Source organism: Streptomyces sp. NPDC031100 (genome assembly GCF_055570785.1).
On sequence record NZ_JBVIGN010000003.1, the window covers coordinates 587645 to 700841 of the forward strand.

General features: G+C 71.7%; 91 protein-coding genes, 1 tRNA gene and 8 pseudogenes (2 of these 100 cut by a window edge). 40 read left to right on the plus strand and 60 right to left on the minus strand.

Going from position 1 to position 113197, the window contains the following annotated elements; genetic code table 11:
* The 4 genes in view from ACZ5DS_RS10585 to ACZ5DS_RS10600 are tightly spaced (at most 29 nt apart) and all read right to left on the minus strand, a layout consistent with a single transcriptional unit that may run on beyond the window.
* Positions 1 to 653: the 5' portion of a GH1 family beta-glucosidase gene (locus ACZ5DS_RS10585; RefSeq protein ID WP_468235830.1), read on the minus strand. The gene continues 712 nt to the left of window position 1, outside the view; the window shows 653 of its 1365 coding nt (coding positions 1-653); the start codon lies at positions 651 to 653; its stop codon lies off the left edge, out of view.
* 29 nt (positions 654 to 682) lie between these two features.
* Positions 683 to 1522 (minus strand): carbohydrate ABC transporter permease, encoded by an 840-nt coding sequence (locus ACZ5DS_RS10590; RefSeq protein WP_468236414.1) that lies wholly within the window; start codon positions 1520 to 1522, stop codon positions 683 to 685.
* 7 nt (positions 1523 to 1529) lie between these two features.
* Positions 1530 to 2519 carry a carbohydrate ABC transporter permease gene (locus ACZ5DS_RS10595; RefSeq protein WP_468235832.1) on the minus strand — a complete coding sequence of 330 codons (990 nt, stop codon included), beginning with the start codon at positions 2517 to 2519 and terminating at the stop codon, positions 1530 to 1532.
* A gap of 5 nt (positions 2520 to 2524) precedes the next feature.
* On the minus strand, positions 2525 to 3841 hold the full coding sequence (locus ACZ5DS_RS10600) for an ABC transporter substrate-binding protein (protein WP_468235834.1): 1317 nt from the start codon (positions 3839 to 3841) through the stop codon (positions 2525 to 2527).
* 203 nt (positions 3842 to 4044) lie between these two features.
* On the opposite strand from ACZ5DS_RS10600, the pseudogene ACZ5DS_RS10605 reads away from it, so the two are divergent.
* A pseudogene (locus ACZ5DS_RS10605) lies at positions 4045 to 4480 on the plus strand (ROK family protein); the annotation flags it as partial.
* Positions 4481 to 4895: 415 nt separating this feature from the next.
* Here the strand turns inward: ACZ5DS_RS10605 and fusA are convergent.
* The 3 genes from fusA to ACZ5DS_RS10620 form a co-directional block, all read right to left on the minus strand.
* A complete protein-coding gene (fusA, locus tag ACZ5DS_RS10610) occupies positions 4896 to 6953 on the minus strand; it encodes an elongation factor G (protein WP_468235836.1) in 2058 nt (685 codons plus the stop codon).
* A gap of 385 nt (positions 6954 to 7338) precedes the next feature.
* Complete coding sequence (locus ACZ5DS_RS10615; protein WP_468235839.1) at positions 7339 to 8562, minus strand: hypothetical protein; 1224 nt, start codon at positions 8560 to 8562, stop codon at positions 7339 to 7341.
* A gap of 350 nt (positions 8563 to 8912) precedes the next feature.
* Complete coding sequence (locus ACZ5DS_RS10620) at positions 8913 to 9227, minus strand: ATP-binding protein (RefSeq protein WP_468236417.1); 315 nt, start codon at positions 9225 to 9227, stop codon at positions 8913 to 8915.
* Here ACZ5DS_RS10620 and ACZ5DS_RS10625 point away from each other — a divergent pair.
* Positions 9159 to 9513, plus strand: a pseudogene (locus ACZ5DS_RS10625) (mobilization protein); the annotation flags it as partial. The gene ACZ5DS_RS10620 and the pseudogene ACZ5DS_RS10625 overlap by 69 nt on opposite strands.
* A 75-nt stretch (positions 9514 to 9588) precedes the next feature.
* Here the strand turns inward: ACZ5DS_RS10625 and ACZ5DS_RS10630 are convergent.
* On the minus strand, positions 9589 to 10566 hold the full coding sequence (locus tag ACZ5DS_RS10630; protein ID WP_468235841.1) for a beta-ketoacyl reductase: 978 nt from the start codon (positions 10564 to 10566) through the stop codon (positions 9589 to 9591).
* A 551-nt stretch (positions 10567 to 11117) separates the two neighbouring features.
* Here ACZ5DS_RS10630 and ACZ5DS_RS10635 point away from each other — a divergent pair.
* Positions 11118 to 11243 carry a hypothetical protein gene (locus ACZ5DS_RS10635; protein ID WP_468236446.1) on the plus strand — a complete coding sequence of 42 codons (126 nt, stop codon included), beginning with the start codon at positions 11118 to 11120 and terminating at the stop codon, positions 11241 to 11243.
* Between the two features lie 683 nt (positions 11244 to 11926).
* Here ACZ5DS_RS10635 and ACZ5DS_RS10640 read toward each other — a convergent pair.
* Positions 11927 to 12814 (minus strand): LysR family transcriptional regulator, encoded by an 888-nt coding sequence (locus tag ACZ5DS_RS10640; protein WP_468235844.1) that lies wholly within the window; start codon positions 12812 to 12814, stop codon positions 11927 to 11929.
* A gap of 97 nt (positions 12815 to 12911) precedes the next feature.
* On the opposite strand from ACZ5DS_RS10640, the gene ACZ5DS_RS10645 reads away from it, so the two are divergent.
* The gene (locus tag ACZ5DS_RS10645) at positions 12912 to 13373 is read left to right on the plus strand and encodes a carboxymuconolactone decarboxylase family protein (protein WP_361234094.1); all 462 of its coding nucleotides are present in this window, start codon (positions 12912 to 12914) and stop codon (positions 13371 to 13373) included.
* Positions 13374 to 14015: 642 nt separating this feature from the next.
* On the opposite strand, the gene ACZ5DS_RS10650 is transcribed toward ACZ5DS_RS10645, so the two are convergent.
* The 4 genes from ACZ5DS_RS10650 to sucC all read right to left on the minus strand — a co-directional run bounded on the left by ACZ5DS_RS10650 (position 14016) and on the right by sucC (position 17983).
* Positions 14016 to 14103: transfer RNA gene (locus ACZ5DS_RS10650), tRNA-Leu, on the minus strand.
* A 183-nt stretch (positions 14104 to 14286) separates the two neighbouring features.
* Positions 14287 to 15828, minus strand: coding sequence for an aldehyde dehydrogenase family protein (locus tag ACZ5DS_RS10655; RefSeq protein WP_468235847.1), 1542 nt, complete (start codon positions 15826 to 15828; stop codon positions 14287 to 14289).
* A gap of 131 nt (positions 15829 to 15959) precedes the next feature.
* Positions 15960 to 16841 carry a succinate--CoA ligase subunit alpha gene (sucD, locus tag ACZ5DS_RS10660; protein WP_468235849.1) on the minus strand — a complete coding sequence of 294 codons (882 nt, stop codon included), beginning with the start codon at positions 16839 to 16841 and terminating at the stop codon, positions 15960 to 15962.
* 11 nt (positions 16842 to 16852) lie between these two features.
* Positions 16853 to 17983, minus strand: a complete 1131-nt coding sequence (gene sucC, locus ACZ5DS_RS10665; protein ID WP_468235852.1) for an ADP-forming succinate--CoA ligase subunit beta — start codon at positions 17981 to 17983, stop codon at positions 16853 to 16855.
* A 142-nt stretch (positions 17984 to 18125) separates the two neighbouring features.
* Between sucC and ACZ5DS_RS10670 the strand changes: the two genes are divergently transcribed.
* From ACZ5DS_RS10670 to ACZ5DS_RS10690, 5 genes are all read left to right on the plus strand, one after another.
* Positions 18126 to 19808 (plus strand): thiamine pyrophosphate-binding protein, encoded by a 1683-nt coding sequence (locus ACZ5DS_RS10670; protein ID WP_468235854.1) that lies wholly within the window; start codon positions 18126 to 18128, stop codon positions 19806 to 19808.
* A gap of 11 nt (positions 19809 to 19819) precedes the next feature.
* Positions 19820 to 21052, plus strand: coding sequence for a formyl-CoA transferase (frc, locus tag ACZ5DS_RS10675; protein ID WP_468235857.1), 1233 nt, complete (start codon positions 19820 to 19822; stop codon positions 21050 to 21052).
* Positions 21053 to 21056: 4 nt separating this feature from the next.
* Positions 21057 to 23201: an acetate--CoA ligase family protein gene (locus tag ACZ5DS_RS10680; RefSeq protein ID WP_468236419.1), complete on the plus strand. Its 2145-nt coding sequence runs from the start codon at positions 21057 to 21059 to the stop codon at positions 23199 to 23201.
* Between the two features lie 119 nt (positions 23202 to 23320).
* Positions 23321 to 24427: an OFA family MFS transporter gene (locus ACZ5DS_RS10685; RefSeq protein ID WP_468235860.1), complete on the plus strand. Its 1107-nt coding sequence runs from the start codon at positions 23321 to 23323 to the stop codon at positions 24425 to 24427.
* 1 nt (position 24428) lies between these two features.
* Complete coding sequence (locus ACZ5DS_RS10690) at positions 24429 to 25826, plus strand: OFA family MFS transporter (RefSeq protein ID WP_468235862.1); 1398 nt, start codon at positions 24429 to 24431, stop codon at positions 25824 to 25826.
* Between the two features lie 101 nt (positions 25827 to 25927).
* Here the strand turns inward: ACZ5DS_RS10690 and ACZ5DS_RS10695 are convergent, their stop codons facing one another.
* The gene (locus ACZ5DS_RS10695; protein WP_468236422.1) at positions 25928 to 26983 is read right to left on the minus strand and encodes a serine hydrolase domain-containing protein; all 1056 of its coding nucleotides are present in this window, start codon (positions 26981 to 26983) and stop codon (positions 25928 to 25930) included.
* Between the two features lie 248 nt (positions 26984 to 27231).
* Positions 27232 to 28128, minus strand: coding sequence for an alpha/beta hydrolase (locus tag ACZ5DS_RS10700; protein WP_468235864.1), 897 nt, complete (start codon positions 28126 to 28128; stop codon positions 27232 to 27234).
* A 117-nt stretch (positions 28129 to 28245) separates the two neighbouring features.
* Between ACZ5DS_RS10700 and ACZ5DS_RS10705 the strand changes: the two genes are divergently transcribed.
* On the plus strand, positions 28246 to 29280 hold the full coding sequence (locus tag ACZ5DS_RS10705; protein ID WP_468235867.1) for a helix-turn-helix domain-containing protein: 1035 nt from the start codon (positions 28246 to 28248) through the stop codon (positions 29278 to 29280).
* Between the two features lie 20 nt (positions 29281 to 29300).
* Here ACZ5DS_RS10705 and ACZ5DS_RS10710 read toward each other — a convergent pair whose 3' ends face one another.
* From ACZ5DS_RS10710 to ACZ5DS_RS10720, 3 genes and pseudogenes are all read right to left on the minus strand, one after another.
* On the minus strand, positions 29301 to 29978 hold the full coding sequence (locus ACZ5DS_RS10710; RefSeq protein WP_468236424.1) for a GntR family transcriptional regulator: 678 nt from the start codon (positions 29976 to 29978) through the stop codon (positions 29301 to 29303).
* 164 nt (positions 29979 to 30142) lie between these two features.
* On the minus strand, positions 30143 to 31090 hold the full coding sequence (locus ACZ5DS_RS10715; protein WP_468235869.1) for a beta-ketoacyl-ACP synthase III: 948 nt from the start codon (positions 31088 to 31090) through the stop codon (positions 30143 to 30145).
* Positions 31091 to 31229: 139 nt separating this feature from the next.
* A pseudogene (locus ACZ5DS_RS10720) lies at positions 31230 to 31354 on the minus strand (MFS transporter small subunit); the annotation flags it as partial.
* Between the two features lie 193 nt (positions 31355 to 31547).
* Here ACZ5DS_RS10720 and ACZ5DS_RS10725 point away from each other — a divergent pair.
* Genes ACZ5DS_RS10725 through fdhD form a run of 5 tightly spaced genes read left to right on the plus strand, consistent with a single transcriptional unit; the run spans position 31548 to position 37976 of the window.
* On the plus strand, positions 31548 to 32519 hold the full coding sequence (locus ACZ5DS_RS10725; protein ID WP_468235871.1) for a 2-dehydropantoate 2-reductase: 972 nt from the start codon (positions 31548 to 31550) through the stop codon (positions 32517 to 32519).
* Complete coding sequence (locus ACZ5DS_RS10730) at positions 32516 to 34435, plus strand: molybdopterin oxidoreductase family protein (protein ID WP_468235874.1); 1920 nt, start codon at positions 32516 to 32518, stop codon at positions 34433 to 34435. Before ACZ5DS_RS10725 ends, ACZ5DS_RS10730 begins: the two co-directional genes overlap by 4 nt.
* Before the next feature lie 4 nt (positions 34436 to 34439).
* Positions 34440 to 36263: an NAD(P)H-dependent oxidoreductase subunit E gene (locus ACZ5DS_RS10735; RefSeq protein WP_468235876.1), complete on the plus strand. Its 1824-nt coding sequence runs from the start codon at positions 34440 to 34442 to the stop codon at positions 36261 to 36263.
* Complete coding sequence (locus ACZ5DS_RS10740) at positions 36260 to 37120, plus strand: 2Fe-2S iron-sulfur cluster-binding protein (RefSeq protein ID WP_468235878.1); 861 nt, start codon at positions 36260 to 36262, stop codon at positions 37118 to 37120. The genes ACZ5DS_RS10735 and ACZ5DS_RS10740 overlap by 4 nt, the downstream gene beginning before the upstream one ends.
* Positions 37121 to 37127: 7 nt before the next feature.
* Positions 37128 to 37976, plus strand: a complete 849-nt coding sequence (gene fdhD / locus ACZ5DS_RS10745) for a formate dehydrogenase accessory sulfurtransferase FdhD (RefSeq protein ID WP_468235881.1) — start codon at positions 37128 to 37130, stop codon at positions 37974 to 37976.
* A gap of 250 nt (positions 37977 to 38226) precedes the next feature.
* On the opposite strand, the gene ACZ5DS_RS10750 is transcribed toward fdhD, so the two are convergent.
* Both ACZ5DS_RS10750 and ACZ5DS_RS10755 read right to left on the minus strand, forming a co-directional pair.
* The gene (locus tag ACZ5DS_RS10750) at positions 38227 to 38754 is read right to left on the minus strand and encodes an isochorismatase family protein (protein ID WP_468235884.1); all 528 of its coding nucleotides are present in this window, start codon (positions 38752 to 38754) and stop codon (positions 38227 to 38229) included.
* A 19-nt stretch (positions 38755 to 38773) separates the two neighbouring features.
* On the minus strand, positions 38774 to 39211 hold the full coding sequence (locus tag ACZ5DS_RS10755; protein ID WP_468235886.1) for a MarR family winged helix-turn-helix transcriptional regulator: 438 nt from the start codon (positions 39209 to 39211) through the stop codon (positions 38774 to 38776).
* A gap of 121 nt (positions 39212 to 39332) precedes the next feature.
* On the opposite strand from ACZ5DS_RS10755, the gene ACZ5DS_RS10760 reads away from it, so the two are divergent.
* Together ACZ5DS_RS10760 and ACZ5DS_RS10765 are read left to right on the plus strand one after the other, a co-directional pair.
* Positions 39333 to 40250, plus strand: coding sequence for a quinone oxidoreductase family protein (locus tag ACZ5DS_RS10760; protein ID WP_468235888.1), 918 nt, complete (start codon positions 39333 to 39335; stop codon positions 40248 to 40250).
* A 130-nt stretch (positions 40251 to 40380) separates the two neighbouring features.
* The gene (locus ACZ5DS_RS10765; RefSeq protein ID WP_468235891.1) at positions 40381 to 42258 is read left to right on the plus strand and encodes an exo-alpha-sialidase; all 1878 of its coding nucleotides are present in this window, start codon (positions 40381 to 40383) and stop codon (positions 42256 to 42258) included.
* Here the strand turns inward: ACZ5DS_RS10765 and ACZ5DS_RS10770 are convergent.
* Positions 42208 to 43362: a bile acid:sodium symporter family protein gene (locus ACZ5DS_RS10770; RefSeq protein WP_468235893.1), complete on the minus strand. Its 1155-nt coding sequence runs from the start codon at positions 43360 to 43362 to the stop codon at positions 42208 to 42210. The two genes, ACZ5DS_RS10765 and ACZ5DS_RS10770, sit on opposite strands and share 51 nt — an antisense overlap.
* Before the next feature lie 86 nt (positions 43363 to 43448).
* Between ACZ5DS_RS10770 and ACZ5DS_RS10775 the strand changes: the two genes are divergently transcribed.
* Positions 43449 to 44327 carry a LysR substrate-binding domain-containing protein gene (locus tag ACZ5DS_RS10775; protein ID WP_468235895.1) on the plus strand — a complete coding sequence of 293 codons (879 nt, stop codon included), beginning with the start codon at positions 43449 to 43451 and terminating at the stop codon, positions 44325 to 44327.
* Here the strand turns inward: ACZ5DS_RS10775 and ACZ5DS_RS10780 are convergent.
* Positions 44309 to 45292 carry an Lrp/AsnC family transcriptional regulator gene (locus tag ACZ5DS_RS10780; RefSeq protein ID WP_468235897.1) on the minus strand — a complete coding sequence of 328 codons (984 nt, stop codon included), beginning with the start codon at positions 45290 to 45292 and terminating at the stop codon, positions 44309 to 44311. The genes ACZ5DS_RS10775 and ACZ5DS_RS10780 overlap by 19 nt on opposite strands.
* A gap of 109 nt (positions 45293 to 45401) precedes the next feature.
* On the opposite strand from ACZ5DS_RS10780, the gene ACZ5DS_RS10785 reads away from it, so the two are divergent.
* Positions 45402 to 46892 (plus strand): MFS transporter, encoded by a 1491-nt coding sequence (locus ACZ5DS_RS10785; protein ID WP_468235899.1) that lies wholly within the window; start codon positions 45402 to 45404, stop codon positions 46890 to 46892.
* A 302-nt stretch (positions 46893 to 47194) separates the two neighbouring features.
* On the plus strand, positions 47195 to 49021 hold the full coding sequence (locus tag ACZ5DS_RS10790; protein ID WP_468235901.1) for an AMP-dependent synthetase/ligase: 1827 nt from the start codon (positions 47195 to 47197) through the stop codon (positions 49019 to 49021).
* A gap of 7 nt (positions 49022 to 49028) precedes the next feature.
* Here the strand turns inward: ACZ5DS_RS10790 and ACZ5DS_RS10795 are convergent, their stop codons facing one another.
* The 8 genes and pseudogenes from ACZ5DS_RS10795 to pqqA form a co-directional block, all read right to left on the minus strand.
* The gene (locus tag ACZ5DS_RS10795) at positions 49029 to 51059 is read right to left on the minus strand and encodes a PQQ-dependent sugar dehydrogenase (RefSeq protein ID WP_468235903.1); all 2031 of its coding nucleotides are present in this window, start codon (positions 51057 to 51059) and stop codon (positions 49029 to 49031) included.
* A gap of 15 nt (positions 51060 to 51074) precedes the next feature.
* Positions 51075 to 55571 carry a glycosyl hydrolase family 28 protein gene (locus tag ACZ5DS_RS10800; RefSeq protein ID WP_468235905.1) on the minus strand — a complete coding sequence of 1499 codons (4497 nt, stop codon included), beginning with the start codon at positions 55569 to 55571 and terminating at the stop codon, positions 51075 to 51077.
* A gap of 11 nt (positions 55572 to 55582) precedes the next feature.
* A pseudogene (locus ACZ5DS_RS10805) lies at positions 55583 to 55687 on the minus strand (Tat pathway signal sequence domain protein); the annotation flags it as partial.
* Between the two features lie 111 nt (positions 55688 to 55798).
* Positions 55799 to 56983, minus strand: coding sequence for a glycoside hydrolase family 88/105 protein (locus ACZ5DS_RS10810; RefSeq protein ID WP_468235908.1), 1185 nt, complete (start codon positions 56981 to 56983; stop codon positions 55799 to 55801).
* Entirely contained in the window at positions 56980 to 58065 is a 1086-nt protein-coding gene (pqqE, locus tag ACZ5DS_RS10815) for a pyrroloquinoline quinone biosynthesis protein PqqE (protein WP_468235910.1), read from the minus strand. The genes ACZ5DS_RS10810 and pqqE overlap by 4 nt, the downstream gene beginning before the upstream one ends.
* Complete coding sequence (gene pqqD / locus ACZ5DS_RS10820) at positions 58062 to 58346, minus strand: pyrroloquinoline quinone biosynthesis peptide chaperone PqqD (RefSeq protein ID WP_468235913.1); 285 nt, start codon at positions 58344 to 58346, stop codon at positions 58062 to 58064. Before pqqD ends, pqqE begins: the two co-directional genes overlap by 4 nt.
* Positions 58343 to 59203, minus strand: coding sequence for a pyrroloquinoline-quinone synthase PqqC (gene pqqC / locus ACZ5DS_RS10825; protein ID WP_468235915.1), 861 nt, complete (start codon positions 59201 to 59203; stop codon positions 58343 to 58345). Before pqqC ends, pqqD begins: the two co-directional genes overlap by 4 nt.
* A complete protein-coding gene (gene pqqA, locus ACZ5DS_RS10830) occupies positions 59200 to 59367 on the minus strand; it encodes a pyrroloquinoline quinone precursor peptide PqqA (RefSeq protein ID WP_468235917.1) in 168 nt (55 codons plus the stop codon). Before pqqA ends, pqqC begins: the two co-directional genes overlap by 4 nt.
* 306 nt (positions 59368 to 59673) lie before the next feature.
* On the opposite strand from pqqA, the gene ACZ5DS_RS10835 reads away from it, so the two are divergent.
* A complete protein-coding gene (locus ACZ5DS_RS10835; RefSeq protein ID WP_468235920.1) occupies positions 59674 to 60510 on the plus strand; it encodes an aldo/keto reductase in 837 nt (278 codons plus the stop codon).
* A gap of 211 nt (positions 60511 to 60721) precedes the next feature.
* Here ACZ5DS_RS10835 and ACZ5DS_RS10840 read toward each other — a convergent pair whose 3' ends face one another.
* Positions 60722 to 61333 carry a hypothetical protein gene (locus ACZ5DS_RS10840; RefSeq protein WP_468235922.1) on the minus strand — a complete coding sequence of 204 codons (612 nt, stop codon included), beginning with the start codon at positions 61331 to 61333 and terminating at the stop codon, positions 60722 to 60724.
* A gap of 191 nt (positions 61334 to 61524) precedes the next feature.
* Between ACZ5DS_RS10840 and ACZ5DS_RS10845 the strand changes: the two genes are divergently transcribed.
* Positions 61525 to 62220 (plus strand): glycoside hydrolase family 75 protein, encoded by a 696-nt coding sequence (locus ACZ5DS_RS10845; RefSeq protein ID WP_468235924.1) that lies wholly within the window; start codon positions 61525 to 61527, stop codon positions 62218 to 62220.
* A 13-nt stretch (positions 62221 to 62233) separates the two neighbouring features.
* Here the strand turns inward: ACZ5DS_RS10845 and ACZ5DS_RS10850 are convergent.
* Positions 62234 to 62972, minus strand: a pseudogene (locus ACZ5DS_RS10850) (SDR family oxidoreductase).
* A gap of 59 nt (positions 62973 to 63031) precedes the next feature.
* On the minus strand, positions 63032 to 66409 hold the full coding sequence (locus tag ACZ5DS_RS10855) for an nSTAND1 domain-containing NTPase (RefSeq protein WP_468235927.1): 3378 nt from the start codon (positions 66407 to 66409) through the stop codon (positions 63032 to 63034).
* 115 nt (positions 66410 to 66524) lie between these two features.
* Here ACZ5DS_RS10855 and ACZ5DS_RS10860 point away from each other — a divergent pair, with 115 nt between their 5' ends.
* On the plus strand, positions 66525 to 68060 hold the full coding sequence (locus tag ACZ5DS_RS10860) for a glycosyltransferase family 39 protein (protein WP_468235929.1): 1536 nt from the start codon (positions 66525 to 66527) through the stop codon (positions 68058 to 68060).
* 8 nt (positions 68061 to 68068) lie between these two features.
* Here the strand turns inward: ACZ5DS_RS10860 and ACZ5DS_RS10865 are convergent, their stop codons facing one another.
* A complete protein-coding gene (locus ACZ5DS_RS10865) occupies positions 68069 to 68962 on the minus strand; it encodes a class I SAM-dependent methyltransferase (RefSeq protein WP_468235931.1) in 894 nt (297 codons plus the stop codon).
* 122 nt (positions 68963 to 69084) lie between these two features.
* Here ACZ5DS_RS10865 and ACZ5DS_RS10870 point away from each other — a divergent pair, with 122 nt between their 5' ends.
* Complete coding sequence (locus tag ACZ5DS_RS10870; protein ID WP_468235934.1) at positions 69085 to 69858, plus strand: phytanoyl-CoA dioxygenase family protein; 774 nt, start codon at positions 69085 to 69087, stop codon at positions 69856 to 69858.
* A 21-nt stretch (positions 69859 to 69879) separates the two neighbouring features.
* Here the strand turns inward: ACZ5DS_RS10870 and ACZ5DS_RS10875 are convergent.
* Positions 69880 to 70119 (minus strand): annotated as a pseudogene (locus tag ACZ5DS_RS10875) (cellulose 1,4-beta-cellobiosidase); the annotation flags it as partial.
* Between ACZ5DS_RS10875 and ACZ5DS_RS10880 the strand changes: the two are divergent.
* Positions 70114 to 70818, plus strand: a pseudogene (locus ACZ5DS_RS10880) (glycoside hydrolase family 48 protein); the annotation flags it as partial. The pseudogenes ACZ5DS_RS10875 and ACZ5DS_RS10880 sit on opposite strands and share 6 nt — an antisense overlap.
* A gap of 64 nt (positions 70819 to 70882) precedes the next feature.
* Here the strand turns inward: ACZ5DS_RS10880 and ACZ5DS_RS10885 are convergent.
* Positions 70883 to 71851, minus strand: a complete 969-nt coding sequence (locus ACZ5DS_RS10885) for a helix-turn-helix transcriptional regulator (RefSeq protein WP_468235936.1) — start codon at positions 71849 to 71851, stop codon at positions 70883 to 70885.
* Positions 71852 to 71891: 40 nt separating this feature from the next.
* On the opposite strand from ACZ5DS_RS10885, the gene ACZ5DS_RS10890 reads away from it, so the two are divergent.
* Together ACZ5DS_RS10890 and ACZ5DS_RS10895 are read left to right on the plus strand one after the other, a co-directional pair.
* A complete protein-coding gene (locus ACZ5DS_RS10890) occupies positions 71892 to 72368 on the plus strand; it encodes a hypothetical protein (protein ID WP_468235938.1) in 477 nt (158 codons plus the stop codon).
* Positions 72368 to 72835 carry a hypothetical protein gene (locus tag ACZ5DS_RS10895; protein ID WP_468235941.1) on the plus strand — a complete coding sequence of 156 codons (468 nt, stop codon included), beginning with the start codon at positions 72368 to 72370 and terminating at the stop codon, positions 72833 to 72835. The genes ACZ5DS_RS10890 and ACZ5DS_RS10895 overlap by 1 nt, the downstream gene beginning before the upstream one ends.
* Here the strand turns inward: ACZ5DS_RS10895 and ACZ5DS_RS10900 are convergent.
* The 3 genes from ACZ5DS_RS10900 to ACZ5DS_RS10910 are packed head-to-tail and all read right to left on the minus strand — an operon-like array spanning position 72813 to position 75001.
* A complete protein-coding gene (locus tag ACZ5DS_RS10900; protein WP_468235943.1) occupies positions 72813 to 73562 on the minus strand; it encodes a class I SAM-dependent methyltransferase in 750 nt (249 codons plus the stop codon). The genes ACZ5DS_RS10895 and ACZ5DS_RS10900 overlap by 23 nt on opposite strands.
* Positions 73563 to 73567: 5 nt before the next feature.
* On the minus strand, positions 73568 to 73873 hold the full coding sequence (locus tag ACZ5DS_RS10905; protein ID WP_468235945.1) for a 4a-hydroxytetrahydrobiopterin dehydratase: 306 nt from the start codon (positions 73871 to 73873) through the stop codon (positions 73568 to 73570).
* A 48-nt stretch (positions 73874 to 73921) separates the two neighbouring features.
* The gene (locus ACZ5DS_RS10910; RefSeq protein WP_468235947.1) at positions 73922 to 75001 is read right to left on the minus strand and encodes an ADP-ribosylglycohydrolase family protein; all 1080 of its coding nucleotides are present in this window, start codon (positions 74999 to 75001) and stop codon (positions 73922 to 73924) included.
* 67 nt (positions 75002 to 75068) lie between these two features.
* On the opposite strand from ACZ5DS_RS10910, the gene ACZ5DS_RS10915 reads away from it, so the two are divergent.
* From ACZ5DS_RS10915 to ACZ5DS_RS10945, 7 genes are all read left to right on the plus strand, one after another.
* On the plus strand, positions 75069 to 75944 hold the full coding sequence (locus tag ACZ5DS_RS10915) for a helix-turn-helix domain-containing protein (protein WP_468235950.1): 876 nt from the start codon (positions 75069 to 75071) through the stop codon (positions 75942 to 75944).
* An 87-nt stretch (positions 75945 to 76031) separates the two neighbouring features.
* Entirely contained in the window at positions 76032 to 76895 is an 864-nt protein-coding gene (locus ACZ5DS_RS10920) for a helix-turn-helix domain-containing protein (RefSeq protein WP_468235952.1), read from the plus strand.
* An 82-nt stretch (positions 76896 to 76977) separates the two neighbouring features.
* Positions 76978 to 77796, plus strand: coding sequence for an SAM-dependent methyltransferase (locus ACZ5DS_RS10925; RefSeq protein WP_468235955.1), 819 nt, complete (start codon positions 76978 to 76980; stop codon positions 77794 to 77796).
* A 79-nt stretch (positions 77797 to 77875) separates the two neighbouring features.
* A complete protein-coding gene (locus ACZ5DS_RS10930) occupies positions 77876 to 81271 on the plus strand; it encodes a nitrate reductase subunit alpha (protein WP_468235957.1) in 3396 nt (1131 codons plus the stop codon).
* Positions 81271 to 82770 carry a nitrate reductase subunit beta gene (locus tag ACZ5DS_RS10935; RefSeq protein WP_468235959.1) on the plus strand — a complete coding sequence of 500 codons (1500 nt, stop codon included), beginning with the start codon at positions 81271 to 81273 and terminating at the stop codon, positions 82768 to 82770. The genes ACZ5DS_RS10930 and ACZ5DS_RS10935 overlap by 1 nt, the downstream gene beginning before the upstream one ends.
* Positions 82771 to 83265 carry a nitrate reductase molybdenum cofactor assembly chaperone gene (gene narJ, locus ACZ5DS_RS10940; RefSeq protein ID WP_468235962.1) on the plus strand — a complete coding sequence of 165 codons (495 nt, stop codon included), beginning with the start codon at positions 82771 to 82773 and terminating at the stop codon, positions 83263 to 83265. It begins immediately after the preceding gene.
* Between the two features lie 93 nt (positions 83266 to 83358).
* Complete coding sequence (locus ACZ5DS_RS10945) at positions 83359 to 83706, plus strand: respiratory nitrate reductase subunit gamma (protein ID WP_468235964.1); 348 nt, start codon at positions 83359 to 83361, stop codon at positions 83704 to 83706.
* Here ACZ5DS_RS10945 and dnaK read toward each other — a convergent pair.
* The 6 genes from dnaK to ACZ5DS_RS10975 form a co-directional block, all read right to left on the minus strand.
* The gene (gene dnaK, locus ACZ5DS_RS10950; protein ID WP_468235966.1) at positions 83703 to 85571 is read right to left on the minus strand and encodes a molecular chaperone DnaK; all 1869 of its coding nucleotides are present in this window, start codon (positions 85569 to 85571) and stop codon (positions 83703 to 83705) included. The genes ACZ5DS_RS10945 and dnaK overlap by 4 nt on opposite strands.
* Before the next feature lie 140 nt (positions 85572 to 85711).
* Positions 85712 to 86137: an OsmC family protein gene (locus ACZ5DS_RS10955; RefSeq protein ID WP_468235969.1), complete on the minus strand. Its 426-nt coding sequence runs from the start codon at positions 86135 to 86137 to the stop codon at positions 85712 to 85714.
* Positions 86138 to 86204: 67 nt separating this feature from the next.
* Positions 86205 to 88016 (minus strand): vWA domain-containing protein, encoded by a 1812-nt coding sequence (locus ACZ5DS_RS10960; protein WP_468235971.1) that lies wholly within the window; start codon positions 88014 to 88016, stop codon positions 86205 to 86207.
* The gene (locus tag ACZ5DS_RS10965; protein ID WP_468235973.1) at positions 88013 to 89074 is read right to left on the minus strand and encodes an ATP-binding protein; all 1062 of its coding nucleotides are present in this window, start codon (positions 89072 to 89074) and stop codon (positions 88013 to 88015) included. Before ACZ5DS_RS10965 ends, ACZ5DS_RS10960 begins: the two co-directional genes overlap by 4 nt.
* 80 nt (positions 89075 to 89154) lie before the next feature.
* Complete coding sequence (locus tag ACZ5DS_RS10970; RefSeq protein ID WP_468236426.1) at positions 89155 to 91212, minus strand: phage holin family protein; 2058 nt, start codon at positions 91210 to 91212, stop codon at positions 89155 to 89157.
* A 103-nt stretch (positions 91213 to 91315) separates the two neighbouring features.
* Positions 91316 to 91747: a hypothetical protein gene (locus tag ACZ5DS_RS10975; RefSeq protein ID WP_468235976.1), complete on the minus strand. Its 432-nt coding sequence runs from the start codon at positions 91745 to 91747 to the stop codon at positions 91316 to 91318.
* A gap of 85 nt (positions 91748 to 91832) precedes the next feature.
* Here ACZ5DS_RS10975 and ACZ5DS_RS10980 point away from each other — a divergent pair, with 85 nt between their 5' ends.
* Entirely contained in the window at positions 91833 to 92606 is a 774-nt protein-coding gene (locus ACZ5DS_RS10980; protein WP_468235978.1) for an MBL fold metallo-hydrolase, read from the plus strand.
* A gap of 20 nt (positions 92607 to 92626) precedes the next feature.
* Positions 92627 to 93238 carry a DedA family protein gene (locus tag ACZ5DS_RS10985; protein WP_468236428.1) on the plus strand — a complete coding sequence of 204 codons (612 nt, stop codon included), beginning with the start codon at positions 92627 to 92629 and terminating at the stop codon, positions 93236 to 93238.
* Here the strand turns inward: ACZ5DS_RS10985 and ACZ5DS_RS10990 are convergent.
* The 3 genes from ACZ5DS_RS10990 to ACZ5DS_RS11000 all read right to left on the minus strand — a co-directional run bounded on the left by ACZ5DS_RS10990 (position 93198) and on the right by ACZ5DS_RS11000 (position 96749).
* Positions 93198 to 94325 (minus strand): MBL fold metallo-hydrolase, encoded by a 1128-nt coding sequence (locus ACZ5DS_RS10990; RefSeq protein WP_468235980.1) that lies wholly within the window; start codon positions 94323 to 94325, stop codon positions 93198 to 93200. The genes ACZ5DS_RS10985 and ACZ5DS_RS10990 overlap by 41 nt on opposite strands.
* A complete protein-coding gene (locus ACZ5DS_RS10995) occupies positions 94322 to 95578 on the minus strand; it encodes an aminotransferase class I/II-fold pyridoxal phosphate-dependent enzyme (RefSeq protein ID WP_468235982.1) in 1257 nt (418 codons plus the stop codon). The genes ACZ5DS_RS10990 and ACZ5DS_RS10995 overlap by 4 nt, the downstream gene beginning before the upstream one ends.
* 229 nt (positions 95579 to 95807) lie before the next feature.
* Entirely contained in the window at positions 95808 to 96749 is a 942-nt protein-coding gene (locus ACZ5DS_RS11000) for a hypothetical protein (RefSeq protein ID WP_468235985.1), read from the minus strand.
* Between the two features lie 246 nt (positions 96750 to 96995).
* Between ACZ5DS_RS11000 and ACZ5DS_RS11005 the strand changes: the two genes are divergently transcribed.
* Complete coding sequence (locus ACZ5DS_RS11005; protein WP_468235987.1) at positions 96996 to 97370, plus strand: DUF2795 domain-containing protein; 375 nt, start codon at positions 96996 to 96998, stop codon at positions 97368 to 97370.
* Positions 97371 to 97447: 77 nt separating this feature from the next.
* Here ACZ5DS_RS11005 and ACZ5DS_RS11010 read toward each other — a convergent pair whose 3' ends face one another.
* From ACZ5DS_RS11010 to ACZ5DS_RS11020, 3 genes are all read right to left on the minus strand, one after another.
* On the minus strand, positions 97448 to 97705 hold the full coding sequence (locus ACZ5DS_RS11010; protein ID WP_468235989.1) for a DUF6158 family protein: 258 nt from the start codon (positions 97703 to 97705) through the stop codon (positions 97448 to 97450).
* A gap of 86 nt (positions 97706 to 97791) precedes the next feature.
* On the minus strand, positions 97792 to 99411 hold the full coding sequence (locus ACZ5DS_RS11015; RefSeq protein ID WP_468235992.1) for an ABC-F family ATP-binding cassette domain-containing protein: 1620 nt from the start codon (positions 99409 to 99411) through the stop codon (positions 97792 to 97794).
* A gap of 120 nt (positions 99412 to 99531) precedes the next feature.
* The gene (locus ACZ5DS_RS11020; RefSeq protein ID WP_468235994.1) at positions 99532 to 100188 is read right to left on the minus strand and encodes a histidine phosphatase family protein; all 657 of its coding nucleotides are present in this window, start codon (positions 100186 to 100188) and stop codon (positions 99532 to 99534) included.
* Positions 100189 to 100267: 79 nt separating this feature from the next.
* Between ACZ5DS_RS11020 and ACZ5DS_RS11025 the strand changes: the two genes are divergently transcribed.
* Entirely contained in the window at positions 100268 to 101791 is a 1524-nt protein-coding gene (locus ACZ5DS_RS11025) for a phosphatase PAP2 family protein (protein ID WP_468235997.1), read from the plus strand.
* Between the two features lie 126 nt (positions 101792 to 101917).
* Entirely contained in the window at positions 101918 to 102739 is an 822-nt protein-coding gene (locus ACZ5DS_RS11030) for a class I SAM-dependent methyltransferase (protein ID WP_468235999.1), read from the plus strand.
* Between the two features lie 37 nt (positions 102740 to 102776).
* Here ACZ5DS_RS11030 and ACZ5DS_RS11035 read toward each other — a convergent pair whose 3' ends face one another.
* From ACZ5DS_RS11035 to ACZ5DS_RS11050, 4 genes are all read right to left on the minus strand, one after another.
* On the minus strand, positions 102777 to 103448 hold the full coding sequence (locus tag ACZ5DS_RS11035; protein ID WP_468236002.1) for a GvpL/GvpF family gas vesicle protein: 672 nt from the start codon (positions 103446 to 103448) through the stop codon (positions 102777 to 102779).
* 52 nt (positions 103449 to 103500) lie between these two features.
* Complete coding sequence (locus ACZ5DS_RS11040) at positions 103501 to 105348, minus strand: transketolase (protein WP_468236004.1); 1848 nt, start codon at positions 105346 to 105348, stop codon at positions 103501 to 103503.
* 8 nt (positions 105349 to 105356) lie between these two features.
* Positions 105357 to 106703: an NAD(P)/FAD-dependent oxidoreductase gene (locus tag ACZ5DS_RS11045; protein WP_468236006.1), complete on the minus strand. Its 1347-nt coding sequence runs from the start codon at positions 106701 to 106703 to the stop codon at positions 105357 to 105359.
* Between the two features lie 120 nt (positions 106704 to 106823).
* The gene (locus ACZ5DS_RS11050; RefSeq protein ID WP_468236009.1) at positions 106824 to 107228 is read right to left on the minus strand and encodes a phage holin family protein; all 405 of its coding nucleotides are present in this window, start codon (positions 107226 to 107228) and stop codon (positions 106824 to 106826) included.
* Between the two features lie 92 nt (positions 107229 to 107320).
* Here ACZ5DS_RS11050 and ACZ5DS_RS11055 point away from each other — a divergent pair, with 92 nt between their 5' ends.
* Positions 107321 to 107668 carry a VOC family protein gene (locus tag ACZ5DS_RS11055; protein WP_468236011.1) on the plus strand — a complete coding sequence of 116 codons (348 nt, stop codon included), beginning with the start codon at positions 107321 to 107323 and terminating at the stop codon, positions 107666 to 107668.
* A gap of 19 nt (positions 107669 to 107687) precedes the next feature.
* Here the strand turns inward: ACZ5DS_RS11055 and ACZ5DS_RS11060 are convergent, their stop codons facing one another.
* The 5 genes and pseudogenes from ACZ5DS_RS11060 to ACZ5DS_RS11080 all read right to left on the minus strand — a co-directional run.
* Positions 107688 to 109649, minus strand: coding sequence for a DUF5107 domain-containing protein (locus ACZ5DS_RS11060; RefSeq protein WP_468236014.1), 1962 nt, complete (start codon positions 109647 to 109649; stop codon positions 107688 to 107690).
* Between the two features lie 40 nt (positions 109650 to 109689).
* Positions 109690 to 110554, minus strand: a pseudogene (locus ACZ5DS_RS11065) (arginase family protein); the annotation flags it as partial.
* Positions 110555 to 110573: 19 nt separating this feature from the next.
* Entirely contained in the window at positions 110574 to 111125 is a 552-nt protein-coding gene (locus ACZ5DS_RS11070) for a GNAT family N-acetyltransferase (protein WP_468236017.1), read from the minus strand.
* A 16-nt stretch (positions 111126 to 111141) separates the two neighbouring features.
* Positions 111142 to 111387, minus strand: coding sequence for a LapA family protein (locus tag ACZ5DS_RS11075; RefSeq protein ID WP_468236019.1), 246 nt, complete (start codon positions 111385 to 111387; stop codon positions 111142 to 111144).
* A 59-nt stretch (positions 111388 to 111446) separates the two neighbouring features.
* Positions 111447 to 113197: the 3' portion of a CocE/NonD family hydrolase gene (locus ACZ5DS_RS11080; RefSeq protein ID WP_468236022.1), read on the minus strand. It continues 31 nt past the right edge of the window; only the last 1751 of its 1782 coding nucleotides appear in the window; its start codon lies off the right edge, out of view — the gene reads right to left on this strand; the stop codon is at positions 111447 to 111449.

Sequence of the window (113197 nt, forward strand, 5' to 3'; positions counted from 1 at the left end):
CCCGGGGCGGCGGCGCGGATCGCGTGCGTGGCGAGGCCGTGGCCGAGGAGCAGGTGGTAGGAGGCGCGTACGGCGGCGGTCAGATCGGTCCAGCCGGGGGCCATCGTGCCCTCCAGATGGCCGATCCAGGCCGAGCAGGAGGGTTCGTTGAGGGTCGCCCAGAGCTTGACGCGGTCGCCGAGGCGTTCGGCGACGGTCGAGGCGTAGTCGGCGAACGCGAGGGCGGTCGCCCGCTCCGGCCAGCCGCCGCGGTCCTGGAGCGCCTGCGGCAGGTCCCAGTGGTAGAGGGTGACGGACGGGGTGATGCCGGCCTCCAGCAGGGCGTCGACCAGCTGGTCGTAGAAGGCCAGGCCCTTGGGGTTCACCGGTCCGTCCCCGCCGGGGAGCACGCGCGGCCAGGCGACGGACAACCGGTAGGCGTTGACGCCGAGTTGCCGCATCAGGCCGATGTCCTCGCGCCAGCGGTGGTAGTGGTCGCAGGCGACGTCGCCGTTGTCGTCGTTCGCGATCTTCCCCGGGATGTGCGAGAAGGTGTCCCAGATCGACGGTGAACGGCCGTCCTCGGCGACGGCCCCTTCGATCTGGTACGCCGCTGTCGCCGTGCCCCACAGGAAGTCGTGCGGGAGTGCGGCCAGGTCGATGCGTTCGGACACGGAAGTCCCTTCGGAGTACAGGGTGTTGGTCACTTGACGGCGCCCGCCGTCAGACCGGCGACGAGATAGCGCTGGAGCACCAGGAACCCCGCGACCACGGGCACGCTCACCACGAGCGAGGCGGCCATGATCTGGTTCCAGTAGACGTCGTTGAGGGTGGAGTAGCCCTGGAGGCCGACGGCGAGGGTGCGGGTGGTGTCGTTGGTCATGACGGACGCGAAGAGCACCTCGCCCCACGCGGTCATGAAGGCGTACACCGCGACCGCCACGATCCCCGGGACCGCGGCCGGTACGACGATCCTGAGCAGCGCACCGAGCGGCCCGCAGCCGTCCACCAGCGCCGCCTCGTCCAGATCGCGCGGCACGGAGTCGAAGTAGCCGATGAGCATCCAGATGGAGAACGGCAGCGAGAAGGTCAGATAGGTCAGGATCAGTCCGCCGCGGGAGCCGAACAGGGCGATGCCGGTGGCGTTGCCGATGTTGACGTAGAGCAGGAACAGCGGCAGCAGGAAGAGGATGCCGGGGAACATCTGCGTCGACAGGACGGTCACCGTGAAGACGCGCTTGCCGCGGAAGTCGTAGCGGCTGACGGCGTAGGCGGCGAACACGGCGATGACCACCGAGCAGATCGTCGCCGCGCCCGCCACGATCAGCGAGTTCACGAAGTACTTCGCGAGCGGGACCGTCGACCAGATGTCGATGTACGGCCGGACGGTCAGCCCGCTGGGCAGCCAGCGGAACGTGCCCGTGACGTCCGCAAGGGGCTTCAGCGAGCTGGAGACCATCACGTACACCGGCACCAGCACGAAGCCGGTGAGCAGGGTGAGGAAGATCCGCCGGGACCAGAGGAAGGAACTCTGCGGCGCCATGGGGGACTTATGCATGGGCGACCCTCCGTCCGCGCGAGGTGACCAGCAGGTACACGCCGGTCACGACCAGCAGGAAGAGCAGCAGCAGAACGGACATGGCGGAGCCGGTGCCGAAGTTCCAGGTGACGAACGAGGCCTGGTAGATGTGGACCGAGATGAGGTCCGCGGCCTCGGGGGCCGCCTTGCCGAACAGCACGTACGGCGTGTTGAAGTCGTTGAACGTCCACAGGAACAGCACCAGGACCAGCACCTGGTTGACCGGCCGCAGCGAGGGCAGGGTGATCCGGCGGATCTGCTGCCACATGCCCGCACCGTCCAGCGCGGCCGCCTCGTACAGCTCACTCGGGATGTTCTGCAGTCCGGCCATCACGATGAGAAAGGCGAACGGCCACCCCTTCCACACCGACACGGTCAGCAGCGCCCAGAAGCTGTTGTCGCCGATCAGCCAGAACGACGGCTTGTCGGTGAGGTGCAGCTGATCGTGCAGGACGTGGTTCACCAGGCCGTTGTCGTGCTGGAACATGAACACCCAGGTGATGACGGCCGCGTAGACGGGCAGCGCGTACGGCACCAGGAACAGGGCGCGCAGCAGACCGCGGCCGCGGAAGGTGTCCTGCATGTAGATCGCGGCCGTCGTCCCGATCAGCCAGCACAGGCCGACCGACAGCAGGGTGAAGCCGACGGTGACGAGGAAGGAGTGCAGCAGCGCCTTTCCGACGGGCGCGTCGAAGTCGACCGACACCTGGTAGTTGCCGAGACCGGACCAGGGGGCGGTGCCCCAGTCGCGGATGTAGAACTGGGTGAGCTCCTTGAAGCTCATCACGATGCCGATGACCATCGGCACCAGGTGGACGAGGAGTTCGAGGAGCAGGGCGGGCAGGAGCAGCAGGTACGGCAGTGAGACGCGCCGGATCCGCCCGGTGCGGCGTGGGCCGCGCGCCGCACCGGGAGAGACTGCACGCACCGGCTCCTTCGCAGCGGTAGTGATCGTGGTCATCTCGCTCACGCCGCCGGCATCTGCTGCTGGGCCTTCTCCAGCTTGGCCTTGACGGAGTCGGTGGTGACCGCGCGTCCGGCGGCGGCATCGGCGAACAGGTCCTTGACGGCCGTGCCGACCGCCGTCTCGAACTGCGACTCGGCGGCGACCTGCGGCAGCGGGGCGGAGCTGGTGGCCAGGGTGTCCTTCGGAACGGCGAAGCCCGGGGTGTTGAACGCGGCGTCGCTCTGCGCGGACTCGACCGGCGGGATCGTGCTGTAGGCCTTGTTGAGGATCTTCTGCTCGTCGTCGCTGGTCAGGAACTTCACGAACTGCTTGGCGCCGTCGAGGTTGTGGCCGTTCTTGAAGACGGCGACGTTGATACCGGCGGCCATCGAGTTGATCTGGGTACCGGTACCCGGGGCGCCGGACTGCACGGGCACCGGGGCGATGCCGTACGCGTCCTCGCTCATGCCCTGCGACTTGAGGTTGGCCGCGGCGGACTGCCACAGCAGCATCGCCTGCTTGCCCCTGGCGAAGTCGCTCACCGATTGGTTCTGCGCGTACTCGGCGTCACCGGTCGGGATGACCTTGTCCTTGGCCATCAGATCGACGTACTGCTTGACCGCGGCAACGATCTTGTCGCTGGTGAAGTCGGGCTTGCCGTCGGCCGTGAAGAAGTCGGCGCCGTGCTGCTTGGCGAAGACGAAGACGTGGTGGACGTTCTCCGACACGTTGGCACCCTCGGCGCCGAGCCCCGACCTGCCCTTCGCCGTGATCTTCCTACCGTCGGCGACGAGTTCGTCCCAGGTGGCGGGCGGCTTGCTGATGCCCGCGTCGGCGAAGATCTTCTTGTTGTAGTAGAGCCCGTACGCCATCGCGTACAGCGGCACGGCCGCCGGGTCCTTGCCCTGCACACCCGTCGAGGCCAGCGCGGAGTCGAGGAACCGGTCCTTGCCGCCGATCGCGTCGAAGTTCTTCGCGTCCCACGGCAGCAGCGCGCCGGTGGCCTGGAGGGAGGCGCTCCAGGTGTTGCCGATGTTCAGCACGTCCGGACCCTGGCCGGAGGTGGTCGCGGTGAGGATCCGGTTGAGCAGGTCGGACCAGGGCACGACCTCCAGCTTCACCTTGATGCCGGTCTGCTTCTCGAACTTGTCGAGTTCGGGCTGCAGGACCTGCTTGTCGATCTCGACGCTGGCGCCCTGGTTGGACGCCCAGTAGGTCAGCGTCTTCGGCGAGCCGTCGGACCCCCCGCCGTTCGACGAACCGCCTCCGCAGGCCGTGGCCGCGAGGGCGAGAGACATGGTGACGGCACCTACGGCCGCGGCTCGGATGCTGCGCATGGCTCCTGGTGTCCCTTTCCGGGAGTCGAGACCCTTCGGGGTGGAAGCCGACACCCCGTTCGACCCCCGAACCCCCTCACGGCTTAATTTAGGATGTGAGTTAAACCTCAAGAGAAACGCTCGTCAAGGGATCCGGCAAGGGCATCCGGTCCGGCGGGCCGCACATGTGGGCGCATCAGGGGGATCGGGTGGCAGGGCGGGGCGGTCGCAGACCGTCGACCGGAGCAGACGAAGAAGGGGCCTTGACCGAACTGCCGGGCCGCGGCCCGCGACCGCACACCCGACCCGGTGGCAGCGGCGGTCCTCGCCAAGACCGCCGCATACCTGGGCGCAGGCCTGTCCGACCTGCTCAACCTCTTTCAACCCGAGCGCATCCTGATCGGCGGCCGGGCGGGCCTCCAACTCGGCGGCACCTTCCTGGACGAGGTCCGCGCCCACGCCCTCGCCCACGCCCTCCACTTCCCCGCGGGCCGAGTCCGCATCGACCTGGGCCACCTGAGCCCCGACGCGGTCACGGTGGGCACGGCGGTCCTCCCCCTGGCAGCGTTCTTCGCCCGCGGCGGCAGGCGCCCACAGCCCACGGCTCCTGGGGCACCTTCGCCGGCCTGGCGGACGGCACTGGACGGACGGTTGACCTGAAGGGATCCTGCCTCGTCGCACAGGGGCCTTTGGGCGTACCGGCGTGCGGCGCCGCACCCGCGTACGACACGTCCCCCGCGGCTTTGGCGCGTACCCCATCCGGCGCGTCCCCCGCGGCTTTGGCAGGCACCCCATCCGGCGCGGTCGCCGCGTACGGCGCGAAGGGGACGTGTCGGGGGGTGTCCGCCCGCAGCGGCCGGCGCAAACCCGGGGCCCCTTCGGACCCACAGAGCGCCGGACCGAGGACGGACACCCCCCGGCGCGGCCCCGACCCACGACGAACCGCAGGCACACGCGGGACGGCAGACGCGCGACCGCGACCGCAGCCGCAGCCGCAGCCGCACCCGCACCCGCACCCGCACCCGCACCCGCACCCGCACCCGCACCCGCACCCGCACCCGCACCAGAGATACGGCTACCGGGCCGCCACCGGCTGAGGCGCCATCGCGTAGCCGGCCGGGCGGCTGCCGAAGGTACCGCGGCCCTGAGTACGGCTACGCAACCGGGACGCATAGCCGAACAGTTCGGCGAGCGGCACGGTAGCGGTCAGTACCACCACGCCACCCCGGCTCTCGGACCCGTTGACCCGCCCACGCCGCGCAGCCAGATCACCGAGCACCCCGCCGACCACATCCTCGGGCACGGTGACCGTGGCCTCGACCACGGGCTCCAACAATGCCATCGCACAGCCGCGCAGCGCCTCGCGCAGTCCCAGCCGCCCAGCGGTACGGAAGGCCGTATCGGAGGAGTCCTTCACATGCGTCGAGCCATCGGTCAGCGTGACCCGCAGCCCGGTCACCGGATGACCGCCGAGCGGCCCCTCAACCAGGGCGTCCCGGCAGCCGGCCTCGACCGCACGCACATACTCCTGCGGCACCCGCCCGCCGACCACAACAGACCGGAACTCGAAGCCCACCGCACCGACGTCGGCCCCGAGCGGCTCGACATCGAGCACGACATGCGCGAACTGCCCCGCCCCGCCGTCCTGTTTGACGTGCCGGTAGACCAGCCCGCTCATCCCGCGCACGACGGTCTCCCGACAGGCGACCCTAGGACGCCCGACGGTGACCTCCGGCCCACCGTCCCGCCGGATCTTCTCCACCGCGACCTCCAGGTGCAGTTCACCCATCCCGGACAGCACGGTCTGGCCGGTCTCCCCGTCGGTACGCACCACCAGCGAGGGATCCTCCTCGGCGAGCCGCGCCAGCGCCGTCGCCAGCCGACCGGTGTCCGTACTGCGACGCGCCTCGACGGCGACCGACACCACGGGCTCGGCGACCACCGGTGGCTCCAGCAGCAGCGGAGCGCCGGGATCGCACAAGGTCGAACCGGCCCGCGCCGACTTCAGGCCCGCGAGCGCGACGATGTCCCCGGCGACCGCCCGGTCCAGCTGGGCGTGCCGGTCGGCCATGACCCGCAGGATGCGCGCCGCGCGCTCGGTGCGCCCGCTACCGGGGTCCCACACGGTGTCTCCCTTCTCGATCGTGCCCGAGTAGACGCGCACATAGGTCAGGCGCCCGGTGCTGCCCGCGTTCACCTTGAACGCGAGCGCCGCGAACGGCGCCGCGGGGTCGGCGGCCCGCCGCTGTTCGGTGTCGTCGTGGACCCCGCGTACGGCGGGCACGTCCAGCGGTGACGGCAGGTAGGCCACCACGGCGTCCAGCAGCGGTTCGATGCCACGGTTGCGGTAGGCGGAACCGCACAGCACGACCACGCCGTCGCCGCTGCGGGTGAGGTCGCGCAGGGCGGAGGCGAGGGTGGCCGCGGAGAGCGTCTCCCGGTCGCAGAACTCCTCCAGGGCGGCCGGGTGGAGTTCCGCAACGGCCTCCTCGAGGAGCCGCCGCCGACGCGCCACCTCCTCGCGCAGCACGTCCGGCACCGGTCCCTCGACGGGCCCCTCACTGCCGTCGTCCCAGCCCAGAGCCCGCATGCGCACCAGATCCACGACACCGGTGAAACCGCCCTCCGTACCGATGGGCAGCTGGACGACGAGCGGCGCCGGATGCAGTCGCTCCCGGATGGAGGCGACGGCCCGGTCGAGGTCGGCGCCCGCGCGGTCCAGCTTGTTGACGAACGCGATCCTCGGTACGCCGTGCCGGTCGGCCTGCCGCCACACCGACTCGCTCTGCGGCTCCACGCCGGCGACGGCGTCGAAGACGGCGACGGCCCCGTCCAGGACACGCAGCGAGCGCTCGACCTCGTCGGCGAAGTCGACATGGCCCGGGGTGTCGATGAGGTTGATCCGGTGGCCGTCCCAGGCACAGCTGACGGCGGCGGCGAAGATGGTGATGCCCCGGTCGCGTTCCTGGGAGTCGAAGTCGGTGACGGTGGTGCCGTCGTGGACCTCGCCGCGCCGGTGGGTGGTCCCCGTCGCATACAGGATCCGCTCGGTGACGGTGGTCTTGCCCGCGTCGACGTGGGCGAGGATGCCGAGGTTGCGGACGGCGGCGAGAGAGTTGACGTTGGTGCGCACGGCCCATGGCCTTTCTGAGGATCAGGAAAAAGGGCAGCGCGATTTCCCGGACGAAGAAGACGAAGGCACAGCCATGCCAACGGAAAAGCAGTGAGCTGCAGGCGATCTGAGTCAGAGCATCGTCAGGGCATCCGGTGCCGGCCGCGCAGCGGACACCGGACGGACGAGGACACCAGGATCACCTCGGACCGCAACGGGGAAACGACGACGGCGGTACGGTCACGCACGGCCGGGCTCCCCTCGGTGGTCTCGAATCACAGGTCACGCGGCGCGCGACGCATGGCGAGTCTAGGCGGGGCCGGCTGCCGAGGGCACGGCATTTTCCCGCGAGCGATGGTGCCCGCGCTCCCGGCGCAGGCACCCACCGCCTTCACTCAGGCTTCACTCAGGCGCAGGTGACGGTCACCTGGCCGCTGCCGCCGTTGCTGGAGAAGCTGATCGTGAACTGGCCGTTCTGGGGCTGCTGCTCGGTCCGGCCGCCCAGCGTGATCTCCTGCGAGGCGTTGGCGGCGAGGGTCCCTCCGCCCTGGCTGACGGTGACCCCCGCAGGCAAGGCGCCGACCGTCCAGCTCAGGCTGCCGCTCCCGCTGTTGCGGACGACGAGCGTGTTCGGCCATTGGCCGTTTGCGCAGTACTCCTGCACGCTCGTCGGGCTCAGCGCCAGCACCGGCGGGCTCGACGGCCTCGGCGGCGCCTGCACCGGCGAGGCGCTGCCCCTCCCGGCGGGCGACGGCGGGGCGGAGGCGCCGGCCGTCGGCGAGTGCACCGCGTTGGGCGAGGCGCTCGCGCTGGGCGTCGGCGCAGGGTTGTGGGCGGAGGCCGACGCCGAAACCGAAGCCGAAGAAGCGGGTGCGGGACCGCCGGCAGGGGTCACCGAAGCCGCGGTCGTGGGCGAGGCGGCGGCCTGCGGCGTGGTGGTGGCCGGGTCGTTGCCGAGATGCCGTCCCATGATCACCCCGCCCACGGCGACCACCAGGACACCGCCGCCGATGACCAGCGCCATGAGCTTCCGCTTCTTGGGGCTCTTCTGATGGGGCCTGGTCTTCGGATGCTCGGTACGCCCACCCTGGACGATGATGCCGTGTCCGACCGAACGGGGATCGTCCTGCTTCGGCCCAATGGCCCGAGGATCATCGGTCCCACCGGTACCCCGCCCGCCTTGGACGATGATCCCGCCCTGCACGATGATCCCGTCGTCCTCTGCGAGCCCGCTGATGGATCGGGGGTCGTCCTGCTTGGGACCAATGGCCCGGGGATCATCCTGCTTCGGACCAATGGCCCGAGGATCATCCTGCTTCGGACCGATCGCCCGAGGATCATCCTGCTTCGGACCGATCGCCCGAGGATCATCCTGCTTCGGACCGATCGCCCGCGACGAGTCGTTGGGGCCAGTGGCCGTGCGTCCGCCCTGGACGATGATGGCGTCCGGGTTCGGGGCCGGGTCGGTGAAGCCGCCGTCGGAGCCGGGGGCGGCCCCGTGGGACGCGCTCGGCGTATGCTCGCCGCCGAGGTTGTCCGCTGCCGACGGATCGATGGCCTCCCCGTGCGCGTGGGCTGCCGCGTCGCTCTCCGGACGAGGCACGCCCGGCTCCCGTCTACCGTCGCTCATGGCGCAAAATCCCCCAACTGATCAATTGAACGGGCTGTCGAAACCAGACCTCTTCACCGCCGCCATGACCCATGGCATCGAGGCTGCTCATAATTAGCCACTGCTGAGCGACAACGTCCAGCCCAGGAACGTGACGACGACGTCCCGGTCTCGTACCGAAATCTCCGCACGGACGACCGCACGAGCCAGGCCGGACCAGTAGCAGAGGTGCTGAAAGGGGACAACCACCTGGCCGGTCACCGCTGCTGCGGGATGCAGATTCACGCAAATGCGATGGGTGCACGCGGGGCAAACATGCCTGGTCACCCCAGGCGCTGGCGAGGACACGATGCAGCGCTGGGCGCTCTTTCTCAGACAGGTCGGGCCCCGTCGACCAAGGGGAGGGCCAAGCGGGAAACGCGTCCCTGGCCTGGCCTGATGTCCAGATCCACGCGTCCGCCGTGCCCTTGGGTGATCGCTGTGGCGATGGCGAGGCCGAGGCCGCTGCCGCCGTGGTCCCGGGAGCGGGAGGGTCGAAGCGGTAGAAGCGCTCGAAGACCCGCTCGGCCTCCTCCGCCTAGCGTCCGGGCCCTTGGTCGACGACCGCGATCACGCAGACCGGACCGGTCTTGGCGGGCATCGCGCAACGCTCTCCCAGCCTCCAGGCCAAGCGCCGCTTCGCCCATCACCTCCAGGAGGCGGTACCAGAGCACGCAGAGCGCGTACTGGCCGACCCTGCCTGGGACGCACTGGCCACCGTGCTCACCGAGGCGGAGACCGCAGGGCACAACGCGGCTACCGTGCTCGACCAGACGCTCGGGCAGCGCACCCTAGACGATGCCCACAGCCTCGCCCGTGCGCTGACCCGGCGTATCCGCCGCCTCGGTGAGGGCCACGCAGCGCTCTGCTGCTCAGGGCCCTCCAGCGGCAGCTACGCCGTCGCCGCAGGCGTCGCGGACGCGGCGGCGCTGATCACGGTGATTCAGGGCATGCTCCGGTGCCCTCTGCCATGGCCAAGGCAACGGCACCATCGATGGAGCAGGGCGCTCAGTGGGTGGCTTGCGCAGGCGTGCGATCGGGCGGGAAGTGGTCGGTCGGATTGTCGGGTGTGGCTTGTGCGGAGATCCTTGCTGCCACGCTGCCGGTCGCCGGGGCCGGTGTGGACGGTTCGGTCAGGCCCCGGCGCAGGTGCAGCGATGTGGTGATGCGGCGGATGGTGCCGCCGCGGAACAGGCTCATGGGAGGGATGCCAACGTTGAACTGTTGGCGCACGGAGAGCAGGAGTTCCGTGGCCATCAGGGAGTCGAATCCGTACTCGTCGAGCCGCCGGTGCGGGTCCAGTGCACCGGGTTCCATCGTCATGGCCTTGGCCATGATCTGGGTGACGGCTTGCTGCAGCGCGGCGTGGGCCTGTGTCGGCGGCAGCCCGGCCAGGGAGGCCAGGAATTCCTCCTGGGACTGGCCGTCGATCTCTTCGTAGGTCGGGACGATCAGGCTGTGCCGGGGAGCGGTGACGAGAGGCAGCAGGACTCGGAGCCGGCCCCAGTTGTAGCGGCCTACGCAGGCCACCGGGATGTCACGGGTGAGGATGTCGTCGGCCGCCGAGAAGGCGTCCTTCCAGCCGAGCGGCGGCGTACCCGCAACAGCGAGCTGGGCCGTGAGATTGTTACGGACGTCGTATCCGGTCTCGTCGAGGGCTCCCCAGGCAATGGCGTGGGCCGGGATCCCCGCCTGGCGACGCTGACGGACCAGGGCCTCAAGGTAGAGGTTCCCGCCGACGTAGGGGGCCTGGTTGATGGTGCACGTGTCGGCGGCCTCGGAAGGGATCAGCAGGAACAGGTCGAGGTCCCGCTTGCGGGTGAGCCGGTCCAGGACCGACGCCCCTTGCATCTTGGGGGCCAGCGCCGCCGCGAACCGTGCGACGGTCAGTTCGTCCAGCGGCGCGTCATCGATGTGCATGGCGCAGTGCACCACGCCGCGCAGCCGGTGCTCGCTTGCGTCGATGCCGTCGAGCAGGGCGCGCATGCGTGGCGTCGGTAGCTGCTCTCGGATCTGGCTGGCCAGCACTTACCCCCCGAGCAAGTCCTGGATCCTCGCCTTCACCGAGTCTGTCGGCCGGTCCCAGCTGGTCCGTCGGTCCGGCGTGTGCATGACCGCGGTGTTGCCCGGATACACCAGTACCGAGTTCCATGAGCGAGCCGCCCTCGCCACGAAGAACTTCCCCTGGACTTGGCTCTCCGCTGACCAGGTCGCCATGGTAGCCCTGCGTGATCTCGATCGAGGCCGACTGGTCAGCATTCCCAGTGCTCGATATCGACTGGCCAGTTGGGCCCTCAGACACCTGCCCCGTTCCGTGGTGCTGCCGTGGTGCTGGGACCCAGCCGAAGCAAAGAGATGACCTCCGGAAAGGAGAGCGCCACGCCAGCGGACACTCAGCTGCCAGGCAACCGGCAGCCCTCCCAGCTCGAACAGGTAGGCCGCGAAAGTCCACTCGGCGCCGCACAGGCCGTCTTGCCTCACGCACAGCAGGGTGTGGCGGGCGGTGGGCCGCAGGTCGAAGGCTTCGCGCTTCGAGAGTGGCACTCGAGCCCCCTCGGAGCGCGACCTTCTCCTACGTGGTCGCCATGCCCAAGTCCCAGCCAATCCACGGCCCGCGCATCGACCACGTCCTCGCCCAGGCCCCGCCCGAGGCATGGGGGTGACGAGGCCGACACACCCGACCTCGTGTCCCTCACACCAGCCGAAATCCGTCGTCTGCTGGCAGCTGAACCCGTCGCCGTCCTGCACGCCGCGACCACGGGGTGAAGTGGTCCCGATGGCGACGTCGCCACCAAGCACGTGCCCGGCGTTGTCATTACATGCGGCGCGCGCACATTGGGTGGACGGCCGGCCCAAGACCGTCCCGCGCAGGCCAAACCCTCGCAACACTCCCCACTGCCAGGCCGTTGACCAGCAAAAATACACAAGTTCGACTGGAGTACCAGCACTCCAGTGTGACTTCGTGATCCATCCGGTTGAAGGACTGTCGAGTCGTCGTCGGTAGTGGCTGCGACGGGCGGCGGCTCGGTGGTGTCTGCGCCAGTTCGACCAGTGCAGCAACTTGGGCGGGAGGCGTTCGTCGGGTTCAGCCGGGCGCCGAGCTCCTCCCTCCCGCCGACCCGGGCCCAGAACCGCTCCACCTCCACGAGGCACGCCGGCTCAGGTGTGTCCTTGGCGATCTCCTCGCATCCGACCGGCTCGCCGTCGGCATAGTTGGCTGCAGCGCGCTCCAGCCGTTCCTCGACCGTGGCCCGCCTCCGGGCCACGGGTCCGAGCGGTTGGCGAGAGTCACGTCGTCGCGTGACAAGGGAAGCGCGTGTTTCTGATCATCAGCCACAGGCACTGATCAGAGCACCAGCGTGCCCAGGTCGCGCACGGTGTCGGCGAGCGCGCGGATCGCGTCATTCTCGGCCTCGCCGCGCCAGACCAGCGCGTAGCTGAGGATGGCCAGATCGGGCACCGGCAGCCAGCGGATGTTCGGCATGCCCCAGTACCGCGTCACGTGGCGGGGGAATGTCTGCACGATGTCACCCATCGAGATCAGACTGATCAACTCGTCCGGGCCGAGCACCAGATGGGCACGCTCGATGGCACGGCCGCGCGGGGTGTGGAAGGGCAGGTAGCTGTCCTCCCAGTAGTCCGGGACGCCGGTGGTGGTCGCGTGCGCGAAGTCCGCGAACGCCTCCAGCGGCGCGGTGTCGCGCCCGGCGAGCTCGTGGTGGTCGGCCACGGCCAGCACCCGAGGGTCAGTGAGCAGCGTCGGACCGATCGTCAGATCCGGTTCCTCCACCGGCAGCCAGGCGACGAAGACGTCCATGGCGCCGGCGCGCAGCGCGCCGAACGGGTCGGCGTACGGCGCTGGCCTGATCTGCAGCTCCCATCGGGGATGGTGCCTGCGGAACGCACGCCAGTAGTGGTGCAGGTCGACGATGTTGAACGGCATCATGCCGACCCGCAGCCGCCCGGTCACTCCCCGCCCGGCCATCCTGGCCCGCTCCAGCGACTCGTGCAGGCCCATGTACACAGGCTGCAGATCGTCGCGCAGCTGCCGGCCGACCTCGGTCAGCCGAACCGTACGGCTGGTGCGCTCGAACAGCGCGGCGCCGATCCGGCGCTCCTGCTTCTTGATGGTCTGGCTGACTCGCGCCTGGGAGACGTGCAGGCGCTCGGCGGCCCGGCCGAAGTGCAGCTCCTCGGCGAGCACCAGGAAGATCTCGATGTCCCGGATTTCCACTGGACCCCCCGTGTCCTCGATCGATAATCCCACGGTTATCGATCAGCGCGGAAGTCTACGTTGATCATGGTGATGGTCGGCCGGGAGGCTGGGCGGCATGGAATCACGCATGAAGAATCCCGCGTTCGTCCTGCCGGACGCGATGAAGGGCATCGGCAGCATCATCAAGGCCATCGGCCAGGGCGGAATCACGCACGAGCTGCAGGAGATCGTCGCGCTGCGCGCCAGCCAGCTCAACGGCTGCAGCGCCTGCGTCCACGCCCATGTGCAGAACCTGCGCAAGGCGGGCGAGAGCGAGGAACGGATCGCCACGGTCGCCGCCTGGCGGGAGGCACCGTTCTTCACAGACGCCGAGCGCGCCGCGCTCGAACTCGCCGAACGGACCACCAGGCTGGCCGACCGCTCCGAGGACGCGGTGTCCGACGAACTGTGGGACCGCCTGCGCGGGTACTACGGCGAGGAGCAGCTCTCCGCGCTGATCCTGCTGATCGGCGTCACCAACTTCTTCAACCGCCTCAACGCCGTGGTCCGCGAGCCGGCCGGCACCTCCTGGGGCTGATCCGCCCGCCCGCACCGCGAGCTGACACCGGGCCGCGCCGGACCGCCACCCGAAAGGGCGCCGGTCCGGCGCGGCCTTGTACCGCTCGACCAGCTCCATTGCAACACCACGAAGTCACGCTGGAGTACTAACCTGGCGCTGCCTTGAGACACCCCGGAAAGCAAAGCCGCGCTGGAAGGAACGAACGCACTGGTGACCAGCCCCTGCTGCGTGAGCAATGCGTGAGCGGATGGTGCGACACAAGCTGTCACAAGGTGGATCACGCCTCATGGCGTAAGTCCTCTGACCTGGTGGTTCCGGACGATGGAGAACCATCCGACACCACCCAGCACACCCCTACCGAGACTACTCAGGCCAGCGGCGCTGCAGCCGCGCTCAAAGGGCGACGGGCCAGCCCCGTCCTGGAGCCGATAAAACCGAGCCTACGAAGCGGCCGGCAAGACGTCTCATCTCGCACGCCAGCTGCCGGACCTGCGGCGTCACTGGCCGAGAGTGTCACCGCCTACATCCCCACCGAGGTCGTAGCCCTCACCGGGCCGATCACGAGGCCCGAAGGCCCCAGAAACGACGAAATACCGGTGAGTCACATGACTCGACCGGTAATTCGTGAACGCTTCGGGACGATCTCGTGAACGTCCCGGCTGGTGTCCGAGGGGGGACTTGAACCCCCACGCCCGATAAAGGGCACTAGCACCTCAAGCTAGCGCGTCTGCCATTCCGCCACCCGGACAAGGTGTCTGCCGCCTTGCCGGGGCTGTTCCCCGCGGCGACATGGACAACAATACCAAGGTTTCGGAGTGCGTTTCACCTGCGTATCTGTGCGGCGAGCGGCGGCCGGGGCGGTCGGAGGGCCACGGCCGCCGGGGGTGTACGGCGGGTGAGCGGTCGCGCACCGTGCGCAGGGATGTGCGGGTCAGGGCGTCAGCTGGTACTCCGGGAAGTTCCCGGGCAGCCGCTCACCCGCCGGGCCCTGCGTGACGGCTCGCACCAGCAGCTCACCGCCGACGAAGGCCCCGCGCCAGGACGCTCCGAAGCCGCCGAAGAGCTCGTCGCGGTCGCCGCGGGAGCGGGGCTCGCCGTGGCCGACCTTGAAGGCGCGGATCTGCGGTGCCAGCCTCTCGAACGTGGCCCTGTCGTCGGTGGAGAGGGTCGCGACCAGGGCGCCGTTGGACGCGTTCATCGCGGCCAGCAGCTCCGCCTCCGTGTCGACCAGGACGATCGTGTCGACCGGGCCGAAGGGTTCCGCGTGGTGGAGCGGGGAGGAGGGGGGCGGGTTGAGCAGGGTGACCGGGTGGACGTACGCCGATGTGTCCTGTCTGGGCAGGAAGCGGCCGTCGGCCTCCTTGCCGCGGTACAGGGGGACGGCGCCGCGGTCGACGGCCTCCGTGACCTGGTCGCGCAGTTCCTTCGCCTTGGCCGCGTTGATCACCGGGCCGAAGTCCAGGTCGGGGAAGGGGTCGTCCGTGCGCTCCACCGCCAGGGGGTGGCCGACACACACGCGACGCACCGCCGGCAGATACGCGGCGAGGAACGCGTCGAAGAGATCCCGCTGGACCACGAACCGCGGGTAGGCCGTGCAGCGCTGTTTGCCGTAGTCGAAGAGTTTCGGGATGACCGCGGTGACTGCGTCCCAGTCCGAGCAGTTCCAGATGCCCCAGGTGTTCAGGCCCTCTTGTTCCAGGACGTGCCGTTTGCCGAGGTCGGCGACGGCCGTGGCGACGGCGGCGCCGGTGTCGCGGCCACCGACGAAGGAGACGCAGCCGATCTCGGGCGCGCGCACCAGCGCCTGCGACAGCTCGCCTCCGCTGCCGCTGACCAGGGTGACGGGGATGCCCTCCCGGGCGGCGAGCGCGCAGGCGAGGGTCAGGCAGGCGACCCCGCCGTCGGTCGGGGTCTTGGCGATGACCGCGTTGCCCGCGAGCGCCTGGACCAGCAGGGCGTGGACGAGGACGCTCATCGGGTAGTTCCAGCTGGCGATGTTGGACACCGGGCCGTCCAGTGGTGCCCGGCCGGCGATCATCGGCTCGATGCCGTCCACGTACCAGCGGACCCCGTCGATGGCCCGGTCGACGTCCGCCTGGGCGAGCCGCCAGGGCTTGCCGATCTCCCAGACGAGCAGGAGGGCGAGCAGTTCACGGTGTTCCGTGAGTGCGTCGAGGGTGGCCGCGACCCGTGCCCGGCGTTCGGCCGGAGGGATGTGCCGCCAGGCGCGGTGCTGGTCGAGCGAGGCCCGCACGGCCTGCCGGGCGGCGGCTGCGTCCAGCCGGGGCGGGCCGGCGATCGGGCTGCCGTCGACGGGGCTGATGGCGGGCAGCGCCCGGCCGTCCGCGTGCCAGGCGGCGTTCCAGAGGTTGAGGACGCGGTCGTCCCGGAACGCCTCGGGCGCGGCGGCGAGGCAGCGCTGCCAGGCCTCGGCCCAGGACGTTCCGGCTTTGACGGTGAGGGTGGGTGCCATTCGGATGCTCCGCTCTCGGTGCACGGTCGAGAGAAAGGGGCCCGTCGGGCCCTTCCCGGGAGATGAGGTGCAGGGCCGTCCGGCGCACGGCTCGCACCGTCGTGCGCCGGACGCTGTACGGACGCGTGTCACTACGCCCCGGCGAGCTGGGCGAGGACGAGTTCCGCCGTCTCGGTCGGGGTCCGGCCCACCTGGACTCCGGCCGCCTCCAGCGCCTCCTTCTTCGCCTGCGCCGTACCGGCCGAGCCGGAGACGATGGCGCCCGCGTGGCCCATGGTCCGGCCCTCGGGCGCGGTGAACCCGGCGATGTAGCCGACGACGGGCTTGGTGACGTGCTCGCGGATGTAGGCGGCCGCGCGCTCCTCCGCGTCGCCGCCGATCTCCCCGATGAGGACGACGAGTTCGGTGTCGGGGTCGTCCTGGAAGGCGGCCAGGCAGTCGATGTGGCTGGTGCCGACGACGGGATCACCGCCGATGCCGACGCAGGTGGAGAAGCCGATGTCGCGCAGCTCGTACATCAGCTGGTAGGTGAGCGTGCCCGACTTGGAGACGAGGCCGATGCGGCCGGGCTTGGTGATGTCGGCGGGGATGATGCCCGCGGTGGACTGGCCAGGGGTGATCAGGCCGGGGCAGTTGGGGCCGATGATCCGGGTGCCGCGCTCGGCGGCGTAGTGGGTGAAGGCGACGGTGTCGTGGACCGGGATGCCCTCGGTGATGACGACGGCCAGCGGGATGCGGGCGTCGGCGGCCTCGGTGACGGCGGCCTTGGCGGAGGCCGGCGGGACGAAGACGACGGTGACGTCGGCTCCGGTCGCCCGCATGCCGTCGGCGACCGACCCGAAGACGGGCACCGACTGCCCGTCGAAGTCGACGGTCCGGCCGGCCTTGCGCGGGTTCACCCCGCCGACGATGTTCGTGCCGGCCGCGAGCATGCGCCGGGTGTGCTTCATGCCCTCGCCGCCGGTCATGCCCTGGACGAGGACCTTGCTCTCCTTGGTGAGATGGATGGCCATGTTCCCCCTCCTCAGGCGGTGCGGGCGAGTTCGGCGGCCCGGCGGGCGGCGCCGTCCATGGTGGTGACCTGTTCGACCAGCGGGTGCGCGCGCTCGTCGAGGATCGCGCGGCCCCGGGCGGCGTTGTTGCCGTCGAGGCGGACGACCAGCGGCTTGGTCAGCCGGATGCTGTCGACGGCCGCCACGATCCCGTCGGCGACGGCGTCGCAGGCGGTGATCCCACCGAAGACGTTGACGAAGACGGACTTGACGGCCGGGTCGGAGAGGATCACCGAAAGACCGTCGGCCATGATCCGGGCGGAGGCGCCGCCGCCGATGTCGAGGAAGTCGGCGGGCCGCGCACCGCTGCCGGCGACCACGTCGAGGGTCGACATGACCAGGCCCGCGCCGTTGCCGATGATGCCGACCTCGCCGTCGAGCTTCACGTAGTTGAGGCCGCGCTCGGCGGCCGCCGCCTCCAGCGGATCGTGGTGCTCCTGCGGCCCGTCCCCCCAACGTGCCTGCCGGAAGCGGGCGTTGTCGTCGAGGGTGACCTTGCCGTCGAGGGCGAGGATGCGGCCCTGGGCGGTCCGCACGAGCGGGTTGACCTCGACGAGCAGCGCGTCCTCGCGGACGAGCACCTCCCACAGTCGTACAAGAACGTCGACGCTCTGCGGTGGAAGCCCCGCCGCCTCGGCGATCTCGCCCGCCTTCGCCGAGGTGACGCCCTCGGCCGGGTCGACGGGGATACGGGCGATTGCTTCCGGGCGGCTTGCCGCGACCTCCTCGATCTCCATGCCGCCCTCGGCGGAGGCGATGGCGAGGAAGGTGCCCGCCGCGCGGTCGAGTACATAGGAGACGTAGAACTCGGCCTCGATGTCGACGGGTTGGGCGAGCATCACCTTGCCGACCGTGTGGCCCTTGATGTCCATGCCGAGGATCCGGCGTGCGGTGAGCTCCGCGGCGGCCGGGTCGGCGGCGAGCTTCACACCGCCCGCCTTGCCTCGTCCGCCGGTCTTGACCTGGGCTTTCACCACCACTCGTCCGCCGAGCCTGCGAGCGATCTCACGTGCTTCCTTGGGCGAGTCGGTGACCTCGGCCCTCGGCACCACGATGCCGTGCTCCTCGAAGAGTTCCCTTGCCTGGTGTTCGTACAGGTCCATTTCGGCTCCTGTCTCAAAAGTGCCGCACGCCCCCTGGACACCACTCACCGGATGCGGGATAACAAGCTTCATACAGTATTCGTCGACTGTATGCAATGTACTGAGAGCGTTCCAACCCCCTACGAAGGGACAGGGCTTCGCCATGCCCGACGACACCCAGGACGTGATTTCCGGCGGTCACCTCGTCGCCAAGGCTCTGAAGGCCGAAGGGGTCGACCGCATCTACACGTTGTGCGGCGGCCACATCATCGACATCTACGACGGCTGCGTCGACGAGGGCATCGAGGTCGTCGACGTCCGCCACGAGCAGGTCGCCGCCCACGCCGCCGACGGTTACGCGCGCATCACCGGCAGGCCCGGCTGCGCGGTCGTCACCGCCGGTCCGGGGACGACGGACGCCGTCACCGGGGTCGCCAACGCCTTCCGCGCGGAGTCCCCGATGCTGCTGATCGGCGGCCAGGGGGCGCTCACCCAGCACAAGATGGGGTCCCTGCAGGACCTGCCGCACGTCGACATGATGACGCCGATCACCAAGTTCGCTGCGACGGTGCCGGACACGGCGCGGGCCGCGGACATGGTGTCGATGGCGTTCCGCGAGTGCTACCACGGCGCCCCCGGCCCCTCCTTCCTGGAGATCCCCCGCGATGTCCTGGACGCCGAGGTCCCGGCGGACAGGGCCAGGGTGCCCCGGTCCGGCGCCTACCGTGCCTCGACCCGGACCGCCGGCGACCCGGAGGCCGTCGAGAAGCTCGCCGACCTGCTGGTGCACGCCGAGAGGCCCGCGATCCTGCTGGGCAGCCAGGTGTGGACGACCCGCGGCACCGGGGCCGCCATCGAGCTCGTCCGCGCCCTCGACATCCCGGCGTACATGAACGGCGCCGGCCGCGGCACCCTCCCGCCCGGCGACCCGCACCACTTCCAGCTCTCCCGCCGGTACGCGTTCTCGAACGCCGACGTCATCGTGATCGTCGGCACCCCGTTCGACTTCCGCATGGGCTACGGCAAGCGTCTCTCCCCCGACGCCACGGTCGTCCAGATCGACCTGGACTACCGCACGGTCGGCAAAAACCGGGACATCGACCTCGGCATCGTCGGCGACGCCGGCCTGGTGCTGAAGTCCGTGACCGAGGCCGCCTCGGGTCGGCTGAACGGCGGAGCGCCCCAGCGCAAGGAGTGGCTGGACGAACTGCGCGCGGCCGAGCAGACCGCGCTCGAGAAGCGGCTGCCGCAGCTGCGCTCGGACGCCTCCCCGATCCACCCGTACCGGCTGGTCAGCGAGATCAACGACTTCCTCACCGAGGACTCGATCTACATAGGCGACGGCGGCGACATCGTCACCTTCTCCGGGCAGGTCGTGCAGCCCAAATCTCCCGGCCACTGGATGGACCCGGGCCCGCTCGGCACGCTCGGCGTCGGGGTCCCCTTCGTGCTCGCCGCCAAGCAGGCACGCCCCGACAAGGAGGTCGTCGCCCTCTTCGGCGACGGCGCGTTCTCCCTCACCGGCTGGGACTTCGAGACCCTCGTCCGCTACGACCTCCCGTTCGTCGGCATCGTCGGCAACAACTCCTCGATGAACCAGATCCGCTACGGCCAGGCCGCCAAGTACGGCAAGGAGCGCGAGCGGGTCGGCAACACCCTCGGCGACGTCGCGTACGACAAGTTCGCGCAGATGCTGGGCGGGTACGGCGAGGAGGTCCGCGCCCCCGCCGACATCGGCCCCGCCCTGCGCCGCGCCCGCGAGTCGGGCAGGCCGTCGCTGATCAACGTCTGGGTCGACCCGGACGCGTACGCCCCCGGAACCATGAACCAGACCATGTACAAGTGAGGTGAACGCCCATGACCGCCAGGGCACTTGAGGGCATTCGCGTCCTCGACATGACCCACGTCCAGTCCGGGCCCTCGGCCACCCAGCTGCTCGCCTGGCTCGGTGCCGATGTCGTCAAGCTGGAGGCACCGACCGGCGACATCACCCGGGGGCAGCTGCGTGACCTGCCGGACGTCGACTCGCTCTACTTCACGATGCTCAACTGCAACAAGCGCAGCATCACCCTGAACACCAAGACCGAGCGCGGCAAGGAGATCCTCACCGAGCTGATACGGCGCTCGGACGTCATGGTCGAGAACTTCGGGCCGGGCGCGGTCGACCGCATGGGGTTCACCTGGGACCGCATCAGGGAGATCAATCCGCGGATCGTCTATGCCTCCATCAAGGGGTTCGGGGACGGCCCGTACACCGACTTCAAGGCGTACGAGGTCGTCGCGCAGGCCATGGGCGGGTCGATGGCGACCACCGGTTTCGAGGACGGGCCGCCGCTGGCGACGGGAGCCCAGATCGGGGACTCGGGGACGGGGGTGCACGCCGTGGCGGGGATACTCGCGGCGCTGTACCAGCGGGAGCACACCGGGCGTGGGCAGCGGGTCAACGTGGCGATGCAGCACGCTGTACTCAACCTGTGCCGGGTGAAGCTGCGCGACCAGCAACGCCTGGCACAGGGCCCCCTCGCTGAATATCCCAACGAGGACTTCGGCGACGAGGTTCCCCGTTCGGGCAACGCGTCCGGCGGCGGCCAGCCCGGCTGGGCGGTCAAGTGCGCGCCGGGCGGCCCCAACGACTACGTGTACGTCATCGTCCAGCCCGTCGGCTGGCAGCCGATCAGCGAACTCATCGGCCGGCCCGAACTCGCCGACGACCCCGAGTGGGCGACCCCCGAGGCCCGGCTGCCGAAGCTGAACAAGATGTTCCAGCTGATCGAGGAGTGGTCGGCCACGCTCCCCAAGTGGGAGGTGCTGGAGCGGCTGAACGCGCACAACATCCCGTGCGGGCCGATCCTGTCCACCAAGGAGATCATCGAGGACACCTCGCTCGCCGCCAACGAGATGGTGGTGCGCGTCCCGCACCCCGAGCGCGGCGAGTTCGTCACGGTGGGCAGCCCGCTCAAGCTCTCCGACTCCCCCGTCGAGGTGACCGCGTCCCCGCTCCTCGGCGAGCACAACGAAGAGGTCTACCTCGGCGAACTCGGCCTCGGTGACGAGGAGTTGCGCCTGCTCAAGTCGAACGGAGTGATCTGACGTGATGGCCGAAGACCGGGTGCTGAGGGTGCGGTCGCTCCTCGACGGCGTGCGCGCCGAGGGCCGCAGTGCCCTGACCGCGCCCGAGGGCAAGGTGATCGCCGACGCGTACGGGATCGCCGTACCGGGCGAGGAGCTGGCCAGGGACGTGGACGAGGCGGTGGCCGCGGCGGCACGTTCCGGCGGGCCCGTCGTGATGAAGATCGTCTCGCCGGACATCCTGCACAAGACCGACGCCGGCGGTGTGGTCGTCGGGGTGGAGGGCGCGGCGGACGTACGGGCCGCGTTCTGCCGGATCATCGAGAACGCGCGCGCCTATAACGCCGAAGCCCGCATCGAGGGCGTCCAGGTGCAGGAGCTGCTGCCCGAGGGGCAGGAGGTCATCGTCGGCGCGGTCACCGACCCCACGTTCGGGAAGGTCGTGGCGTTCGGGCTCGGCGGGGTGCTGGTCGAGGTGCTGAAGGACGTGACGTTCCGGCTCGCGCCGGTCACGGCCGACGAGGCGCTGTCGATGCTCGACTCCATCCGGTCGGCGGAGATCCTGCGCGGGGTGCGCGGGCAGGCGGGTGTGGACCGGTGGGCGGTCGCCGAGCAGATCCGGCGGGTGTCCGAACTGGTCGCGGACTTCCCGGAGATAGCCGAGGTGGACCTCAACCCGGTGATCGCGACCCCGGACGGCGCGATGGCCGCGGATATCCGGGTGATCCTCGCCGAGAAGCAGCCGGCACCGAGGAGGACGTACACCCGCGAGCAGATCCTCGCGTCCATGCGCCGTCTGATGCAGCCGGCTTCCGTCGCCGTGATCGGCGCCTCCAACGAGCAGGGCAAGATCGGCAATTCGGTGATGCGCAACCTCGTCGACGGCGGTTTCTCCGGGGAGATCCATCCGGTGAACCCCAAGGCCGATGACATTCTGGGCCGCAAGGCGTACAAGAGTGTCACGGACGTTCCCGGTGAGGTGGATGTGGCCGTCTTCGCCATTCCCGCCAAGTTCGTGGCCGCGGCCCTGGAGGAGGTGGGACGCAAGAAGATCCCGAACGCCGTCCTCATCCCCTCCGGGTTCGCGGAAACCGGCGAGGACGAACTCCAGGCGGAGGTCGTGCGGATCGCCGAACGGTACGGCGTTCGTCTGCTCGGCCCGAACATCTACGGCTACTACTCCACCTGGCAGGACCTGTGCGCCACGTTCTGCACACCGTACGACGTGAAGGGGGGCGTGGCCCTGACCTCGCAGTCCGGTGGCATCGGCATGGCCATCCTGGGCTTCGCCCGCACCACGAAGACGGGCGTGTCGGCGATCGTCGGCCTCGGCAACAAGTCGGACCTGGACGAGGACGACCTGCTGACCTGGTTCGGCGAGGACCCGCACACCGAGTGCATCGCCATGCACCTGGAAGACCTCAAGGACGGGCGGGCGTTCGTGGAGGCGGCCCGCGCGACCGTGCCGAAGAAGCCGGTCGTGGTGCTGAAGGCGGGCCGTACGGCGGCCGGCGCGAAGGCGGCCGGTTCGCACACCGGGGCGCTCGCGGGCGACGAGGCGGTGTACGACGACATCCTCCGGCAGGCCGGCGTCATCCGGGCGCCCGGCCTGAACGACATGCTGGAGTACGCCCGCGCCCTGCCCGTCCTGCCCGCTCCCAGGGGCGACAACGTCGTGATCATCACGGGCGCCGGCGGCAGCGGCGTACTGCTGTCGGACGCGGTGACCGACAACGGGCTGTCCCTGATGGAGATCCCGCCCGACCTGGACGAGGCGTTCCGCCGGTTCATCCCGCCGTTCGGGGCGGCCGGCAACCCCGTGGACATCACCGGGGGCGAGCCGCCGTCGACGTACGAGGCGACGATCCGGCTGGGCCTGGAGGACCCGCGGATCCATGCGCTGGTACTCGGCTACTGGCACACGATCGTCACCCCGCCGATGGTGTTCGCCGAGGTGACCGCGCGGGTGGTCGCCGAGTTCCGCGAGCGGGGAATCGAGAAGCCGGTCGTGGCGTCCCTCGCGGGGGACGTCGAGGTCGAGGAGGCCTGCCAGTACCTGTTCGAGCGGGGGGTCGTGGCGTACCCGTACACGACCGAGAAGCCGGTGGCCGTGCTCGGCGCGAAGTACCGGTGGGCGCGGGCGGCAGGACTGTTGGGGGGCGGTTCATGAGGTGAGTGAGCAGGGGCCGGCCGACGGTGCGCGTCGGCCGGCCCCGGGACCCGTGCGCGCACGAAACGCATTGGACAGGGGGCGCTGGCCAGAGCTTTCGACGCAAGGGGTGCTGAGCGATGAGAACCACCGACTGTTCGAGGTCCGTTCCCTGCAGGGAGGTGACGGACCGCAACGGCCGCGTGTACCGGATCGGCGAGTCGGACGTCGATCTGATGGGCCGGACACGGAAATGGATGGTCATCCTGCCCTGGGTGGGCATGATGGGCATCAGCTCCGCCGAGTACGCGTTCACGTCGGCGGAGGACACGCTCCACGAGGCGCATCTGTGGAGCAGCGGGCACATCTTCTGGCTGATGGGCGTCTGGGTGTTCTTCCAGGCGGCCGTGGCCTTTCCGGCCGGGCAGCTGCGGGAGAGCGGACACCTCCCCGCCCGTACGGCCATGCTGATCGGCGCGGTCGGCACACTGCTGGGCTATCTGTCCCTGGCGTACGCGCCGAACGTGGTCGTCGCCTATCTCGGCTTCGGCATGTGCAGCGGCATCGGCGCCGGTCTCGTCTACGCGACCTGCGTGAACATGGTCGGCAAGTGGTATCCGGAGCGCAAGGGCGGCAAGACGGGCTTCGTCAACGGCGGTTTCGCCTACGGGTCCGTGCCCTTCGTCTTCCTCTTCACCTCGGTGCTGGACCTGAGCAACTACCGGGTGCTGCTGGCCTCGGTCGGTGTCGGGCTGTGTCTGGTGGTGGCCTCGGCGGGCTGGTTCTTCAGGGACCCGCCGAAGAACTGGTGGCCGCTGCACGTCGATCCGCTCAAGGCGACCGAAGACCCCAGGATCCGCCGGGCGTTGGCGAAGAACCCGCCCGCCGTGAAGCAGTACACACCGAAGGAGGCGGCCCGTACGCCCGTCCTGTGGATGATGTGGTTCTGTCTGCTGTGCTGCGGCGTCATCGGCTGGATGTCCGACCGGTACGGGCGCCGCAACACGCTGATCATCGTGTGCATCGTGCTCGGCAGCGCGCAGTTCGGCGTCCTGGTCTCGGGCCTGGTCGGCTCGGGTCTGGGCGCGGTCGTCGTCGGCGAGTGGGACTACCACGGCGCGTTCGTCCTCGCGGGCTCCATCGGCCTGGCCTCCGCGGTGCTGGCCCTCTTCCTCAAGGCACCGGGCAGGCCGAACGCCCGGCGCATCGTCCCCAACCCGCATCCGCTCGGCGAGGAGATGGCGTGACATGACGGCAGACCCGATAGCCACGAACAGCACCGGCCAGGACCGGCAGCCGTATCGTGAAGTGACCGACGCGCACGGGCGCGTGTACCGGATCGGGGAGACCGACCGGGACATCCTCGGCCACTCCCGCAAGCTCATGATCTACCTGCCGTGGATCGCCATGATGGCGATCAGTGTCTTCGAGTACGCGTACGGCTCCGCGGAGGACACCCTCTCCCACGCGCACGGCTGGACGCAGTCCAACGCCTTCTGGATCCTGAGCATCTGGGTGTTCTTCCAGGCCGGCATCGCCTTCCCGGCGGGCTGGCTGCGGGAGAAGGGCATCCTGACCGCCCGCCGGGCGATGTACACGGGATCCGGTATGTGCCTGGTCGGCTTCCTCGCCCTGTCGCACCTCGGTGACGTGTGGCCGGCGATCCTGGGCTTCGGTGTGATCGGCGGGATCGGCGCCGGGCTGGTGTACGCGACGTGCATCAACATGGTCGGCAAGTGGTTCCCCGAACGGCGCGGCGCCCGCACGGGCTTCGTCAACGGCGGCTTCGCGTACGGCTCCCTGCCCTTCATCTTCATCTTCAACTACGCCTTCGACACCGCGAACTACCACCGGGTCCTGGACCTCATCGGCTGCTACATCATGATCGTGGTGCTCGGCTCGGCGTTCTTCTTCAAGGACCCGCCGAAGAACTGGTGGCCGGCCGACATCGACCCGCTCACCTTCACCGGCGACAAGCGCAACGCCACGTCCCTCGCCAAGAACCCGCCCGCCGTACGGCAGTTCACGCCGAAGGAGGCCGTCCGCAGCGGCATGCTCCCGCTGATGTGGATCTCCATCGTGTTGACCGCGGGAGTCTCCGTCTTCGGCATCTCCTTCCAGGTCGACTTCGCCAAGGACGTGGGCTTCGGCCCGCTGGTCGCGGCCTCCTCGATGGGCGTGATGGCGGTCGTCAACGGCGTCGGCCGCGGTGTGGTGGGCTGGATGTCCGACCGCTGGGGCCGCAAGTCGACCCTCGTGTTCGTCATCGTCGTCCTGGGGCTCGCCCAGTTCGGGGTGATCTGGGCGGGTGACGTCAGGAGCGAGTGGCTCTTCCTGTTCTTCGCGTTCCTCTCCGGGTTCGGCGGCGGCGCGTTCTACCCGCTGTTCGCGGCGCTCACTCCGGACTACTTCGGCGAGAACTACAACGCCACCAACTACGGCCTGGTGTACAGCGGCAAGCTCGTCAGTGGCCTGTTCGGCGGCGGCCTCGGCTCGATGGTGGTCGGCGCCTGGGGCTACAACGGCGCCTACGCCCTGGCCGGCGGCGTCTCGATGGTGGCGGCGGCGATCGCCCTGCTGCTACGGCAGCCGGGCCGCACGGACGGTACGGCGGTGCGGCCCGCCGAGCCGCAACCGGCGGCCTGAGCACCCGGCCGCGTCTCCCCGCGGCGGCCGGCCCGGTGTTGCCCCCTCTCCGATCGGCTCACCGATCGCGGGAGGGGGGAACACCGCATGGACGAGGACACCTACTCCCGGGTCTCTCCCTTGCCGCACATCGCCTGCCGGTACAGCGTCGACAGTGCGGTGTCGATGGGGTCGTGCTGCGGCTTCCCCGAGGAGTCCGGCTGGGCCCACCTCATGAGGTTGATCGCGACGGACATCTGGCGGTGGCCGTCCGCCCGGGTCAGGGACGTCGTTCCGGCCCCCCAGACCGTGCCTGCGTTGCCCCAGAAGGTGCCGCATCCCTCGACGGTGACCTTCTGCAGGCCGAGGCCGTAGTCGATCGTCGTTCCGTCGAGGGCGCGGACCCGGACCGTGCGCTGCATCTGCGCCAGCGACGACCGGTCGACGATCTTGCCGGCCAGCAGCTTGCCGTAGAAGCGGTTGAGGTCCTCCATGGTCGATATCAGGGAAGCCGTCGGCGCCACCCAGGACATGTTGTAGACGCTGTAGTCGCGCGGCGGGTCGAGATGGCCCCAGAGCGCCTCGTACATCCGCGAGTGCGGTCCCTCGATGCGCGGTCCGGTCGGGAACTCCGTGTGCCGGAGTCCGGCGCGGTCGATGACGTTCCGGGTGATGTACTGCTCGGCCGTGGTACCGGTCACCTTTTCCAGAAGCTGACCGAGGATCACGTAGTTGGTGTTGGAGTACACCCCTGCAGGACCTCCGGGCTCGCCGGCGGGAGGCGCCGTGAGTCCCAGCTCGATCAGCTCGGCCGGGCGGAACTGCCGGAACCGGTTGTCGTCCAGGCTCTCCGGCGAGAACTTCCGGAGGGACGGGAACGCATAGGGGATGTAGTCGGGGATGCCGCTGGTGTGGTTGAGCAGCATCCGCACCGTGATCTTCCTGCCGCGCTCTCCGGGCACCAGCCCAGGCAGATAGTCGTCGATCGGCGCGTCGAGCCGGATCCGGCCCTGCTCGGCCTGCTGCAGGATCGCGGCGGCGGTGAAGGTCTTGGTGATGCTGCCGACGCGCTGGCGCATGCCGGGCCTGACGGGACGTCCGGTCGTGACATCGGCGACCCCGGAGGCGCCGCGCCAGGTCCGGCCGCCGTCGCGCACCTCGGCGTACACGCCCGGCATCCCGGCGCGGTGGACCCCGTCCGCGGCGGACTGCAGCTCCGCGGGATCGAAGCCGGTGGACGAGCCCCTGCTGTCGGCCGGTACGGCCCGTGTGTCGTCGGGCGCGGGAAACGCCGTCCCCATGCCCGCCCACACACTCAGCGCGGCCATGCCTCCGAATAAAGCCAGTCGGAACTTCACGACATCCGTCCTTTCATGATCGATGAGTGCAACGGGGCCTCACCTCCGCGCTCGCCCGCATCCACGGCTCACTCGGCCAGCGCGCGGCGCAGGACTGCGCCGAGTTCGGCGATCTGCCGCTGCGAGACCTCGGCGGACAGGAGCGCCTGCGACCCGTGGAAGGTGCCGGGCCACTGGTGCAGTTCGACGGAGACGCCCGCCTGCAGCAGGCGCAGCGCGTAGGCGAGGTCCTCGTCGCGGTTCGGGCAGAGTTCCGCGGTGGCCAGGTAGGCCGGTGGCAGGCCGGACAGGTCGGCGGCGCGCGCGGGGGCGGCGTACGGTGTGGCGGGCCGGTCCCCCAGGTACTGCCGCCACGAGGCGGTGACCTTGTCGCGGTTCATCCAGGGCGTGTCGGTGAAGTGCCGCTGCGACCAGGTCTCCTGACGGTCGTCGAGCTGGGGCTGGCTGAGCAGTTGGAAGCGGATACGGGGGCCCTGCTCGTCACGCGCCCGTAGGGCCAGCGCGGCCGCGAGTCCACCGCCGGCACTGTGGCCTCCGACCGCGATCCGCGCCGGGTCGATGCCGAGTTCGGCCGCGTTCTGCGCGGTCCAGTTCAGTACGGCGTAGGCATCGTCGAGGGCGGCCGGGTACGGATGCTCCGGGGCCAGACGGTAGGCCACCGTGATCACCACCGCGCCGGAGCCCTCCGTCATCCGGGTGGCCCACGGGTGCTCGGTGTCCAGGTCCCCCATGACGTATCCGCCGCCGTGCAGCCAGACGAGGGCACCCTGCGCCTGTCGGGGGCGGTAGATCCGCACCGCCACGTCCGGGGCGGCGGGCACCGTACGGTCCGTGACCTCCACGTCCGTGGTGTCCGGTGCGGGCACTGCGGCGGCCAGCTCGGCGAGGTGCCCCCGCGCGGCGACCGGGTCGTTGAGGTCGATGCGGGGGAAGAACGGGATGAAAGCCTCTAGTTCGGGATCCATGACGGCCATCCTCACGGCCGTCCCCCGAGCGGTCACCCGCCATCCGTCGCTCATCCCGCCCCGATCGCGCGCCGATCGGCGGCCCCTGCCGTCTGCCCGCCCTTCTATCCTTCTGCCATGGAGGCACTGGCCGTACGGCTGTCGGGACTCGATCCATACGTCGACGGCGCGATCCGCATCGTGGCGTTCTACGACACGCTGATGCGCCGACGGGTGGATCTCCCGGCGCTCGCCCGCGCCTCGGCGGGCCTGGCCGAGTGCGTCGCCGGGATACGACTCCACGGCACGGGGCGGGTGACCCGCGTCTCGCCCCAGGGCACGGAAGCGTCCACCCCGCCGTCACCCGCGTCCACCACCGTGCCGATCACCCTCGACGACGAGGAGATCGGCACGGTGTGGCTGGAACGGCCCGGCGCGCCGGGCCCGCTCGACGAGGTCCTCCTCGACCGGCTCGCCATCGCCGTCGCGGCTGCCGTCGAGCGGTACGGCCCGGCCCGCACCACCATGGCCGACCCCGCCCTCGTCGAACTGGCGATCAGCACCGACAGCGACGAGGCGGCCAGGACACGGGCGTTACGGCTCCTGGGATTCGCCGCCGACCCGCCGGTCCACGTCGTCGCCGTACGCGCGCAGCTCCCGCTCGACCGGATCGGCCAACTGCTCTGCCCGGGCCGGCCCGTGAAGGCGGCACCGCTCGCCGACGTGGGCGTCGTCCTGGCCACCACCGTCGACACGGCGCGGCTTCCGGCCGACGTACGCGCGGGCATCGGCGCCGCCGGGGGCCCCGACCGGTCCTGGCGGCAGGCCCGCACCGCCCTCCGTTTCACCAGCCCGCGCGAACCCGTCGTCCGCTACGCCGACCTGGGCGCGCTGGCGCTGTTGGCCGAGATCCCTCCGGACACCACACGCGGCAACGCCGACGTGGCCGCCATCGCGCGCATCGCCGGCACCCCGGACGATCTGGAGACTCTGGACGCCTACTGCGTCACCGGTTCCCTGCGCCGGGCCGCCGACCTCCTCCACCTGCACCACAGCAGCGTCGCCCGCCGCGTCGAACAGCTCGGCAGGACACTGGACATCGACCTCACCGAACCCACCGGACTGACCCGGGCCAGGCTCGCCCTCACCGCATGGCGGCTGCTCGACGGCTGAGAGCCTGTCTCTGAGGACTGTCAGGTCGCGTTCCGCTCGTGGTACGACCGCCGGGTGTGCTCGGTGTGCTCGCGCATCAGGTGGGTGGCGCGCTGCTCGTCACGGTCCACGATCGCGGCGATCAGCCCGCGGTGCTCGATCCACGACTGCCGGCCGCGCTGCCGGGCCACCGGCGTGTAGTACCAGCGCACCCGGCGGTCGACCTGGGCGGCCAGTTCGGCGAGGACCGTGTTGCCCGCGAGTTCCATCACCTTGGCGTGGAAGGCCGCGTTGAGAGCGACCGCACGGTCCACGTCCTCGGCCGCAACCGCGCTCTCGCCCTCGGCGCACAGCTCCTCCAACGCCTCGATTCCCGCCTTGCCGGCGTTGAGGGCGGCGAGCCGGGCCGCCTCCGCCTCCAGGAGGGTACGGACCGTCAGGAGCTGGTCGGCCTCCTCCTCGGTGGGCTCGTGGACGAACGCCCCCTGCGCGGGCCGCAGGTCGACCCAGCCCTCGGTGTTCAGCCGCTGCAGCGCCTCGCGGACCGGCTGCCGGGAGACTCCGAGGTGACCGGCGAGCTCGCTCTCCACCAGGTGCTGGCCGGGCTGGAGGGCGCGGGTGGTGATCAGCTCCAGCAGCGCCTCGTAGACACGGTCACGCAGCGGGCCCGGTCGCTCCAGCTTGGGCACGGCCCCCTGCGGCAGTCCGGTCGACAACATCACGGTCCCCTCCTGGGCTGGCCGGCGCACACAGCGGGCTGTATGCGGGACACGGTGGACTGCCCACTATGAATTGTCTTTCGTCTACAGTCTACGGTGCACAAAAGCCAGAGGAAGCGGGAGTTGAGCGCGTCACGTCGCCCGCGCGCCCCCCGCGGACGCCGTCACGGGCACCGCACGACCTGACCGGCGTACGACAGGTTGCCGCCGAAGCCGAACAGCAGCACCGGGTCGCCGCTGCGGACCGCGCCCTGCTCGATCAGCTTGGACAGGGCGAGCGGAATGCTGGCCGCGGAGGTGTTGCCGGATTCGATGACATCGCGGGCGATGACGGCGTTGACCGCGCCGATCTTCTCCGCGAGCGGCTCGATGATGCGCAGGTTGGCCTGGTGCAGGACGACTCCGGCGAGGTCGGCGGGGGCGATACCGGCCCGCTCGCAGGCCTGCCGGGCGATCGGGGGCAGCTGGGTGGTGGCCCAGCGGTAGACACTCTGCCCCTCCTGCGCGAACCGGGGCGGCGTGCCCTCGATGCGCACCGCGTGGCTCATCTCCGGCACCGATCCCCACAGCACCGGCCCGATCCCGGGCTCCTGGCCCGGCCCGCACGCCTCGACCACGGCGGCCCCGGCACCGTCGCCGACCAGGACGCAGGTGGTGCGGTCGCTCCAGTCGGTGACGTCGGACATCTTCTCGGCGCCGATGACGAGCGCCCGGGTCGCGGCGCCCGCCCGGACCGTGTGGTCGGCGGTGGCGAGGGCGTGGGTGAAGCCGGCGCAGACGACGTTGACGTCCATCGCGGCGGGCTGCGGGATGCCGAGGCGTGCGGCGACCCGGGCGGCGGTGTTCGGGGAGCGGTCGATCGCGGTGGACGTGGCCACCAGCACCAGGTCGATGTCGTGCGCCGCGAGTCCGGCGGCGGCCAGGGCCTTGGCGGCGGCGTGCGCGGCGAGTTCGTCGACCGGTTCGTCCGGGCCCGCGATGTGCCGGGTCCGGATGCCCACCCGGCTGCGGATCCACTCGTCACTGGTGTCGACCATGCCCGCCAGGTCGTCGTTGGTGAGCACCTCGGCGGGCTGGTAGTGACCGATGGCGGCGATGCGCGAGCCGTTCATGTGGGGATCCCCCTCGTTGCCGTGGGTAGCGGGATCCACCAGTCTGATCAGTGACTCGCGAGTACGGCGGCAGGTGAAGCCACAGGAATCGGGCGCCCGGGTTGTCGGCTTCCCTCACCCCCTCGGACGCCCGAGTATCACCCCTGAACAGCTGCGTCGCCTTCTGAACGAGCTCGTACACGCCGTAGGCGAGGGCGCTCCCACCCACAGCCAGGCGAAGGCGATCAGGCCCCGCCGGCTGGGCGGACTGCTGTCGCTGGGCATCTGCGGCCTCATCGTCGCGAAACCGCCGCCGCAGAAGGAGAGTGGTCAACGGTCGCGGCGCGAACCCTTGCCGGAGCACTCTCCATACTGTAGACAATATTTCGTCGACAGGATTCAGCCGTCGCCCTGTCAGGTTCCGGATCTTCCTCCCCCACACCTCCGCGGTATCCCTCAAACCGAACGGAGTGCTCCCGTGAAAGTCGCAGTCCTCGGCGCCGGTGCGATCGGCGCCTACGTCGGTGCCGCGCTCCACCGCGCAGGCGCCGATGTGCACCTCGTCGCCCGTGGACCGCATCTCGCGGCCATGAGGCAGCACGGAGTACGGGTGCTCAGCCCGCGCGGCGACTTCACCGCGCACCCCCATGCCACCGACGACCCGGCCGAGGTCGGCCCGGCCGACGTCGTGCTCCTGGGTCTGAAGGCCCATGCGTACGCGGCGTGCGGGCCGTTGATCGAGCCGCTGCTGCACGAGCGCACCGCGGTGGTGGCCGCCCAGAACGGCATCCCTTGGTGGTATTTCCACAGGCACGGGGGCCCGTACGACGGCCACCGCATCGAGAGCGTCGACCCGGGCGGCGCCGTCAGCGCCGTCCTCGCGCCCGAGCGGGCCGTCGGCTGTGTCGTCTACGCCGCGACCGAACTCCAGTCGCCAGGCGTCGTACGGCACTTGGAGGGCACCCGGTTCTCCATCGGCGAGCCCGACCGCAGCATCTCGGCGCGCTGTCTGGACTTCAGCGAGGCGATGAAGGCCGGCGGCCTGAAGTGCCCGGTGGAGCAGGAGCTGCGCGGCGACATCTGGGTCAAGCTGCTCGGCAACATCTCCTTCAACCCGATCAGCGCCCTGTCCCGCGCCACGATGCGGCAGATGTGCCTGCACGGCGGCACCCGCCAGGTCATCGAGACGATGATGCGCGAGACCCTCGCCGTCGCCGGGGCGCTGGGCTGCGAGGTCGGGGTCTCCGTCGAGCGGCGGCTCGCGGGCGCGGAACGCGTCGGCGACCACCGCACCTCCACGCTCCAGGACCTGGAGCGCGGCAAGCCGCTGGAACTCGACGTGCTGCTCGCGGCCGTCGTCGAACTCGCGGAGATCACCGGTGTGCCCGTGCCCACCCTGCGCACCGTGCACGCCATCTCGGACCTGCTCGCGCTGAGGAGCGCCGCATGAGGAACCGGCAACCCAAGACCTACACCCGGCTGACCCGTCCCCTGGTGCGGGACTCCCGTGCGGAGCCGTTCCGGGAGGCGGGCTGGGAGGAGGCGCTGGACCGGGCCGCGCAGGGCCTCGCACGCCACCGGGGCGCGTTCGGGATGTTCTCCTGCGCCCGCGCCACCAACGAGATGAACTACGTGGCACAGAAGTTCGCCCGGGTCGTGATGGGCACCAACAACGTCGACTCCTGCAACCGAACATGTCACGCCCCCAGCGTCGCGGGCCTGTCGGCCGCGTTCGGTTCCGGCGGCGGCACGTCGTCGTACGAGGAGATCGAGCACACCGACGTCATCGTGATGTGGGGCTCCAACGCCCGCTTCGCGCACCCGATCTTCTTCCAGCACGTGCTGAAGGGCATACGGGGCGGCGCCCGGATGTACGCGGTCGACCCGCGGCGGACGTCCACCGCCGAGTGGGCCGAGAGCTGGCTCGGGCTGAACGTCGGCACCGACATCCCGATGGCGCACGCGATCGGCCGGGAGATCATCCGTGCGGGCCTGGTCAACGAGGCCTTCGTCGGGCGGGCGACCTCGGGCTTCGAGGAGTACCGCAAGTTGGTCGAGCCGTGGACGCTGTCGCTGGCCGAGAAGGTGACGGGCGTACCGGCCCGCGCCGTCCGGGAGTTGGCACACACCTACGCCCGCGCCGAGCGGGCTCAGCTGTGCTGGACGCTCGGCATCACCGAGCACCACAACGGCACGGACAACGTGCGCGCGCTGATCAACCTGTCGCTGCTGACCGGCCATGTCGGCCGCTACGGCTCCGGGCTGCAGCCGCTGCGCGGGCAGAACAACGTGCAGGGCGGCGGCGACATGGGCGCGATCCCCAACCGGCTGCCCGGCTTCCAGGACATCCTCGACGCGGACGTCCGGCTGAAGTTCGAGTCGGCCTGGGACACCGTCATCCAGCCGCACTACGGGCTGAACCTGACGGAGATGTTCGAGGCGATGGAGGAGGGCTCGCTGCGGGCCGTGTACTGCATCGGGGAGAACCCGGCGCAGTCGGAGGCCGACAGCGAGCAGGCCGTACGGCGGCTTCGCGCGCTGGACTTCCTCGTCGTACAGGACATCTTCCTCACGAAGACGGCCGAGCTGGCGGACGTGGTGCTGCCGGCGACCGCGGGGTGGGCGGAGACCGAGGGGACGACCACCAACAGCGAGCGGCGGGTGCAGCGGGTGCGCCGGGCCGTGACCCCGCCCGGCGAGGCCCGCGAGGACATCGACATCCTCTGCGAACTGGCGGCTCGGCTCGGCCACGACTGGAAGTACGCCGACGCCGAGGCCGTGTGGAACGAGCTGCGGTCGGTGTCCCCGGACCACTACGGGATGACGTACGAGCGGCTGGCGGAGCACCAGGGCATCCAGTGGCCGTGCCCGAGCACCCAGCGGCTCGAACCCACGTACTTGCACGGCAGGTTGTGGGAGAAGGACCCCGAGAAGCGGGGCCTGGCCGCGCCGTTCGGGCTGGTGCAGCACGATCCGCCGGTGGACCTCACGGACGAGGAGTTCCCGATCCGGCTCACCACCGGCCGGCGTCTGGACTCGTACAACACCGGCGTGCAGAGTGGCGGATTCACCTCTCCGCTGCGGCGCGGTGAGTACGTCGAGCTGTGCCCGGAGGACGCCGAGCGCTACGGGGTCGTGGTGGGCGAGGAGGTACGGGTGTCCTCGCGGCGCGGGTCCGTCGTGGCGCCGGTGTGGATCGACACCGCGCTGAGGCCCGGCCTCGCCTTCATGACCATGCACTTTCCCGACGAGGTGGACACCAACCAGCTGACGATCGAGGCGAACTGCCCGATCGCCGGGACGGCGGAGTTCAAGGCGTCGGCGATCCGCATCGAGAAGCTGCCGGCCGTGACGTACGTGGGGTGAGGGCGTGGATCTGCACTTCGGCGACAGCAAGCCGACGGACGAGGAACGGGCCGCCGTCGACACCTTGTTGGGCCCTCCGGAGTCCTCGTGGGAGGGCGCCGACCGTACGGACGCCGACCTGAGGTGGGCGCGCGGCGGCCGGGCGGCCCGCGACCGGCGCGATCTGCTGCTGCCGGGGCTGCACGCGATCAACGACCGGATCGGCTGGATCAGCGAGGGCGCCCTGGACTACCTGTGCCGGCGGCTGACCGTGCCGCCGGCGGAGGCGTACGGCGTGGCCACGTTCTACGCGATGTTCGCGGTGCGGCCGCGCCCGGCCACCGTGCTGCACGTGTGCACGGACCTGGCCTGCACGGCCGCCGGGGCGGGCGAGCTGTGTGCCGGGATCGAGGCGCGGCTCGGCCCGGGCAGCGGGGTGAGCGTCGAGCGCAGCCCCTGTCTGGGGCTGTGCGAGCGTGCCCCGGCGGCCCTGGCGGTCCGGGCGGGCGATCCGGTGCGTACGGCGGTGTCGGCGCCGGCGGCCGTGGAAGCGGCCCTGCTCGCGGCGAGCGCGCCGGACGCGGCGCCCGAGGAGCCGCCGGCGGTGGCGGCGGTGCCCCAGGCGGGCGATCCGTCGCTGGTGCTGCTGCGTCGGGTCGGTGTGGTGGATCCGTCCTCGCTGGACGACTACCGGGCGCACGGCGGCTACACGGCCCTGCGCCGGGCCTTCGAGCTGGGTCCCGCCGGGGTGATCCGGGAGGTCACCGACTCGGGGCTGGTCGGGCGCGGCGGCGCGGCCTTCCCCACCGGCCGCAAGTGGCAGGCCACGGCGTCCCAGCCGGACCATCCGCACTACCTCGTGTGCAACGCCGACGAATCCGAGCCGGGCACCTTCAAGGACCGGGTGCTGATGGAGGGCGACCCGTACGCGCTCGTGGAGGCGATCACGATCGCGTCGTACGCGATATCCGCCCACCGGGCCTTCATATACGTCCGCGGCGAATACCCGCGAGCGATGCACCGTCTGCAGGACGCGATCGACCAGGCCCGCGCCCGCGGGCTCCTCGGCGACGACATCCTCGGCCAGGGGTACCGCCTGGACATCGACATCCGGCGCGGTGCGGGCGCTTACATCTGCGGTGAGGAGACGGCCCTGTTCAACTCCATCGAGGGCTACCGGGGCGAGCCCCGCTCCAGACCGCCGTTCCCGGTGGAAAAGGGCCTCTTCGGCAGGCCCACGGTCGAGAACAACGTGGAGACGCTGGTCAACGTGCTCCCGATCCTGACGATGGGGGCACCGGCGTACGCGGCGATCGGTACCGGGCGGTCCACCGGGCCCAAGCTGTTCTGCGTGTCCGGCAGCGTGGAACGGCCCGGCGTGTACGAGCTGCCGTTCGGTGCGACGCTCGGCGAGCTGCTGGACCTGGCCGGGGTGCGGGAGGGGCTGCGGGCGGTGCTGCTGGGCGGGGCGGCCGGCGGTTTCGTACGGCCGGACGAACTCGGCATCCCGCTCACCTTCGAGGGCACCCGGGAGGCCGGGACCACGCTCGGCTCGGGTGTGGTCATGGCCTTCGACGACACCGTCCCGCTCCCCCGCCTGCTGCTGCGCATCGCCGAGTTCTTCCGCGACGAGTCCTGCGGGCAGTGCGTGCCGTGCCGGGTCGGGACGGTCCGCCAGGAGGAGGCGCTGGCCCGGATCGTGGAGCGCACGCGGGCTGGGGCCGCCGACGACATCGCCCTGCTGCGCGATGTGGGCCGGGCCATGCGGGACGCCTCGATCTGTGGTCTCGGGCAGACCGCGTGGAACGCCGTGGAATCCGCCATCGACCGTCTGGGGGCGTACGAATGACCGTGACACCGCTGGGGATCCCGCGCCGGCTGCTGGAGTTCACCATCGACGGTGAGCAGGCCCGGGTGCCGGAGGGCTCGACCCTCCTGGAGGCGTGCCGGGCGGCGGGGAAGGACATCCCGACCCTGTGCGCGGGCGACACGCTGCGGCCGAAGAACGCCTGCCGGGTGTGCGTGGTGGAGGTGGAGGGGTCGCGGACGCTGGTGCCGGCCTGCTCGCGCAAGGCCGAGCCGGGCATGGAGGTCCGCACGGACACCGAGCGGGCCCGGCACAGCAGGAAGATCGTCCTGGAGCTGCTCGCCTCCTCGGTCGACTTGTCGACGACTCCGAAGGTCGCTGAGTGGATCAAGGAGTACGAGGCGAAGCCGGACCGTTTCGGCCCCGAGGCGGCCCGGCTGAACGAGGAGCCGAAGGTCGACAACGAGCTGTATGTGCGCGACTACGACAAGTGCATCCTGTGCTACAAGTGCGTCGACGCCTGCGGCGACCAGTGGCAGAACACCTTCGCGATCTCGGTCGCCGGGCGCGGCTTCGACGCGCGGATCGCCGTCGAGCACGATGCGCCACTGACCGACTCCGCCTGCGTGTACTGCGGGAACTGCATCGAGGTGTGCCCGACGAGGGCGCTGTCGTTCAAGTCGGAGTTCGACATGCGCGCGGCGGGCACCTGGGACGCGTCCCGGCAGACGGAGACGACCACGGTGTGCGCGTACTGCGGAGTGGGCTGCAACCTCACGCTCCATGTGCAGGACAATGAGATCGTGAAGGTCACCTCGCCGCACGACAACCCGGTGACCCACGGCAATCTCTGCATCAAGGGCCGTTTCGGCTACCAGCACGTACAGAACCGGGGCTGATCAGGACATGGGACGAGTCACGGAACGACGCAAGGTCCTCCGCATCCGGGACGGGGCCGTCTCCACCCGGCCGGACACGCTCGTCGCCGAGGAACCCCTGGAGATCCGGCTGAACGGGAAGCCGCTCGCGATCACCATGCGCACGCCGGGCGACGACTTCGCGCTGGCGGCGGGGTTCCTGGTGAGCGAGGGGGGCCTGGCGGCTGCATCCGATCTGCAGAACATCGTCTACTGCGCGGGGGCGACGGTGGACGGTTCGAACACGTACAACGTGGTCGACGTGCGGACCACCCCGGGCGTGACCCTGCCCGACTTCACCCTGGAACGGAACGTCTACACCTCGTCCTCGTGCGGGCTCTGCGGCAAGGCCAGCCTGGACGCCGTACGGACGACCGCGCGCTGGCCGATCGCCGACAATCCCCCGGTCCAGGTCACCCCCGAGCTGCTGGCGAGCCTCCCCGACCGGCTGCGCGCGGCCCAGCGGGTGTTCGACCGGACCGGGGGGCTGCACGCGGCCGCCCTGTTCACCGAGGACGGGGAGCTGCTGGACATACGGGAGGACGTGGGCCGGCACAACGCGGTCGACAAGCTGGTCGGGCGGGCGCTGCAGAACGGTGATCTGCCGCTGTCGCGGACGATTCTGCTGGTCTCGGGCCGTGCCTCGTTCGAGCTGGCGCAGAAGGCCGTGATGGCGGGGATCCCGGTGCTGGCGGCGGTGTCGGCACCCTCGTCGCTGGCGGTGGACCTGGCCGCCGAGACGGGTCTGACCCTGGTGGGTTTCCTGCGGGGCAGCTCGATGAACGTGTACGCGGGCGAGGACCGCGTCGCCCTGCGGGCCGCGGCCGCCCAGGGCTGACCGGTTCCCCGCGGCACGGCGGCGGGGCCCCGAACGGCGGGGAGCGCCCCCTGCGCCTTCGGGGTCCCGCTGTGTCGTTTGGCTTCGTTCGCCTTCGGGGGCGCCTCAGCCGGTGTCGAGAGGCCGATCGTGCTCAGCGCTTCGCGCCTCCGCGCGTTCGGCCTCTCGACACCGGCGCGCCCCCTACGGCTCTCTTCGCGGCCGGCGCGTCGGCACAGTAGGGGTTGGTGGGCCCTTGCCGTCGGCAGGGTCAGCCGTTGGTGAAGCTCAGCTCCCGAGCTCTCGTCACCGTGCCCAGCCTCGGGAAGTCCAGCCGGATGGACGCCTCGTGCTCGGCAGTCGTGAACGCGGCCATGGCATCCTCGACGAAGACCAGGTCGTAGCCGAGGTCGGCGGCGGCGCGGGCGGTGGACTCGACGCCGAGGTTGGTGGACACCCCGCCGAACACCAGGGTGCGAATGCCGCGTTCGCGCAGCCGCTCGTCCAGGCCCGTGCCGTGGAAGCCGCCGATGGTGCGTTTGACGATCTCCAGGTCGCCGTCCCGGCACAGCCCCGCCACGAGGCCGCTGCCGGGCGGCTGTTCGGCGACCGAGGGACGTTCGACCCGGATCAGCACGACGAGTGCACCGGCACGGCGGAAGGCGGCCGCCAACTCCTCCGACGTGGCGAGGACTTCGGTGCCTTTGCGGGGTTCCAGGGGCAGCGCGACGATGCGGTCCATCAGATCGACGAGGACGAGCGCGGTGCGCTGGGGATCGAGCACGGGAGCTGCGGTCATGACGGAACGTTAGCCGCGATCAGCCGTCCGTGCCGGAAATCCGGATCAACAGGTCCGTGAACTGATCGCGTTCGGCCGTCGACAGCGGGGCGAGCAGCTCGTCGTTCGCCTCTCGGGCGGCCTTCTCGCAGCGGACGAGGAGGCGGGCGCCCGGGTCGGTGAGGGACACGGCGTTCTTGCGCCGGTCCCTGGGGTCGGGGGCGCGGACGACGTGGCCGGCGGACTGCAGGTCGTTGAGGATGCCGACCAGGTCCTTGGGGTCGAGGCCCACACTGCGGCCGAGGTCGGCCTGGGCGACGGGGGCGAGGTCGCGGACGGCGGAGAGGACCACGTGGTGCCACATCTTCATCCCCTCGGCCGCGAGGGCGGCGGCGACCAGGGAGCGGCCGCGGGCGGCGGCGCGGCCGAGGAGCCAGCTGGGCAGGGCGCGGATGGCGGGGAGGGGTGCTTCGGCCATGCCCGCAGCCTACCGAAGAATCATTGGACTTCCCAACGATACTTCAGTACCGATGGGGCTCCCAATGAATTCATGGGTTTTCCCAACGACCTGCCGGTCTGCCCGGCGTCTGGAGGTTGCGATGCGTCGCATCCGGTACGAGTCCGCCGGCGGCCCCCTGTTCCTGGAGGAGGCCCCCGTCCCGGAACCCGGGGCCGGCGAGCTGCTGGTGCGCTGCGAGGCGGTCGGCGTCACCCTGCCCGTCGTCCGCAAGGTCACCGAGGCCGCCGAACCGATTCCGCTGGGCGGCGAGGTCGCCGGCGAGGTGGTGGCGGTCGGCGCGGGCGTGACCGGCTTCCGCACCGGCGACCGGGTCACCGGGCTGTGCTTCGGCCACGGGTACGCGGACTTCGCCGTGCTGCACGAGACCATGGCCTCCCCCGTGCCCGACGGCGCCACCGCCGTCGACGCGGTCGCACTCGTGCGCAGCGGGCTGGTGGCGCTGGGCGCGCTGGAGGCGGCCCGCCCCGCGCCGGGCGAGGCGGTGCTGGTCACGGCGGCTGCGAGCGGGGTGGGGCATCTTGCCGTGCAGCTGGCCCGGGCGCGGGGCGCCGGCCGGGTGGTGGGCGCCGTGTCCGATCCGGCCAAGGCGGACTTCGTCCGCTCGCTGGGCGCGGACGACTGTGTTCAGTACAGCGACGACAGCTGGGGGGAGCCGGTCGACTGCGTCCTGGATGCGGTCGGCGGTGACCTGCTCACCCCTGCCCTCGCCGCGCTCGCCCCGCACGGCCGTCTGGTCGCCTACAGCTCGGGCGGCGGCACGATCCGGGCGTACGACCTGCTGGTCGGGGCCAAGTCGGTGATCGGCTTCCAGATGGCACTGATCGCCCGAGGCCGCCCGGAGCTGTACGAGCAGTGGCGGCGGGAGCTGTGGCGGCTGTTCGCCGACGGCACACTGCAGCCCGCCGTGCACGGCGAGTTCACGCTGGAGGACGCGGGGAAGGCGCACGAGACGATCGAGAGGCGGGCCAACCTCGGCAAGGTCGTCCTGCGCCCGTAGCCTTCGCCCGTTTCTTGTTCTGCACGCTTCTTGTGAGCCTCCCGGGCCCCAACTACCTTCGATGGGACGGACGTTGGACGTGGGACGTCCGGATGTCCGGATGTCCGGCCGACGAAGGGCAGGTCTCACCATGCCGTCAGGTCTTCGCGTCCGTCTCAGATCCGCACTGTCCACCGCCCTCACGGCAGCGGCGCTGCTCGTACTGTCACTCGTCTCCCCGCACCCCGCTCACGCCCAACCAGCCGCTGATGACCCGGAGTTCGAGCAGCAGGTCCTCTTCAAGGCCTCCCAGGACCCCGGCTACGCCTGCTTCCGCATCCCCGCGATCGTGCGGACGACCGACGGCACGCTGCTGGCGTTCGCCGAGGGCCGGGTCCTCAACTGCGGGGACGCGGCCGACATCGACATCGTGGTCAAGCGCTCCACGGACGGCGGGCGCACCTGGGGCCCCCTGCAGGTGGTCAACGAAGGCGCGGGCGACACCCACGGCAACCCGGCGCCGATCGTGGACCGCGACACCGGCCGGATCTGGCTGGCCGAGACGTACAACACGGGGCGTACGGACAGCGCCAGTTGCTCGATCCCCTGCGACCGCACCCCGCATCTGCAGTTCAGCGACGACGACGGACTGACCTGGTCCGAGCCGCGCGATCTGAGCCCCGAGATCCTGCCCGCCGACTGGAACTCCTGGTACGCGACCGGCCCCGTGCACGGCATCCAGCTCACCCGCGGCCGGTACGCCGGCCGGCTGGTCTTCGGCGTCAACACCGAGACGTGGGACGGCAGCCGGGTCAGCGCCAACCATGCCGCGCTCATCGTCAGCGACGACCACGGCGGCCACTGGCGGATCGGCGCCACCGACACCTGGCCGATCGCCGCCGACGGCACCTTCCGGCAGAAGCCCTCCGAACTCACCCTGGCCGAACGCACGGACGGCTCGATTCTGGTCAGCGGCCGGGAGCAGGACGGCACCGACCTCGGCCACCGCACCCAGACCGTCAGCCGTGACGGCGGCGGAAGCTTCACCGCGCCCTTCCGCGACCTGCCGGACCTCTACACCCCGCAGGTGCAGGGCTCGATGCTGCGCCTCGGCGACCGCATCCTGCTGTCCTGCCCCGCCGACCCCGACCGGCGCCGCACGATGATGATCCGGTCCTCCTACGACGGCGGCCGCACCTGGGACAGCGTGGACCGCGGCACGGTCGTCACCAGGGACTGGTCCGGCTACTCGGACCTGGTGCGTGCCGATCGCGACACGGTCGGCCTGATGTACGAGGGCGGTGCGGTCGACGCGCGCGACGAGATCCGTTTCGCCCGCTTCACCGAGGACTGGCTCGCCCCGCGCCGCGGCCCCGACCCGCGCACCGCCGACCTCGCCCCGCGTGCCCGCCCGGCCGCGGTGCTCGGCGACGCCGAGGAGACGGACGGTGTGTTCGGCGGCGCGCTGGAGTTCGACGGCACCGACGACGCCGTACGCCTGCCGTACCGCCCCGAGCTGCCGCTCGGCAGCGGGGACTTCACCGCGTCCCTGTGGTTCCGGTACACGGCCACGGCCGGGGAGCAGCCGCTGCTGTGGATGGGCGGTATCGGCACCAGCCAGCCGCAGGTGTGGGTGCGCGGCGAGCCGGCGAACAACCGTGTGCAGGGCCTGATCACCGTGCGCAACGGCGCGGCCGCCCCGCAGACCGCCTACGTGCGCACGGCTACGGCGTACAACGACGGCCAGTGGCACCACCTGGTGCTGCGCCGGAGCGCCGACGGGCTTGTGCTGTCCGTGGACGGTGCGCAGTCCACCGTCGCCGATGTGCCGGGTTCCGTCAGCCGCAACTCCCCCTTCGGCGTGCACCTCGGTCAGCGCATGGACAGCCGGGCCTTCTTCACCGGCGCGATCGACGAGGTCCACGTCTGGGACCGCGCCCTGACCGACGCGGAGCTGTCCGACCCGAAGGTGCTGCGGTCACCGAAGGACACGCTGCTGTGGCTGCCCCTGGACCACGTGAGCGGTTGAGTCGCCTGTCCGCTCGGTGGGCTCGTCCAGGTCGTGGGAGCGCCGCTTGGCGATGACCGCGCAGACCATCAGCTGCATCTGGTGGAAGAGCATCAGCGGCAGCACGGCCAGGGAGGCATGGGCGCCGAACAGGACGCTCGCCATGGGCAGCCCGGCGGCCAGGGACTTCTTCGATCCGGCGAACTGGACGGCGATCCGGTCCTCCCGGCCGAAGCCGAGCGCCCTGGCGCCGTACCAGGTCAGGACCAGCATGACGGCCAGCAGGACGGCCTCGACGCCGAGCAGCGCGGCCAGCCGGACGGGGCTGACCTGGTGCCAGATGCCCCGGGTCATGCCCTCACTGAACGCGGTGTAGACGACCAGCAGGATCGAGCCGCGGTCGACCAGGCCGAGGACCTTCTTGTGCCGGGCCACGAAGCCGCCCGCCCGTCGCCCGCCACCACCCTGCTCGACGCGCTCCGCGCGGCCCCTTTTGACTCCGCAGTGACGCAGCACCTGGCCGGCGAGGAACGGCACCAGCAGCTGGAGCACGATCTTCACCAGGGAGTCGGCGGAGAACCCGCCGCCGTCGCCGCCCAGCAGTCCGGCCGCCAGCAGCGGCGTGACGACGATGCCGACCAGGGAGGAGAACGAGCCCGCGCAGATGGCGGCAGGCACGTTTCCCCGGGCGATCGAGGTGAACGCGATCGACGACTGGATGGTGGACGGCACCAGGGTGAGGAACAGCAACCCCTGGTACAGCGGCTGGGTCAGCACCACCGGCACCAGGCCGCGTGCGGCGACGCCGAGGACCGGGAAGATGACGAAGGTGCAGGCCAGGACGGTGACGTGGAGCCGCCAGTGCCTGAGGCCGTCCAGTGCCTCGCGGGTGGAGAGCCGGGCACCGTAGAGGAAGAAGAGGAAGGCGATCGCGGCCGTGGAGGCCCCGGAGGCCACGTCGGCGCCGGTGCCCCGGGCCGGGAGGAGCGCCGCGAGGCCCACCGTGCAGAGCAACAGCACGATGTACGGGTCGATCGGCATCCAGCTCGGCCAGCGCAGGCGTTTCACGGTGCTCCACTTGCTGTTCGTCAGGTCGGTGCAGGAGCCCGGAGGACCCCTCTCCATCGTCCTCCTGCCCGGGCCGATCGGGAATCCCGCATACCACTCTGACTGCCATCGCAATCCGTGATGACCAGCGGTACGCTGGCGTTGTGTACGACCCCACCCACCTGCGGACGTTCCTGGCGGTGGCGCAGACGCTCAGCTTCACGCAGGCCGCCCGGCGGCTCGGGCTGCGCCAGTCCACGGTCAGCCAGCATGTGCGCCGGCTGGAGGACGCCGCGGGCCGTCAGCTGTTCTCCCGGGACACCCACTCCGTGGAGCTGACCGAGGACGGCGAGGCCATGCTGGGCTTCGCCCGCCGGCTGCTGGAGGTGCACGAGCAGGCGACGGCGTTCTTCACGGGCACCCGGGTGCGGGGCCGGCTGCGCTTCGGCGCCTCGGAGGACTTCGTCCTCACCCGCCTGCCGGAGATCCTGGAGGGCTTCCGGCACGACCATCCGGAGGTCGATCTGGAACTGACGGTGGAGCTGTCGGGCACGCTGCACGAGCAGCTGGCGGCCGGGAAGCTCGACCTGGTGCTGGCCAAGCGGCGCCCCCAGGACCCGCGGGGCGAGCTGGTGTGGCGTGACGACCTGGTGTGGATCGGCTCCGAGCACCTGCGTCTGGATCCCGACCGGCCGGTCCCGCTGATCGCCTATCCCCCGCCCGGCATCACCCGCGCCCGTGCCCTGGAGGTGCTGGAGGAGCAGGGGCGGGAGTGGCGGATCGCGTGCACCAGCGGCAGCCTCAACGGCCTGATCGCGGCCGCCCGGGCCGGGCTCGGCGTGATGGCCCACTCACGGCGGCTGATCCCGCCGGGCCTGTTCCGGGTGCCGGACCGCGCGGGCCTGCCGGAGCTGGGCAAGGTCGACTTCGTGCTGGTGCACGGCCGGCGGCGGGGCGCGGCGGAGGGGGCTGCGAACGCGTTGGCGGCGGCGGTCCTGGCGGGCGGGGACCGGTTGCACCGAGGTCAGCGCGGCGGGCGCTGATACGTCAGCTGCTTGACTCGGCGCAGGAACGGCGTGGTCTCCACGTGCTGCACGCCCGCCAGTCGGCCGAGGGGCCCGCTCAGGTAGGCGTACAGGCTCGCGGTGTCGGGGACGACCGCGGTGGCGACGATGTGGGACGGGCCGGCGGTGGCGGAGGCGAAGACGATCTCGTCGTGGGTCGCGAGGGCTTCGCCGACGGTGTGCAGGGCGGCGGGGGCGGTGGTGATCCACAGGACGGCCGACCGGGGGTGGCCCAGGATCTCCAGGTTGTACTCGACGTCGATGTACACCGCGCCGGAGGCGAGCAGTGCGGCGAGGCGGCGTTTGACCGTGGACTCGGAGCGGCCGGTGGCGCGCTGCAGTTCCGGGTAGGTGGCCCGGCCGTCGCGGTGCAGGACGGCGAGGAGCGGCTCGTCCTCCGGGTCGATGCGGGACGGTCCGGCCGGTGCCACGGGATCGGGGCGCAGGGTGGCGATCTGGTCGTCGCTGAGCGCCCGGAACTTGGACAGCCAGCCGGTGGGTCCGCCGTAGAACCGGTGCAGCAGCTGCTGGGCGCGGATCTCCACCACGCTGGGGGTGCGCGGCAGCTTGCCGAGGAGGAGGTCGTCGTGGTCGCCGGGGCTGCGCGGCCGGGTCATGCAGAGGACCTCGGTGCCGCCTGCGGCCAGGCCGATCCAGTACGTGTCGGGTCGCTTGGCGAGCGCGTCGGCGATGACGGCCGCGGCGTCGGGGGCGCAGCGCAGGCGGAGCAGCCACTGGTCCTGGCCGAGGGCCTCGGCGTCGCGCAGCGCCACGACCCGCAGGCCGCCCTCGGCGGTCAGCCGGCGGAAGCGGCGCGCGATGGTCTGGTCGGAGACGCCGAGCACCTGCCCGATCCGGCTGAAGGAGGCCCGGCCGTCGATCTGCAGGGCGGACAGCAGCTGGAGGTCGAGATGGTCGAAGGTGTCGGATTCCATCGTCAGCATGCGCTCCCCCATCGGATTTCGTCGCCGTGGCGGCCCGTTCCGGGTTGATCGGCCGCGCCCTACGCATCGTACGGAGCGATACGCAGCCGTCGTACAGGGAGTTGAGGACATGCGTACATGGGGGACGCTCACGGCCGTGTGCCTGGGCACGTTCATGTTGCTGCTGGACGTGACGATCGTGGTGGTGGCGCTGCCGGACATGGCCGGGGCGCTGCACGCGTCGCTGAGCGATCTGCAGTGGGTGGTCGACGCCTACGCGCTGGCGCTGGCGGCACTGCTGCTGGGTGTGGGGGCGGCCGCTGACGTGCTGGGGCGGCGCCGGGTGCATGTGGCGGGTGTGGTGCTGTTCGCGGTGGCGTCGCTGCTGTGCGGGCTGGCGTCGGGGCCTGGTGTGCTGGTGGCCGCGCGTGTGGTGCAGGCGGTGGGGGCGGCGGCGATGTTCGCGACGACGTTGCCGTTGCTTGCCTCGGTCTACCAGGGGCAGCGGCGGTCGGTGGCGCTCGGGGTGTGGGGCGCGGTGAGCGGCGGGGCCGCGGCGGTCGGCCCGGTGCTGGGCGGTCTGCTCACCGAGGGGCCGGGCTGGCGGTGGATCTTCTTCGTGAATCTGCCGGTGAGCGTGGTCGAGGTGTGGCTGACGCTGCGCATGGTGCCGGAGTCGAAGGGGCTGCGCGGGATGCGCGTCGACTGGTCGGGTACGGCGGCCTTCGCCGCTTTCGCGGGCGGGGTGACGTACGCGGTGGTGCGGGCCGGGGAGGACGGCTGGATGGCTCCCGGGGCGCTCACGGCGTTCGCCTGCGCGGCGCTGGCGCTGGTGGTGTTCGTGCTGGTGGAGCGGCGGGCGGCGCATCCGCTGCTCGACCTCGGGCTGCTGCGCAAGCCCGCGTTCGTGGGGGTGATGGCGGGGGCGTTCGCGTTCAACGGGGTGGCGTTCGGAGTGACGCCGTACGGGTCGATCTGGATGCAGACGCTGCTGGGCATGAGTCCGGTGCGGGGCGGGCTGACGCTGCTGCCGCTGACGGTGGCGGCGATGATCGTGGCCGTGCTGGTGGGGCGGCTGCTGCACGGTGTGCCGGCGCGGCTGACGATCGGCGGCGGGCTGCTGCTGATCGGCTCGGGGAACATCTGCCAGGCGGTGCTGGACGCGGGCTCCGGCTGGGCGGCGCTGGTGCCGGGGTTCGTCCTGGTGGGCGTCGGCACCGGGTTCGTGTCGCCGACCGTGGCCGGGGCCGCGCTGGCGTCGGTGCCGCAGGAGCGGTCCGGGATGGCGGGCGGTGCGGTGAACACGGTCCGGCAGCTGGGGTACGCGCTGGGGGTCGCGGTGTTCGGGACCGTCCTGACGTCCCGGATGACCGGCCCACTTCCGCACGGCGCGGCCCACACGCTGGCCGGCGGCGGCGCGGCGGCCCTGCGCGGCAGCGTCCCGGAGCACGCGCTGCGCGCCGCGTTCGCCTCGGGTCTGAACGGCGCGCTGGTCGCCGCGGGCCTGGCGGGGATCGCGGCGGGTGCCCTGGTGCTGATACTGGTCCGGACACCACCGCCGGCGGCAGGGGCCCCGGCCGGTGCGGTGCGGCAGGAGGCGGCGGTGCCTGAGCGCGGATGACGCCTCCGCGCCGGTGCGGACGGTGCGGTCACAGGGCGGTCCCGGCGCTTTATGGGGCCGCCCTGGCCGTAATCGGGTCGTACAGATTCGGTGGAGATTACGGCACCGAAACTTACTGACCCGTCAGTATTGTGTCCGGCCCTTCCCCATGTGAGGGTATTTTCCGGTCGTCGTCCGGGCAGAAGGTGCCGTTTGCTGGGTTTCCTTACCCCTCCCGAACGGCGAACGGGTGGGGTAGCTTTCACGGCGCTGAGCGGCATCACATGGGCGTGACCGATGAGCGAGGAACGGGGAGCGAGGGTTTGCGCGAGTTCACCACCCCTCCGTTGGCGTCGGCACCGCCGGTGGGCGGTCTGGCCGATGTCGTCTTCGAGCATGCCCGGACCGACCCTCTGCATGTCGCGCTGGGCCGCAAGGACGAGTCGGGACAGTGGCGGGACGTGACCTCCGCCGAGTTCCGCGACGAGGTCCTCGCCCTGGCCAAGGGGCTCCTCGCCCGCGGCGTCCGGTTCGGCGACCGGGTCGCGATCATGTCCCGCACCCGCTACGAGTGGACCCTGTTCGACTTCGCGCTGTGGACGATCGGCGCCCAGGTGGTGCCGATCTACCCGACCTCCTCGGCCGAGCAGTGCTTCTGGACGCTCTACGACGCCGAGGTGTCGGCCGCGATCGTGGAGCACGAGGACCACGCGATGACCATCGCCACCGTCATCGACCGGCTCCCGCAGCTGCGGCAGCTGTGGCAGCTGGACGCGGGCTGTGTGCAGGAGCTGTACGACGCCGGCGCGCATCTGGACGACGAGGTGGTGCACCGGCACCGGCAGGCGGTCACCCCGGACTCGGTCGCCACGATCATCTACACCTCGGGCACGACCGGCCGCCCCAAGGGCTGTGTGATCTCGCACGGGAACTTCATGTACGAGGCGGACACCGTCATCGAGCGGTGGGAGCCGGTGTTCCACTCCAAGAAGGGCGACGAGGCCTCCACGCTGCTCTTCCTGCCGTTGGCGCACGTCTTCGGGCGGATGGTGGAGGTCGCCGCGATCCGCGGCCGGGTCCGTTTCGGCCACCAGCCGCAGCTGCACGCGGCCGCGCTGCTGCCGGACCTGGCCGCGTTCCGGCCGACGTTCATCCTCGCGGTGCCGTACATCTTCGAGAAGGTGTTCAACGCGGCCCGGCGCAAGGCGGAGAAGGACGGCAAGGCGGGGCCGTTCGAGAAGGCGGTCGAGGTCGCCGTGCGGTACGCCGACGCCGTCGAGGCCAAGGCCTGGGGCACCGGTCCGGGCCCGTCGGCGGCCCTGAGGATGCAGCACCAGCTGTTCGACAAGCTCGTGTACGCGAAGGTCCGCACGGCGATGGGCGGGCGGATCCGGAACGCGATGTCCGGTGGTTCGGCGATGGACCGCAGGCTGGGGCTGTTCTTCGCGGGCGCGGGCGTGCAGATCTACGAGGGCTACGGCCTGACCGAGTCGACGGCGGCGGCCACCGCGAACCCGCCCGAGCGCACCCGCTACGGCACCGTCGGCCAGGCGATCCCGGGCGTCACCGTGCACATCGCGGACGACGGGGAGATCTGGCTGCACGGCGGGAACGTCTTCCAGGGCTACCTGAACAACCAGAAGGCCACCGACGAGACCCTGCACGACGGCTGGCTCGCCACCGGTGACCTCGGTTCCCTCGACGAGGACGGCTATCTGACCATCACCGGCCGCAAGAAGGAGATCCTGGTGACCTCCGGCGGCAAGAGCGTCTCCCCCGGGGTCCTGGAGGAGCGGGTCCGCGACCATCCGCTGGTCAACCAGTGCATCGTCGTCGGCAACGACCGCCCCTACATCGCCGCCCTGGTCACCCTGGACCAGGAGGCGGTGGAGCACTGGCTGCAGATGCGCGGCAAGCCGCAGCTGACGCCGGTCCAGCTGGTGCGGGACCCGGACCTGGAGACGGAGGTGCGGCGGGCGGTCGTCGCCGCCAACACCCTCGTCTCGCAGGCCGAGTCCATCCGCACCTTCCGCATCCTGGCGCAGCCGTTCACCGAGGAACACGGCCTGCTGACACCGTCGTTGAAGCTGAAGCGGAAGGCGATCGAGAAGGCGTACGAGACCGAGGTCGAGGCCCTCTACCGGGCCTGACGCCTTGTCAGCCGATGGTCACCTTGAAGATCTTGTCGGATCCGTCCGCCGCTCCTCCGTTGTTGTCGCAGTTGGTGGTGGACAGCCACAGCTGGTCGGCGCCCGGCACCTTGGTGACGGTGCGCAGCCGGCCGTAGGTGCCGACGTAGTACGCGGTCGGGGTGCCGACCTTCTCGGTGTCCCCGCTGATCGGGATGCGCCACAGCCGTTCGCCGCGCAGGGAGGCCAGGTAGATGACGTTGCGGACGATGGCGATGCCGCTGGGCGAGGCCTCGGAGACGTTCCAGGTGGCCTTGGGGTTGGTCATCCCGGAGACGCTGCAGTTGCCTTCGCAGGTGGGCCAGCCGTAGTTGGCGCCGGGCTTGACGAGGTTCAGCTCGTCCTTGGAGCTGTTGCCGAACTCGGCCTCCCACAGGCGCCCGTTGCGGTCGAAGGCGAGGCCCTGCGGATTGCGGTGGCCCAGGGAGTAGACATAGTTGCCGAACGGATTGCCGGGAGCCGGCTTGCCGTCGGTCGTCATGCGCAGGATCTTGCCGTTGAGGGAGTTCTTGTCCTGCGCGAGGTCGGGCGTCTGGGCCTCGCCGGTGGAGACGTAGAGGTAGCCGTCGGGGCCGAAGGCGAGGCGGCCGCCGTTGTGGTAGCGGTTCTTCTTGATGCCCTGGAGCAGCACCTTGTAGTCGGTGAGCTTGGTGCCGTCGTACGTCATGCGGACGACCCGGTTGCCCTCGGACGCGGTGTGCATGAAGTAGACGTAGTGGTCGGTGTCCCACTTCGGGTCGACGGCCACCCCGAGCAGACCGCCCTCGCCGTTGGTGGTGACGGCGTTGGGAACGGTTCCCACCTGCGTTTTGGTGCCGCTCCTGGTCAGCTTCCAGACCCGGAAGTCGTCCCGCTCGGTGACCAGCGCCGACTGGCCGTCGGGCATCCAGTAGGTGCCCCAGGGGATGGTCCAGCCGGTGGAGAGCGTGGCGATGGAGGAGGGGACGCCGCCGTCGGTGGCGCAGGCTTTGGTGGTGAAGGTGACCGTGTTGCTGGGCGCTGAGACGTTGCCGGCGGCGTCGCGGGCGACGACGTCCAGGGAGTACGGGCTGTTGCAGGCGAGACCCGTGAGCGTGGTGGACGTGCCGGTGGTGACCGTCTTGTAGACGGTGGTCCCGCTGCGTATGTCGTAGGCGACGACGGCGCGGTCGTCGGTCGACGCGCCCCAGCCGAGGTCGACCGTGTTCGCCGTGATGTCGGCTGTGGTCAGGGTGCCGGGTGCGGTCGGCGGGGTGCTGTCGGAGCTGGGCTTCGTCGTGCAGTCGACGACGGGGCTGGCCGGCGAGGTGTTGCCGGCAGCGTCGCGGGCGATGACGGTGAGGTTGTAGGTGGTGTTGGGGGCGAGCCCGGTCAGGGCCTTGCTGGTCGCGCTCCCGGGTGCCTCGCCGATCTTGTTGCCGTGCTCGTAGAGGTCGTACGCCGTGACGCCCACGTTGTCGGTGGACACGCCCCAGGCGAGGGTCAGGCCGCTCTCGCCGATGTCGGAGCAGCTCGGCTGACCCGGGCGGGTGGGGGCCTGGGTGTCGGCCGCGGCGGCGAGGCTGATGCGGTCGAGGTTGGGGCCGCCGTTGGCGGTGGTGGCGGTCGCGCGGATCGTGTTGGTACCCGCCGAGAGCGGGACGTCGACCGCCTTGGTCGCCCAGGTGTTCCAGTCGGCGGTGGCCGGGAAGGAGACGCCGGACGCGACGACCGTGCCGCCCACGGAGATGTCCATGGGGCGGTCGGTGGAGGTTCCGTTGGCATAGCGGAACGTCACCGAGGAGGTGCCTGCGGCGGCCGCGCTCACGGTGAATTCCACGGAGGAGTCCCGGACGTTGGTGTAGTCGACGAAGCCGGTGCCCGTGTAGCCGGTGTGGTTGGTGGCCACGCTGCCCTGCGAGATCCGGGCGTCCTCGGCCTGGTAGTCGGTGGCCGCGAGGGCGGTGCCCTCGCTCAGACCGGCCAGGGGCAGCGCGAGGGCCGCGGCCAGGCCGTACGGCAGAACTCTCTTGAGATGCATGGTGGTTCCCCTCGGCTAGCTGTTGACCGGGTTCACGCGGATCAGCCGTGTTTCGCCCGGCCGCAGCGTCGCGCTGTACGAATCGGCGATCACGCCCTTGTGGGAGCCGGACCAGAGGTCCGTGACGTCACCGGAGCCGGTGAAACCCACCTGCGACCAGTTCACCGAGACCGTCGCACTGCCGGAGGTACCGGTGTTGAACAGCGCGACCACGTACGCGCCGCTGCCCTCCCGTTTGCTCCAGACCTGCTTGACACCACTGTTCACCAGCCGCTTCGCGGCCACTCCGTCCTGGTCGACGCCGACCAGCCGGTCGTTGGTGAGCATCGCCCTGTCGACCGGGTCGAGGTGGGTGAGGTCGGTGCCGAGCAGCAGGGGTGCCGCCGCCATCGCCCACAGGGTGAAGTGCGAGCGCCGCTGGTCGGCGGTGAGTCCGGCCTGGTCGCCGTTGCCGATTTCCAGGGAGTCCAGGTCGTTCCAGCCGCCGGGGCCGGCGTACGGCTGCCAGTCGGCGGCCGAGGTGAAGCGGGCGGACACGTGCTTCCAGTCGGTCAGCGGGTAGCCGCTGCCGCTCGGGCCCGGCCCGCAGTAGCACTCGACGTCGCCCTGGGTGCGCCAGCTGTTGGCCAGCTGCCGCCAGGTGGAGGCGTGCGTGATGGGCAGGTTGTTGGAGAGGGCGAAGGTGAGGGGCCGGCCGGTGGCTCGCAGGGCCTTGTCCCAGGCCTGGACGTCGGGAATGTCCTGGCTGCCCACGCCGTCGATCTTCAGGTAGTCGACACCCCAGGAGGCGAACTGCTGCGCCCAGGAGTTGACGAACTCCTGCGCGCCCGGCTTGGAGTAGTCGATGGAGTACATGTTCTTGCAGTTGTAGTTCTTCTCCGTCTTCGAGGTGTCCGCGATGTCTTTCGCGTGGTATGGCGTGCCCTCGATCGGGGTGTTCTTGGTGACGGCGTTCTTCGCGATGCCGGGAGTGACGTAGAAGCCGAACTTCAGGCCCTTGGAGTGGACGTAGTCGGCCAGGGCCTTGATGCCGCCGGGGAACTTGTCGGTGTCGACGGTCCATCGTCCGTAGGAGTCGACGACGAAGCCGTTCGAGTCGCACTTCTGCCAGAAGTCGTCCAGGTTGACGTGGACGAAGCCATGGTCCTTCAGGCCGCTGGAGACCAGGGCGTCGGCCTGCGCCCTGATCTTCGCCCCGGTCGGCCGGCGGCGCACGAAGCTCCAGCTGCTCCAGCCCATGGCGGGGCGGAGCGACTGGCCGTTGTCGGAGGAGGTGCTCGGGGTGGCTGCCGGTGTGGCGTACGACGTGCCGATCCACGCCTCGTCGATCCGCAGCCGCCGGTAGCGGGCGGTGTCGGTCGAGGCGGCCCAGGTGCTGTCGACCTCCAGGCGTACGGAGCGGGCGGTGGCCGGCGTCAGGTCGATCCCCTGGATTCCGCGCCGACTCGGGAGCTGCCCGGTCTTCACCGCGCTTCCCCAGGTCCGGCCGTCGTCGCTCAGGAACACCTTGTAGTCCTTGATGCGGGCGGACTGCTCGGTGCCGGAGCGGGCGTAGGCGACGGAGTCCTCGCGCTGGTTGAGGCCGATGTACTGCACCTTCTTCGCGGCGCCGAGATCGAAGGTGAGGGTGACAGGGAGCGTCTTGTCGTTGTCCCAGTAGGTGAGGTGGTCGCCGTCCGCGGCCGCACTGCCGGCGTGCCCGCTCGCCGACGCGCTCGCGGTCGCCCTGACACCCGACAGGATTCCCTGGCGGCCGGCGGTGACGACCTTGAAGACGGTGTCGTACGGGTCCCAGCTCCCGAGGCCGCTGAGCGTGAGTACGCCACCGGACTGCGACCACGAAACCGCCTCTCCTGTACGGAGGTTGGTGACGGACGCGATCCGGTAGCCGATGTCCCGGATGCGCAGGGTGCCGGTCGACGGTGGGGTCAGGACGTGCACGTACTGCCGGTTCGGGTCGGTCCGGCTGATCGTGGTCACGCCGTGCGCGCCGTCGTTCCAGAAGCCGGGCTTGAGGCCGCCGTACATATAGCCGCCGCCCTCGGTGCCGTGCAGGGACTCCCAGATGGGGTCGAGGTAGGAGTCGGCGAAGCTGTTGAAGGAGGCCTGGTTCGCCGGGATCCTGCCGTTGACCTGGGCGGTCTCGGCCATGAGCGCCTTCACGGAGGAGCCCGCGTTGCTGATCAGGCGGCCCAGGGTGAGCTTGCGGTCGACGGACGGGTTCGAGCCGTCGTACCACCAGGCGCCGGTCGAGGGCAGCTTGAAGTCGGCCTCGGTGAGCCGGGGTTGGGCGGTGTAGACGGCCTGGGGATAGTCGTAGGCCGGGGTCATTCCCGTCTTCTGCTCATTGCTGATCATGTCCATGATCGGCGTGTCTTCGTTGTTGTTGCTCAGGGTGTAGGTCGGGCGCTTCTGATAGATCTGCGCGTAGAGGTCGTGGCTCTCCCAGTACGCGTTGTCGTTGTCGATCCAGAAGCCGCCGAGGTCGGGGTAGCGGTCCATGACCTCGAAGAAGTTGTCGTAGCTGAACTGGCCGAAGCCGTCGCGGGTGGTCAGGTCGACGTGCCGGCCCTTGTAGGCGGAGTACGCGGCCGAGTCGAGCCACTCGTGGCCGCCCTCGTCGTGCCACTGGGGGTCGTCGGTCATGTAGAGGATGACCTTCATACCCTGGGCCTTGGCGGCGGTGATCAGCTCCCCGAGGACGTCCCGCTCGGTCGAGCAGGAGCCGGGGATCTTCGACGGCCAGGGGCGGGCGTAGCCCAGGCGACTGTGGAATGTGGCCAGGACGAGGTACTGCGTGTGCAGTTTGCGGGCTTCGTTCACCCAGTAGTCCGGCGTCCAGCCCCCGTCGGTGACGTCCTTCTCCCAGGCGGTGCAGCTGGTGTGGGCGGGGGCGGTGCGCAGGCCCCAGTGCAGGAAGAGGCCGCCGACGGAGGTGCGGAGGAAGTCCTGGCGCGGGTTCTCGAGCTCCAGGGGCCTGGCCGGCGCGCCGCAGTTCTCCGTGGACCCGTCGGACGCGATCCGCAGGGCGCCGCCGGAGGGGGTGTGGCTGTCGGTCAGGCAGTAGTCGGTGACGTTCTGGAAGCCGGCGTCGTGCGGGGAGTTGCTGCCGCGCTGAGCCGTGAAGCGGGTGAACCGGATGCCGCTCGCCGCGTTGGCGATGACCGCGGGACGGCCGTCGTTCGCGGCGAACTTCACGGAGCTGTCGGTGAAGGTGATGTCGTCCGCGTTGTGCAGGTACCAGCCGTAGGCCGGACGGGTGCCGATGGCCTTCGGGTTGTAGTCCTTCGGGTCGTTGCCCGGCACGCCGGTGGACATGGTGCCGTTGCCGCCGGGCACGGTGATGTCGACGTGGTTGAACGCGACATGGCTGATCCGGTGGCCGGTCTCGCCCCACAGGGTCGGGCTGAAGGAGGGGGTGTTGCCGGTGGCCGTGATGTTGTCGTACGTCACGTCGCTGATCGAGCCGACGCCCGGGCTGTTGCCGCAGCGCTTGCGGGTGCCGATCTTCTGCATGATCGGTGAGTGGACGCCGGTCATGGTGATGTCGCGGTAGTGGACGTCGGAGATCTTCGCACCGTCCATGGAGACCATACCGAGGCCGGACTTGTCGGCGCCCTCGATGCGGATCTTCTCGAACTGGTAGTCGGAGAAGTCACCGCAGGTCTCGGAGCCGAACATCAGGGCGTTGCAGCACCTGGCCGAGAGGGAGGAATCGCTCACCCGGACATGACCGTTGGGGAGCTTGGCGCCGAGGGCGTAGTCGCTCTTGAAGACGAGGGCGTCGTCGTTGGCCTTGATGTTCGCGTTTGTCACCGTGACACCGGTCGTGGAGATGATGTTCCAGCCGTCGCGGTCGCTCGCGGTGTCGATGGTCAAATGGTCCGAGGCGACGTTCTTGCAGCTGTTGATCAGGGCCGCGAAGTGGCCGCCGCGGCGCAGGGTGAGGCCGTCACCGAGGCGCAGTCCGTCGCAGCGGGTCAGCGAGATGATCTTGTCGGCCTCGCCGGACTTCGGGTTGCCGGTGATCAGGTTGCCGGCTCCGTCGATGACTCCTGCGCCGGTGAAGCCGATGTTCGTGAGCCGGTCGCCGTAGATCATCGCGTTGTGGAAGTGGCTGTGCCCGTAGTCCTGGTACCTGTCGTACGGATTGGACTCGGGCGGGTCGTAGGTGTCCGCGGCGGAGCCCTGGATCGTGGCGCCCCTGTCGACCTGGAGCGTCACGTTGCTCTTCATGTGGATGGTGTTCTTGGACTTGTACGTGCCGGCCGGGAAGCGGACCGTCCCGCCGCCGGCCGCGTTGGCCGCGGTGATGGCCTTGTCGACGGCGGGGGTGTCGTTGGTGGATCCGTCGCCCTTGGCACCGTAGTCGCGTACGTCGAAGACGGCGGTGGCACGGGGCGACGGCTGGGGGGCCGCGAGGGCGGCGGGGTGGGCGAGTCCGAGGACGACGGCGAGGACGAAGAGGACGACCCCTGCCGCACCTCGGCCGTGCCGGGTACTGGATGGCATGTGACGGCTCCTCAGGCGAGTTGGTAGCCGCGTAGATTGGCGAGCAGCAGGTAGGTGTTCTGCAGGGAGCCGGAGGTGTCGCCGAGGGAGCGGTAGATGCCCCACTTCGGGCGAATGTCGGCGATCGCGAGCTTCAGCTCGATGGTCTGCTGTCCTCCCCCACGCTCGGCTTCGCTCGCGCCGCCCAGAGTGGCGCCCAGGAGTGCTCGTCTGTCGTGCTCATGACATTACTCTCCTCGCAGTTGCTCGTTCATGATCAGGAAGGCGCCCAGGCCGTGGAAGTCGTTCGTGGCCCGGGTCCGGGCGGCGTAGTACGCGTAGTCGCCGACGTTCGTGCCGACGGAGATGTCGGTGAGGTTCGTACGACCGTCGGCGCCGACCGAGACCCTCGCCAGCACGCCCTCGTAGCCGCGCCGGGCGACGGCCGCGTAGTGCGGGTCGAGATACCCCTGCCGGGCGCCGCGCGAGAGGGCGTAGGTGAACATGCTGGAGCAGGACGTCTCGGTCCAGTTGTCGCTCCTGCTCCCCTTGTCCATGACCTGGAACCAGCGGCCGCTTGCCGGGTCCTGGTACCTCTCCAGGCCGGCCGCCAGGCGCCGGAGGATGCCGAGGAGTTGGGGCCGACGAGGCTGGTTCGCCGGAATCGCGTCGAGGACGTTGACGAGCGCCATGGAGTACCAGCCGACCGCGCGGCACCAGTGCTCGGGGGCGAGTCCGGTCCGCGGGTCGGCCCAGCTCGCGGTCCCCGACTCGTCGTAGGCGTGCTTGAGCAGCCCGTTCGCCACCTGGAGATGGCCGCCGTAGACCGTGAGCTGCCTGGCCGCCTCGTCGTCCGCGTACGCGCTGTCGCCGAACTCCCTGCCGTACTCGACGAGGAACGGGTTCACCATGTAGACGCCGTCCGCCCAGAGTTGGTGGGCGCGGCTGCTGGTGTCGGCGTGCCAGAAGCCACCCTCGCTCGTGCGCGGGTAGGTGTTCAGGCGGTCGCGGATCTTCTTCGCCGCCTTGCGGTAGCGGTCCTGGCCCGTCTCGTGGTGCAGGATCACCAGCAGACGGCCCGCCTGCATGCTGTCCAGGTTGTTGAAGGACTGGCTGATGGAGCCGTCGCTCTTCACGAAGCGGTCGACGTAGCTCTGGATGTAGGCGAGGTAGCGCGCGTCGTGGGTGCGCTGGTAGGTGAGGTACTGGCCGTAGAGGTAGAGGCCGACCGGGTACGACCAGCCGCCGATGGTGGTCGGGGTGTAGCGGGCCATGGTGGAGTCGATCAGGGCGGTGGACCAGTCGCGGGCGGCGGCCGGCCGGTGCGGGGTAGGGGCGGCGACGGCCGGGGGCACGGCGGCGGGCAAGGCGGCCAGGCCGGCCGTGGTCAGCGCGAGTGCCGCGAGGGCCGCCCGCAGGCGTCGGCGTCTCATGGTCCTCCTTCGTGCGGGGCTTGTCGGTAGGCGTACGCGAGCCGCCCGGGCCCGTGCACGAGGTCCTGTACGAGGTGGTGGTCCGGGGCGTGCCGGCAGGCGGGGTCGGTGCGGGCCGGGTCGCCGGTGAGGGCGTACGCCTGGCAGCGGCAACCGCCGTGGTCGATGCCGCGCAGGGCGCAGCCGCGGCAGGGTTCGGGCATCCAGGACTCGCCCCGGAAGAGGTTGAAGGCCTTCGACTCCCGCCAGATCTCGTCCAGTTGGTGGTCCCGGACGTTCGGCGGGTCCAGGCCGGGCAGGGTGGCCGCGGCCGGGCAGGGCAGGGCGGTGCCGTCGGGGGCGACGGTGAGCGAGATGCGGCCCCAGCCGCCCATGCACGGTTTCGCGGTGGCGTCCACCAGGTCGGGAGCCACCCACACCAAATCCAGTGAATCGCCCAGCCGTTCGCGCCAGCGGGCGACGGCCGAGCGGGAGCGCTCCACCTGGCCTTGTGTGGGCAGCAGGGCGGCCCGGTTGCGCTGCGCCCAGCCGTGGTACTGGGTGTGGGCCAGTTCCAGCCGGTCCGCACCCCAGTCCACGGCGAGCCGGACCAGGTCGTCGAGCGCGTCGAGGTTGGCGCGGTGCAGGACGGCGTTGAGGCCGAGGGGCAGGCCCGCCTCGCGGACCAGCCGGGCCGCGCGCTCCTTCGCCGCGAACGACCGTACGCCCGCGATGCGTTCGGCCACGGCGGGGTCCGTGTGCTGCACGGACAGCTGCACACTGCGCAGACCGGCCGCGACCAGAGCGGCCAGCCGCCGCTCGCCCAGGCCCACCCCGCTGGTGACCAGCTGGGTGTACAGGCCCGCCGTGTCGGCGGCGGCCACCAGGTCGGGCAGGTCGCGGCGCAGCAGCGGCTCGCCGCCGGACAGATGGGTGTGGACGACGCCGAAGGCGCCCGCCTGCCGGAACACCCCGGCCCACTCCTCGGTGGCCAACTCTGTTGACCGACCAACCAGTTCGACGGGGTTGGAGCAGTAGCCGCAGCGCAGCGGGCAGGCATGGGTGAGTTCGGCGAGCAGGGCCCACGGCGGGGCGACGCTCATGTCAGACAGCCCTCCTTCCGCAACCCGGCCAGGAAGTCCGGGACTTCGGCGGCGACCGGTGCGCCGGGGAAGCGTGCGGTCAGCGCGGCGACGATGCCGGACACGCTCCGGCTGCCGTCGCACAGCCCGAGGACGGTGCCCGCGCGGCCGTGCAGGACGACCACGCGCTCCGGCAGCAGCAACAGATCCGCGCCCCGCACCGGGTCGTGCCGCAGCACCACGCCCCGGGCGAGGGCAGGGCGCCAGGCCGTCCCGCCCCGGGCGGGGTGCCGCGCCGTCACGTGCCGCTCCCGTCCACCGCGTCGAGCAGCGCCCACAGCACCTCGCACTTGAAGGTGAGCGCGGCCACCGCCCGTTCCTGCTGTTCGCGGGTGCGGGCTCGGTCGAGGACCAGGGCGAGGGCCTCGTCGCCGTCGCGGGCACCCTGGGTGACACGGGTGCGGAAGTAGGCGAGACCGGCCGGGTCGATCCACGGGTAGTGTCGTTCGAAGGCGGCGATGCGGGTGCGCATCAGGTCCGGCGCGGACAGTTCGGTCAGGGAGGCGGCGACGGCGTCCAGGGTGGGGCGCAGCCGGCAGAAGGTGACGTAGCCCTCGACCGCGAACCGCACCCCGGGCGGCACCCGGGAGGCGTCCCACAGCTCCTCGCGGCTGAGGCCGGCCGCCTCACCGAGCCGCAGCCAGCGCTCGATGCCGCCCTCGCTCCCGGGGCCGCCGTCCCCCGTGCCGTCGTGGTCGCGGATGCGGCGCAGCCAGAGGCGGCGCTGCTCGGGCCGGTCGAGCCCCGCGAGGATCAGGGCATCCTTGACGGGGATGTGCCGCTGGTAGTGGAAGCGGGCGGCGATCCAGCGGCGCAGCTCGGCCGGGGTCAGCTCGCCGCGGTGCATCCGCAGGTTGAAGGGGTGCCGGTCGTGATACCGAGCGGCGTTCACGGCGCGCAGCCGCTCGGTGAACTCGGCGCGGGACCAGGGGGCCGCGGTTGCGTCGGCGGGCGGCAGGGTGGCGGTGTCGCCGGTGTGCGACGCGGGGGTCGGGCCGCTGGGGTGCGGTGCGGCCGTGGGGCTGCCGGAGCGCGCAGCCGTCGGGGCGTCGTCTGTAGCCGTCGTAGCACCCGTTACAGGCGGGACGGTCGTGCTCATGAGGCCTGGGGCGGCTCGGGCGTGCGGCGGTCGGCGAGGGCGTAGGCGGTCACCTCAAGGGCGGTCTCCACGACCTGGTACGCGGGGCTTTGCCACGCCTTTTCATCGGATGTCTGGGGGTCCGGGTGGGCCGTACGAGAGGCCGTGGACAGGGTTTTGCTCATGTGCGCGTACCCGCTTTCCTGAGGGATGGGGGTTCTCAGAAGGCAGCAACGGCCATGTCAGCAGCCGTTCACATGCATGCACCGGGTTCAGTCACACGTCCGGTGGCGCGATACAGAGTCGCGGGATGACGGGCCGCGGTCAATGGTCCGGACCGAGAACGTCGGATGCGTTTCCGGCCAATCTGGGCTTCCGAAAACTGACTCACCGGTCAGTCGGTGCGGATTCCACGGTCAGGAATGCAGAGCGGCGCGTGATCGTTGACGATGGGAGTACCACCTGTCGACAACCGAAGGATCAAGAAGCTCGTGAGCAGCAAGGTCCCCCCGAAAATCCTCAACAACGGCGTCGAGATGCCCCAGCTGGGCTTCGGCGTCTGGCAGGTGCCGGACGACGAGGCCGAGCGGGCCGTCGCCACGGCGCTCGAGGCCGGGTACCGCAGCATCGACACAGCGGCGATCTACGGCAACGAAGAGGGCACCGGCAAGGCGATCGCCGCCTCCGGCCTGCCCCGTGAGGACATCTTCGTCACCACCAAGCTCTGGAACAGCGACCAGGGGTACGACGCCACACTGCGCGCGTTCGACGCGTCACTGGAGAAGCTGGGTCTCGACCATCTGGACCTGTACCTGATCCACTGGCCGCTGCCGTCCCGGGGCAAGTACCTCGACACCTACAAGGCGTTCGAGAAGCTGTACGCCGACGGCCGCGTCCGGGCGATCGGCGTGTCCAACTTCCTTCCCGAGCACCTGGAACGGCTGATCGACGCGACCTCCGTCATCCCGGCGGTCAACCAGATCGAACTACACCCGCACCTGCAGCAGCGCGCGGCGCGTGCGTTCCACGCGGAGCAGGGCATCGCCACCGAGGCCTGGTCGCCGCTCGGCCAGGGCAAGGGCCTGCTGGAGGTGCCGGCCGTCGTCGCCATCGCGCAGAAGCACAACCGCACTCCGGCCCAGATCGTGCTCCGCTGGCACATCCAGCAGGGCAACATCGTGATCCCGAAGTCCGTGACGCCGTCGCGGATCAAGGAGAACATCGAGGTGTTCGACTTCAGCCTGGACACCGAGGACCTCGCGGCGATCAGTGCCCTGAACGAGGACCGGCGGCTCGGCCCGGACCCGGCCACCTTCGACATGGGCTGACCGACGCCCGGCGAACGGCCGTCCGCTCCGCCCGAGCGGCGGGGCGGACGGCCGTTTTCTGGACTCCTCTGCGGGAGCCGTTTCCTGGACTCCTCTGCGGGAGCTGTTTCCTGAACTCCTCTACGCGAGCTGTTTCCTGAACTCCTCTGCGGGAGGCGTTTCCTGAACTTCCCTTCGGGAGGGGCGTATTCGGGCGCCCGTCCGGACGGGGTCAGCCGACGTGCACGTCCGTGTGCACGACCTCGAACTCCTCCAGGCCGACGACGTTCACATGCGCCTTGGCGACGCCTTCGTGCCGGGCCGCCGCCTGGCCGGCCCGCGAGGCCACCATCGCGTCACGGTCGACCCAGAGGGTGCCGACCTGGCCCGTGCCGCGGTCCCCGTCGACGAGCAGGGCGGCCGTGGCCAGGCCGGGCAGGGTCTCGAGCCGCGGGAGCACGGTCGACCGGAAGGTCTCGGCGACCAGGTCGCCGTCCGCGGGGTCGAACTCCACGCGCGTGATGCGCAGTCCGCCGCCCATGCGCGGCGGCTGGAGCGGTTGGTACACCACCGCCTCGAAGTTCTCCACCGTCAGTGTGCCGGCGAACGGCTCCAGCAGGCCCTGCCTGCGCCGGCGCATGACCTCGTCGCTGTTGCGCCGCGCCTCTTCGGTCTCCCACCAGCTCACGCCCAGCAGCTTGCCGAGATCCCGGTCCACGAAGACCCCGGCTCCGCGGTAGCCCGGACGTTCCTGGAGCAGCTCGCGCCCTTCCGTGTTCAGGGCCCTGACAGCCGTGTCGATCTTCGCGGGGTCGCCGGTCACATAGACGGTGCGCACGAACATGACATTTCGCCTCCCAGTCCGACACGACCAGTGTTCTCCCGGGAGTAGAACCCCGCAAAGCGCACGACTCGCGCGACATCCCCTGCAAGGGTCGAGCGACTTCCCCGCACAGGCTTGACGGGGACATGCGGATGGGGCCACCTTGTACGGCAGCTGGTAAGGAAACTTTCCTAACAGAAGGGTCCCCCACAGTGCGTCTTCGAACACTGACCCTCGCCACGGCCTCCGGGGCCGCCCTCCTCGCCGCCGGAGTGCTGCCCGCCCACGCCTCCGGCCATCGCGCACCCGCTTCCGTGCAGGAGGGTTCGGTCAGCGCGGCCGACCTGCTCGCCAAGGTGACGTCCTGTTCGCAGATCTCCAACGGCAAGTACAAGACCGACGACGAGACCTCGGCCACGATCCCCGTGTGCGGCAAGAACGGCGCGGTGTTCTGGAAGGCCGACATGGACATCGACTGCGACGGCCAGCGCACCACCAACTGCAACGAGAACCGCGACCCCTGGTACCAGGACGACACCGCCTTCCACCAGTCCGACGGCAAGCCGCTGAAGGCCGAGTCGCTGCCGTACGTCGTGGTCCCCAGCTCCAGCAGCATCTGGAACTACTCCAGCGCCGGCATCAAGGGCGGCGGCGTGGTAGCCGTCATCTACAACAACAAGGTCGAGTACGCCGTCGTCGGCGACACCGGCCCTACCAAGATCATCGGTGAGGCCTCGTACGCCACCGCCAAGGCGCTCGGCATCGACCCCGACCCGGCCACCGGCGGGGTCGACTCCGGCGTGACCTACATCCTGTTCAAGAACTCGAAGGTCTCCCCCATCGAGAGCCACAGCGCCGCCGTGTCCCTCGGAGACCAGCTGGCCAAGCAGTTCATCGCGAACAACTAAGGCCGTGCGTACGTCAGTTGGGCTGGCCCAGCGGGCGTACGACCACGGTGTTGACGTCGACCCCGGCCGGCTGCCGGATCGCCCAGACCACCGAGTCGGCGATCTGGTCCGCGGTCAGGAGGTGCCCCGGGGGCAGGCTCCCGTAGCTGTCCCAGAACGGGGTCTCCACCCGGCCGGGGGCGACCAGCGTGACACCGATGCCGAACTCCGTGACCTGGCGCCGGGTGTTCTCGGCGAGTCCGGTGACCGCCCTCCCCCACTCTCGGCTTCGCTCGAGCGGGCGGTACCCCCATGGTGGCACCGTAGAAGTTGCCCGGGCCGTGCACGAACCCGGCGACGCTGCCGATCAGCACGATCCGGCCGCGGGTCTCCTTGAGCGCGTCGACGGAGGCGCGGATGAGGAGAGCGGGGCCGAGGACGTTGGTGAGGACCATCTCGGTCCAGCCGGCCGGGTCGCCTTCGGCGACGGTGTCGTGCGTGGCGAAGCCTGCGTTGGCGACGACGGTGTCCAGTCGGCCGTATGCCTTGAGCGTACGGCCGACCGCATCCTGTACGTCGTCGAAGGCCGACGCACTACCGACGACCGTCAGCAGCCCGTCGGGATTCCCCATGCTCTCGGCGAAATCCCGCAGCCGCTGCTCCCCGCGCCCGGTGACGGTGACCCGGTACCCGGCATCCAGCAGCTGCCGGGCGACGGCGGCGCCGATACCGCTGCCTCCGCCGGTGATGAGCGCGACCGGAGCGTCGTTCATGGTTTCCCCCTGCGTGTCGGTGAACGAACGGGAGTCCATCACTTCGAGCACTCTCCAAGTCAAGTGCCGTCGCAGGTGCGGCGGTACGGCACGGCGGGGAGGTAGCGGTGCCATTCCGCCTCGGTCAGCCCCGTTCCGGTCCGCGCGCACACCGTGGCCGCGGCCAGGCGTGGCTCCAACGGGCGGGTGCGGTCGGCCAGATGAGCGGTGGCGACGTGCAATTCCTCGCCGTGCTGCGGGAATCCGAGGGCCAGTACCGGCCCGTCGCCGACCGGCAGCCTCGCCGCAGGCAGGCGGGGTGAGGCCGTCTCCCACACCTCGACGGACCCGTCGGGCGCCCCGGCCGTGAGCAGCGAGCCGTCGGCGGAGAAGGCCAGGGCCGTCCGCTGCGTCGTGGAGCCGACCGCCCGCAGCACGGCGGTCCGGCGCCAGGCACGCGCGTCCCACAGGGTGACCCGGCCCCGGAAGTCGGCGACAGCGGCATACCTCCCGTCGGGGCTGAAGGCGCCCGCCACCAGATGGTCCTCCCCCTTCACTCCCGCGACTCCCTTGCGCCGCCTGCCTGTTGAGGCGTCGACGAGCGTGCCGTCGGTGGTCAGGGCGTAGCGGCCGGACGGGTCGAGGGCCATGCGATCCTGCGTAGGCGCGGGTCCGGGCCGCATGGGCCGGCCCTCCCGGTCGAACGCGGCCCGGCTCACCGCCTTCTCCCGCCACGCCCCGCCCACGAGCCCATGCAACCCGATGGTGCCGACGGCAGCGGTACGCGTCTGCTGCGCGTAGCGCAGCACGCCGTCGGCGAGGTCCAGGCGCAGGCCCGTGAGCGACGGTGTGGCGAGGGGGACGGTCAGCAGGGGTTCACGCGGACCGTCGTCGGCGGGGGCCGGCAGGTCCGTGCGCCACAGGGCGAGGGAGGAGTACGCGGTCCAGGTCAACGCGTAGTCGCCGACGAACTCCACGGCGGTGCCGCCCGGCAGGGGCAGCCGGGGGCGTTCGCGACCGGTGTGGAAGTCCCAGCTCACGACCGCGTCGGAGACCACGGTCGCCACGGCCCGGCTGTCGGAGGTGAAGGTCAGCTCGTCGCCCCGGCACAGCAGGTGCTCGGTCGCCGCGGGGACCGGGACGGTCACCAGGCGCCGCTCGGCGACGTCGAGGATGCGCAGCCGCTCGCCGTAGCCGGTGCACCAGGCGATGTGGCGCTCGTCGGGGCTGAGCACCGGCAGCGAGCCGTCGCGGTCGGCCCGGTCGTAGCGGAGCAGAACGCGTCGTGTGCGTACGTCCCACAGCGTCAGCGTCGCGCGTTCGCCGGTCGTCTGTCCCCGCAGCAGGTAGGTGCGGCCGCTCGGTCCGAACGCGCCGTCGGTGTCGGTCCAGGAGCCGGTGTCGAGGCGGTGGGTGCTGCCGTCCGTGAGGCCGGCGATCAGCAGGTCCCGGTGGTGCGGGCCGCGGTAGGCGATCAGCCTGCCGTCGCCGCTGAGCCCGCTCACGCCCGCGGACAGACCTGCGCGCCGTACGACCCGGATACGGCGGTGGGTGCGCACGTCCCACTGCGCCACCCGGTCGTGCGCCACCGTCGTCAGGATCCGGCCGTCGGCGCTGAGCCAGTACGGCGCGTTGAGCGAGCGGCCGCCCTCTTCGGGCACGGTGAACACGTCCTGCTCGCTCTGCGCGGCGGCGGTCCGCAGGACCTGCCGGGTCTCGGGCAGGTCGGCGGTGCGCCACGCGGCGAGGGCCAGGCGCTGGGCGGTGCGGGGTTCGGTGGCGCGCAGGGTGCCGGCGAGGGCGGCGACCCGGCGGGCCTCCGCCTCGTCGCGTTGCCGTGCGCTGACCCCGCTCTGCCGCCAGGCGACCGCACCGGTGACCAGGGCCGCGCAGAGCAGCACCGCGAGCGCGGCGATGAGCCCGCGCAGCCGGCGCGCGGCACGGGCGGCGCTGCGCCTGCCGCGTTCGTACGAGGCGACGCTCGCCGTGAGGAAGTCGCGCTCGAGCCGGTTCAACTCCCCCGGTCGCCCGCTCTCCTGGAACATCTCGCGGGCCTCGGTGAGCCGCACCCCGCGGTACAGCGCTCCTATGTCCCGGTCCAACTCGGCCCAGGAGAGGGCTGCTTCGGTGAGCCGGCGGTGGGCGCGCAGGCGTTCGCGGTCGGTGTCGATCCAGCCGCGCAGCCGCGGCCAGGCCTGCAGGAGGGCCTCGTGGGCGAGGTCGACCGTGGTGCCGTCGACGGTCAACAGGCGGGCGCGGACCAGGCGTTCGAGGACGCGGGCGGTGGTCTCGTCCGTGCCGAGTTCGGTGCGGTCGGCCGGGCGGCGGGTGTCCTCGGTGCCGTCGCCGGGGGTGACCAGGCGCAGCAGCAGGGCGCGCAGGGCGTCGGCCTCGGCCGGGGTGCAGCGGGCGTGGACGTCCTCGGCGGTGTGGGCGACCGCGCCGCGGACCCCGCCGACGGCTTCGTACGCGGCGAGGGTGAGGGTCTTGGCGGTGCGGCGGCGCCAGACCTCGCGCAGGGCGTGGGCCATCAGCGGCAGTCCGCCCGGCTCGCCGGCGACGTCGGCCACGATCCGTGTGCTGAGGGCGCGTTCGACGATGAGCCGGTGCGCGGCGGCGGGCCGTACGACCGCCTCGCGCAGCTGCTGTTCGGACAGTGGGCCGAGCAGGAGCGTGGAGTCGCGCAGGGCGCGGGCGAGTTCGGGGTGGTCGGCGCAGCGGCCGTAGAAGTCGGCGCGCACGGCCAGGACGACGCGGAGCCGGGTCGCCGGGTCGAGTGCGGTGAGCAACCGGCCGAGGAACTGCTCGCGTTCGGCCGGGTCGGGGCAGAGCGCGAAGATCTCCTCGAACTGGTCTACGACGAGGACCGTGTCGCCGGGGCCGTCGTGCGGGGTGAACAGGGCCTCGTGGGTGCGGGCGGGGTGGGGGCCCGGGGTGAGGACGCGGATCGCGGCGGGCCGCTCGGTGGGGTCGGCGTCCTCGCGCAGTGCGGGGATCAGTCCGGCCCGCAGCAGGGAGGACTTGCCGCTGCCGGAGGCGCCGACGACGGCGCAGACGCGGGTGCGGCGGGTGAGGGCGGCGAGTTCGGCGATCAGGTCGTCGCGGCCGTGGAAGCGGTCCCGGTCCGCGGTGTCGAACCGGGCGAGTCCCGGATACGGGCTGTCGGTCTCGTCGTCGGGGGCGGGGAGGGAGGCGGCCTCGGCGGTGGCCGCACGCCGGCGCCGCTCCCACTCCTCGGTGTCGCCGCCGCACGCGGTGACGTAGGCACGCAGCACGGGCAGCGAGGGCAGCCGCTCCCCGGCCGCCGCCGCGGACAGGGTGGGGCCGGAGTAGCCGGCTCGCGCCGTCATCGCACGGTAGGTCGGGGTGCCGGCCTCGTCGCGCAGCTTGCGCAGTTCGTACGCGAACCGCTGCACCGCTCCCGCCGCCGGATCCAGCGGTTTCTCCCGACGCCCCATGCAACGTCTCCCCCGTCGACCGTGACCGTCCTCCACGTTAACAACGCCCGTATGGCGATTGATTGGTGAGCCGGACAGGGGCTGCCCATCAATCGTCCGCCGCCTCGACTCGTCGGTGCACCTCGGCGCGGCCCTCCTCACGGAGCCGCGCCCTTCCCTCCACGCACCGGAGTCCGTCATCGCCACCCTCCAGATCCCACGAACCACACGCCCGTCCGCCCCGAGCCCGGCCGGTCCGGCCCCTGCCTTCGCCGTACTCGCCCCCGTCGCGCTCTCGCTCGCCCTCGGTCTGTGGGGTGTCCGGCGCGGCGGCAGTCTGTGGCGGGACGAGGCGGTGACGTACGACATGGCGCGGCGCCCGCTGTCGCAGCTGGGCGGGACGCTGGAGCACGCCGACGCGGTGCACGGTCTGTACTACCTGCTGATGTACGGCCTGTTCCGTGTCGTCGGCGTCTTCGGCGCAGCTGATCCGCTGCTGGTGCTGCGGCTGCCGTCCGTGCTGGCGACCGCAGTTGCGGCCGGGCTGCTCGCACTGCTCGGGGTGCGGCTCGCGGGCCCTGGGGCGGGGCTGCTCGCCGGGGTGGCGTTCGGCCTGCTGCCGCAGGTGCAGCGGTACGCACAAGAAGGCAGATCGTATGCAGTCGTCAGCATGCTGGTGGTCTGGGCGTCGTATCTGCTGGTCCGCGCAGCGCGCCTGGGGACGGGCCGGGCCTGGGCCGGGTACGCCGCCGTCCTGCTGGGCGCCTGTCTGCTGCACGAGTTCGCCGTACTGGCGCTGCTCGCGCACGCGGTGGCGGTGCCCCGCGCGGTCCGGCGCGGGTGGGCGCTCGCCGCGGGCGCGGTGGCGGTCGGCGTTGCACCGTTGGCCGTCTGCAGTATGCGCCAGTCGGACCAGGTCGCCTGGATCGGCGGGCTCGCCACGGGGGCGCTGCTGGGCTTCGCCGGGGTCGCCCTGCTCGGGGCAGCCTGCGCGGCGCTGCTGCGGAGGCAGCGCACGCCCGGCCAGGAGGTGGACCTGGTCGCAGTCGCCCTGCCGCTGTGCGTACTGCCCGGCCTGCTGCTGATGCTGGTGTCCCTGCTGAAGCCGCTGTACGTCGACCGGTACGTGCTCTACGGCCAGGCCGGGACCGCGCTGCTGGCCGGCGCGGCCCTGGACCGGCTGCTGCGGACCGGCCGCGGGCTGCGGGCCGGAGCGGTACTGGCCGCCGGGGCCGCGGTGGCCGCGCTGGTGCCCGTCACCCTGTACCTGCGCACCCCGGACAGCCGTCTCGACGACGTCACCGCCGTCGCCGCCGCCGTCCGCTCGGCGGGCGAGGGCTCCGACGGTGTCCTGTACCTGCCGGGCCGGCGCCGCGTGTGGTCGCTGGTCGACCCCCATGCGGTACACGGTCTGCGCGACCTCGCCCTGGAGCGCGCCCCCGGGGACTCCGACACGCTGTACGGCACGGAGGCCGGGCCCTCCGTCATCCGCGCGCGGATGCTCACCGCCCGGCGGATCGTCGTCCTGCGTGATCCCGCTGGGCAACCGCTGGACGCGAACCCCCGGGAGACGGTCAAACGGCAGGTCCTCTCCGCGTCCTTCGAGGAGTGCGGGACGCGGACGGTCCGAGGGGCCCGGGTGAGTGTGTATGCACGGCCGGGGTGGTGCTGAGCCCGGCGCTATACGGGCCGTACCGCCGTGTGGACCGTGTACGCGCCCAGCACGAACACGTCCGGCCTGCGGTGGACGCTCGCCGGGTCGGCCGGGTCGAGCAGGCGGTCCAGGGTGGCGATGTCGTCGGCGTCCAGGCGCTCGGCGACCACATCGCGCACCCGGGACAGGGAGGCGACGACGTAGGCGCGGGCCCGGTCGGTCGCCGGGGCGGGCAGGTCGAGCAGGAAGGTGCGGGTGCGGGTGTGCCGCAGACCGGCGGAGGTCAGCAGGGCCGGCCAGTCCTCGGTCACCGCGACCGAGCCGGGCAGGTCGGCCCGCATCCGGGCGAACCACTCCTCCTCCACCACGTCCAGCCGTGCCTGGAGTCCGGGGCGCCCGATGCCGATGTCACGGGGCAGGAAGCGGGAGGGGAGGCCGCCTTCGAGGAGAGCCAGGGTGCCGCCGGGGGCGAGCCGGTCGGCGAACGCGGCGAGCGCGGCCTGCTGGTCGCCTAGGTGGTGCAGGCTGCGGCTCGCCCAGAGCAGATCGGCGGGGTAGTCCAACTCGCCCAGCACGTCCGGCAGTTCACCGGCAAGGGTGTCGAAGCGGTCGGCCACGCCCTGCCGTACGGCGCGGGCGCGGGCGCGCTCCAGCAGCGGCTCCGTGCCGTCGACGGCCACGATCCGCGCGCCGGGGAACTCCTCGGCGAACAGGCAGGCGACGACACCGGGACCGCTGCCCGCGTCGACGATCAGCCCCGGCTCCGTCACTTCCTTCGCCAGCCAGGCCATGGCTCGCTCGTAGACGGGGGTGAACAGCTCCGCCTGGGCCTCCAGGTGGGGGCCCATCTCGTTCCAGTCGATGTCGGTGTCGTGCGCGTGCCGGTGGCCGTGCTCGTGCCGGTGGTGGTCGTGCGCCATGTGCTCAGCCTCTCGTCGGTATGCGGTCAGCGTGCGACGGCACACCGGCCGCGGGCCAGCGGTATTGCCGGTCCGGCAAAAACAGGATGCGCCCCGGCAAAGGGTGCGACGACGATGGGCCGATGGACGACAAGCTGGTGGAACGCTTCCTCGAAGACGGGTTCGTGAAGATCGAGGGCGCCTTCCCGCCGCGCATCGCCGAGGACGGTGCGCGGCTGCTGTGGCGGGAGACGGGGTACGACCCCGACGACCCCGGCACCTGGAAGGACCCGGTGGTGTGGGTGCCCGGCATGGCACAGGGCCCCTTCGCGGCGGCGCCCAACTCTCCTGCTCTGCATGAGGCGTTCGATGTGCTCGTAGGCGCGGGACGGTGGGAGCCACGCTACTCGCTGGGCAGCTTCCCCCTCCGGTTCCCGCACCCCGAGGAGCCGGACGACGCCGGCTGGCACATCGAGGGCAGCTATCTGCCCGAGGGTGAAGCGCACTACCACGCCAATCTGCGCTCGCGGGACCGTGCTCTGTTGATGTTGTTCCTGTTCAGCGAGGTCACCGAGGCCGACGCCCCGACCCGGATCCGGGTCGGCTCGCACCGGGACGTGCCCCGGATCCTCGCACCGTACGGCGAGGCGGGCGCGTCCTTCCTGGAGCTGGGCCCGCAGGTGGCAGCCGCCTCCGCACACCGGCCGCTCGCGTACGCGACGGGCCAGCCGGGCGATGTGTACCTGTGCCATCCGTTCCTGGTGCACGCGGCCCAGCCGCACCACGGCACACGCCCCCGTTTCATGGCGCAGCCACCGCTGTCCCCGGCGGTGCCGTACGAACTGGACCGCCCGGACGGGACCTACTCGGCGGTGGAGACGGCGATCCGCCGGGGCCTGTCGGTGAGTGCGGACTGACCCCGGCGGGTGCTCACCCGCTCACGACAGCGGCGGGTACGCGTTCTGCATCAGCTGCTGGAACTGGGCGGAGAACCAGTGCCCGGACAGCGGGGCGTTCGGCAGGGCGCCGGACATGTTGTTGCCGTTGCGGGCGTTGCCCGTGTACGTCGGGTCGCACATGCGATCGAAGCCCTTGCCCTCGTCGTTCGGGAGGGCGCTGCTGGAGCCGTCGGACTCGCCCGGGGGCTTCATCCACACGTAGGCGTCGATCCCTACGGCATGTACTACGACTGGCAGCCCGTCTACCACGACCCGCCCTCGAACCAGTGGTTCGGGTTCCAGGCCTGGTCGATGGAGCGGGTCGCCGAGTACTACCAGCAGACCGGGAACGCCACCGCGAAGGCGGTCCTCGACAAGTGGGTGAAGTGGGCGCTGTCCAAGACCACGGTCAACCCGGACGGCACCTACCGGATCCCCTCCACCCTCCAGGTGTCGGGCCGGCCCGACACCTGGAACGCCTCGAGTCCAGGCTCCAACAGCGGACTGCACGTCACCGTCGCCGACTACACGAACGACGTCGGCGTGACGGCCGCCTACGCCAAGACGCTCACCTACTACGCCGCCAAGTCCGGTGACGCGACGGCGAAGTCCACCGCGAAGGCGCTGCTGGACGGCATGTGGGCCGCCTACCAGGACAGCCTCGGCATCGCGGTTCCGGAGACCCGCAGCGACTACAGCAGGTTCGGCGACAGCGTGTACGTGCCGAGCGGCTGGAGCGGGAAGATGCCGAACGGCGACGCGATCAACTCCTCCTCGACGTTCTCCTCGATCCGGTCCTTCTACAAGAACGACCCGGCCTGGTCGAAGATCGAGGCCTACCTCAAGGGCGGCGCGGCGCCCGTCTTCACGTACCACCGCTTCTGGGCGGAGGCGGACATCGCGCTGGCGATGGGCTCGTACGCGGAGCTTCTGGAATAGGCCGACAGGGATACTGCACCTCACCTCTTCTTCGGCGGTCCCCACCCGCACCGGGGACCGCCCCTCAGTCGCCGCCGTCCATGCGGAAGTTGCCGTATCTCTCGGCCAGTTGGGCCGCCGTGCGGGCGATCCGGTCGCGCAGCTCGGCCGGTGCCAGGACCTCGATGTCGGTGCCGAGGCGCAGGAACTCGGCGTGCGCGTGGTCGAGGGACTCGATGGGGACGGTGGCGCGGGTCCAGCCGTCCGGCTCCGGGCGCCCGCCGGCGCGTACGGCCTCGCCCGCCGGGCCGGTGAGGCGGGCGCCGGGGGCCAGCCGGACCACCGCCTCGCCCCGGTGCAGGCGGTCGTGGAAGTCGCGTTGGTACGCCGACCAGTACGCGGCCAGGTCGAAGTGGTCGGGCCGGGTGAACTCCTGGTCCGTCGCTGTCAGTTCGAGGATCTGGTCGACGCGGTAGGTGCGCGGGCCCGGTCCTGCGACCACGTACCAGCGGCCCGCCTTGAGGACCAGGCCGTACGGTTCGAGGCGGCGGCGGACGTCGGTGGGCTCGCGCCAGCGGCGGTAGCGGACGTCGAGGACGCGGCTGTTCCAGACGGCGTCGGCGACGGCCGCCAGGTGGGGGGTGTCGTCCGCGTCGGCGTACCAGCCGGGGGCGTCGAGGTGGAAGCGGCCGCTGATCCGGTCGGCGTGGCCGCGTAGTTCGGGCGGCAGGGCGGCGCGGACCTTGAGCTGGGCGGCGGCCAGGAGCGGGCCGAGTCCGAGGTCGGCGGCGGGGCCGGGGGCGCCGGCCAGGAACAGGGCCTCGGCCTCGCCGGTGGTGAGGCCGGTCAGGCGGGTGCGGTAGCCGTCGAGGAGACGGTAGCCGCCGGCGTGGCCCGCGTCGCCGTACAGCGGGACGCCCGCCGCGCTCAGCGCCTCGATGTCCCGGTAGACGGTGCGCACGGAGACTTCCAGCTCCTCGGCAAGCCGGGCGGCGGTCATCCGGCCCCGGGTCTGGAGCAGGAGCAGGATCGAGACAAGGCGGCTGGACTTCACTGACATATGGTGGCAGTGAAGCGGGCCTAGCGTCGCGGTCATGGTCTTCCGAGAGAAACTGCTGAGCGTGCCGCCGCCGATCGAGGTGGCCGGGCGGCACGTCAAGCGCTACCACGTCACCGCCGACCCGGCGGGCATCGCGCCCGAGGTCGAGAAGGCGGCGTACGCGATCCTGCCCGAGCTGCTGCCGGAGCCCGACGGGACGCCGCCGGCGACGTTCGTGGTGCTGCACCGGGGCGGGGACACCGGCGCCTATCTCAACGCGTACAGCTGGGTGTGGGACAACGTCCTGCACTTCCGGGGCGCGGCGGCGGGCCAGCCGGTGCTCGGCTGCCCCGACACCGACCCGACCCACTTCGTCCGGCCGGACCTGCCGTGGATCGGCTGCGTCTGGGAGCTGCCGCCGATCCTGCATGAGCGGGACGCCTGGGTGCGGCACCTGCTGGCACCCGAAGTGCCCGATCTGGACGGCTACTTGGCCGATTCCCTGCCCGAAGGAACCACTGGAGACCGATGATGAGCAGCTCGCACGACTTCGACTTCCTGCACGGCGCGTGGGAGGTACGCCACCGGCGCCGCACGGACTTCCTCGATCCCGGCAGCGACTGGGAGGAGTTCTCGTCCACGAGCAGCTGCCGGCCGCTGTTCGACGGGGAGGCGAACCTCGACGAGGTCGACCTGCCCCGGCTGGGGGCCAAGGGCGCGACCCTGCGGCTCTTCGACCGGGAGACCGGCATCTGGTCGCTGAACTGGGCCTCCAGCCGCAGCGGGACGCTGTTCCCGCCGGTCTTCGGCCGCTTCGACGGGGACCGCGGCGAGTTCTACGGCGACGACCGGCACGACGGCAAGGACGTACGCGTCCGGTTCGTGTGGTCCGGGGTCTCCCCCGCCGGGGCCCTGTGGGAGCAGGCGTTCTCGGCGGACGGCGGGGGGACCTGGGTGACCAACTGGACGATGGAGTTCAGACGGCCGTCGGCTTCCTGAACGAGCGCAGGAGGAACCGGGGGTCGGGGCGGCGGCGGTCCTGGTCGGGCAGGGCCGCCAGTCGCTCGGCGAAGTCCTCGGCGCGCGGATCGCCCGGCGGCAGCAGAGTGAACCAGCCGCGGCGCAGGTCGGCGATGGTGGAGCGGGGGCTGCGGCCCTGGCCGAGGCCGGGGAAGGATGCCCCTTCGCCGGGCACCAGCCCGTGCTCGGACGCGTGGGCCGCCACGGATTCGGCGGTGTCCCGGGCGGGCCTGCGCGGGCGCGGGGCGAGGACGCCGTCGATGTCGCTGCCGACGTCGTGCGCGGCGGCCTTGTCGACGGTCGTGACGTAGACCCCGCCGGGGCGCAGCACGCGGGCGCACTCGGCGACGACGGTGCCGACGTCGGCGGGGTCGGCCAGCAGGTGCAGCAGCCAGATGCTGGTGACCGCGTCGAAGGTGGCGTCGGGGAAGGGCAGGCGGCGGCTGTCGGCCAGCAGGACCGCGCCGGGCAGGCGGGCCGCCGCCCTGCGGGCCATGGCGGGGGCGAGGTCCGCGCCCGTCACCCGCAGCCCGGGCCGGGCTGCGGCCAGGCGCCGGGTGACGATGCCGGTGCCGCAGGCGACGTCGAGGAGGCGGCCCGGCCGGCCGGGGATCAGACCGAGGACGGCTGCTGCGGCCGCCTCGGCGCGCGGCTCGCCGCCGCGGGACACGTCGTAGGCGTCGGCTTCCTTGTCGTAGTCGAGCACGCCCCTCAGTCTGTGCCGTGACCTGGGGCGATGTCCTCCACCCTACGGGCGAGCGCGAAGTCCTTCTCGGTGACTGCGCCGCCCGCGCTGTGTGTGTTCACGCTGAGGGAGACGGTGTTGTAGCCAAGGGTGAGGTCGGAGTGGTGGTCCAGTTCGTCCTGGATCCGCGCGATGTGCACGACCAGTGCCGTCGCCGCGAAGTGCGAGCCGAGCCGGTAGGTACGGGTGAGGCGGTCCCCGTCCAGCGACCAGCCGGGCAACTCGGCCAGCCGGTCCTCGATCTCCTTCTGCGACAGCGGTTCGACGGCCATGCCCGTCTCCCTTCGTGGAGCGCCGGATACCTCTTCAGCCTGCCACGTTCAGCCCCGGGCGCACTCCGCCGCGAGGTCGTCCGCGAGTGCGGCGATGGTGGCACGGCCTTCCACCCGCGCGACCCAGCTGTGGGGCAGGCCGACGTCGCCGTGCCGGGCGCCGAGCAGGTTGCCGCAGATCGAGCCGGTGGAGTCGCTGTCACCCGAGTGGTTGACGGACAGCAGCAGGGCGTCCTTGACGCGGGGCGCGACGAGGGCGCAGTAGACGCCGATGGCCAGGGCCTGCTCGGCGACCCAGCCCGCGCCCAGGGACTCCACCTTCTCGGCGGTCGGCGAGCCTTCCGCGGCCAGGTCGAGGGCCTCGCGCAGGGCGGCAGTGGTCTCCTCGTGGCCGGGGTGGCGCTCCAGCAGGCGCAGGGTGCGCAGGACCGCGCCCTCCAGGGAGTCCCCGGCGACGAGGTGGGCCACGAGCGCGGCCAGGGCGCCCGCCGCGTAGTAGCCGGTGGGGTGGCCGTGGGTGATCTGGGCTCCGAGGGCGGCCATGGTGAACGCCGAGTCGGCCCGGGCGGCCAGGCCGAAGGGGGCCGCGCGCATGACCGAGCCGCAGCCCTTGGATTCGGGGTTGACCTCGCCCGGCCTGCCGTCGAGCGGGAGCTGGGGGTCGGGGTGGTACATCTGGGCGACCCCGGACAGGCAGGCGTTGCCCGGGGCACGGCGGGCGTACAGCCAGGCCTCGGTGACCAGACCGACGGCCGGAGCGCCGCTCTCGTGCGGTGCGGCGTGCTCGGGGCCCGGCTTGGTCTGGGTCTCCAGCCACCGCTCGTACGCCCGGCGCAGCATCAGCGACCAGGCGCCGCCGATGCCCTTCGCCCGTTCCCTCGCGTGAGCCTGGATCAGGGCCTCGACGGTGAACAGGGTCATCTGGGTGTCGTCGCTGATCAGGCCTGCTGCGCCGGGCGCGAAGCCCGTCAACCCGCGCTCACCGTGAGAGGCGCGGATCCGGTCGAGGGAGGCGAATTCGACGGGGTAGCCGAGGGCGTCACCGAGCGCGCCGCCGAGCAGGCAGCCGCGGACTCTGGCCCGGTAGACCGCCTCGCCCTGAAGGGACGTCTGCCACGGCTTGTTCATGCATGCGCTCCTCGACTGCGGTCATAACTCCGTTGCCCGACCGCGATGGTCGACTACGGTCGTTCGCATGACCATTGTCGCGACCGGCCCCACCGCATCCGCCGCCACCCCCGCCGACCGGACTCGCAGGAGCGACAAGGCCGACAAGGCCGACAAGACCGACAAGGGCATCGGCCCGCTGCTGCGCGCCTGGCGGGAGCAGCGCAGGATCTCGCAGCTGGAGCTGGCGCTGCGCGCCGACTCCTCCGCCCGGCACATCAGCTTCATCGAGACCGGCCGGTCCCGGCCCAGCGAGGAGATGGTGCTGCGGCTGGCCGAGCACCTGGACGTGCCGGTGCGCGAGCGCAACGCCCTGCTGCTGGCGGCCGGTTATGCCCCGCACTATCCGGAGACCCCGCTGGACGACCCGGCGCTGGACGCGCTGCGCGACGGCATGGAGCGGCTCATCCAGGGTTACGAGCCGTATCCGGCACTGGTGGTCGACGCCGGGTACACCGTCGTAGCCGCGAACCGGGGTATCGCCATGCTGCTGGACGGGGTTCCCGAGAAGCTGATGACGCCCGCGCCGAACGCGATGCGGCTGACCCTGCACCCGGAGGGGCTCGCGCCCCGCATCCGCAATCTGCGCGAGTGGCGGGGGCATCTGCTCGCGCAGATGGAGCGGCAGCTCGCCCTGCACCGCTCGGAGCAGCTGCGCACCCTGTACGAGGAGGTGTCCGCCTATCCGGTGCCCGAGGACGCGCCGGACGGTGAACCGGCCGAGCCGGTGCCGTACTTCGCGCTGCCGATGCGCATCGAGCACGACGGCCGGATCCTGTCGTTCGTGTCGTCGATCTCCACCTTCAACACGCCCATGGACGTCACGGTCGCCGAACTGGCCATCGAGACGTTCCTGCCCGCGGACCCGGCGACCGCCAAGTACCTGCACACGCCGGCCGGTTGATTCCACGGTTCTCCTCGACCACGTGTGCGACATGCGGGTCGCATGACAGACTGCCCGCGTACCTCGGCGCGTAGGGGAGGGCGTGGCGTGAGTGAGCGGCGGGCTGCGCCCACCGTGGGCCAGGTGGTGCTCGGCAAGCGGCTGCAGGAGCTGCGGGAGGCGGCCGGGCTCAGCCGCGAGGAGGCCGCCCGGGTGCTGCGGGTGGCGTCGGCGACCGTACGGCGGATGGAGATGGCCGAGGTCGCGCTGAAGATCCCCTACGTGCAGGTGCTGCTGTCCACCTACGGGGTGGCCGAGGAGGAGGCGGCCGCGTTCGTGCGGCTGGCCGAGGAGGCGAACCAGCCGGGCTGGTGGCAGCGGTTCCACGATGTGCTGCCGGACTGGTTCAGCCTGTATGTGAGCCTGGAGGGCGCCGCCCGGATCATCCGCTCCTACGAACCGCACTTCGTGCCCGGCCTGCTGCAGACGGAGGCGTACGCGCGCGAGGTGATGGAGGCCGGGACGATCGGGCAGACCGGTCCGGAGTCGGTCGAGCGGCATGTGTCGCTGCGCATGGAGCGGCAGCGGCTGCTGGAGCGGGACGATCCGCCCCACCTGTGGGTGATCATGGACGAGACGGTGCTGCGGCGTCCGGTGAGCGCCCGGCCCGAGGTGATGCGCGACCAGCTGGACCGGCTGCTGGAGTACGCCGAGCGGGACCGGGTCACGCTGCAGCTCGCCGAGTTCGCGGCCGGGCCGCACCCGGGGACGTACGCCCCGTTCACACTGTTCCGGTTCGCCGAGCCGGAGCTGCCGGACATGGTGTTCACCGAGTACCTGACCGGCGCCCTGTATCTGGACTCCCGCCAGGAGGTCTCGGCGCACCTGGAGGTCCTGGACCACATGACGGCCCTGGCCGCCTCCGCGCAGCGCACGCTGAAGATCCTCCGGGAGTTCCGCGAGAACCTCTGAACCCCTTGCGACCGGCACACCTGTGACCCCTGGGTGATCAGAGCACCTGACCGTTCGTGACCAGCTGAGGAGCACACACCGCATGACCGGACCGGACGCCGCGCCACCCACCGTGATCGACACCAGCAGGCCGCACCCGGCGCGGGTGTACGACTGGTGGCTGGGCGGCAAGGACAACTACCCGGTGGACGAGGAGCTGGCCCGGAAGATCCTGGCCGCGGACGGCACGGCGGTGCGCGGGGCGCGTGCCAACCGGCGGTTCATGCACCGCGCCGTGCGTGCGGCGGCCGAGGCGGGAATCCGCCAGTTCCTGGACATCGGCACGGGCATCCCGACCGAACCCAACCTGCACCAGGTGGCGCAGGGTGCGGCCGCGGAGTCCCGGGTGGTGTACGCGGACAACGACCCGATCGTGCTGCGGCACGCCGAGGCGCTGCTGCACGGCTCGGCCGAGGGCAGCACGGAGTACCTCCACGCCGATGTCCGTGACCCCGACACGATTCTTCGCCGGGCCGCGGAGTTCCTCGACTTCGGCCGTCCGGTGGCGTTGTCGCTGGTCGCGCTGACCCACTATCTGGACGACGCGGCCGACGGCGACGACGTGTACGGCCTGATCGAGCGCTATGTCACGCGACTCGCCCCGGGCAGCTTCCTGATCCTCTCCCAGGTCACGCAGGACCTCAGCCCCGACGGCGTGGCCCGGGCGGCCGAGCTGTTCCGCCGCAGCGGCACGCCGTTCCACCCGCGCACGCTGCCCGAGTTCCGGCGGTTCTTCGACGGCCTGGAACTCCTCGGCCCGGGGGTGATCCCCGTGCACGGCTGGCGTCCGGAGCCACAGGACGTGGCGGCGCAGGCGGAGGGCGTCGTACCGGTGTACGCGGGGGTGGCGCGCAAGCCCTGACCCGGACGGGTGGTCTGAACAGGTGCGTGTCCCGGCCCGCCCCTAGGTTCTGAACCAGGGGGTGAGCAAGGGAGCGCCCGTGACGGACACGCAGCAACGGCCCAGGGAGCCCGGTGCGGCGCTGCTGAGCGCTGGCCGGTTCTTCCGGCCGGGGACGGCGGCGTCCGACCACGTGTACGTCAAGGACGGGATCATCACCTGGGAGACCCAGGAGACGGACTACCCGTCGGTTGGCCCGGACCGGCCCGAGTACGAGCCGCGCGGCTGCCCGCGCGGCGCCGCGTTCTCCTGGTACACCTACTCCCCCACCCGGGTGCGCCACCCGTACGTCCGGGGCGTGCTGCTGGAGCTGTACCGGGAGGCGAAGCAGCGGCTCGGCGACCCGGTGCTGGCCTGGGCGGACCTGCAGAGCGACCCCGAGCGGCGGCGCCGCTACCAGCGGGCGCGCGGCAAGGGCGGTCTGGTGCGGGCGAGCTGGGACGAGGCCGTGGAGATCGTGGCCGCCGCCCAGGTGCACACCATCAGGACGTACGGCCCCGACCGCATCGCGGGGTTCTCACCGATCCCGGCGATGTCGATGGTGTCGCACGCGGCGGGCGCCCGTTACCACTCCCTGATCGGCGCGCCGATGCTGTCGTTCTACGACTGGTACGCGGACCTTCCGGTGGCCTCCCCGCAGGTCTTCGGCGACCAGACGGACGTGCCGGAGTCGGGTGACTGGTGGGACGCCGCCTATCTGATGATGTGGGGCTCGAACGTGCCGGTGACGCGCACCCCGGACGCGCACTGGATGGCGGAGGCCCGCTACGGCGGCCAGAAGGTCGTGGTGGTGGCGCCCGACTACGCCGACAACGCCAAGTTCGCCGACGAGTGGCTGCATCCGCACCCCGGCACCGACGGCGCGCTGGCGCTGGCCATGGGGCATGTGATCCTCAGGGAGTTCTTCGTCGTCCGGGAGACCCCCTTCTTCACGGACTACGTACGGAAGTTCACGGACCTGCCGTTCCTGGTGACGCTGCGCGAACGGGACGGAGCGTATGTGCCGGACAAGTTCGTGCGCGCGGCCGACCTGGGGCAGACGGGCGAGGGCGCTCAGTGGAAGACGGTCGTCCTGGACCGGGTGACCGGGCGTGCGGTCGTCCCGAACGGCTCCCTGGGCTTCCGCTGGACCGAGTCCGGCCAGGGCCGGTGGAACCTTGAACTCGGCGAGATCCAGCCGGAGTTGAGCCTGCACGGCAGCGATGGCGCGGCCAACGTCGAGGTGCTGCTGCCCCGGTTCGACACCGAGGGCGGGGAGCACGGGCAGGGCCGCGGGGAGGTGCTGCGGCGCAGTGTGCCGGCGACGCGGCTGGGCGGGGTGGACGGCCCCCTGGTGACGACCGTGTTCGATCTGCTGCTGGCGCACTACGGTGTGTGGCGGACCGGTATGCCGGGCAGCTGGCCCGCCTCCTACGCGGACGCCCGCTCCCCGGCGACGCCCGCCTGGCAGGAGGAGGTCACCTCCGTCCCGGCCGCCACGTGCGTGAAGATCGCCCGTGAGTTCGCGCGGACCGCCGAGCGGTCCCGGGGCCGCTGCATGATCCTCATGGGCGCCGGCACCAACCACTGGTTCCACTCCGAGACGATCTACCGCGCCATCCTCGCCCTGCTGCAGCTCACCGGCTGCCAGGGCCGCAACGGCGGCGGCTGGGCGCACTACGTCGGCCAGGAGAAGTGCCGCCCGGTGACGGGCTGGGCGACGCTGGCCACCGCCTCCGACTGGGCGCGTCCGCCGCGGCAGATGATCGGCACGGCCTACTGGTTCCTCAACACCGACCAGTGGCGCTACGACCGTTTCGGCGCCGATGCGCTGGCCTCGCCGCTCGGCGAGGGCAGGTTCGAGGGGATGACGGGCGCGGACTGTCTGGCCCTGTCGGCCCGCTCGGGCTGGATGCCGTCGTATCCGACGTTCGACCGCAACCCGCTGGAGCTGGGCGAGGCATTCGGTGACCCGGTGGCGAGTGCGGTGGCCGAACTCCGCGCAGGCACCCTGAAGTTCGCGTGCGAGGACCCGGACGCGCCGCAGAACTGGCCGCGTGTGCTCACCCTGTGGCGGTCCAACCTGCTGGGCTCGTCGGCGAAGGGCGCCGAGTACTTCACCAAGCACCTGCTGGGCACCCGTTCCTCGCTGCGCGCCGAGGAGGCCGGGCCCGGCGAGCGGCCCCGCGATGTCGCCTGGCGGGCGGAGGCACCGGAGGGCAAGCTCGACCTGCTGCTGACGCTGGACTTCCGGCAGACCTCCTCCACCCTGTTGTCGGACGTGGTGCTGCCCGCGGCCACCTGGTACGAGAAACACGACCTGTCCTCCACCGGCCTGCACCCCTACGTCCACTCGCTCACGCCGGCCGTGGACCCGCCCTGGCAGGCCCGCACCGACTTCGACGCCTTCAAGGCACTCGCCGAGAAGCTGAGCGAGCTGGCCGTGGAGCATCTGGGCGTCCGCAGGGACCTGGTGGCGACCCCGCTCCAGCACGACACCCCGGGCGAGACCGCCCAGCCCGGCGGGACGGTCCTGGACTGGAAGCGCGGGGAGTGCGACCCCGTGCCCGGCAGGACGCTGCCGAACCTGACCGTCGTGGAGCGCGACTACACCGCCGTCGGCGCCAAGTTCGCCGCGCTCGGGCCGCTGGTGGAGGAACTCGGGCTGCCCGCCAAGGGGATCACCCTGCGGCCGGACGAAGAGATAGCGCACCTACGGGAGTTGAACGGGCCGGTGCGCGGCGGCCCGGCCGACGGTCGCCCCTCGCTGGACACGGCGGTGAAGGCGGCCGACACCATCCTGGCGCTGTCCGGCACCACCAAAGCGTTCACGCTGAACACCGAACACGGCAAACCGTGGCACACGCTCACCGGACGCCGGCACTTCTTCCTCGACCACGACTGGATGCACGAACTCGGCGAGGCGCTGCCGGTGTACCGGCCGCCGCTGGACATGAACAGGCTGTTCGGCGAGCCGCAGCTCGGCCCGGACGGGCAGCGCCAGGTGACGGTCCGTTACCTCACCCCGCACGACAAGTGGTCGATCCACTCCCAGTACCAGGACAACCTGTTCCTGCTCGCCCTGTCCCGGGGCGGCCAGAACATCTGGATGTCCCCCGAGGACGCGGACGCCATCGGGGTCAAGGACAACGACTGGATCGAGGCGGTCAACCGCAACGGCGTGGTCGTGGCCCGCGCGGCCGTCTCGCACCGGATGCCGGCCGGCACCGTCTACCTGCACCACGCGCAGGAGCGCACCATGAACGTCCCGAAGACGGAGACGACCGGCCTGCGCGGCGGCATCCACAACACGCTCACCCGGCTGATCCTCAAGCCGTCCCATCTGATCGGCGGCTACGCCCAGCTGTCCTGGGCGTTCACCTACCTGGAACCGACGGGCAACCAGCGCGACGAGGTGACGGTGATCCGCCGCCGCAGCCAGGAGGTCGAGTACTGATGCGTCCCATGGCCCAGATCGCGATGGTCATGAACCTCGACAAGTGCATCGGCTGCCACACCTGTTCGGTCACCTGCAAGCAGACGTGGACCAACCGGCGGGGCATGGAGTACGTCTGGTTCAACAACGTCGAGACCCGGCCAGGGCAGGGCTATCCGCGCCGCTGGCAGGACCAGGAGAAGTGGCGCGGCGGCTGGGAGCTGAACCGGCGCGGGTCCCTGAGGCTGACGGCGGGCGGCCGGCTGCACAAGCTCGCCGGGATCTTCTCCGACCCGAAGCTGCCGGAGATCAAGGACTACTACGAGCCCTGGACGTACGACTACCGGAACCTCGCCGGCGCCCCGGCCTGCGGAGACCTCGACCCGATGGTCGAGCGCACCCGCAGGCAGGCCTCGGACAAGGTGAAGGTCGCGTTCGAGCAGACCTTCATGTTCTATCTGCCGCGGATCTGCGAGCACTGCCTGAACCCCTCGTGCGTGGCCTCCTGCCCGTCGGGGGCGATGTACAAGCGGGCCGAGGACGGCATCGTGCTGGTGGACCAGGACCGGTGCCGGGGCCGGCGGATGTGCGTGACCGGATGCCCGTACAAGAAGGTGTACTTCAACCACGCCACCGGCAAGGCCGAGAAGTGCACCCTGTGCTCTCCGCGCCTCGAGGCCGGCCTGCCGACGGTCTGCTCCGAGACCTGCGTGGGCCGGCTGCGCTACCTGGGAGTGCTCCTGTACGACGCCGACCGGGTGACCGCGGCCGCGTCCGTGCGGGAGGAGAGGGACCTGTACGAGGCCCAGTTGAGCCTCTTCCTCGACCCCGAGGACCCTCAGGTGCAGTGGGCCTGCAAGGAGGCGGGCATCCCGCACGACTGGACGGAGGCCGCCCGCCGCTCCCCCGTGCACGCGCTGATCAGCAGATTTCGGGTGGCGTTGCCGCTGCATCCCGAGTACCGGACGATGCCGATGGTCTGGTACATCCCGCCGCTGTCGCCGGTGGTGGACGCCCTGGCCGAGACCGGGCACGACGGGGAGGACCCGCGGAACCTGTTCGGCGCGATCGACACGCTGCGCATCCCGCTGGAGTACCTGGCGGAGCTGTTCACCGCGGGCGACACCGCTCCGGTGCGGGCCTCGCTGGAACGGCTCGCCGCGATGCGCTCCCACATGCGGGCACTCAACCTCGGCGAGGAACCCGACACGGCCGTCGCCGCCGCCGTCGGCATGGCACCGCACGAGATCGAGGAGATGTACCGGCTGCTGGCGATCGCCAAGTACGAGGAGCGGTACGTCATCCCGACCGCCGCCGTCGGCGACGCCCGTCGGCTGGAGGAGTCGGCCCTGCCCGACGGCTGCAGCCTCGACCACGACGGCGGGCCCGGCATGGGCGGCGACGGCCCGTTCGGCCAGGACTCCGGCCGCAGGCAGCTGCCGCTGGTGTCCGTGGAGAACTTCCATCTGCTGCGCAGGCGGCAGACCGCTGACCAGGCGGACGACGCCAAGGAGACCTGAATGCCCTCGGACGCGGTGCTGTACCAGGCGGCGGCGCTCTGCCTGACCTATCCGGACGACGCCTTCTTCACCCGCCTGCCACTGCTGCGCGAAGCCGCCCCGCAGCTGCGGACGTTCACCGACCACGCGGCGGTCACCGCGCCGCAGGAGCTGGCCGCGCACTATGTGCAGGTCTTCGACTTCAAGGACCGGCACAGCCTGTACCTGAGCTGGTGGCAGGACGGGGAAACCCGGCGGCGGGGCATGTCCCTGGTCCGTTTCAAGGAGGTCTACCGGGAGCACGGGCTGGAGTTCAGCGGCGAGGAGCTGCCGGACTTCCTGCCGGCGGTCCTGGAGTTCACCGCCCGCACCGGCAACACCGATCTGCTGACCGCATACCGCGACGGCCTGGAGCGCTTGCGTTCCCGGCTGACGGACTACGGCACCCCGTATGCGGGCGTCCTGGACGCGGTGTGCGCCACACTGCCGACGGCACGGACCGGGGTTCGCTCATGACCGTTCTCCTGTGGGGCGCGCTGCCCTACATCGCCTTCGCCCTGCTGGTCGCCGGCCTCGTCTGGCTCGCTGTACGGCGGGACGGCGGCCGGGGTGCTGACGGTCGTCGGGATCCTGTTGCTGGTGTACCGCCGACGCACCCGCTCCCCCGTGTTCCGGGCGACCACGGGCAACGACAAGGTGATGTACGTCGTCCTGCTCGGGGCGATCGTGCTGGGCATGGTCGCCAAGCTCACCCATGCCTCCGGCGACGGCTACCACTACCGGGAGACGATCGGCCCCTGGGCGCGCAGCCTGTTCACGCTCCAGCCGAAGACGTACCTGATGGAGGGCGCACCGGTGCAGTACCTGTTCCGGCCGTATGTCGTCTACCGCACCCGGGATCCGAGGCAGCTGGGCCCGCGGCCGGGGCGGCGGGGCTGGGAGCGGCTGGGCGGTTAGGCCGCCCCGCCCTTCTCGTCCCTGTCCTCGTCGACGATCTCCGCGTCCACCACACCCTCTTCGTCGGGAGCGCGCTGTTCCCCGGCTGAACCGCCGGAGGCCGAAGCCGACGGCTGGGCCTGGGCGTACATCGCCTGGCCCATCTTCTGGCTGACCGTGGCGAGCTTCTCGACTCCCGTGCGCAGGGCGGCCGTGTCCGCGTTCTGCTCCAGCAGCGTCTTCAGTTCCGTGACCGCCGTCTCGACCTCGGTACGGGTGTCGGCGGGCACACGGTCCTCGTTGTCGCGGATGAACTTCTCGGTCTGGTAGACGAGTTGCTCGGCCTGGTTGCGGGTCTCGGCGGCCTCCCGGCGCTTGCGGTCCTCCTCGGCATACTGTTCGGCCTCCCGCATCATGCGGTCGATGTCGTCCTTCGGGAGCGCCGAGCCGCCGGTCACCGTCATCTTCTGCTCGCGGCCGGTCGCGAGGTCCTTCGCCGAGACGTGCATGATGCCGTTGGCGTCGATGTCGAAGGCGACCTCGATCTGCGGGACGCCGCGCGGGGCGGGCGGCAGGCCGGTCAGGTCGAAGACGCCGAGCTTCTTGTTGTAGGCGGCGATCTCGCGTTCGCCCTGGTAGACCTGGATGCCGACCGAGGGCTGGTTGTCGGTGGCGGTGGTGAAGATCTCCGACCGGCGGGTCGGGATCGTGGTGTTGCGTTCGATCAGCTTGGTCATGATGCCGCCCTTGGTCTCGATGCCGAGGGACAGCGGGGTGACGTCGAGCAGCAGGACGTCCTTGACGTCGCCGCGCAGGACGCCGGCCTGGAGGGCCGCGCCGACCGCGACCACCTCGTCTGGGTTGACGCCCTTGTGCGGGTCCTTGCCGGTGAGGTCCTTGACCAGTTCGGTGACGGCGGGCATCCGGGTCGAGCCGCCGACCAGGATGACGTGGTCGATCGCGGACAGCTGCACCCCGGCGTCGTCGACCGCCTGGTGGAAGGGCTGCTTGCAGCGGTCCAGCAGGTCCGTGGTGAGCTCCTGGAACTGGGCGCGCGTGAGCTTCTCGTCCAGGTGCAGCGGGCCCTCGGCGGAGGCGGTGATGTAGGGCAGGTTGATCGTCGTCTCCGAGGAGGAGGACAGTTCGATCTTGGCCTTCTCGGCGGCCTCGCGCAGCCGCTGCACCGCCATCTTGTCGGCGCCGAGGTCGATGCCGTACTGCCCCTTGAACCGTTTGACCAGGTGCTCGACGACCCGCTGGTCCCAGTCGTCGCCGCCGAGGTGGGTGTCGCCGTTGGTGGCCTTCACCTCGATGACGCCGTCGCCGATCTCCAGCAGCGACACGTCGAAGGTGCCGCCGCCCAGGTCGAAGACGAGGACGGTCTGCTCCTCGCCGCGGTCCAGGCCGTAGGCGAGGGCGGCGGCCGTGGGCTCGTTGATGATCCTCAGCACCTTGAGTCCGGCGATCTCCCCGGCCTCCTTGGTCGCCTGCCGCTGGGCGTCGTCGAAGTACGCCGGTACGGTGATCACGGCGTCCGTGACGTCCTCGCCGAGGTAGGCCTCCGCGTCCCGCTTCAGCTTCTGCAGCACCCGCGCCGACAGCTCCTGTGCGCGCAGCCGGGAGCCGTCGACGGAGCCCTGCTCGGGGAAGCGCCAGGCGGCGTCGCCCATGTGCCGCTTCACCGAGCGCGCGGTGCGCTCCACGTTCGTCACGGCCTGCCGTTTGGCCACCTCGCCGACCAGCACCTCGCCGTTCTTCGCGAAGGCCACCACGGAGGGTGTGGTCCGCGCGCCCTCCGCGTTGGCGACGACGGTGGGCTCGCCGCCCTCCAGGACGGCCACCACCGAGTTCGTCGTCCCGAGATCGATCCCGACCGCACGTGTCATGGTCCGTCCCTTCCGCCCGGGGGGCCTCGCGCCCTTCCAGCACAAGACGTCGTCAGGGCGCTGTCAATGCAAGGATTCCCGGAAACGGCACCGCCGCACCCCCTGCGCGGGAGCGCGGCAGCGCGGAGGTGGTGCGGCGGTCAGGCCAGCTCGGCCGTCAGGGTGATGGTCGTGCCGGTCAGGGCCTGGCTGACCGGGCAGTTCTTCTTGGCGTCCTCGGCGGCCGAGGCGAAGCCGTCGGCGTCCAGGCCGGGCACCTCGCCGCGGACGGTGAGGTGGATGCCGGTGATGCCCTCACCGGGCTGGAAGGAGACGTCGGCCTTGGTGTCCAGGCGGGTGGGCGGGGTGCCGGCGCCGGCCAGGGCGTGCGAGAGGGCCATGGAGAAGCAGCTGGAGTGGGCGGCCGCGATCAGCTCCTCGGGGCTGGTCTTGCCGTTCGCCTCCTGGGAGCGCGAGGCCCACGTGACCGGCTGACCCGCGATGCCGGAGGAGTCGAAGGTGATGTCGCCCTTGCCGTGGAGCAGGTCGCCTTCCCAGACGGTGTGTGCGGTGCGCGTGGTGGCCACGGTGGTTCCTTTCGCGTGTGGGTCCCGTGTGCGGGTTCCTGCGTTCCCCATCCGATCACATCCGGGCTCACTGCACCCTGAAGACCGGGCCACGCGGGGTGAACGGAAGGCGACCACCCTGCGGGATCAGATAGGCGTGCTCGCGCCGCACCCGCAGGACGTCGCACCAGCCGTCGGTGATCACCAGCACCGGCGCGCCCGGCGGGAAGTCGTCGGCGCGGTGCAGCAGGTCGATGCCGGGCTGCAGGACCGTACCGCCGCGCCCGTGCACCCGGACCCGGCCGGCGATCTCGGTGACCGGCACATAGCCCGCGTCGTGCGGGGCGGCGTCGCAGAACACCACGCGGGCGGCCGGTACGTCCCGGGCCGCGGCGTAGGAGGCGATCGCGCCGAGGGCCTTGCCGAGCAGGGTGCGGTCCATCGAGCCGGAGGTGTCGAGGACGACGCCGAAGGTGCAGCGGGCGATCTCCTCGGGTGGGAAGTAGCGGCCCGCGCGCGGGATGTCGGGGGTGGCGGACTGACGGCGCGAGGGGCGGGCGTAGGACCGTACCGGCTGCGGGCTCGGCACGAACTCGTCGAACCAGCGGGCCAGTCGGGCGTCCCAGGGCAGCGGCGGGTGGCTGAGCGCGCGGATCTCCTCGACCAGCCCGCCGGGCAGGAGGCCGCGCTGCTGCCCCTGGTGCAGGTCCAGGCCCCGGACCAGGCCGCGGCGGTAGAACTCGTCCAGGTCCACGGAGGTGCCGGGCGGGCCGAGCGGAGCGCCGAGGACGTCGCCGAGGCCCTTGCCGCGCAGGGTGGCGAGGCGGCGCATGCGGCGCAGGTCGCCGGCGATGCGGTCGTAGACCTCCTCGGCGGACAGACCCGCCAGCTGCGGGTCGAGGAGCAGACCGTCCGGCATGGTGCCGACCTGCATCTCGACCAGCCAGCCGTTGATGACGTAGTCGCAGGCGACGTTGAACAGGTAGGGGTCGCGGGTGCCGCAGCGGTCGCCGTGGCGCAGGGCGGCGTGCAGCATCTCGTGGGCGAGGATGAACCGCCACTCCTCGTCCTCGAAGGTGCGCAGCGGGTTGATGTAGATCTCGCCGGCCTCGGCGTTGACGGCGGCGACGGCGATGCCGTGGGCGCGGGCGAGTTCGGCGTCGGCCACCAGCTTGATGCCGGCCGCGATGCCGCCGAGCAGCGGGTACGACGAGACGAACCAGCTCAGGGCCTGTTCCCAGGGGCGCAGCCGGGTGGGGCCACCGGTCATGGAGTCGCGGCGGCCGCCGGCCAGGTCCATGGCGGTGGCCATGGTGCGGGTGAGGCCGTGGGCGAAGGCGAGCTGCCAGTCGGGGGGCTGTGCCAGGTAGCCGGTCCAGGGCACGAGCAGCTGGTCGGGTTCGGTGCCGGCCGTGCCGCAGTGCTCGTACAGGACAGGGATGTGCTCGTCGCGGCGCCAGCGGGCGGCGATCTGCTCCTCGTCGCCGTCGGGGTAGGACGCGGGCAGGCCGTCGGGGGTGCGGCCGACGGGGAAGGTGAGCAGGAAGCGGTTGACGACGGCGCAGCGGGCGGCGAGGTCGTAGCGGTCGGGCTGTACGCGTTCGCCCTTGGCTGCGGGGACGTGCCCGAAGCCGAGGTGGATCAGGCCGTGGGCGATGGCCCAGGCCCACTCGGCGGGCTCCGCGCGGCGGGTGGGGTGGAGGTGGACGCGGCCGCCGGAGTCGATGCGGACGAGCCCGTGGCGGGGTGAGTCGGGGCAGTCCTCGCGGCGGCACATGTCGGCCTCGATCGCGGCGAGCGCCGGGTTGGCCCACACCAGCTGGACGCCCTTGGCGCAGTCCTCGGCGGCCGGATCCGGCTTCTTCTTGCTCTTCGCGGCGTTCTTCGTGGCGCGGCTCATCGCCGGGCCTCGACCAGCCGGGGCATGTCGCGGGCGGCCTCGATGAGGAACCAGCCGGGCAGGACGGGGTTGCCGTCGTCGCCTGCGGCGATGACGCTCTGCGCGACCTCCACGGAGATCTCGGCGAGCTGTACCAGCAGGGACTTGGCGCGGTAGGCGGTCTGCCGGCCGTTCGCCGACATGTGCTCCTTGCTGACCGGCAGCTCCTTGACCAGGCGGCCGCGGAAGGACTCGGCCAGGTAGTAGAGCAGGTCGCGGTCCTCCGGGCGGTGCGGCCAGCGGGCGTCGCCCTTGAGGATCGCCTCGATGCCGAACCGGCTGCGGACGATCTTGACGTAGCCGCAGAAGGCGGTGGCGTGCGCGGGGGTGAGGGTGCCGTGCGCGAGGACGCTCAGGGTGGGCTCGTCGAGGTCGTCTCCGAAGGAGTGCAGGGCGTCGGAGAGCATGTGCCAGGAGCGGGGCGTGGAGAACGGCTCCTCGGTCTTCGGCGGCTTGGACCACAGGTGGTCCGGCCGGTCGGTGAGGTGGTCCAGGATCCACGGGTGGATGCCGTTGCCCGCGGCCCAGGCCAGCCAGTCCTTCGCGGAGGCCTCCAGGTGGACGTGCGCGAGCCGGTTGACCAGGGCGGAGGCGATGGGCCGGGCGAGGGCGTTGTCGGTGGCGCGGTTGCCGGCGCCGATGACGATGGAGCCCTTGGGCAGCTCGTAGTTTCCGATACGGCGGTCGAGGATGAGCGAGTAGAACGCCTTCTGCACGTCCGGGGTGGCCGCGTTCAGCTCGTCCAGGAACAGGCAGTACGGCTCGTCGCGGGCGATGGTCTCCGGCGGGCAGAAGACGGAGCGCCCGTCGCGGATCTGCGGCACGCCGATCAGGTCCTCGGGGGCGAGCTGGGTGCCGAGCAGGCTCACGCACTCCAGGCCGAGGGAGGCGGCGAACTCCCGTACCAGGGAGGACTTTCCGATGCCGGGGGCGCCCCAGACGAAGACGGGCCGGACGGTGGCGAGGCCGAGCAGCAGCTCGGGGAGGCGGGCGGGGGTGACCGTGACGGCAGCCTGCAAAGCAGGGGCTCCTAAGGGATGTTCGAGGTTGTGCGACTGGGAACAGTGTGGGTGTACGTCCCTTCGCGCGCAGCCGATTTTCAGGCGGCCCGCTCCTCCTCGGCCGTCTCGCTGATCGGCACCTGCGGTCCGTTCAGCTCACTCAGCCACCCGCGCAGTACGTGGTGCACGTCCTCGGCGCCCTTCAGTTCCCCGTCCGGCGTGGACAGGGTGAGCGGGGAGAGCAGAAAGGGATGGGACTGGGCGCCGCCGAGGCCGCCGTGGGAGCCGATCTGCTCCTCGAAGGCGAGGACTTCGCCGTCGGCGGGGTCGTGGAAGGAGTTGACCATGATGTCGGCGGTGTGCGGGAAGGAGTGGGTGCGGCGGACGGCGTCGGCGGCGCCTGGGCCGAACCGGGCCAGCGGGCCGGGCCGCTCGTCCAGCTCGGCCAGCGGGATCTCGGTGCCGTAGGGGCCGAGCACCACGCCGTCGTGTTCCTCGCTGCGCACGAGCAGGAAGCCGATGCCGGGGTGGTTGGCGAGGGTGGTGAGCAGGGCGGGGTGACGGGCCTCGATCTCCTCCTTGGTCATGCGGTGGGAGACGTCCGGGAAGGAGACGAGGCCGAGGTTGCCGGAGGCCAGCACGATCGGTTGCGAGTCGCGGGCCGGGTGGTACCGCTCGCCCTCCTCCACGGGGCGGTGCAGGGCGGCGCGGACGGCCGCGCGGGCCTCGGCACCGCTGCGGGTGCGTTCCGCCCGTCGCGGTACCGGCAGTCCGCAGCCGGCGCGGACGAGGTCGGCGAGGGTGAGGCCGTAGCGGGCGCGGAAGGTCTCGCCGGGGCTCTGGCCGTGGTCGGACAGGACGACGATCCGGTAGGGGCGCGGGGCGTGTTCGGCGGCCTTCTCGATGAGTGCGAGGGACCGGTCGAGGCGCTGCAGGACCTGCTCGGCGTCCCGGCTGCACGGTCCGGAGTGGTGGGCGACCTCGTCGTAGGCGACGAGGTCGGCGTAGACGGCGGTGCGGCCGGCGAGCAGATCGCCCATCACGGCGGCGACCACGACGTCCCGTTCGACGACCGTGGCGAAGGCGCGCACGAAGGGGTAGAGGCCACCGCGGCTCACCCGTGGCCGCTGCTTACGGATCCGGGCCCGGGTGGACTGGCCGATCTCGCGGACGACCTCGGCGACGAAGGACAGTGCGGTGCGCACCGCGTTGGCGGGGTCGGAGAAGTAGGCGAAGTAGCCGGCGCGGGAGCGGTTGTCCCGGCCGCGGCGGCGGGTGGCGATGGTCAGGACGAGGGCCTGTTCGCCGGCGCCGCCGCTGAACAGGTTGCCGCGGCTGGCGCCGTCGACGGTGAGCAGTCCGCCGTCGCCCGTGCGCGCCATGGCGCGGCGTTGGAGTTCGACGGCGCTGGTCGGGCGATTGCACACCATCACCTCGCCCCGGTCCTTGTCGTACCAGCGGAAGGCCGGCACGTCGAAGGTGCTGCCGTGCAGTATGCCAAGCTGGCTGGCGCCGGTCTGGCTGGACCAGTCGGTGCGCCAGGGGGTGAGCCGGTGGGTCGGCTGCACACCGTCGCCTGTCGACAGCCAGCGGCCGACGGTCGGCATGAGCCCCTTGCGGACGGCGTCCGTGAGGACGTCGTGGCCGACACCGTCGAGCTGGACGCAGACCAGGCCGGGCGTGGCCGCGCACCGCGGACCGTGTCTTCGGCGGCGGTCGGCCAGGCGCAGCAGGCGGCGGCGGTAGGCGTCGTCGTCGCGCACGGCGAGGGCGGCGCCGGTGGCGGAGGCGACGGCGGACATCACGGCGGCCACGATGACGGCGGTCTCCGGTGCGGCGTCGCTCTGCCCGGAGGGGTTGATGCGCAGGGCGAGCAGCAGCAGGGAGCCGTTGAGGAAGAAGACCAGCAGGCCGAGGACGAACGCGGGCACGAGCAGCAGCAGTCGTACCAGGAGCGGCCACACCACGGCCGAGAGCACACCGAAGGCGCCGGCGCCCAGCGCGGCGGTGACGGCTATCTGTGTCGCGCTGTCGCCGTCGGCGGACTGGAGCCGGAAGTCGGGCAGGAGGCCGGCGAGCACGAGCATGGTGAGCGTGGAGACCGCCCACACCGTGACGCTCCGCCCGACCTGACTGACGATCCGCCGCCACCGCATGCCCCGCACGCCCCGTACACCTCGCGTCCCGGCCCGCTCGATCACCGGGCCTCACTCCACCTTGTCACACGGGTCGGGGCCCGGCCGGGCGGGCGCCGGGCCGTCAGCGCCCGTCGTAGCCCGCCGTCGGCATGGAGAGCCTGCGGTGCACCCGTGCCTTCATCTGCGCGTCGTACGACGGCTCGGCGCGGCCCACGGTCTCCACCCGCACCCCGCGCCGCGCGCACTCGGCGGTGAACTCCTCCACCGAGGACAGGGCGCGCTCCAGTACGCGCCGGCTGGGTGCGACGAACACGTCCACTCCCGGCCGGACCCCGTCCCACAGTGCGCAATGGTCGAAACGCAGCCCGCCGACGAGAAGTTCCCGCGCGACCACATAGCCGCGCTCCGCCGCCCACCGGGCGCACATGGCGTGCTGGCTGCGGGAGTCGACCAGAAACGGGTCGGCCTCCAGCTCCTCCAGAGGCGTCAGGCTCGCGATGGCGGTGACCCGCACCGGCGCGAGCCCGCCGGAGGCACCCCGCAGTTGTCCCATGGCGTCCCCCTCACCTCCGGGTTTCGCCGCCGACCCTACTCCTGCCCGTAGGCTTCGGGGGAGTCGCGCGAAGGAGGCGAAGAAGGTGCCGGTGGAGATCACCTGGTGGGGTCACGCCACCTGCACGCTCCTGGATTCGAACATACGGGTGCTCACCGATCCCCTGTTCGCCAGCAGGCTCGCGCATCTGCGCCGCCGCCGGGGCGCGGTGCCTCCCGCCGAGGCCCACCGCGCGGACGTGGCGCTCGTCTCGCACCTGCACGCCGACCATCTGCACCTGCCCTCGCTGGCCGCGCTCGCCCCGGGCACGCGCCTGTTCGTGCCCCGGGGCGCACCACGCGCGGTGCCCGGACTGCGCCGGCTGCGGCACCTGCGGATCACCGAGGTGGCCCCGGGGGACGCGGTCCGGGTCGGGGACCTCCTGGTCCGGGCGGTGCCCGCGCGGCACGACGGGCGCCGGCTGCCGGTCGGCCCGCACCGCTCCCCCGCGCTCGGGTACGTCGTCGCGGGCGAGGCACGGACCTACTTCGCCGGGGACACGGGGCTGTTCGACGGTATGGCCGAGCAGGTCGGTCCGGTGGACGTGGCCCTGCTGCCGGTGGGCGGCTGGGGGCCGTACCTCGGCGCGGGGCATCTGGACGCGGCGCGGGCGGCTCGGGCGCTCGCCCGGCTGGCGCCGCGGGTCGCGGTGCCGGTGCACTACGGGACGTACTGGCCGATCGGCATGGACGCGGTGCGCCCGCACGAATTCCACGCGCCGGGCGAGGAGTTCGTGCGCCTCGCGGCCGCGGCCGCGCCGCAGGTCGCGGTGCACAAGCTCGGGCACGGGGAGAGCGTGCGGCTGGAGGCCGCACGATGAGAGGGCCGGCCTTGGCCGTGATGCTCGCCGCCGCCTCGACGTCGACGGCGCCCCCCGAGTCCACGCAGCAGGCGGTCGGCTATCCGTCACTGTTCCTGCTGGTGCTGATCGGGGCGCTGGTGCCGGTGGTGCCGACCGGGGCGCTGGTGAGTTCGGCCGCGGTGGTGGCGTTTCATCAGACGGCGCCGTTCTCGTTGGCGCTCGTGTTCGTCACGGCGTCGCTGGCGGCCTTTCTGGGGGATGCGACGCTGTACTGGCTCGGGCAGCGGGGGATGCGGTCGCGGAACGGGTCGCGGTGGCTGGAGGCGATTCGTTCTCGGGCGCCCGAGGAGCGGCTCGCGCTGGCGCAGGCGAAGTTGGCCGAGCACGAGGTGGCTGTGCTGGTGCTGTCCCGGCTGGTGCCTGCCGGGCGGCTGCCGGTGATGTCGGCCTGTCTGGTGGCTGAGTGGCCCCTGCGGCGCTTCACCCGGGGGAACTTGCCTGCGTGCCTCGCGTGGGCGTTGACGTATCAGGTGATCGGGATTCTGGGGGGTTCCTTGTTTCCTCGGCCGTGGGAGGGGGTGGTGGCTGCGGTGGGGTTGACGCTGGTGATCAGTGCGGTTCCGGGTGTGGTGCGGCGGGTTTCGCGGTAGCGCCGGGAGTTCGGTCCAGCAATCTCGAGCCCCCGACCGGCAGATCCCACAGGTCCTCCCGGTCCAAGCCCGCCTTCTCCCAAGCCGCCCGTACCCGTGTGAGTGGCTCCAGGACCGGCTCCGCCGAGAGGATGAAGGTGGCCCAGTGCATGGGAGCCATTCTGCGGGCGCCCACGTCCAGCGTCGCCCGGACCGCCTCCTCCGGGTCGCAGTGGACGTCGCTGAGCCACCAGCGGGGGTCGTAGGCGCCGATGGGCATGAGGGCCAGGTCGATTCCGGGGTAGCGGCGGCCGATGCGGGAGAACCAGTGGCCGTAGCCGGTGTCGCCGGCGAAGTAGAGGCGCTGTCCGTCGGGGGCCGTGAGGACCCAGCCGCCCCAGAGGCTGTGGCAGGTGTCGGTCAGGGTGCGCTTGGACCAGTGGTGGGCGGGCACGAAGTCGAAGCGGACGCCGGACAGTTCGGCGCCCTCCCACCAGTCCAGCTCGGTGACGCAGGTGAAGCGGCGCCGCCGGAACCAGCTGCCCAGGCCGGCGGGCACGAACACCGGTGTGGTGCGCGGGAGTCTGCGCAGGGTGGGGGCGTCCAGGTGGTCGTAGTGGTTGTGGCTGATGACGACCGCGTCGACGCGCGGCAGGGCGTCCCAGGCGATGCCGACGGGGGTGATGCGGGCCGGGGTGCCGATGATGCGGCGGGACCAGACGGGGTCGGTGAGCACGGTCAGACCGCCGACACGGACGATCCAACTGGCGTGTCCCGCCCAGGTGACGGCGAGCGTGCGGGTGTCGGCGCGGGGCAGCGGGCCGGGTGCGTACGGGAGCCGGGGGATGTCGGCCAGGCCCTCGGAGCCGGGGCGTACCGAGCCCTCGCGGGCGAAGCGGGCGAGGGCCTTGAGGCCGGGCAGGGGCGCGGTGAGCCGGTCGTGGAACGTCCGCGGCCACACCCGGTGTTCGCCCAGCGGACGGGGCTCGGCGAGCGGCGGGGACGGCGGTGCGAGGGGAGCCGGGGCGCCGGATTCGCCGCTCGGCGTGGTCGTGTGGGTGGTCGGGGTGGCGGTGGCGGACTCGGACTCATGCGTCTGCTGCGTCATCGAGGAGGCTCCCGTCGCTGCGCGTCGTCGCGGAGATCGTCGAATGCCGACCCCAAGGACATCAACGCGCGTTGCACATGTGGCAGTTCCAACGGCGAGGGTGACATGAGGCATTCCGCGCGTTCCTCGTCCGTGCCGCCCAGCAGGGGTCCCGTGGCGAGCCGTACACGCAGCGCCCCGAGGTCGTCGCCGAAGCGGTGGCCGCCGGGTGCGGGCATGCCGAGCCGGGCGGTGAGGAAGTCCTCCAGTTCCTGGGCGTCGCCGACGCCCTGCTCGGCGAGCGCTTCGCGCAGCGGGCCGAGGTCCGCGTACAGGTGACGGCCGGCCCGCGGCGGCCGGGCGAGCGCGCCCGCCGCGACGAGCGCGCTGTGCGCGGCGGCGGCCACGCGCGCGTGCACGCGTACGGCGGCCTCACGGCGCTCGGTGAGGGGCGGGGGTTCGTCGAGCGCGTACCAGGCGGCGGCCGCGACCGGTGCGGCGATCCGGGCGCCCAGTGCGGTGAGGATGTCGAGCACGCGCGCGTGGAGGTGCTCCCCCGCCGCTCCGGCGGGGAAGCGGGCGACGGCGGCGGGCCAGCCGGCCGGCAGCAGCGCACCGGCCAGGTCGGTGACGACGGTGACCCCGTCGGGCACCATCTCGGCGGGGCTGAGCAGGACGGTCTCGTGCGGGTCGTGCACGGTGTCGCGCCAGGTCTCGTCGCTGACCAGGTGCAGACCCTCGGCAGCCGCCGCCTCCACGGTCTCGTGCAGCAGCTCGGGCGGGGCGACGGTGGCGGTGGGGTCGTCGGCGACGGACAGCACCAGCAGCCGGGGATCGCCGCCCTCGGTACGGACCCGGCGGACGGTCTCCAGCAGGGCGTACGGGTCGGGGACGCCGCCGCTCTCGGCCGGGGTGGGCACATGGAAGACGGGTCTGCCGAGCAGGCGGGCGTAGGGCGCCCACCAGGCGGCGCACGGGCGCGGCACGAGCACGTCACCGGTGTCTCCGGCGACCGCGGCGGTCAGGGCGAGCAGCAGCGCGGGGGCGCCGGGGCCCGCGGCCACCCGGTCGGGGACGCAGGGCAGTCCGCGCCGGGTCCAGTAGCCGCAGGCCGCCTCCAGCAGGGCGGGCGACCCGCCGACGGGCTGGGCGTCGGCGCGGCTCGCGGCGGCGGCGAGGACGGCCGAGAGGTCCGGGAGGACGGGCAGGCCGTCGCCGGGCAGCGGCGGCCCGTAACGGACGGGGCCGTGGCCCTCCGGGTCCGTCCGCCGCATGTCCGCCTCCGCGCAGTCCGTGGTGCCGTGTGCTGTTCCCGTCCGGGCCGTGCTCTCGTCGTCGGCTGCTCCTGCCGGTTGCTCCAGTGTGGCTGCTCCCGTGCCGCCGGGCGCGTGGCGCGTGCGTACGATGCCTGCTGGTGATGCCCCCGGGAATCCGTACCCGGCGGACGGAGATCCATGGCCGCTGACCCCAGTCGTCCCGATCACGGCTCGGGCCCGGGACGCGTCAGCCGGCCGACGACCTCCAGCGGCCCCACAGCCGGTAGCCGGCGCCCCCGAAGGCGGCGGCGATCAGCACACCACCGGCGGCCAGCGCCGGAACCGAGTCGGTGAAGGTGCCGCCCTGCCCCGCCTCGACCCCGTGCTGGTCGGACGCCGAGCCGCAGTCGGCGTCGTCGCGGGCCTCCCGGCAGCCGTGCCCACCGGACGCGTCCTGGTCACCGGCGCAGGACCGCCCCGCCGCGCCCTCCTGTCCAAAACCGTGGCTCTGCTCCGGTTCCCGGCACTGGCCGTCCCCGTCGGCACACGTACGCCCACCACCGTCCGCGCACTCCCGCCCCTCCTCCGGCCGCCGGCCTTGCCCCTGGCTCTGACCTTGGCCCTCACTCTGACCTCGGCCTTGGCTCTGCCCCTGGCCCTGGCTCTGCCCCTGCCACTCTCCTTGGCCCCCGTCCTGTCCCGAGTCCTGTCCCGAGTCCTGTCCCGACTCTGGTTCCTGCCACTGCCCCTGTCCGGACGCCTGCCCCGAGTCCACCGCCGGCCCCGACTCCTGCCCCTCCCCCCGGTCCACCGCAGGCCCGGACTCCTGCCGCTGCCCCTGAGTCGGCCCGGGCTCCTGTCCCTGATCCAGCGCCGTCCCCGGCAGCGCGCCCTGCCCCGACTCCAGCGGTGTCCCCGGCAGCTCGCCCTGTTCCTGCCCCTGCCCCTGCCCCTCCTCCTCGCCGCACTGCGCGGTGCCGTCCGCGGTGAGCTGCGAGGTGGGATCCAAGGTGTCCGGTGCCGGACCGGCGAGGTCGTCGCAGGGCACGGGCAGGGTGAGCGTGCTGCCGGAGGGGACGGGTACGGGGCTCGCCCCGGCCGCGGGGTGCGCGGACGCGGCGGGCCCCGCTATGACGAGCGCGTTCCCGGCCAGGACGGCGACGGACAGGGCACGGGCGGTGCGGCGCATGGGGCGGGCTCCTCGGCGGGTCAGCGGGACGGTCGGCCGGCCTGCGGCCGTGGGACACGGCTGACGTGCCCTCGCTGCCATCACAGCCCGGCGGACGCCGTACCGCGCGCGGCCGGACCCCATTCGCGGGACGCGAACCGGCCGGGCGGGTGACCCACGGAGGCCGCCGGACGCTTCCCCACAGGTTTTCCCCTTCCCGTGCAGGTCACTCGGTAGGTGCTGACCTTCGAACCTCTGGAGGAAGACATGCAGCGAGGCAGTGACCGGCTGAGCGTCCACCGGGACGACGAGATGAAACACGAACTGCAGGAGCTGCTCAGGTCCGGGCACCCGACGCGCACCGAGGAGTGGCACGACCCGGAGCCGGCCGCCGACGACGACCCGGAGGTGTGGAGCGGGCCGGTAGGCGGTATCGGATCCATGGCGTCGCTGGACCGGATACGGCTGGCGCTGGCGCAGAACCTGAGCTGGCACGCCTTCCCCGCCGACGCGTACGAGCTGGCCCGGGCCCTGCGCCGGGGCAACGCACCGGGCGGGCTGGTCGACGCCGTGGCGGGGCTCCCACGATCGCAGCGGTACGCCAACGTCCAGCAGCTGGCCGAGGCGCTGGTGGGCCGCTGACGAGCCGGGACGCGGGAGTGCTTCGACGAGGGCCGGCCCGCCCTGCCGCGGGTCGGCCCCTTTCGGGTGGGGTCGCCTCAGGTGCCGGGCGTGTCCGGAGTCGTCGCTTCTCCGCAGCTGCGCTCACGGGCGCCCTCGCGGGTGCGGCCCGCGGTGACCAGGCGGCGCGGGTTGCGGCGCAGGTACTCGCCCTCCAGCTGGGCCATGCGCTCGTTGTGGGCCCGCAGTGCGTCGTTCGAGCCGTACAGGAGGGTGTCGTGGCGCGTGCGGTGGATCGTCTCCAGCTCCTTCATGAGCTGCTGGTCGTCCAGTCGGCTGGGGTCGACTCCGGTCATGGTGATACCCCGCTCGTCGTAGCTCGCGTTCCTGCCTCCACTGTACGAACATCCGGCTGCCCGGGCCCTCTGGCGGAGCAACGAAACTAGCGGACCCGGTCCACCCGGCGTTCGTCCCAGACGGGCTCGGGGGTCTCGCGGACGCGGCCGTCACTGCCGTAGACCAGGAAGCGGTCGAAGGAACGGGCGAACCAGCGGTCGTGGGTGACCGCGAGGACCGTGCCCTCGAAGGCCTCCAGGCCTTCCTGGAGGGCCTCGGCGGACTCCAGGTCGAGGTTGTCGGTGGGCTCGTCCAGCAGCAGCGCGGTGACTCCCTGCAACTCCAGCAGAAGGATCTGGAAGCGGGCCTGCTGGCCGCCGGAGAGCCGGTCGAAGGCCTGTTCGGCCTGGCCGGTCAGTTCGTAGCGGCGCAGCCGGGACATGGCCGCGCCCCGGTCCTGGGCGTGTTCCTTCCAGAGGATGTCGAGGAGGGTGCGACCCTGCAGCTCGGGGTGGGCGTGGGTCTGGGCGAAGTGGCCGGGTACGACCCGTGCGCCGAGCTTCCACTCCCCCGTGTGGGCCACGTCCTCGCCGGCGAGGAGCCTGAGGAAGTGCGACTTGCCCGAGCCGTTGGAGCCGAGCACGGCGACCCGTTCGCCGTAGAAGACCTCCAGGTCGAAGGGCTGCATCAGGCCGGTCAGTTCGAGTCCCTTGCAGGTGACGGCCCGCACGCCGGTGCGGCCGCCCTTCAGGCGCATGGTGATGTCCTGCTCGCGCGGCGGCTCGGGCGGCGGGCCGACCTCCTCGAACTTGCGCAGGCGGGTCTGCGCGGCCTGGTAGCGGGAGGCCATCTCGTGGCTGACGGCGGCGGCCTGACGCAGGTTCAGGACGAGCTTCTTCAGCTGGGCGTGCTTCTCGTCCCAGCGGCGGCGCAGTTCCTCGAAGCGGGCGAAGCGTTCGCGGCGGGCCTCGTGGTAGGTGGCGAAGCCGCCGCCGTGCACCCAGGCGTCGGCGCCGGCCGGGCCGGGCTCCACGGAGACGATCTTCTCGGCCGCGCGGGCGAGGAGTTCGCGGTCGTGGGAGACGAACAGGACCGTCTTGCGGGTTTCCTTCAGCTGCTGTTCCAGCCACCGCTTGCCGGGGACGTCCAGGTAGTTGTCCGGCTCGTCGAGCAGCAGCACCTCGTCGGTGCCGCGCAGCAGCGCCTCCAGGACGAGGCGTTTCTGCTCGCCGCCGGAGAGGGTGCGCACCTGCCGCCACTGGGCCTTCTCGTACGACACCCCGAGCGCGGCCGTGGTGCACATGTCCCACAGCGTCTCGGCCTCGTAGCCGCGCACCTCGGCCCAGTCGGCCAGGGCCTGGGCGTAGGTCAGCTGGGCGGCCTCGTCGTCGACGGTCATGATGGCGTGCTCGGCCCGGTCGACGGCCTCGGCCGCCTCGCGGATGCGGGGCGGGGCGACGGAGACCAGCAGGTCGCGTACGGTCGTCTCGTCCCGTACGGAGCCCACGAACTGGCGCATCACACCGAGGCCGCCGCTGACGGTGACCGTGCCGCCGTGCGGTTTCAGCTCGCCGGAGATCAGCCGGAGCAGGGTCGTCTTGCCGGCGCCGTTGGGGCCGACCAGGGCGACGGCCGCGCCGTCGCCGACCCGGAAGGAGACATCGCCGAGCAGCGCCCTCCCGTCGGGGAGGTAGTACTCGAGGTGCGCGGCTTCCAGATGTCCCATGAGGAGGAATTCTGTGGGCCGCCCCCGACCTGGGGCAAACCCTTATCCGGCCTGTCCGGCCTGTCCGGCCTGTCCGGCCTGTCCGGCCCGAGGCAGCCGCTTCCTGCGGCGCCCGCCCGCTCAGCCGGCCGCGTCCACGGGTTCTCCGGCCGGGCCGCCGGCGCCCGCCGGTACGACCGTGGCGCCGGCCCAGGACAGCGCCTTGAAGCCGTCGGACGGGGAGCCCTCCAGGATCACCACGCCGGTGTTCTCCAGCGGGTGGGCGGCGGCGAAGGCCACGTCGACGTTGTCGGCGCGGGCGGCGGTCCACATGCGGACGGCGGCGCCGTGGCTGACCATGGCGACGGTCACGGCGCCGCTCGCGGCGGCCTCGGCGATCACGGCGTCGTAGCGGGCGAGCACCTCCTCGCCGTTCTCCCCGCCGGGGATCCTGAGCCCGGTGTCCCCGGCCGGCCAGGCGAACACCGTGCGCATGTACTGCTCGCCCTCCGGGGTGTCGCCGGGCAGCATTTCCAGCTCGCCGGCGGAGATCTCGCGGATGCCGGCGCGGACGATCACCTCCAGGCCGCGGGCGGCGGCCAGCGGAGCGGCCGTGAGCTGGGTGCGGATCATGGTGGAGGCGTAGACGGCCTCGATGTCCTCGCCCGCGAGCGCCTGGGGCAGGAGGGCGGCCTGCCGTTCGCCGAGCGGGGTCAGGCCCGGGCCGGGTACGACGGTGTCCAGCAGATGGTCCACGTTGGACGGGGTCTGGCCGTGGCGGACGAGGAGCAGGCGCATCCGGGGTTCCTCCCGCGTCGGTCAGGCCGTCGGCGTACGAAAAGCACAAGAAACGGCTGATCCAGGGTAACCGCACCCCATGAGCGCAGACGTCGACCTGACCGCTGTCCCGAACACCGGCCGGCCCGTCCTGCGGCTGCCCCTCGCCCTGGACGCCCGGCTGTTCGAGGCGGCCGCCGCCTGGCACTGGCCGGGCGCCGAGCGGGTGCTGCCGCGGCTGAGCCGGAGCGCGAACCACGGGGTGCTGTGGTTCGCGACGGCCGCCGCGATCGCGGCGAGCCGTACGCCGCGGGCCCGGCGGGCCGCCCTCCGCGGCATCGCCTCCCTGAGCCTGGCCTCCCTGACCATCAACACCCTCGGCAAGCGGTCGGTGCGGCGCACGCGGCCGGTGCTGGACCCGGTGCCGCACGTCCGGCGGCTGAAGCGGCAGCCGATCACCACGTCCTTCCCGTCCGGTCACGCCGCGTCGGCCGCCGCCTTCGCGACCGGTGTGGCCCTCGAGTCACCGGTGTGGGGTGCGGTGGTGGCGCCGGTGGCGTTCTCGGTGGCCATGTCGCGGGTCTACACGGGCGTGCACTTTCCGAGCGATGTGCTCGCGGGTGCGGCGCTGGGCGCGGGTGCCGCGTTCGCCGTACAGGGCCTGGTGCCGACCCGTGCGCAGGTCGCGCCGCCGGCTCGGCCGCGGGCGGGGGCGCCGGCGCTGCCCGCGGGCGAGGGGCTCGTGGTCGTCACCAACCGGGCCTCGGGCGCCTCGGAGCGGGTGCGTGTCCTCAGGGAGGCGCTGCCCGGGGCGGAGGTCCTGGAGTGCGAACCCCCGGAGGTGCAGGCCGGGTTGGAGCAGGCGGCCGTGCGGGCGCGGGCGCTCGGGGTGTGCGGGGGCGACGGGACGGTGAACGCGGCGGCCGCGGTCGCCCTGCGGCACGGTCTGCCGCTCGCGGTGCTGCCCGGGGGCACGCTCAACCACTTCGCCCACGACCTCCGGGTGGAGGACGGGTGGGGGGCGGTCGACGCCGTCCGGAGGGGCGAGGCGGTGCGGGTGGACGTCGGCCGGTTCGAGGCCGGTGGCCACGAGGGCATCTTCCTCAACACGCTCGCTCTGGGCGTCTATCCGGAGCTGGTGCGGGAGCGGGAGCGCTGGTCGTCCCGGATCGGCGGCTGGCCGGCCGGGGTGCTCGGCGCGTGGCGGGTGCTGCGCGCCGACCGGCATCCGCTGGTAGCCGAACTGGACGGATGGCGCGGCCCGTTGTGGCTGTTGTTCGTGGGCAACGGCGTCTACCACCGCATGGGGCTCGCGTCCGGCCGCCGGACCGACCTGGCGGACGGAGTGCTGGACGTACGGGTGGTGCACGGCGGCCGTTGGCCCGCGCTGCGGCTGCTGGCGGCCGCTGCGGCTGGTCCGCTCACCCGCCCCCAATCTCGGCTTCGCTCGAGCGGGAGGTGCCCCCATCGGGCGCATGCGGCGCAGCAGGTGACCCGGCTGCGGCTGACCGGCCTCGCGCCCGGGACGCCGCTGGCGTACGACGGCGAGGTCGCCGAGGTCGGCGGCGAGGTGCTGGTGGAGAAGCTGCCCGAGGCGCTGACGGTGTACCGGCCCCTCCCCTGAGCTCGTCCATATATTGAAATGCGTATCTCACAATTCGGCATGGGCGCGTACCGTTCGACGTAGCGCGCCAGGGGGGCCGCACGGCCTCCCGGCCGATCCGTCGACGAGGGGCGAAGGGGTACAGCCATGCCGAAAGCGCAGGAGACCGCCGTCTACACGCACGGGCACCACGAGTCGGTGCTGCGGTCGCACACCTGGCGGACCGCCGCCAACTCCGCGGCCTATCTGCTCGGTGTGCTCAAGCCCCACATGAAGATCCTGGACATCGGCTGCGGCCCGGGCACCATCACCGCCGACCTGGCGGAACTGGTCCCGGACGGCCATGTCACCGGCGTCGACCACGCGCCCGGGATCCTGGACCGGGCCCGGGACACCGCCGCCGGGCGCGGCCTGGCCAACGTGGACTTCGCGGTCGCCGACGTGCACGCCCTGGACTTCCCCGACGACACCTTCTGCGTGGTCCACGCCCACCAGGTCCTCCAGCACGTCGGCGATCCGGTGCAGGCGCTGCGCGAGATGCACCGGGTGACGAAGCCCGGCGGGTTCATCGCCGTACGCGACTCCGACTACGCCGCGATGACCTGGTATCCGGCGGTGCCGGGCCTGGACGACTGGCTGGAGCTGTACGAGCGGGTCGCCCGGGCGAACGGCGGGGAGCCCGACGCCGGGCGCCGGCTGAAGGCCTGGGCGCTGGCCGCGGGCCTGCGGGACATCACGGCCACCTCCGGCACCTGGACGTTCGCCACACCCGAGGAGCGGGCGTGGTGGAGCGGACTGTGGGCGGACCGCACCCTCGCCTCCGCCTACGCCGAGCGGGCCACGCAGGGGGGTCACGCGACGCCCGAGCAGCTGCGGGCCGTGTCCGAGGCATGGCGGGAGTGGGGCCGACAGGAGGAGGGCTGGTTCACGGTCCTGCACGGGGAGATCCTGTGCCGCAAGGACGCCTGACCCGACCTGCCGGCCGGCCTGGGCAGTTCGGCGAGGGTCACTGCTTCTCGCCGAACTCCCCGGAGAACGAGTAGGCGGCCCAGGGACCGGCGAGTTCCACGCGTACTCCTGGCGCTTCTCGCTTCGCGCGGTCCACGAGTTCCACGAACTTCTCGCAGTCCGCGCGGCGCACCAGGTAGGCCGCGTCGAGCACGGTGCGGCCCGGTGTTCCGGCGGGCGCGGGCTGCGGCGGCGGGTGCAGCCGGGAGTCCTCGGCGTGCCGGCAGAGCCGCTCGTGCAGGGTCCGGGCGGGCGCGGCGGGCCCGCCGGCGCCCGCCGTGTCGTACACCTTGACGCGCCACTCGACCCGGCCGTCCAGCCGGTCCAGGATGCGCCGGAAGTCGTCCTCGCGGGCCTCGATCATCGTGCGGACCGCGCTGTCGTCCCGGAAGACGGTGCCAGGCCTCAGCGGCAGCGGGGTGGTGACCGTGGTGAGACCGTCGATCACGCCCTGGTGGGCCCGGGCGGTCGCGGCCAGCCAGGCGCCGTCCTCCCGCCGGGCCCGCAGCGCCTCCTCGCAGAAGTCGCTCTCCGGGACCGTGCTGACGACCGCGACCAGCCCGTGGTGGTGCACCAGCGCGGGCGGGGCGCCCCCGATGCCGGTCAGCTGGGCCTGCAGGGGCGCTTCCGGGGGGCGGCAGACGGCGTAGACGTAGCGCAGTCCGGGCATGGGGCCTCCTTCGGCTACTCGCCCACTCCATGGTCTGGTCGGCGGGCCGGGCTCAGCGCACGATCGCCTCCTCGACCAGCAGCTTCGCCGCGGCCGCGATGCCCGCGGCGTCGATGCCGGCCGCGTGCAGCTGCTCGTCGGGCGCGGCCGAGCCGGGCATGGTGCGCACCGCGAGCCGGACCAGGCGGGGCACCGGCCGGCCGTCGCCGAACACCTCCGCGACCGCGTCGCCGAGGCCGCCCTCCGGGCGGTGGTCCTCCACGGTGACCAGACAGCCGGTCTCCTCGGCGGCCCGGCGCAGGGTCTCCGCGTCGACGGGCTTGACGGAGTACAGGTCGATCACGCGCACCGCGATGTCCTCCTCCGCGAGCCGGTCGGCGGCGGCGAGCGCCTCGTGGACGGTGACCCCGGCGGCGACGAGCGTCAGCCGGTCCTGTTCGCCGGAGCGCAGCACCCTGCTGCCGCCGACCGGGAACTCCTCCTCGGGACCGTAGAGGACCGGGGTCTTGCCGCGAGACGTGCGCAGGTAGCGGATGCCGTCGAGGGCGGGCATCTGCGCGACCAGCCTGGCGGTCTGGTTGGCGTCGCACGGGTACAGCACGGTCGAGCCGTACGCGGACCGGAACATGGCCAGGTCCTCCAGGCCCATCTGCGAGGGCCCGTCCTGCCCGATGGCGACGCCGGCGTGCGAGCCGACCAGGTTGATCCCGGATCCGCTGATCGCGGCCATCCGCACGAAGTCGTGGGCGCGGGTGAAGAACGCCGCGAACGTGGCGGCGAACGGTGTCCAGCCGCGTGCCGCCATGCCGACGGCTGCGGCGACGAGCTGCTGTTCGGCGATGTAGCACTCGAAGAAGCGGTCGGGGTGCTCCTTGGCGAACACCTCGGTACGGGTGGAGTCGCCGACCTCGCCGTCCAGGACGACGACGTCGCCGCGGGCGGTGCCGAGCGCGGCGAGCGCCGCGCCGAAGGCGTCCCGGGTGGCGACCTCGTCCCCCTGGTCGTAGTGCGGCAGTTGGAGGACCTCGGTGGTGACGGAGCGGAGCATCGCGGCGGCGGGCGGCTCGCCGACCCGGACGTGCAGGTCACGGGGTCCGCCCAGTTCGGCGACGGCCTCCTCGGGCTCGGGCAGCGGCTTGCCGTGCAGGCCCTCGCGGTCCTCGACCGAGGCGACCCCCTTGCCCTTGAGGGTGCGGGCGAGGATCACCGACGGCTGCCCGGTCGTCGCCACGGCCGAGCCGTAGGCGCGGTCGATCGCGGCGACGTCGTGTCCGTCGACCTCGATCGTGTGCCAGCCGAAGGCGTGGAAGCGGCGGGCGTAGGCGTCCAGGTCGTGGCCGTGCCGGGTCGGGCCGCGCTGGCCGAGCCGGTTGACGTCCACGATCGCGATCAGGTTGTCCAGGTGTTCGTACGCGGCGTGTTCGGCCGCCTCCCACACCGAGCCCTCGGCCAGCTCGCTGTCGCCGCACAGCACCCACACGCGGTAGCCGACGCGGTCCAGCCGCTTGCCCGCGAGCGCGATGCCGACGCCGACCGGCAGGCCCTGGCCCAGCGAACCGGTGGCCGTCTCCACCCACGGCAGCCGGCGCGGGGTCGGGTGTCCTTCGAGGCGGCTGCCGAGCTTGCGGAAGGTGACCAGCTCGCCGTCCTCGACGGCACTGGCCGCCTTGTACGCGGCGTACAGCAGGGGCGTGGCGTGTCCCTTGGACAGGACGAAGCGGTCGTTGGCGGGGTGTTCGGGGCGTTCGAAGTCGTAGCGCAGATGGTGGGCGAGGAGGACGGCCATCAGGTCCGCGGCGGACATCGAGGAGGTCGGATGCCCCGACCCCGCCGCGGCGGCGGCCCGCACGCTGTCCACGCGCAACTGCTGGCCGATTTCGGCGAGTTCGGCGGTGTTCATGAGTCTCCTTAGAGCGGTTTCCGGGGCGGGGACTGCTGGGCGGGCTCGGCGTCCGGGTGCTGCCGGGACGGCTCCGGTGACGCCGTGTCCAGGGGAACCGCCCAGGACCGTACGAGCCCCAACTGGACGCCCTGGCGCGGGAGTACGGCCTCCAGCAGCCAGTCGGCGACGACACGGACGCGGTTGCCGGGCAGGGCGGCCAGGTGGTAGCCGCGGGTGACCGCGCCGGCCGGCAGGCCGGACAGCGGGATGCCGTACGGGTTGGCGGCCGCCCGGACGCCCCCGAGGTCGACGGCGAAGCCCAGGTCGCGGTGACGGTAGGCGCGCCGGCGCCGGCCGAGACCGAGCGAGGCGGCCACGTTCTCGCCGGCCACCCTGCCCTGCCGCCAGGCGTGCTGGGCCGTCATGGAGGTGAGGCTGCCCGGATGCTCCAGGTCGGGCACGGCCGCCGCGTCCCCGCAGGCGTACACGTCGGAGCGGCCCGGCACCTGGAGGTGCGGATCGACGATCAGCCGTCCCCGCTCCAGCGGCTGCCCGACGACCTCGACCAGCGGATCCGGCCGGACCCCGACGCACCACACCAGGGTGCGCGTCGCGACGACAGCGCCGTCGGTGAGCAGCACCCCGTCGCGCGTGGCCTCCTGCACGGAGGTGCCCGTCCGTACGTCGACGCCCCGGGCCCGCAGCACCCGGTCGGCCGTACGGGAGAGCCGCTCGTCCAGCTCGGGCAGCACCCGGGGTGCCACGTCCAGCAGGATCCAGCGCGGCCGGGCGGCGCCGGGCAGCAGACGGCGGGCGAGGCTGTCGGTGAGCAGCTGCATCTGCGCGGCCACCTCGGTGCCGGTGTAGCCCGCGCCGACCACGACGAACGTGCACCGGGCGGCGCGGTGGCGCGGGTCGTCGGCCGCGGCGGCCAGCTCCACCTGCCGGGTGACGTGGTCGCGCAGGTACAGCGCCTCGGCCAGCCCGCGGAACCCGTGCGCGTGCTCGGCGACCCCGGGGATCGGCAACAGCTTGTTGACACTGCCGACGGTCACCACCAGCCGGTCGTAGCCGACGCTGCCGGTGCCGCCCTCGGGGTCCGTGTAGTGGACGCTGCGCGCGTCGAGGTCGACGCGGTCCGCCTCGCCGAGCAGCAGCCGCACCCCGTGCAGGGTGCCGGGCAGCGACACGGTGACCCGGCGGGGTTCCAGGATTCCGGCGGCCACCTGGGGCAGCAGGGGCAGGTACAGGAAGTAGTCGGTCGGGTTGAGGAGCGTGATGCGGGCGCGGCCCCGGGTCACGCGGGCGAGGGTGCGGGCGGCCCGGTACCCGGCGAAACCGGCGCCGACGATGACGACGCGTGGTCGGCTCACGGTGTGCCTCCGGCGGTGTGGTTCCTCCGAGGCTTTCCGCGTAACCGGGGCCGCGCCACCCAAACGCCGCTCGCCTCACCCGGACGCCGGTCCGGCCCGACGGGGTGCGCCGCCGCGCGCTCAGGCCCGGTGGTGCGGGCGAAGGGGGTCGAGGTCCGGCGGGGCCGGGGGCTCGGGCGGCAGCGGCGGGTAGGGCCCGCCCGGCGGGGCGGCCGCGGGGGCGCCATGGGGGTGTCTCGCGTGGGCGGCGCCGCGCAGCAGCTGGGCGAGGACGCCCAGGATCGCGGCGGTGATCAGCGCGGCCGCCCAGCCGGGCAGGGCGGCCGCGAGGCCCAGGCCCAGGGCGAGCGCGAGGGCGCCGCCCGCGTACAGGGCGAGGGCGCCCGAGGTGGCGTAGAGCATGGCCGCGCGGCGCTGCTTGCGGGTCTGCTCGCGCAGCTCGTCCCGTACCGTCTCGCGTGCCACCTGGGCCAGCTCGTCGACGAGGTGCTTGTCCAGATGTTCCAGGTGATCCAAACGCTCCATGGACTGCGGGTACCCGCCCGGCACAAAGCGTAACGGCACAGGCCACGACCCTGCTCCGGGCGGGCCCGGCCGCCCCAACTAGGCTCGTCCGCATGGAGATTCTGGGCGCCTCGCTGCGCATCTGTGTCGACGACCTCGAAGCCGCGATCCCCTTCTACGAGCGTCTCGCGGGCGGCGCCGCGCTGCGGTTCGAACGCGGGGGCGTGCAGGTCGCCGCGATCGGCTGCTTCCTGCTGATGAGCGGCCCCGAGTCCGAGCTGGAGCTGCTGCGCAAGGTGGCGGCCACGATCGCCGTGAAGGACGTGGACGAGACCCACCGGCTGCTCACCGGCCTGGGCGCCCGGATCCTCGCGGGACCGGTACCCACGCCGGTGGGCCGGAACCTGCTCGCGGTGCATCCGGACGGCTCGGTCTTCGAGTACGTCGACCACGGTGGCTGAGCCTGCCGCTCACAGGCTCTCAGGGCGTGTCCGGGCGCATCCGGAAGTCGTAGCGGGCGGGCAGGGGCTCGTCGGTGAGACGGGCCCACAGCCGGCCGATCACCTCCGCGCCCTCCCGCAGGTCCGCCACCTCGAAACCCGCGTCGAAGACGGCCCGGGCCTCGCCGCGGCGCCCCTCGGCGAGCAGCAGCTCAGCCTCCAGCAGCCGGAACCGGCCGCGCCGGCGGACGGCGGGCAGCAGCCCCTCCCAGACGGCGCGGGCGTCGGCCGTGCGCCGGGCCCGCAGCAGCGCCTCCAGCGCCTCCCGGCCGAGCGCGGCCACGGCGGCGGTCCAGGCCGCGCCGTCGTCGCGCCGCTCGCGGCACAGGTCCTCGAAGGCCTCCGCGTACCGCTCGGCGGCCCGCTCGTGGTGGCCGGACTCCTGGTCGGCGACGGCCAGGCAGCGCAGCAGGGGCCACTGGGAGGGGGCGAGCGGGACGGCCCGCTCCCAGCTGCGGACGGCCTGGGCGCGGTCGCCGGCGTGCCACTGGGCGACGCCGAGGTGGTACTCGGTGTGCGGGGTGGCGGGCGCGGTCTCCAGCATGTCCCGCCAGTGCGGGGCGACGAGTGTCTCGCCGGGCGGGCGGACCCGGCGCGGCTCCGGCAGCGAGCCGGTGCGCAGCAGCTCCAGCCAGGGCACCTGCGCCTCGCCGAGGGTGGCCTCGGGGAAGGGCGTTCCGGGCAGTTTCCAGTCGGCGCGCAGGACTTCCAGCGCGCCCCAGCCGGAGCCGGTGGCCAGCATCTCGCCGGGTTCGGTGTCGGCGTACGGTTTCCAGGCCGCGTACGCCTCCTCGACGCGGGCGCGCGGCAGTACGGCGGCGAGTCGCTCCTCGGCGCCCCGGACGACCGCCGGCCACTCGCCCTGTGCGGGTGATGCGAGCGGGCCGTACGCCTCCAGCCAGGACACCTCGCTCTCCGGCTCCAGCCGGACGTGTTCCAGCTGGGTGCGGGTGAGTCCGGCCTGGATCTCGCAGTAGCCGCCGGTGCCGGGCTCGGTCAGCCACTGCTGCCAGCGCCGGCCGCCGGGCCCGCTGCCCCAGACGAACAGCTTGCGGCCGCGCAGCACGTCGGTGGAGGTCTGCACCAGCCCGTGCCCGTCGGCGTCCAGCGCGGCGATCCAGCGGCGGCGGCCGTCGGGCACCTCGTAGAAGTAGTCGGCGGCATAGGGGCTGTTGAGGGGGTGGCTGCGGTCGATGCCGTCGTACGACGGGACGGGCACCCGGTGCAGGCGGCGCTCGTAGCCGAACTGCCAGGCCTCCTCGGCGGGGGCGAGGATCCGGCGGTCCTCGGGTACGGCGGTGTTGGACCACCAGTAGGTGGGCACCGGGCGCTCGTGCGGGTTGCGGATCCGGACCCCGACGTGGAGGAAGTCGGATCCCTCCGGGAGCCACAGGTCGACCTGGAAGGGCAGGTCGCGCAGCCGCTCCCACTCCCACAGGCGCAGCATCTCGCCGCCGTCGGGGGCGGGGACACGGGCTGCGTGCAGGGGTGCGCAGGAGAGGGTGGTGTGGCCGGTGGCGCCGATGTTCCATTCGATGCCGCCGGAGTACCAGGCGCCGTTGAGGGCGAAGTCGGCGGGTTGGAACACCGGGTTGCGGTAGAGGAGTTCGCGTTCGGTGGGCAGGTGGACCAGTGAGGCGATCCGGCCGCCGAGGCCGGGCAGGACGGTGGCGCGCAGCCGGTCGTTCTCGATCACCAGGGCGTCGAGGGCGCGCGGCTCGCGGTCTCTGCCGTACCCGTCGCGCACGCGTACCGGGAGCAGGCTGCGCAGCGGCTCGTAGCCGAGCCGGCGTGCCATGTCCCGGGGCATGTCGTCGCGTTCCCGATCGTCGATGCGGTGGACTTCGTCGAGCGGGCGGAGCGGGGGCAGGGGGTTGTCGGGGCCCAACTGCGCGGCGGGCAGGGTCAGTACCTCACGTCGGATCCTCGTCACGTTGACCATGGAACCCGGCGTAGGGTGAGTCGGCCAGGGGCGCTGCCGGTCAGGATTGCGCAAAGGCGTCCACGACCACGTCGGCGAGCAGCGCCCCTGCGGTGCCGTCCGGGTCGAGGTCGGGGTCGTAGACGGTGACGTCGAGGCCGACGCAGCGCTCGGAGGCGAGCAACGGGCGCAGCAGCTCGACCAGTTCGGCGGGCTGGAGGCCGTCCGGGTCGGGGCTGTCGACGGCGGGCATGACGGACGGGTCGAGGACGTCCGCGTCCAGGTGCACCCAGAAGCCGTCGAGCCCGGGGGTCTCGAAGGCCTGTGCGGTGGCCCGGGCGAGGGCGTCGGCGCCCCGGTCGCGGAGGTCCCCGACGGTGGCCACGGGGATCTTCAGCGCGGCGAGTTCGGCCCGTTCCTCCTCGAAGCAGTCGCGGATGCCGAAGAACCGCACGTCCTCGTCCCGGAGGTAGGGCCCGAGCCCCTCCAGGTCCGTCAGGTCGCGTTGCCCGCGCCCGGTGGCCGGCGCGACCTCCTCGCCGCCCGCGGCGCCGATCCGGTCGGAGTTGCCGGCGTGGCGGAAGTCCGGCGAAGCGTCGATCGCGGCCAGCCCGTACCGGCCGAGGCGCCGCAGGGCGAGCGAGGCGCCGAGCTGGATGGAGTAGTCGCCGCCGAGGACGACGGGGAAGTCACCGGCGCGGACGTGGTGTTCGACACGGTCGGCGAGCTTGACGGTGTAGGCGGCGAGGGCGGCGGCGTTGAAGACGCCGTCGCCCTCCTGCCAGTCGCCCCGGTCGTAGCGCGGGGGTACGGCCACCCCGCCCTCCCGTGCCCGCAGCTTCCCCCACTGCCTTGAAGGCGTGGGAGCACCCCCAGAGGATGCGCTGCTCACGCGGGACACCGGCCAGCTTGTAGCACCCGGGTACGGGAAGGCCGGGGAGACGATCAGCCGCCGGCGCGCATCTCCACGGTCAGCGCCCAGCGTTCGTGGTCCCGCCAGGCGCCGTCGATGAAGATCATGTCGGGCGAGAAGCCCTCCAGCCGGAAGCCCGCGCCCCGTGCCAGTGCGACGGAGGCGGTGTTGTCGGGCTGTGCGTTGATCTCCAGCCGGTGCAGCCCCAGCGGGCCGAACGCGTATCCGATCACCAGCTCCAGGCCCTCGCGCATCAGACCCCGGCCGGCCGCGTGCACGAAGGCTCCGTAGCCGAGGGCGCCGCACTGGAAGCCGCCCCGGACGATGTTGTTGATGTTGATGAACCCGGCGATGTCCCCGCTGTCCTTCTCGCACACGAGGAACCCGGCCCGGGTCGGGTCCTCGATGAGCGGCCGGGCGTAGGCGGCGTAGGCCTCCTCGGTGTCCGGCGGGAAGAGCCACGGCCGGTGCAGGTCCTTGCTCTCCCTGGCCCGGGCCGTGAACTCGGGACCGTCGTCGAGGGTGAAGGGGCGGATGCCCACGCGAGGGCCCTCGGCGAGGTAGCGGGATGCGGTGGTCGGCATCGGGCCAGGGTACGCGTCAGCGGTCGCGGCGCCTCGTGGCGTACGCCCCGCACAGCGCCCCGATGAGGCCGGTGGAGAGCAGGGCCGTCCACAGCGGCATGGTGACCTGGGGGCCCAGCAGCCGGATCCTCGTGGCGTCGGTGTTCTCGAAGACGAAGACCAGCGTGAGGAGGGCGAGGGCGTACACGGTGATCCGGGCGGGGGTGGTCAGCCCACCCCGGCCGCCGGTGGCGTTGCCGCCGTCCGAGGTCTGCGGGCTCATGCGACCAGGCTGGGGCCGAGGGCGCCGGCCCGCACGGCGGGCGGCGCCCTCCGGGTGACTCAGCCGCCGAGCACGGGCAGCTCCAGCTCCCCGGTGTCCCCGGGCGCGCTGACCACGGTGACCGGCTTGATCCCCCGGTTGCCGTAGTACGCGTCGTCGCTCGCCGCGATCACGAACCGCAGCCGGTGTCCCTTCTCGTACCGGTGCACGATGCCCGGCAGGGTCACCGTGAAGCTCCGGGTCACGTCGGGCACGCGGACCGGCGCGACCAGCCGGTGCACCAGCGTCTGCGTCCCGTCGGGCGCGACGTCGTACAGCTTGGCGAACAGGACGAGCTTGTCGGCGGCGTTGCCCGAGTTCTGCGTCCGCTCGGCCTGCGGCGAGACGACCTTGAGGGTGGCCCGGGGCGCGCCCACGACGTCCGTGGTGCGGGCGAGGGGCTCTCCGGTCCAGCCCAGGTAGGTGCCCGGGGTGTCGTACGGCGCGGGGTCGGGCAGCCCGAGGGAACCGGCCACCGAGCTCTCCGAATGGCTCGTGGGGACCAGCTGGTTGCGGTAGGTGCGGCTGCCGAGGGCCACCTTCCTGCGGTTGTCGACGAGCTTGCCGTCGCCGGAGAGGTAGAGCGTCCGGCTGAGGCCGGGAAGGCCTGCGGCGGCGGCGTAGGTGTGGTGCGGGTCGGTGATCCAGTCGCGGTAGTAGGCGAAGGCCGGGCCGGTGTCGACGTCCCCTCGCCGGTGGAGGTAGCGGTCGAACCAGGCGAGGATGCGCCCGCCGACGTAGGAGGACGCCAAGTCGTCCTGGGAGAGGTCGAGTTCACCGGCGGCCGGGTCGGTCATGCCGCCGCTGTGGCCCCAGGACTGCCAGATCATCTTCGTGGACGTGCCCTGGGCCTTGAGTGTCTTGTACGTCGCCGTCGCCTCGTTGAGGTGGAAGAGGCTGTCGGCCTGCCCCTGGACCAGCAGGGTCGGCGCCTGGACCCGGTTCAGGTACGACACCGGGGAGACGCTGCGGGCGTAGGCGAGCAGCTCGGCGGTGGCGCGGGCCGGGTAGCTGCCGGAGTTGAGCGTGCGGATGGTGTCGCAGGCCTTGGTGACGAAGTGGAGGCAGGCGAGGGAGTTGATCCGGGACGGGTCGAGGTTCGGCACGGTCAGCGGCTGGCTCTCGCCGATGAGGTAGAAGCCGTTGGTCCACTGCCACTTGAAGACGCCGGGGACGGCTCCGCTGCCGGCGGCGCTGTTGGGGTCGAGCGAGTAGGCGAGGTCGTTCCAGGTGATCATGGGCACGAGCGCGTCCACCCGGTGGTCGACCGCGGCCGTCGCCAGCTGGATCGCGCCCCCGTAGGAGCCGCCGACCATGCCGACGCGCGGGTCGCCGACGGAGTCCAGGGTGACGAAGTCGGCTCCGGTCCCGTCGTCGGCCGTCCGCTTCCCGCCCAGGAAGTCGATGAGCCGGGAGGCTGCCGCGCCGTCGATGGCCGGGTCGTCGAGCGAGATGAGACAGCCGGACTTGCCGAAGCCGAGTCCGGAGTAGAGGAGGGAGACGTAGCCGCGCCGGGCGAAGATCCTGCCGATGGCGTCGGTCGAGCCGTCCGACTTGCTCCCGCCGAAGCCGTTGGTGGCGAGCACGGCGGGCGCCGGGCGGGAGCGGTCGACACCCGCGGGGCGGTACAGGTCGGCGTCGACCGTGCAGGTGCGACCACCCGCTCGGACGGTGAACTTCAGTGCGGTGACGGAGTACTGGCCGGTCGCGGCCGCGGGAGCGGTGAGCGTGAGGGGTGCGGTTAAGGCAGCGCCCAGGGCGAGAGCGAGCG

Excerpts from the sequence above, each read along its gene's own strand:
- ACZ5DS_RS10590 (WP_468236414.1), bottom strand. The coding sequence starts at position 1,522 with ATGGCGCCGCAGAGTTCCTTCCTCTGGTCCCGGCGGATCTTCCTCACC.
- ACZ5DS_RS10595 (WP_468235832.1), bottom strand. The coding sequence starts at position 2,519 with ATGACCACGATCACTACCGCTGCGAAGGAGCCGGTGCGTGCAGTCTCT.
- ACZ5DS_RS10600 (WP_468235834.1), bottom strand. The coding sequence starts at position 3,841 with ATGCGCAGCATCCGAGCCGCGGCCGTAGGTGCCGTCACCATGTCTCTC.
- ACZ5DS_RS10615 (WP_468235839.1), bottom strand. The coding sequence starts at position 8,562 with ATGAGCGACGGTAGACGGGAGCCGGGCGTGCCTCGTCCGGAGAGCGAC.
- ACZ5DS_RS10620 (WP_468236417.1), bottom strand. The coding sequence starts at position 9,227 with ATGGGCGAAGCGGCGCTTGGCCTGGAGGCTGGGAGAGCGTTGCGCGAT.
- ACZ5DS_RS10630 (WP_468235841.1), bottom strand. The coding sequence starts at position 10,566 with ATGCGCGCCCTGCTCGACGGCATCGACGCAAGCGAGCACCGGCTGCGC.
- ACZ5DS_RS10645 (WP_361234094.1), top strand. The coding sequence starts at position 12,912 with ATGGAATCACGCATGAAGAATCCCGCGTTCGTCCTGCCGGACGCGATG.
- ACZ5DS_RS10655 (WP_468235847.1), bottom strand. The coding sequence starts at position 15,828 with ATGGCACCCACCCTCACCGTCAAAGCCGGAACGTCCTGGGCCGAGGCC.
- sucD (WP_468235849.1), bottom strand. The coding sequence starts at position 16,841 with ATGGCCATCCATCTCACCAAGGAGAGCAAGGTCCTCGTCCAGGGCATG.
- sucC (WP_468235852.1), bottom strand. The coding sequence starts at position 17,983 with ATGGACCTGTACGAACACCAGGCAAGGGAACTCTTCGAGGAGCACGGC.
- ACZ5DS_RS10670 (WP_468235854.1), top strand. The coding sequence starts at position 18,126 with ATGCCCGACGACACCCAGGACGTGATTTCCGGCGGTCACCTCGTCGCC.
- frc (WP_468235857.1), top strand. The coding sequence starts at position 19,820 with ATGACCGCCAGGGCACTTGAGGGCATTCGCGTCCTCGACATGACCCAC.
- ACZ5DS_RS10680 (WP_468236419.1), top strand. The coding sequence starts at position 21,057 with ATGGCCGAAGACCGGGTGCTGAGGGTGCGGTCGCTCCTCGACGGCGTG.
- ACZ5DS_RS10685 (WP_468235860.1), top strand. The coding sequence starts at position 23,321 with ATGAGAACCACCGACTGTTCGAGGTCCGTTCCCTGCAGGGAGGTGACG.
- ACZ5DS_RS10690 (WP_468235862.1), top strand. The coding sequence starts at position 24,429 with ATGACGGCAGACCCGATAGCCACGAACAGCACCGGCCAGGACCGGCAG.
- ACZ5DS_RS10695 (WP_468236422.1), bottom strand. The coding sequence starts at position 26,983 with ATGCCGGGCGTGTACGCCGAGGTGCGCGACGGCGGCCGGACCTGGCGC.
- ACZ5DS_RS10700 (WP_468235864.1), bottom strand. The coding sequence starts at position 28,128 with ATGGATCCCGAACTAGAGGCTTTCATCCCGTTCTTCCCCCGCATCGAC.
- ACZ5DS_RS10705 (WP_468235867.1), top strand. The coding sequence starts at position 28,246 with ATGGAGGCACTGGCCGTACGGCTGTCGGGACTCGATCCATACGTCGAC.
- ACZ5DS_RS10710 (WP_468236424.1), bottom strand. The coding sequence starts at position 29,978 with ATGTTGTCGACCGGACTGCCGCAGGGGGCCGTGCCCAAGCTGGAGCGA.
- ACZ5DS_RS10715 (WP_468235869.1), bottom strand. The coding sequence starts at position 31,090 with ATGAACGGCTCGCGCATCGCCGCCATCGGTCACTACCAGCCCGCCGAG.
- ACZ5DS_RS10730 (WP_468235874.1), top strand. The coding sequence starts at position 32,516 with ATGAGGAACCGGCAACCCAAGACCTACACCCGGCTGACCCGTCCCCTG.
- ACZ5DS_RS10740 (WP_468235878.1), top strand. The coding sequence starts at position 36,260 with ATGACCGTGACACCGCTGGGGATCCCGCGCCGGCTGCTGGAGTTCACC.
- fdhD (WP_468235881.1), top strand. The coding sequence starts at position 37,128 with ATGGGACGAGTCACGGAACGACGCAAGGTCCTCCGCATCCGGGACGGG.
- ACZ5DS_RS10750 (WP_468235884.1), bottom strand. The coding sequence starts at position 38,754 with ATGACCGCAGCTCCCGTGCTCGATCCCCAGCGCACCGCGCTCGTCCTC.
- ACZ5DS_RS10755 (WP_468235886.1), bottom strand. The coding sequence starts at position 39,211 with ATGGCCGAAGCACCCCTCCCCGCCATCCGCGCCCTGCCCAGCTGGCTC.
- ACZ5DS_RS10760 (WP_468235888.1), top strand. The coding sequence starts at position 39,333 with ATGCGTCGCATCCGGTACGAGTCCGCCGGCGGCCCCCTGTTCCTGGAG.
- ACZ5DS_RS10765 (WP_468235891.1), top strand. The coding sequence starts at position 40,381 with ATGCCGTCAGGTCTTCGCGTCCGTCTCAGATCCGCACTGTCCACCGCC.
- ACZ5DS_RS10770 (WP_468235893.1), bottom strand. The coding sequence starts at position 43,362 with ATGGAGAGGGGTCCTCCGGGCTCCTGCACCGACCTGACGAACAGCAAG.
- ACZ5DS_RS10780 (WP_468235897.1), bottom strand. The coding sequence starts at position 45,292 with ATGCTGACGATGGAATCCGACACCTTCGACCATCTCGACCTCCAGCTG.
- ACZ5DS_RS10785 (WP_468235899.1), top strand. The coding sequence starts at position 45,402 with ATGCGTACATGGGGGACGCTCACGGCCGTGTGCCTGGGCACGTTCATG.
- ACZ5DS_RS10795 (WP_468235903.1), bottom strand. The coding sequence starts at position 51,059 with ATGCATCTCAAGAGAGTTCTGCCGTACGGCCTGGCCGCGGCCCTCGCG.
- ACZ5DS_RS10800 (WP_468235905.1), bottom strand. The coding sequence starts at position 55,571 with ATGCCATCCAGTACCCGGCACGGCCGAGGTGCGGCAGGGGTCGTCCTC.
- ACZ5DS_RS10810 (WP_468235908.1), bottom strand. The coding sequence starts at position 56,983 with ATGAGACGCCGACGCCTGCGGGCGGCCCTCGCGGCACTCGCGCTGACC.
- pqqE (WP_468235910.1), bottom strand. The coding sequence starts at position 58,065 with ATGAGCGTCGCCCCGCCGTGGGCCCTGCTCGCCGAACTCACCCATGCC.
- pqqC (WP_468235915.1), bottom strand. The coding sequence starts at position 59,203 with ATGAGCACGACCGTCCCGCCTGTAACGGGTGCTACGACGGCTACAGAC.
- pqqA (WP_468235917.1), bottom strand. The coding sequence starts at position 59,367 with ATGAGCAAAACCCTGTCCACGGCCTCTCGTACGGCCCACCCGGACCCC.
- ACZ5DS_RS10840 (WP_468235922.1), bottom strand. The coding sequence starts at position 61,333 with ATGTTCGTGCGCACCGTCTATGTGACCGGCGACCCCGCGAAGATCGAC.
- ACZ5DS_RS10855 (WP_468235927.1), bottom strand. The coding sequence starts at position 66,409 with ATGGGGCGTCGGGAGAAACCGCTGGATCCGGCGGCGGGAGCGGTGCAG.
- ACZ5DS_RS10865 (WP_468235931.1), bottom strand. The coding sequence starts at position 68,962 with ATGGCGCACGACCACCACCGGCACGAGCACGGCCACCGGCACGCGCAC.
- ACZ5DS_RS10870 (WP_468235934.1), top strand. The coding sequence starts at position 69,085 with ATGGACGACAAGCTGGTGGAACGCTTCCTCGAAGACGGGTTCGTGAAG.
- ACZ5DS_RS10890 (WP_468235938.1), top strand. The coding sequence starts at position 71,892 with ATGGTCTTCCGAGAGAAACTGCTGAGCGTGCCGCCGCCGATCGAGGTG.
- ACZ5DS_RS10895 (WP_468235941.1), top strand. The coding sequence starts at position 72,368 with ATGAGCAGCTCGCACGACTTCGACTTCCTGCACGGCGCGTGGGAGGTA.
- ACZ5DS_RS10905 (WP_468235945.1), bottom strand. The coding sequence starts at position 73,873 with ATGGCCGTCGAACCGCTGTCGCAGAAGGAGATCGAGGACCGGCTGGCC.
- ACZ5DS_RS10910 (WP_468235947.1), bottom strand. The coding sequence starts at position 75,001 with ATGAACAAGCCGTGGCAGACGTCCCTTCAGGGCGAGGCGGTCTACCGG.
- ACZ5DS_RS10915 (WP_468235950.1), top strand. The coding sequence starts at position 75,069 with ATGACCATTGTCGCGACCGGCCCCACCGCATCCGCCGCCACCCCCGCC.
- ACZ5DS_RS10925 (WP_468235955.1), top strand. The coding sequence starts at position 76,978 with ATGACCGGACCGGACGCCGCGCCACCCACCGTGATCGACACCAGCAGG.
- ACZ5DS_RS10935 (WP_468235959.1), top strand. The coding sequence starts at position 81,271 with ATGCGTCCCATGGCCCAGATCGCGATGGTCATGAACCTCGACAAGTGC.
- narJ (WP_468235962.1), top strand. The coding sequence starts at position 82,771 with ATGCCCTCGGACGCGGTGCTGTACCAGGCGGCGGCGCTCTGCCTGACC.
- dnaK (WP_468235966.1), bottom strand. The coding sequence starts at position 85,571 with ATGACACGTGCGGTCGGGATCGATCTCGGGACGACGAACTCGGTGGTG.
- ACZ5DS_RS10960 (WP_468235971.1), bottom strand. The coding sequence starts at position 88,016 with ATGAGCCGCGCCACGAAGAACGCCGCGAAGAGCAAGAAGAAGCCGGAT.
- ACZ5DS_RS10970 (WP_468236426.1), bottom strand. The coding sequence starts at position 91,212 with ATGCGGTGGCGGCGGATCGTCAGTCAGGTCGGGCGGAGCGTCACGGTG.
- ACZ5DS_RS10975 (WP_468235976.1), bottom strand. The coding sequence starts at position 91,747 with ATGGGACAACTGCGGGGTGCCTCCGGCGGGCTCGCGCCGGTGCGGGTC.
- ACZ5DS_RS10985 (WP_468236428.1), top strand. The coding sequence starts at position 92,627 with ATGCTCGCCGCCGCCTCGACGTCGACGGCGCCCCCCGAGTCCACGCAG.
- ACZ5DS_RS10990 (WP_468235980.1), bottom strand. The coding sequence starts at position 94,325 with ATGACGCAGCAGACGCATGAGTCCGAGTCCGCCACCGCCACCCCGACC.
- ACZ5DS_RS10995 (WP_468235982.1), bottom strand. The coding sequence starts at position 95,578 with ATGCGGCGGACGGACCCGGAGGGCCACGGCCCCGTCCGTTACGGGCCG.
- ACZ5DS_RS11000 (WP_468235985.1), bottom strand. The coding sequence starts at position 96,749 with ATGCGCCGCACCGCCCGTGCCCTGTCCGTCGCCGTCCTGGCCGGGAAC.
- ACZ5DS_RS11005 (WP_468235987.1), top strand. The coding sequence starts at position 96,996 with ATGCAGCGAGGCAGTGACCGGCTGAGCGTCCACCGGGACGACGAGATG.
- ACZ5DS_RS11010 (WP_468235989.1), bottom strand. The coding sequence starts at position 97,705 with ATGACCGGAGTCGACCCCAGCCGACTGGACGACCAGCAGCTCATGAAG.
- ACZ5DS_RS11015 (WP_468235992.1), bottom strand. The coding sequence starts at position 99,411 with ATGGGACATCTGGAAGCCGCGCACCTCGAGTACTACCTCCCCGACGGG.
- ACZ5DS_RS11020 (WP_468235994.1), bottom strand. The coding sequence starts at position 100,188 with ATGCGCCTGCTCCTCGTCCGCCACGGCCAGACCCCGTCCAACGTGGAC.
- ACZ5DS_RS11025 (WP_468235997.1), top strand. The coding sequence starts at position 100,268 with ATGAGCGCAGACGTCGACCTGACCGCTGTCCCGAACACCGGCCGGCCC.
- ACZ5DS_RS11030 (WP_468235999.1), top strand. The coding sequence starts at position 101,918 with ATGCCGAAAGCGCAGGAGACCGCCGTCTACACGCACGGGCACCACGAG.
- ACZ5DS_RS11035 (WP_468236002.1), bottom strand. The coding sequence starts at position 103,448 with ATGCCCGGACTGCGCTACGTCTACGCCGTCTGCCGCCCCCCGGAAGCG.
- ACZ5DS_RS11040 (WP_468236004.1), bottom strand. The coding sequence starts at position 105,348 with ATGAACACCGCCGAACTCGCCGAAATCGGCCAGCAGTTGCGCGTGGAC.
- ACZ5DS_RS11050 (WP_468236009.1), bottom strand. The coding sequence starts at position 107,228 with ATGGAGCGTTTGGATCACCTGGAACATCTGGACAAGCACCTCGTCGAC.
- ACZ5DS_RS11055 (WP_468236011.1), top strand. The coding sequence starts at position 107,321 with ATGGAGATTCTGGGCGCCTCGCTGCGCATCTGTGTCGACGACCTCGAA.
- ACZ5DS_RS11060 (WP_468236014.1), bottom strand. The coding sequence starts at position 109,649 with ATGGTCAACGTGACGAGGATCCGACGTGAGGTACTGACCCTGCCCGCC.
- ACZ5DS_RS11070 (WP_468236017.1), bottom strand. The coding sequence starts at position 111,125 with ATGCCGACCACCGCATCCCGCTACCTCGCCGAGGGCCCTCGCGTGGGC.
- ACZ5DS_RS11075 (WP_468236019.1), bottom strand. The coding sequence starts at position 111,387 with ATGAGCCCGCAGACCTCGGACGGCGGCAACGCCACCGGCGGCCGGGGT.